Source organism: Stenotrophomonas sp. TWI819 (assembly GCF_039673075.1).
GTDB lineage: Bacteria > Pseudomonadota > Gammaproteobacteria > Xanthomonadales > Xanthomonadaceae > Stenotrophomonas > Stenotrophomonas rhizophila_B.
This window is the reverse complement of sequence record NZ_JBDJKY010000007.1, coordinates 170034-251878: the sequence shown is the minus strand read 5'-3', so window position 1 is coordinate 251878 and position 81845 is coordinate 170034. Positions and strand designations below refer to the sequence as shown.

The window sequence follows — 81845 nt, the reverse complement described above, 5'->3', positions numbered from 1 at the left end:
CCGACAATTTGAAGGCCAGCGAGTAATCCCGCTGGCTGCGCCTGGGTGTTGAATCCATTGAACATTCCTCTTCCTGTGGGAAAAGGTGTCAACTCAATTCAGGACGGGTCAAAAACCACAAAAAAGGCGGCCATCCGGCCGCCTTTTTCGATACCACGTGCAGGCAGGATCAGCGCGGTGAAGCGACCGCGCGGTTCGACGAAACGCCCTTGCGCTTGCCTTGCGGGGCGGCATCCTCGGCCATCAGGCTGTCGCTGCCGAAGTCGGTGTCCACGTCCAGCCAGCGCTGGGTCGGCAGGCCCATGGCCTGGTCCAGTACGGTGGGCAGCAGGCCGCTGGGCAGGCTGCTTTCACCATTCCACATGATGGCGATGCCGAGGTCGCGTTCGGGCACCAGCGCGACCAGACCGCGGTAACCCTGGACGGCACCGGCGTGGAAGATCACTTCATGGCCGGCGTAATCGAAGGTGCGCCAGCCGAGCGCGTAGCCGGCCGAGTTCAGGCGTTCGCGGCGCCAGCCCGAGCGCATCTCACCGGGGGTGCTGATCAGGCTGGCGTGCAGCGTGGCCAGCAACGGGGCGGGCAGGACGTCGGGGCGATGGCCGGTGTGTGCCAGCAGCCACTGTGCCATGTCACTGGCACTGGCATTGACGCCGGCGGCAGGGGCGAGGCGGTAATAGGTCGGCTTGGGCGTGAGCGCGACCCAGCCGTTGCGGCTGCGCACGTGCGGGCGCGCCCAGCGCGAGCTGGCCTGGATGCCGGCCAGACCGAGGCTGGCGTCATCCATGCCCAGCGGCTTGAACAGGCGGCGCTCGACGGACTGTTCGTAGAAGCTGCCGGAGGCGGCGTAGACCACATCACCGATCAGGCTGAAGGCCACGTTCTGGTAGGCATAGCAGTCGCCGGGCAGGCACTTGAGCGAGGTGGCCGCCAGCTTGTGGGTGAGCGTGTAGTACTCGGCGTTGGCTTCGACGTCGCGGTCGTAGGCGTTGTAGGGCAGGCCAACGCGGTGGCTGAGCAGATCGGCCACGGTCAGACGCTCGGTCGCTTCGGGCGTGCTCAACTGGAAGCCGGGCACGTAGTCGGTAACCTTGCTGTCCCAGCGCAGGGTGCCATCGTTGACCAGCAGGCCGGCCATGGTGCCGGCGAAGGCCTTGGACAGCGAGGCCAGCCGGAACACGGTGTGGGCATCGACCTGCTGCGGGTTGTTGACGTCGGTGACGCCGTAGCCGCGCGCGCTGAGTACGCGGCCACCCTGGACGATCGCAACGGCCATGCCGGGTACGCGCTCGCCGTAGGTGAGCTGCTGCGCCATCGATTCGATCGAGGCCACGTTGAAGCTCTGCGCGGGCGGCTGCACTTTCAGGCCGGCCGGCGTGGTGCGATACGCGGCAGGCTGGGTATGCGGGGCGGCGCTCGGCGCCGATTCCTCGATATTGACCGGGAACCCGGCGGGCGCAGCGGCAGGTGTCTGTGCAGTGGAAGACATGGCGATGGGCATCAACATGCCCAACAACCCGGTTGCCGCCGAACGGATCGGTCGGCGCCTGTTGTTCTGGTTCATCGTGTGGGTGCCCGTGCGCGACTGCTGTGACCGATTCTAGCGCCGCTTTTCGTGATTGCACAAACGAAACGAAGATGAATGCGTATCGCATTGAAAATACGCGGGTTTTGCCGATCTCCAAAGTATCCGTCAACCGCGCGGTAAGGACGGTCCAGCGCACCCCTGTTCAGGCAGTTGCAGCGGTCCGGATCCAATGGGCGGCACGCTCGGCGATCATCAGGGTCGGGGCGTTGGTGTTCCCGCTGACCAGGCGCGGCATCACCGATGCGTCCACCACCCGCAGCCGCTGCGTGCCATGCACGCGCAGGGTCGGATCGACCACGGCCTCGGCATGTTGCCCCATCGCGCAGGTGCCGACCGGGTGGTAGATGGTCTCGGCCTTGGCCCGGATGAAGGCTTCCAGTGCGGCGTCGTCCAGATCGGTGCGGGCGGGAAAGACCGGCGCACCGCGCCAGCTGTTAAATGCCGGCTGCTGCAGGATCTCGCGCGACAGCCGGGCGCATTCGAGCATCATTTTCAGGTCGTGACCGTCCGCATCGCCGAGGTAGTTGGCGTGGATGCGCGGCGGTGAGCGTGCATCGGCATCACGCAGACGCAGCTGCCCGCGGCTGCGCGGGTGCAGCGGGCAGGCATGCAGCGTGTAGCCATCGCCCGGCAGCCGGTGTCGGCCGTGGTTGTCCAGCATCGCCGGGACGAAATGGAACTGGATGTCGGCACCGGTATCGGTGGCCAGCGATGAGCGGGTGAAGCCGCCGGCCTCAGCCAGGTTGCTGGTGCCGGCACCGCGACGACCGCGCAGAAAGTAGTCCACCGCGATGCGCAGCTCGTTGCTGCGGTCGTAGCTGACGCCGGGTGTGGTGTGCACGACGGTGCAGATGTCCAGGTGGTCCTGCAGGTTGCGGCCGACACCGGGCAGATCCACGCGCGGGGTGATGCCGTGGCAACGCAACGTGTCCGCCTCGCCGATGCCGGAGAGCATCAGCAGGTGCGGGGAATGGATGGCGCCGGCGCTGAGGATCACCTCGACCGCCGCGCGTGCATGGAGGTGGTGGCGGCCACGTCGATAGTGCACGCCGGTCGCTGTCGTGCCCTCGAAGCTCAGCGCGGTCGCCTGCGCGCCGGTGAGCACCGTCAGGTTGCGTCGGTGGCGTGCCGGGCGCAGGTAGGCGTCCGCGCTCGAACACCGCGCACCGTCGCGCTGGGTGACCTGGTACAGCCCTACGCCGAGCTGCTGGTCACCGTTGAAGTCCGCATTGTGGGGATGGCCGGCTTGTTGAGCGGCGGCGATGAACGCAGCCGAGAGGGGATTGTGGTGGCGCAGGTCGGACACCGACAGCGGTCCTGCGGCGCCGTGCAGCGCGCTGGCACCGCGGCTGTTGCGCTCGCTGTGCAGGAACCAGGGCAGCACCTGGTCCCAGCCCCAGCCGGTGGCGCCACCCGCTTCCCAGCCGTCGTAGTCGGCCGGCACGCCGCGCACGTAGCACATCGCATTGATCGAACTCGATCCGCCCAGCACCTTGCCGCGCGGCCACCACAGGCGACGGCCGTCCAGCCCAGGCTCGGGCGCAGTCTCCAGATTCCAGTTGATGCGGCGGTTATTGACCAGCCGCGCCAGGCCGGCCGGCATGTGGATGAAGGGGTTGGTATCGCGCGGACCGGCTTCCAGCAGCAGCACGCGGCAGGCCGGGTCTTCGCTGAGCCGGTGGGCCAGCACGCAGCCGGCAGAGCCGGCTCCAATCACGATGTAGTCGTACATGCCGCTCCTTGCCGGGGTGCGCACCGAGCATAAGACAGGTTGGGGCAGGCAGGGGCTGCGGGGTGCGCCACGCAGCGTTGCGCCGATGGGCGTGCCGGAGGCTGGCGATGTTGCGGTGCATCGTTTACCTTGCGCGCTTCGACGCCCGGAGTTCCCCACATGCTGCCGTTGCAACGCCCCTTGTCCGCGCAGAGCGGGCAATGACCGCGGCGACCGGGACCGGCACGGCAGCCGGTGGGATGCTGAGTGCGTGGCGGCGTTCGCCGCCGCTGATCTGGGCCTCGCTGTATTTCTTCTGCCTGCTGAGTGGCTACTACGTGCTGCGCCCGGTGCGCGAAGCGATGGCGGCCTCCTCCGATCTGCAGACGGTGTTCCCGCTGCCGCTGATCGAGTGGTTCGCCGGCCATGGAATCGCCCTGCAGGACTTCGTGCTGCAGTTCCTGTTCACCTGCGTGTTCTTCATCATGCTGGTGCTGCAGCCGCTGTACGGCGCGCTGGTGAGCCGCTATCCGCGCCGGGTATTCCTGCCGGTGGTGTACGGGTTCTTCATCGTCACCCTGCTCGGGTTCTACGTGATGTTCGAAACCGGCGTGCCCGGGCGCGGCATGGCGTTCTTCTTCTGGATCACCGTCTTCAACCTGTTCGCGGTGGCCGTGTTCTGGAGCTTCATGGCCGACGTGTTCTCCAACGTGGAGGCGCGCGCGTATTACGGCTATCTCGGTGCCGCCGGGACCATCGGGGCGTTCCTGGGCCCGATCATTACCTCGGCGTTGGTGCAGCGGGTCGGCATCGCCAATCTGATGCTGGTCTCGGCCGGCTTCCTGTTGATCTGCCTGGGCTGCATCTGGCGGCTGCGGCTGTGGGCGGTGGCACGCGAACAGGAGCGGGAACTGGTCTCCGGCGAGACGCCGATGGGCGGCAGCGTGTTCGATGGCCTGAAGCTGATCGTGCGTGAGCCGATGCTGCGCTGGCTGGCGCTGATGGTGCTGTTCGGCGTGGGCGTAGGCACCATGCTCTACAACGAGCAGGCCTCGATCGTGCGACGCCTGTACACCGACCCGGCCGCCAGCACGGCGTTCTTCTCGCGCGTGGATCTGGCCGTGAACGCGCTGACCCTGGTCATCCAGCTCGGCGCGACGCGCTGGCTGCTGTCGCGGTACGGGATCGCACCCGCACTGCTGATTCCCGGGGTGGCGATCATCATCGGGTTCTCGATCCTCGCTGCCTCGCCGCTGCCGCTGATGGTGGCGATGGTGCAGGTCATGACCCGCGCCAGCGAATTCTCACTGGCCAAACCGGCGCGCGAGACGATCTACACCCGTGTGGACCGCCAGTGGCGCTACAAGGCCGGTGCGGCGATCGACACCGTGGTCTACCGCGGTGCGGACCTGACCTTCGCCTGGGTGCACAAGGGGCTGTCCCTGTTCGGCTCGCACATCGTGTTCCTCGGTGGCCTGGTCGTGGCCGGTGCCATGACCGTCGCCGCCCTCGGCCTGCTGCGCGAAGAAAAGAAGCTGCCGGGCGAGCGCCCGGAGTAAGCTTTCTGCATTACGTTCTGGAAGCCTGCCCATGTATTGGATCGCGCTGTCACTGACCTTGCTGGTCGCCCTGCTGCACGTGTACTTCCTGGTCCTGGAAATGTTCCTGTGGACCAAGCCGCTGGGATTGAAGACCTTCCGCAATACGCCTGAAAAGGCGCAGGCCACGCGCGTGCTGGCGGCCAATCAGGGGCTGTACAACGGCTTCCTCGCCGCCGGCCTGTTCTGGGGCCTGTTCGATCACCTGCCGATGCTGGTGAACTTCATGCTGGGCTGCGTGATCGTGGCCGGCTGCTATGGCGCGTACAGCGTCAACAAGCGGATCTTCTTCATCCAGGCTGTGCCGGCGATCCTGGCCGTGGCGGCATGGTGGATGGTGCCTGCCTGACAGGCGCCAGCCACGCATGGCGTGACGCCACCCTGCGACAGACGGATCGGATGTGGAGCCACCCCATGGGTGGCTGCGCCAACGATCATCGCTTGACCGGCGACACCCACATCGCGATTCGGGCCTCGAACACCGCCGTGCCGGCGTCATCGCGCACCTGCACCTTCACCGGCAGCGCGTAACCCGCCTCGGCCGCCACGATCGGCTGCTCCGGCGTGGCCACGGCATGCTGGGTGCCCGTCGCCTTGGCCAGGTAGTGCACCTCCATGCCCTTCGGGATCCAGCGCATGCCCTTGGGCAGCGAGGCATCCACCATCAGCCCGGCGGTGAGCTCGGCCAGGTTGCACAGTGCGATCGCGTGCACCGTGCCGATGTGGTTGGTGACCTTGCGCCGGTGCGCGATGCGGCCTTCGCAGCGGCCCGGTTCAAGCAGGGTGATGCGCGGGGCGATGCTGGCGAAGTAGGGTGCCTTGAAACACACCGCGCGCGAGAACAGCCAGTTGCCGGCAGGCCAGCGCTGCATGCGGCGATAAAGCGTGAGCAGTGGAGCGGACATCGGAGATCTCCCTAAAGAAACGGCGGACCGAAGTCCGCCGTTGTCGTTTACCTGGTGCCAGGACCGGGATCAGGCGGCTTCGGACTGCGCGTCCTGCTGGGCACGCTTGTAGTAGCCCGCCGAGCGCAGTTCTTCCGGATCGAAGTCGTCCACGGTGATCGTTTCCAAGGTGAGCGTGCGCAGCTCTTCGAGCAGGGTGCGCTCGTCCTGGGTGATCACGCCTTCGGCCACGGCTTCGTCCAGCTGGGTAACGAAGTCCAGCGCTTCGATGCCCTTGGTCTTGAGCGCCTTGATGAACTTGCGCTCCACCGGCTCGGCCATGATCGCCTTGGACAGGTAGCTGTTGATGCGGCCACCCGGGTTATTCTCGCACGGGGTCAGGAACACGCCACTGGCCAGACGGTCGCGGGCTTCGTTGGGCGCCATCAGCAGCGCGGCGACGCGGTGGCCCAGACGGTCGCCCGGGGCCTCGGCACGGCGGCCGAACGGGAAGATCAGCGCCCACATCAGCCAGCCGATCGGACGCACCGGGAAGTTGCGCAGGGCGGCCGACAGCGACTCTTCGATCTTGTGCACGCTGTCATGGAAGGCCCAGGCCAGCAGCGGCTGGTCGGCCACCGGTGCGCCTTCGTCGTGGTAACGCTTGAGCATGGCGCTGGTCATGTAGATGTGGCTCAGCACGTCGCCCAGGCGGCCGGACAGCGATTCCTTGAACTTCAGCTTGCCGCCCAGCGTCATCATCGAGATGTCGGCCATCAGCGCCAGGTTGGCCGAGTAGCGGTCCAGCTTGCGGAAGTAGCGGCGGGTGTAGGCATCGCCCGGGGCGGCACCGAAACGGGCACCGGTCAGACCGAACCAGAACGAACGCACGGCGTTGGAGATGCCGTAGCGGATGTGGCCGAACAGGCTGCGGTCGAATTCCTGCAGGCCGGCACGGGTGTCCGGATCCTGCGCGGCCTTCATTTCCTTCAGCACCCACGGGTGGCAGAGGATCGCACCCTGGCCGAAGATCAGCAGGCTGCGGGTCATGATGTTGGCACCCTCCACCGTGATCGCGATCGGCGCGGCCTGCCAGCTGCGGCCGGCGAAGTTGCGCGGCCCCAGGATGATGCCCTTGCCGCCGATCACATCCATCACGTCCGAGATCACTTCACGGCTCATGCTGGTGCAGTGGTACTTGGCGATGGCCGACGGCACCGACGGCACGTCGCCGCGGTCCACCGCAGCCGCCGTGGCCTGGCACAGCGCGCTGATCGCGTAGGCCTTGCCACCGATGCGGGCCAGCGCTTCTTCGACGCCCTCGAAGCGACCGACCGACAGGCCGAACTGCTTGCGGATACGTGCATAGGCACCGGTCACCACGGCACCGGCCTTGGCACCGCCACTGGCGGTGGAGGGCAGGGTGATGGAGCGGCCCACGGCCAGGCACTCGTTGAGCATGTTCCAGCCCTTGCCGGCCTTCTCGGCGCCGCCGATCAGCTGGGTCAGCGGGATGAAGACATCCTTGCCGCGGATCGGGCCATTCTGGAAGGTCGAGTTGAGCGGGAAGTGGCGGCGGCCGATTTCCACACCAGCGGTATCATGCGGCAGCAGCGCCAACGTGATGCCGATGTCGCGGGTGTTGCCGATCAGGCCGTCCGGATCGTACATGCGGAAGGCCAGGCCGATCAGCGTGGCCACTGGGGCCAGCGTGATGTAGCGCTTGTCGAAGGTGAGCTTGACGCCGAGCACCTGCTCGCCGTTCCACTCGCCCTTGCAGACGATGCCGTAATCGGGAATCGAGGTGGCATCCGAACCGGCGAACGGACCGGTCAGGCCGAAGCAGGGCACTTCACGGCCATCGGCCAGACGCGGCAGGTACTGGTCCTTCTGTTCCTGGGTGCCGTAATGGTTGAGCAGTTCACCCGGGCCCAGCGAGTTGGGCACGCCGACGGTGGAGCTGACCACGCTCGACACCGAGGCCAGCTTCTGGATCACCTTGTGGTGGGCCAAGGCGCTGAAGCCCAGGCCGCCGTATTCCTTCGGAATGATCATGCCGAAGAACTTGTTCTTCTTGATGAAGCTCCACAGCTCCGGCGGCAGGTCGGCGTAGACGTGGGTGATTTCCCAGTCGTTGACCATTTTGCACAGCTCTTCGACCGGGCCGTCCAGGAACGCCTGTTCCTCAGCAGTGAGCTGCGGCTTGGGGTAGTTCAGCAGGATGTTCCAGTCCGGATCACCGGTGAACAGCTCGCCTTCGAAACCGACCGAGCCGGTTTCCAGCGCGATGCGCTCGGTCTGCGACAGCGGCGGCAGCACTTTGCGGAACACCTTCATCATCGGTGCGGTCAGCAGCGGCTTGCGGATGAAAGGCAGCAGCAGCGGCACGGCGATCACCGCGACGATGGCCGCAGCCACGATCGTGGCGGTCTGGTTGACGTACGGGATGAACCAGCAGGCGGCCAGCAGCACCAAGCTGATGATCGTCCAGGTGATCAGGCGCATCCGGTGGTAGGCGACGAACGCACCTGCCAGGAGGATCGCGAGGAAGGGAACGACAATGCTCATGAGCGTGCTCCGGTGACGTGCTCGGTAATGGCGGACGATGCGACGGCGGAGGCCGAGGGCAACACGTCCAGATAGTCCAACACAGTAGCGGTAAAGGCGTTGTTGTCATCACCGGCGACCATGTGCGTGGCCTCCGGCAACTGCACGTGGCGTGCGTGTGGCACCAACGCAAGGAACTCGGCCACCGTCTGCGGGGTGACGAGGGTGCTGCGGCCACCGCTGACCAGCAGCAATGGGCATTTCACCTGGCGCGCCGCGTCGGCAAGCGCGTCCTGCTGTTGTTCGCTGTCACGCGCCAGTTCGGCGACCAGGCGCGGGTCCCAATGCCAGCGCCAGCGGCCGTGGCCGTCCTCGCGCAGCAATGCGCGCAGGGAATCTTCAGACTTGCGCGGGCGGTGTGGCAGGTAGGAGGAGATCACGTCGGCGGCTTGGGACAGCGACGCGAAGCCTTCCGGGTGCGCGGTCATGAACATCAGGACCTTTTCGACACCGGCGGTATCCCAGCGTGGGGTGATGTCCACCAGCACCATCGCCGAAAACAGGCCCGGCCAGCGCGACTCGGCGAGCAGGCCGAACAGACCGCCCATCGAGGCGGCGATCAGGATCGGCGGCTGCGGCTGTTCACCTGCCAGCACGATCAGATCATCGGCGAACTGTTCACCGTGATACGCAAGGTCGGCCGGGTTCCAGTCGGAATCGCCGTGGCCGCGCGCGTCGTAAGCCAGGGTCTGGTAGCCGGCGTCGACCAGCGCGTTCGCGGTGGCGTTCCAGGCATGCCGGGTCTGGCCGAAGCCGTGGGCGAACAGGACGGTGCCGCGGCGCCCCGGGCCCGAACGCGTGGCTGCGAGCACGGCGTCATGCGCGCCGGTCAGTCGCTCATCGTCAAAGCGGGGCAGGGTAGAAGAAGGAGTGACCATACTCGCTAGTATGGACCTGCCCTGTGCGATGTCAATACTTCGGAGTATGGTGGCCCCATCCCTTGTGCCAGCAGGCGCGAAGCGGTCCTGTATCGATACACATACTGCAACCAACCCCGGCGTATGGTTAAATCCACCTATGAATGAACCCGAAGCTTCCGCCGGCGAGCCACGTGCCGGCCGCAACAGCCGCCTCAGTGCCGAAGACTGGGCCCAGGCCGCACTGGATCTGATTGCCGAACAAGGCGTGGGCGCGGTCGCGGTGGAGCCGCTGGCGCGTCGCCTCGGTGTCACCAAGGGCAGCTTCTATTGGCACTTCCCCTCGCGCGATGCATTGCTGCAGGCCGCGCTGGAACGCTGGGAGCTGTTCGAGCAGGAGCAGGTGTTCGGCAGCCTGGCCGATGTGACCGACCCGCGCGTACGCCTGCGTCAGTTGTTCCAGGTGGTGGCGCATGAAGTGCAGCCGCACATCATCTACAGCGAGCTGCTCAAGGCGCTCGATCACCCGATGGTGCGCCCGGTCATCGACCGCGTTTCGCATCGCCGGCTGGAGTATCTGGTCGCTTCGTTCCGCCAGGCCGGCCTGAGCCGTACCGACGCGCAGCATCGTGCGCGTCTGGCGTATGCCGCCTATGTCGGCTTCCTGCAGTTGTCGCTGCAGCTGCAGCAGCCCAAGCAGGCGCGCGAGGATTTCGAGGCCTACGTGGAGCATGTGATCGAGACGCTGATTCCGATCGGGTGAGTGTCCAGCAGCTGATGCACGGACAACGGCCCGAGAGGGCCGTTTTTTTTGTGGGATCTGCTGACGGGGTCCACGTCCCGCCCAAACAACAACGGCCCCTTTCGGGGCCGTTGCAGTCCAACGCTACACGGTTACAGCCAGATCAGAACTTCTGGTTGTAGCGCATGTAGAAGAAGCGGCCCGGAATTTCATACTGCGGGTCGAACGAGTTGGCGAACGTGGTGTACGACAGCGGCGGATCGCGATCGAAGGCATTGTTGACGCCCACGGTGATCCGGGCATTCCACGGCGACTGCCAGTAGGCGCTCAGGTCGGTGTAGGTGATGCTCGAGATCTTGCGCTGCGGATCGTCCTGGCCACCGATACCGACATGGTCGGCATCCGAGCACAGCAGGGCGAAGTTGGCGCCGCCGAAGGCGGTGCCCGAGCAGTCTTCATTCTGACGCGAGTAGTAACGTGCCGATGCAGTCGCACCGAAGTCGCCCAGCTGCCAGGCAACCAGCAGGTTGGAACGCACACGCCAGTAGTTGTCGCGGCTCAGATAGTTGCCGACGCGGTTGTAGCCTTCGGTGACCGGATCTTCGATGGTGTACTTGGAGGTGTAGGCGGTATCCAGGACGAAGCTGAAGCTGCCGTACGCCGTATCCGGCATGCGGTAACCCAGGGTCACGTCCCAGCCTTCCACTTCCATCGTACCGACGTTGCTCGGCACCGCCAGCAGGTTGGAGATCTGGCCGGTGCTGTCACGCTCGATCAGGTCGCACTGCGAAGACACGCCCTGGTTGTAGCAAGCGTCCAGGGTCTGCTGGGCAGTCTGGGCGTAGATGGCACCTTCGATCTTGATGTTCCACCAGTCAATCGACACGTCCAGGCCCGGAGCGAAGCTGGGGCTGTAGACGAAGCCCAAGGTCTTGGAGGTCGAGGTTTCCGGACCCAGATCCGGGTTGCCACCGGTGGTGGTACGGATCTGCGAGTTGGACTGGTTGTACGGCGGCACGCCGGCGCAGCTGGCAGGCGGGGTGTTCGGATTGTTGGTACGGACGCCGGCACAGGGATCGGCGACGTCTTCGAAGGTATCGCTCACGCCCTGGTACAGCTCGGCGATGGTCGGGGCACGGAAGCCTTCGGACCAGTTACCGCGGATCATCAGGTCGTTGATCGGCTTCCAGCGGAAACCGAACTTGCTGTTCACGGTGTTGCCGAAGTTGCTGTAGTCAGAGAAGCGGGTCGCCACGCTGAAGTCCAGCAGCTGCGCGCCGGTCACGCCGGACAGCAGCGGGATCGCCAGTTCCAGGTACGCTTCGTCCAGCTTGTAGCTGCCGTCGGTCGCAGTACGGGCGTTGCCGGTGGTGTCGCCGGAGTTGATCAGTGCGTCCGGGCCGTCAAAGCCGGATTCTTCACGGTGTTCGGCACCCAGCGAGAAGGCGAACGCGCCGCCCGGCAGGTCGAACAGTTCACCACCGATGCTGCCGTAGTAGGTCTTCTGCTCGTAACCGTAGATGTCATGCGCGGTGAAACCGGCATAGTCGATCATCTCCTGGGTCAGCGAGCCGGCGCCGCTCAGCATGTTCATCGGCACGCAGCCGTCGATCACGCTGCCTGCGGTACCGCAACGTGCAGCGCCGGTAGCGTCGACGAACGACGGGCCCAGGGCGCTGCGCAGCGCGGAGATGTTGAAGAAGCCGGTGGTGACGTCGGTCTGGTCGTTCTTGCCGTAGAACATGCCGGCTTCCCAGTTCCAGAAGCGGCTGTTCACTTCGAAGTCGCCTTCGAAGGCACCGTTGAACGCGTAGGTCTTCACGTTCTGCTTGTAGATACGACCGCCAGTCTCGTTGGCACGGTACTGGATGTAGTCGATATCACGGCCGGTGTTGTTGTAGATGTTGTCGGCGTCGATGACGATGTTGGCACCGTTGGTGCCCGGCGCGGCGCGGCCCAGCACGATCGGCATGGCGGCCAGGATCTGCTCGGATTCACGCTCGTTGTAGGTCACCGTGGTCTTGAAGCGGACATTGTCGGTGATGTCCAGACCGGCGTCGGCGAAGATCGAGGTGCGTTCCTGCGGGGTGATCAGCAGGTTGCCCGGGGCGTGGTTGAAGCTGTCGGCCTGGCCGTAGTTGCGCCAGGTGGTGCCACCGTTGCCGGTGATGAAGTAGCCTTCGCTGCCGTTCGGACGGGCGGCGCCGAAGCGCGGGGTACCGTTGGGATTGGTGCCGACCTGCTGGAAGTAGCCGAAGCGGCCTTCCGGCGTGGTGGAGCTGTTGCCCGTGTACGGCACGGAGCCGAAGACCGGCACCGCCGAGATGGCACGGTCGCCCGCCCACACCGCTTCTTCCTTCACGTAGCCCACGCCCAGGGTGGCGTGCCACTTCTCACCGGCCGAACCGATGGTGAAGTCGTAGGACTCGCGCGAACCGTCGCCCTTGTCGTACTGGCCGTAGTAGGCGTTGGCTTCTGCACCGTCGAAGTTCTTGCGCAGGATGATGTTGACCACGCCGGCGATGGCGTCCGAACCGTAGATGGTCGAGGCGCCGTCCTTCAGGACTTCAATGCGCTCGACGGCTGCGGAGGGGATGGTGTTCAGATCGACCGCGCCACCCAGGCCGGTACCACCGACCCAACGACGACCGTTGACCAGCACCAGGGTACGGCTGGAACCCAGGTTGCGCAGGTTCACGCGGGTTTCGCCGTTGCCACCGTTGTTGTAGGTGCTGTTGAGGGTCGAACCGCTGGTGGCGATGTTCTGGATGATGTCGCCGATCGAGGTCTGGCCCTGGGCCTGGATCTGCTCGCGGCTCATCGTGAAGACCGGCTGCGACGATTCCACGTCGGCGCGCTTGATGCGCGAACCCGTGACTTCGATCTTGTCGAGGGTCTGGGTTTCCTGGGCATAGGCAGCACCGGTGCTGCCAGCGGTCACCACCAGTGCGAACGCGATAGCGTCACGCAGCTTATTTGTCCTGTACTTCATTGGCTCTCTCTCTCCAAATGGACTTGGGTACTACGGGTTCTGGGATGGGCCTCTGCGCGGAGACGAAAGGCGTCTCCAAGTCGCGAAGCTGACTCGATAGTAACCACGTATTAGAAGAAATTAAAGACCCGTTAATACTTCATGTGATTTAGGTGAAATTCGGCAAAGTCCTTCTCCCACAGGGCTTTGCGGGCTCGATCAGTGCTTCGGGCCGGTTGGCGGTGCCTAAGATGGGATGACTTTTGGCACATTTTTTATGTCGATTTGTATCGATTTTGCCTGAATGGGCGGCCGTGAGGGCTCGCACACGACCGGGCGCCGCGTTCCTGAAGCGTCGTGATTATCCCGTCAGCGGGCGTTTCGGCACGCCTTATGCTAGGAATCGTTTACATGACCGACGGTAATGAGGGCCACGGTGAACGCGCGCACGGCAATGCCGCCGTGGGGCATGCAGCGGTCAATCCATCCAGGTGTCGGGGGCAGGAATCACCCGTTTGCCATTGCAGGCCCGTTGCAGGCCAATCGGCGAGGGCTTACAGGTCCTGCTCGTAGCGGACGTAGGGCACGGTGCCTTCGTCGGTGCTCTCATTGCGCGGAGCGAACGGATTCTTGCCGCGGGTGACGACGTTCTCGGCACCTACGGTGAGCTGGCCGCTCCAGGGCGTGCGCCAGGTCAAGCCGACGCCCAATCCTTCCCACTTGCCGGGCTGACCCGGAACATCGACCACGCGGCCGATGATGTTGCCGCTGAAATTGCCATAGCCGGCACCGAGGGTGAGGCTCTTGCTGTCCCAGCGGTCGACGATGGCCGGCGAGGCATCCGCGATCGGGACCAGGCGTGCCTTCGCATACGTGCCGCCGATCGACACGAAGCCTTCGCGGCCGATGTTCTTCTGCCCGAAGACGGTCAGATCGTTCTGTTCGGCGCGCAGCGACGGCGATTTGTTCGGGCCGGCCAGCCAGGCTGGCAGGGTGTCACGGCCGCTGCCGGCGGTGATGCCTACGCGCCCACCGGGCCGGTTGAAGGCGGCGGTGCCGCTGACCCGACGGCTGAGGGTGGTGTCTTCTTCATCGCCCAGAGTGGCCAGCATGCAATGACTGGCCAACCCGCTGATGCTGGTGCCGCGGCTGCTGTTGCACAGCAGGCCGAGCGAATCACCGGAGGACAGCCCAAAGGCCGCATCCAGCGAGCTGCGCCCGAAGTGCCAGCGGGCGCCGACGGCCTGTTCGCCGGTCGGCTCCAGGTACAGCAGCGCCTCGACCTTGCCGCTGCCCTTGTTCCAGACCGGCAGCACCGTACCGTCCTGCCTGCCCTTGGCCTGCGCATGCGCGCCCGAGACCGCGCCAAGGGCGATCATCAGGGCCAGCGGTAGACGCAGAAGGGGATGCATGGGAACTCTCAGACAAGCGCGGTGATGACAAGTTCCCGCCGAAGCGGGACATTGATCCTAGGGCGTTTATGATTTCTTAACAAGTCTTGGTTCTCCCCAGAACAAAACTCGTACCAAAATTACTGAAGCCGTTCAGGTGCCGGCGAAGATACATCCATCTCGCGGAACAGTATGTCGAATTCCGTCAACGGAAAGTGATACTCCTGCCCGCAGAATTCGCAGCGCACTTCGACCGCGCCGGTCGGCTCGGCGGCCGCCCGTGCTTCCTCTTCGCCCAACGACTGCAGCATGCCCTGGACGCGCTCGCGCGAGCAGGAGCAGGCAAAGCGCAGCGCCTTGTCGCCCAGCAGTTCCGGGTGCTCTTCATGGAACAGGCGATGCAGCAGGTCGTGGCCGGGCACGTCCAGCAGTTCCTGCTTGCCCAGGGTCTCGAACAACGCGCTGGCACGCGACCAGCCATCCTGGTCGCCTTCATCGCCCGGCAGCTTCTGCAGCAGCAGGCCGGCAGCGCGGGTGCCATCGGCGGCCAGCAGCAGCCGGGTGGGCAGCTGCTCGGACTGGCGGAAGTAATCCTCGAATGCCTCGTCCAGGCCGGCCGCGGTCAGTCCGACCAGGCTCTGGTAACGCTGCGGTTCGCGCGGGTCCAGACCGGGGTTCTCGATGGTGATCGCCAGCAGCGCATCATCGCCCAGGGCGGTCAGATCGCGCGGGGCATCACCACCGTCGTCTGCCAACTGGACGATGCCGCGCAGGGTGCCAGCGGCCGTGCACTCGGCGAACAGGGTGCGCAGCGCGGTGTTGCTGCGCAGCTGGATGGACAGCCGGCCATCGACCTTGGTGTGGCCGGTGAACAGCGCCGAGGCGACGCTCGCTTCGCCGAGCAGTTCGGCCGCACCGGGCGGGTAGGCGGCGTGGGACAGGATCTCCTGCCAGGTCGCATCGAGGTGCACGTGCACGCCGCGGACGCCGGCATCGGGGAGCAGGAAACGGGCAAGGGTGTCGGTCTGGGCGGTCATCGGTTCGGTGGCTGCGCGAAAGGAGTGCCGGTTGCCGGATAATGCGCCGACAACCGTGCAAGTAAAGGATGCACCAGTAATGGGGGCAGAGCGCAGCAACCTCAAGGTCGAGCCGGACCTGGAACCGTCACCGCCGCGCCGCTGGCGCTGGAAACGCCTGTTGTGGCTGCCGGTGCTGTTCGTCGGCATCAGCGTGCTGCAGGTACTGGCCCTGCGCTTCATCGATCCGCCCGTGTCCAGCGTGATGGTGTGGCGCTACGGCGAGGCGCTGGGGCAGGGCGATTGGCGCTACCGCCTGCATTACCAGTGGCGTGACCTGGACCAGATGGCGCCCAGCCTGCCCATTTCGCTGGTGGCTGCCGAGGACCAGCGCTTCCCGGACCACAATGGCTTCGATCTGCAGGCGATCGAGAAGGCGCGCGACCACAACGCGCGCGGTGGCCGGCTGCGCGGGGCCAGCACGATCAGCCAGCAGGTCGCCAAGAACCTGTTCCTGTGGCAGGGCCGCAGCTGGATCCGGAAGGGGCTGGAGGTCTGGTACACGGTGTTGATCGAAGCGCTGTGGCCCAAGTCGCGCATCCTGGAGATGTACGCCAACATCGCCGAGTTCGGCGACGGCATCTATGGCGCGCAGGCGGCGTCCCTGCAGTACTGGAACAAGGACGCCTCGCGCCTGAGCCCGGCCGAAAGCGCACGGCTCGCCGCGGTGCTGCCTTCGCCGCGCCGCTACAACGCCGCCAAGCCGGGCCCCTACGTGCAGCGCCGTGCGGCCTGGATCCAGCGGCAGGCCCGCCAGCTTGGCGGCAACGCTTACCTGGGCGACGACTGAGCATTCATGTACGTGATTGGCTGACGCTACAATCGCGGCATGAACGCCCAACGCCTGACCGTCGTGGTTGCCGCCCACAATGAAGCCTTGGCCCTGCCGATGCTGCACGTGCGTCTGTGCGCGGTGCTCGACGACCTGGGTGGCATCGATGGCCGGGTGCTGTATGTCGACGACGGCAGTACCGATACCTCGTGGGAGGTGATGCAGGGGTTGGCGGACGCGGACCCCCGCGTCGGCGTGCTGCGGCTGTCGCGCAACTTCGGCAAGGAGGCGGCGCTGACCGCCGGGCTGGATTTCGTCGACGACGGCGCGGTGATGATTCTCGACGCCGATGGACAGGACCCGCCGGAGCTGATTCCCGAGTTTGTCGCGCTCTGGCAGCAGGGCTATGACAACGTGTATGGCACGCGCCTGAAACGCGATGGCGAGAGCTGGTTCAAACGGTCCACCGCGAAGGCGTTCTATCGGGTGATCGGCCGCCTGTCCAACACGCCGATTCCCGCCGATACCGGGGATTTCCGCTTGCTTTCCCCGCGCGCGCTGCAGGCACTTGGCCAGCTGCGTGAACGCCACCGGTTCATGAAAGGGCTGTTCGGCTGGGTGGGTTTCCGCCGCAAGGCGCTGCCCTATCATCGCCACGCGCGGCTGGTGGGCGAGAGCAAGTTCAGCGTCTGGCGGCTGTGGAATTTCGCGCTGGAAGGGATCACCGGATTTTCGACCGCGCCGCTGCGTGCGACCACCTACCTGGGCTTGGCCGCAGCGAGCTTCGCGTTCCTGTTCGCACTGGTGGTCGTCCTCAAAGCGGCCCTGTACGGCGACCGCGTCGCGGGCTGGCCGACCATGATGGCGGTGATCCTGTTCCTGGGCGGCATCCAGCTGATCGCACTGGGGCTGATCGGTGAATACCTCGGCCGCCTCTATGAGGAATCCAAACAGCGCCCGCTGTATCTGGTTGACACCTGGCAGGCGCCGTTCGTGGCAGACTCGGCCGTGCATCCCATCGGTGGAGAGCAGCGAGATGACCACGGTACGACAGCTGTTGGAAGGCAAGTCCCCTGAGGTATTTGCCGTAGCGCCGACATCGGCGGTGATCGACGCCATCCGGCTGATGGCCGAAAAAGGCATCGGTGCGGTCCTGGTGATGGAGGGCCGGCAACTGGTCGGAATCCTCTCCGAGCGCGATTACGCGCGCAAGATCGTCCTGCATGAGCGCTCGTCACGCACGACCGAGGTGCGCGAGATCATGACCCCCAAGGTAGTGACGGTGGCGCCCGGCGAGCAGGTGGAACACTGCCTGCAACTGGTCACCGATTACCGCATCCGGCATCTGCCGGTGGTCGACGGCACGGGCGTGCTGGGCGTGATCTCGATCGGCGATCTGGTCAAATCGGTGATCGACGAACAGGCGCAGAAACTCGATCAACTGCAGCAGTACATCGTCGCCGGCTGAGCGGCCCTGGATGTTGCCCGGATGGCCGGTCAGCGGCCGGCATCCGGCCATGACCGCATCTGCTCACTTGGCGTAACGGCCACCGCAGTTGCTGTCTTCGCCCGGGCCGGTCTCGATCGTGGCCAGCAGGGCTGCGGGCGGCGCGATGCTGCCCAGCGCGAGCGCGATCGCCCCGCGGATGCCCAGCGCCTTGAAATCCGGGCGGAACGAGGGATCCTTGAAGGTGCCACCAATGCGCAGTGGCGAGCGCAGCGCCAGGATGCTCATGTCCTTCGGGCGTGGCCGCAGCAGCAGGTCCAGCTGTTCCTGTTTCAGATCCACCTTGCCCTCGCCGAGGATGAGGGTGTCGGTAGTATCGAAGGCGAGCGAGCGCGACTGCATCACGCCGTTGTCCACCGCGAAATCGCCCCACGCGCAGCGCAGCGGAATCTGCTTGTCGCCGGTGAACAGGAACTTCACTGACTCGGCCACATCCAGCCCGGCCAGTTCCATGATCAGATTGCCGACATGCCCGCGGCCGATGCCGAGGGCTACCGCGCCGTCTGAACTGCCCAGCATCGCTGCCACCGAATTGCCATGGCCGGTCAGGTTGATATCACCGCTGATACCGCCCGACGCCTGCTCGGCCAGCGTTGCATCCGGGAACAGTCTGCCCAGCTGCACCTTGCGGATGGTGGCCTGCAACTGGGTGGAGATGGCCTGCTTGCGCGCATCCATGCGGATGGTGCTGCGGATATCACCGCCGGCAACACCGAAGTTCAACGGTTCCAGTCGTAGCAGGCCATCGTTGAGCTTGAGATGGGCATCCATATCATCCAATGGCAGGACGGGGGAATTGATCCGTTGGGCTTTCCAGCGCACATCGGCATCCATCGCACGCAGCTTGGACAGGTTGTAAGGCGTATCGGGCAGCACCTTGGCACGTGCCGCCAGCGCAGCCGCCTGGGCCTTCTGCTCGGCATTGGCCGATTCCCCCGCACCGGTTTTCGGCGGCGCTCCGATGAACCCGGCCAGATCGTCGAAGTCCAACCGCTTGGACACCAGATCCGCCTTCAGGAACGGCCGGTCACCGCTCACATCGATCTGCGCGGTCCCGCCCAGATCACTGTCACCGGCCGTACCCGTGAAATTCTCATAGCGCCAGATCGCGTTGTCGCGCTTGAGCTGCCCCTTGAGCTTGTAAGGCGGTGTGGAGGGCATGGCGACCCCGATCAGTGGATACAGATCCTCCATATCCTGCCCGCTCAGCATCAACTCCAGATCGAACACGCGCAGCTGGAATGGATTGGTCAACGTCCCACTGGCGATCGCATGCGTATCTCCGGCGCGCCCATCCAGATGGATGCGGAACGGATGCCCGGTATTGGTCAGCTCCAACGGCGACTCGGTGTTGCCCTCCAGCGAGAACGGATTGCCCTGCCAGCGTCCTTTGCCCTTCACCAGCAGCGGCGGACCACTGTCCTTGTCGCGTGGCTTGCCACTGTCGAGCGACACCAGCACATCGGTCCGGCCCGCCGCATCCCGGAACTGCAGTCGCCCATCATCGACCAACAACCGCTGCAGCACCGGCGGATCACCGTCGCTCGGCCCCAGGAAATCCCAATTGCCCGGCTGACTCTTCTCCGGGGCTGTTTCCAGCAACAGATCCGGTCGCGTCAACCGGATCTCCGGAATCCGCACCTGGCCACGCAGCAACGGCCATACCCGCAGATCGATCTCCACCCGATCCGCCGTCGCCATCTGCGGCTGCTTGGCCCACGTCGCATTCGCAAAGGTCAGCCCATCGCCCCGCACCGTCGTCACCCGGCCCAGATCGACATCCAGATCCCCATGGATATGGAACTCCCGCCCGGTCTTGGCCTGAACCGCCCGTTCCACTGGCCCCTTGAACCAGTTCCAATCCCACAACGCAATCAGGATCAGCAGCGCAGCAAACAGAAACACCAGAATCGCCAACCACCGCTGCCCCCGCTTGCCAGGACGGCGCCAGCGCCAGCGCGAACGGGAAGACACATCGGACGGAGCAGGGGACGGGACAGTATTCACATCCTCATGGTTGCCCTTGCATCGTGCAGGCAACGCGAAGCATTGGTAAGCGTAGTGTCAGGGTGGCGCGTGCCGACCGTCGCCATGCACCGCGGCACCAGGCACTTGATCCAGCTCAGACCTTGATCTTCCCAGGCCACCAGCCAGCCGTGAGCGGGGTGGTGCGGGTGGGTTGGCGGGACCATGAGCGCCATGGATGGCGCGACATGAGCCTCCAGGGACGGATTCACGGCGTGTCCCGCCGACCCACCCGTGCCGACCCCGCCTGGCGCATTCCTGACGCCCGAGTCGCTCTTGGTCTCGCTCTTGCTGTTGCTGTTGCTCGTGCTCTCGCTGGTCCGGGTGCCGTCGCACTTGCCTGGCAGAAAAACAGCAGTCAGAGAATCTGCGCCGTCACCGCAACGAAGTGACACACACTCCCGCCGATCACGAACAAATGCCAGATCGCATGCGAATACGGCACCGACTCCCGGTGATAGAACACCGTCCCCAGCGTATAGAACACACCGCCGGCCAACAGCCAGCCCAGCGTCCACGCATCCAGCGAATGCCACATCGGCTTGATCGCCACCATCACCATCCAGCCCATCGCGATATAGATGATCGTCGACAACAGCTTGAACCGGCCGGTATAGAACAGCTTGAACACCACCCCGAACAGTGCCAGCGCCCAGATCGCCGTGAACATGCCCCAGCCCCACGGACCCCCGCGCAGACCGATCAGCGTGAACGGCGTGTACGTACCGGCGATCAACAGATAGATCGCACAGTGATCGAACACCTTCAGCCGGCCCTTCGCGACCGGATGCTGGATCGCGTGATAGAGCGTGGACGCCGTATACAACAGCAACAGCGCCACGCCGAACACGATCGCGCTGGCCAGCTGCCAGCCGTCGCCATAGATGGCGGCCAGGGTGATGAGTACCGCACTGCCAGCCAGTGCAGCAACGGCGCCAAGCCCGTGGGTCAAGGCGCTGGCGATTTCTTCTCGAACGGAAACGACAGAGGTCATGGCGATGATCGGATGTGCGGGGAGGGGGAGCCCGCTCCCCCCTATCATCGCCAAGATGGGCCGCGCATGCACGCGCGGCCGTTCAGCCGATAGATCGGCTGAGCAATCAGCTGACCGAGACGCTGTGCGCGGCTTCGCGCGTGGCCGCGAAGCGCACGTCCGGCGCGCGTTCCTGCGCCAGCTGCAGATTGACGCGCGTCGGTGCCAGGTACACCAGCTGGCCGGCGGCATCGATGCTGAGGTTGCCTGCGTTCTTCTCGCGGAACTCCTCCAGCTTCTTCTCGTTGCTGCAGGTGACCCAGCGCGCCGTGGTCACGCTGACCGGCTCGAAGGTGGCTTCCACGCCGTACTCGTCCTTCAAGCGGTAAGCGGCCACATCGAACTGCAGCACACCCACCGCGCCCAGGATCAGGTCGTTGCTCATCAGGGGGCGGAAGAACTGCGTCGCGCCCTCTTCGGACAACTGCGCCAAGCCCTTCTGCAGCTGCTTGAGCTTGAGCGGATCGCGCAGGCGGGCGCGGCGGAACAGCTCCGGCGCGAAGTTCGGGATGCCGGTGAAGCTGACGGCTTCGCCTTCGGTGAAGGTGTCACCGATGGAGATCGTGCCGTGGTTGTGGATGCCGATCACATCGCCCGGCCACGCCTCGGCGGCGATCTCGCGGTCGCTGGCCATGAAGGTCAGCGCATTGGCCAGCTTCATTTCCTTGCCGGTGCGCACATGGAAGGTCTTCATGCCGGCCACGAAACGGCCGGAGCACACCCGCATGAATGCCACGCGGTCGCGATGCTGCGGGTCCATGTTCGCCTGGATCTTGAACACGAAGCCAGTGAGCTTGTTTTCCTGCGGTGCGATGACGCGGCCGGTGGTGGCGCGCGGCTGCGGCGACGGCGCATGCTCGACGAAGAAGTCCAGCAGCGGCTGCACGCCGAAGTTGTTCACGCCCGAGCCGAAGAACACCGGCGTCTGCTTGCCGGCCAGATAGGCCTCCACGTCGAACGGATGGCTGGCGCCCTGCACCAGCTCCAGCTCGTCACGCAGGTCGGCCAGCATGCGCTCACCGATCTTCTCGGCCAGTTCCGGCGAGTCGATCGAGGGGAAGATGGTCGAATCCTGGCGGGTGAAGTTGCGGCCCTGCTCATACAGATGCACCTCACCGCTGATCAGATGCACCACGCCCTTCAGGCGCTGGCCCATGCCGATCGGCCAGGTGACGGGCGCGCACTGGATGCCGAGCACGCTTTCCACTTCATCCAGCAGATCGATGGGCTCCTTGCCCTCGCGATCGAGCTTGTTGATGAAGGTCATGATCGGCGTGTCGCGCAGCCGGCAGACCTCCATCAGCTTGATGGTGCGCTCTTCCACGCCCTTGGCCACGTCGATCACCATCAGTGCCGAGTCCACCGCGGTGAGCACGCGGTAGGTGTCCTCGCCGAAGTCGGCGTGGCCGGGGGTGTCGAGCAGGTTGACGATCTTGCCTTCGTACGGGAACTGCATCACCGAGGAGGTGACCGAGATCCCGCGCTCCTTTTCCAGCGCCATCCAGTCGGAGGTCGCATGGCGCGCGGCCTTGCGGCCCTTGACCGAACCGGCCATCTGGATCGCACCGCCGAACAGCAGCAGCTTTTCGGTCAGCGTGGTCTTGCCGGCGTCAGGATGGGAAATGATGGCGAAGGTGCGGCGGCGCGCAGCTTCGGTAGCGACTTCGGACATGGCGTGACGCGCCCGCCCGGGGCGCTTTTCATGGAGATAAGCCGCCCAGTATAACGGGGGCGGGCGTAGCCGGGGTCAGGGCAGGGCGGATGCGCCGGCCTCGTCCGTGGTCCGGGCGAAGTGCAGCTCGCCGTGTGGGCTGACGATCCGTGCCGGGATCGAGCGCAGCCGCATGCCCGCATTGACCTGGACCGCGAAGTGCAGATGCGGCGCGGCGCTGTAGCCGGTGTTGCCCGAGAGCCCGATGCGCTGCCCCGCCAGGACCTGCTCGCCCGGGCGGACCAGCACGCCGTGGTGCTGCAGGTGGGCATACACGGCCATGCTGCCGTCCTCATGCAGCACCCGCACCAGGTTGGCCCGGCCCAGATCCTGGTCCCGGTCCTGCCCATTGCCCTGATACCCGTCCTGCACCTGCATGACGGTTCCTGCCCGCGCCGCGAGTACGGGCGTGCCCTCGGGCAGGGCGAAGTCGATGGCCTCGCGGTTCTCCGCATCGTGGTGACTGAACCGCCCCCGCGGCGCCTGGCTGACCTGGATGCGGGCGGCATCGAACGGCAACTGGTAGGTGACGTCCTGCGCGCGCGCGCCGGGGTCGCCCGGAACGGCCGTCAGATCCAGCCGGATCGCGGTACTGCCGGCCGGCGGCTGCAGGTGGGTCACCACGACGCTGGCGCCTGCGGCGACCACCGTCTGAAGGGGGAGCCCCGGTAGCGCCGCGGCGCCGGCGGCGGGTCGCAGTTCGACCTGGACCGGCCCGGCCACGCGGTTGTCGACCCGGGCCTGCCAGCGGTCGCCAGCCCCTTCCAGGGTCAGCGCCGCCAAGGCCGGCGCCTCCACACCCGCGGCGCGCTGGGCTGGGGTAGCGACAGCAGGACGGTCGAGTCGCCAGCCGTTCCGCCAGTTCGCCCCCCGGGCGGCCCAGGCGTTCAGCACCGGGATCATCATCAGCGTCAGGGCAGTGAAACGTAGGCAGCGCAAGGCGTCGGCCGGGCAGGGAGGATCCCGGAGTATGCGCGACTGATGATCATCTGGAATATATATCGCTTCATGCCGATGAAGGGATTGACATGGGCCGGGAGCACTGGCATCGTGGCTCCACCATCGAGACCGGCAGAGGGACAGGCCCTTTGAAGCCGGGGCAGCCCGCAGACGCGAAAGCGACCTGCGTAGGTGCCAAATCCTGCGGAGACCGTTGGTGTCTTCCGAAAGATGGTTCGAACCGTGCACCGTGCGTGCGCTTCGAACGCGAGCTCCGCGAAAGCTCGATGGCCGTTTTCCTCCTTTGGATACCGCCATGCGCTTCGCTACCGCCGCCCCTGTCGCCACCGACTCCTTCGCCCCGCTCAGCGTCCCCGTCGACGCCGGGCTGAACGCCGTGCGCGGCGATATCGCGGCGGTGCTGTCGATGCGTCACGGCGGGCCGCGGCCGGTACGCCTGCGCTACGAATGCGTCGGTCGCGCCGATGCGCCGGTGGTGGTGCTGGCCGGCGGTATCTCCGCTCACCGCCATGTGGCGGCCAATGCCGAGTTCCCGGAAAAGGGCTGGGCCGAGGGCCTGGTGGCCGCAGGTCGCGCTCTGGATCCGGCCTCGCTGCGCATCCTGGCGTTCGATTTCATCGGCGCCGACGGCGCGCTGGACCTGCCGATCGATACCGCCGACCAGGCCGATGCGCTGGCCTTGCTGCTCGACCATCTTGGCATCGCCCGCCTGCAGTGCTTCGTGGGCTACTCCTACGGCGCGCTGGTCGGCCAGCAGTTCGCGATCCGTCACCGCCAGCGCGTGCAGAAGCTGATCGCGGTGAGTGGTGCGCATCGCCCGCACCCGTATGCCGCGGCCTGGCGCGCGCTGCAGCGCCGTGCGGTCGCGCTGGGTCAGCTGCAATGCGCCGACAGCCACGGGCTGTCGCTGGCACGCCAGTTCGCCATGCTCAGCTACCGCACGCCGGAAGAATTCGGCGAGCGCTTCGATGCCGCGCCGGAAGTGGTCAATGGCCGCGTGCGCGTTGCCGCCGAGGACTATCTGGATGCCGCCGGTGCGCAGTACGTCGCCCGTACCCCGGTCGATGCTTACCTGCGCCTGTCCGAATCGATCGACCTTCACCGCATCGACCCGGCCGCCATCCAGGTGCCGACCGTCGTTGTTGCCGTGGAGGGTGACCGCCTGGTCCCGCTGGCCGACTGTGTCGGTTTGGTGGAAGGGCTCGGCCCGCGCGGCAGCCTGCGCGTGCTGCGCTCGCCCTATGGCCACGACGCCTTCCTGAAAGAAACCGATCGCATCGACGCGATCCTCGCCACCGCTTTTCGATCCCCCGGAGAATCCGCATGAGCCGTTCCGCTGGTACCGAACCGTCCTGTAGCCGCGTCACCGCCGCCGTGCGTGCCGGCATCGACCGTGACACCGCCCACGGCGCGGTGACCCCGCCGATCGTGTTGTCCTCCAACTTCAGCTTCGATGGCTTCGGCAACAAGCGCCAGTACGACTACACGCGCAGCGGCAACCCCACCCGCGATCTGCTGGGTGAAGCGCTGGCCGAACTGGAAGGCGGCGCCGGTGGCGTGATCACCTCCACCGGCATGGGCGCGATCAATCTGGTGCTCAACGCACTGCTGCAGCCCGGCGATACCCTGGTGGTGCCGCACGATGCGTACGGCGGCAGCTGGCGCCTGTTCAATGCACTGGCGAAGAAGGGCCACTTCGGCCTGATCACCGCCGACCTGACCGATCCGCGTTCGCTGGCCGATGCGCTGGCGCAGTCGCCGACCCTGGTGCTGATCGAAACCCCGTCCAACCCGCTGCTGCGCATCACCGACCTGCGCTTCGTCATCGATGCCGCGCACAAGGCCGGTGCCAAGGTAGTCGTCGACAACACGTTCCTGTCACCGGCGCTGCAGCAGCCGATCAGCTTCGGTGCCGACCTGGTGCTGCACTCCACCACCAAGTACATCAACGGCCACAGCGATGTGGTCGGTGGTGCGGTGATCGCACGTGATCCGGCGGTACACGAGCAGCTGGTGTGGTGGGCCAACGCGCTGGGCCTGACCGGTTCGCCGTTCGATGCCTTCCTGACCCTGCGCGGCCTGCGCACGCTGGGTGCACGCCTGCGCGCACATCAGGAAAACACGGCGGCTGTGGTCGAGCTGCTGGCCGCCAGCGATGCGGTCGCCAGCGTGTACTACCCGGGCCTGGTTGATCACCCCGGCCACGCGATTGCCGCGCGCCAGCAGAGCGGCTTCGGCGCGATGCTGTCCTTCGAACTGGCCTCGTGCCCGGGCGAGGATCCGCATGCGGCGGTGCGCGCCTTCGTGGATGGCCTGCGCTGCTTCACCCTGGCCGAATCGCTGGGCGGCGTGGAAAGCCTGATCGCGCACCCGGCGACCATGACCCACGCGGCCATGACCCCGGAAGCGCGTGCGCATGCCGGGATCAGCGAAGGGCTGCTGCGCCTGTCGGTCGGCATTGAATCGCCGGAAGACCTGGTGGCCGATCTGCAGGCCGGGCTGGAGCGCGCGCAGGTCGTGATCGATCAGCACCGCGACGTGCAGCGCCGTAAACAGGTGGATGCATGAGCGCGGTGCTGAACCTGCCGCTGGCGGCCCACCGCAAGCTGGCCCTGCTCGGTACCGGCACGGTCGGCACCGCGTTCGTGCAACGGTACGCCGCGCTGCAGGATCGCGGCGTCACGCTGCCCGCGTTCTCGTGGCTGGCCAACTCACGCACGGCGCGCGCCTGCGAACAGACCCCCGCGCAGGAACTCGCCCAGGCCAACCTGGCCGCACGCGGCGCGGTGGCGTTGCAGCCCTGGGCGGAAGCCGAAGGCCTCCAGCGCGGCGATGTGGTGGTCGATGCGACCGCCAGTGACGAGGTCGCCAATTGGCATGAACAGTGGCTGGCGCGGGGCGTGCACGTGGTGACCGCCAACAAGCTCGGCCAGGGCGGACAGTTGGCCCGTGCCCAAGCCATCGCCGACAGCGGCCAGCAGGGCGCTGCGCATTACGGCGACAGTGCAACGGTGGGGGCAGGCCTGCCGCTGCTGAGCAGCCTGCGCGCGCTGGTTGCCGGTGGCGACCGCATCCATCGCGTGGAGGGCGTGCTGTCCGGTTCGCTGGCCTGGCTGTTCCATCACTACGATGGCCAGCGTCCGTTTTCGGCGTGGGTGCGTGAGGCGGCCGAGGCCGGTTACACCGAGCCGGACCCGCGTGTGGATCTCTCCGGCGAAGATGTCCGTCGCAAACTGCTGATCCTGGCGCGCGCCAGCGGCATCGCGTTGCGTGCTGAGCAGGTGCAGGTCGCTTCATTGGTACCTGACGCGCTCGCCGCGCTGTCACCGGCGGATGCGTTGAGTCAGCTTTCGCTGCTGGATGCGCCGCTGCTGGCGTACTGGCAGCAGGCGCAGGAACAAGCAGGGTGTCTACGTTTCGTCGGTGGCTTCGATCACGACGGAGCCGCGGTTGGGCTGCGTGTGCTTCCGCGCGACCATCCGCTGGCCGGCGGGGCACAGACCGACAACCGGGTCGCGATCCACAGCGACCGGTATCACGCCCAGCCGCTGCTGATCCAGGGGCCGGGCGCCGGGGCGGACGTCACCGCCGCCGCGTTGCTGGACGACGTGCTGGCGATCGTGCGGCGCTGAATGCCGTGCGATCCCACCAAGGCACACGGTAGCGCCAGGGGTGGGCTGGCTGCGTCGGCGGAGAACGCTGATGGCGGCCGCTGCCACGCATGGCGTGGCACTACCGGAGTGTCGGCTCAGTCGTGGTGTGAGAGTGCCTTCAGCAGTGCCGCATTGAACCGGGTCGGGTCCTGCACCTGCGGCGAGTGGCCCAGATCCTCGAAGCTCACCAAGGTGGCGCCCGGAATCGCCGCGGCGGCTGCCTTGCCCAGGGCGGGGTAGTCGCCCAGCGTTGCTTTCAGGGCCGGCGGTGCCAGGTCACGGCCGATCGCGGTGCGGTCGGTCTGGCCGATGAACAAGGTGGTCGGCACCGTCAGCTTGGGCAGCTCATAGACCACCGGCTGGTTGAACACCATGTCCGAGGTCAGCGCCTGGCTCCACGCCACGGCCTGTTTGCCGGGGCCGTCGTACATGCGTGATTGCATGCGTACCCACTGCTCGTACTCGGGCTTCCACTGGCCGTTGTAATAGACGTCGAGCTGGTACTTCTTGATGCTGTCGAAGCTGGTTTTCAGCTCACCCGCATACCAGGCATCGATGCTGCGCCATGGCACGCCCTTGGCTTTCCAGTCTTCCAGGCCGATCGGGTTGACCAGCGACAGGCTGATCGTGCGCTGCGGATACATCAGCGCGAAGCGCGCGGCGAGCATGCCCCCCATCGAATGGCCGACGATATGCAGCTTGCCCTCGCCATAGCCCAGATGCTCCAGCAGCGCTTCGGTATTGGCAGCCAACTGACCGAACGAGTACTGATAGTGCTCGGGCTTGCTCGATTTGCAGAACCCGATCTGATCCGGCGCGATCACCCGGTAGCTGGCCGCGCTCAGTGCCGCGATGGTGTCCTTCCAGGTGGCCGCGCAGAAATTCTTGCCGTGCAGCAGCACCACCGTACCGGCAAAGCCTTTGCCACCGGCCGGGACGTCGATGTAGGCCATCTCCAGCGGCTGGCGCTGGGACTCGAAGCGGAAGATCTTCACGGGGTACGGATAGTCGAAGCCTTCCAGTCGCGGGCCATAGGTGTCGGCGGCGAGGGTGGTCAGCGGCAGGCAGGCGAGCAGGGCGGCAGCCAGGATGCGCATGGCGGTCTCCGGAACGGGGGAGCCCTGACTGTACCGGAGCGGCCGTGGAGGCGTGCCGATGATGCGACCGGGGACAGCCGACCAACGGTCGGCTCTACCGCCGGGAACGGTCGATCAGCACTCGATGACGTTGACCGCCAGCCCGCCGCGGCTGGTTTCCTTGTACTTGTCCTGCATGTCGCGGCCAGTGTCGCGCATGGTCTTGATGACCTTGTCCAGCGAGACCTTGTGCTTGCCATCGCCACGCATCGCCATGCGCGAGGCGTTGATCGCCTTGACCGCGCCCATCGCATTGCGCTCGATGCAGGGAATCTGCACCAACCCGCCGATCGGGTCGCAGGTCAGGCCGAGGTTGTGTTCCATGCCGATTTCAGCGGCATTCTCGATCTGGCTCGGGTTGCCGCCCAGCGCGGCGACCAGGCCGCCGGCCGCCATCGAGCAGGCCACGCCCACTTCGCCCTGGCAGCCGACTTCGGCACCGGAGATCGAGGCGTTTTCCTTGTACAGAATGCCGATCGCCGCCGAGGTCAGCAGGAAATCGAACACGCGCTGTTCGTTGGCGCCGGGGCAGAAGCGGTCGAAATAGTGCAGCACCGCCGGCAGTACCCCGGCAGCGCCGTTGGTCGGGGCGGTGACTACGCGGCCACCGGCGGCGTTTTCTTCGTTCACCGCCAGCGCGTACAGATTGACCCAGTCCAGCGTGGTCAACGGGTCGCGCATCGCCGCCTCCGGCTTGGAGGACAGTTCGCGGTACAGCGCCGGGGCGCGACGCGAGACATGCAGGCCGCCGGGCAGGGTGCCTTCCTGGCGGATGCCGCGCTCCACGCAGGCCTGCATGGCGCTCCAGATTTCGCGGAGGCTGTCGCGGATCTCGTCCTCGGTCCGCCAGCACTTCTCGTTCTCGAACATCATCTGGGCGATGCTCAGGCCACTGCGTGCGGTCTGCGCGAGCAGCTCGTCGCCGCTCTTGAACGGGTAGGGCAGCGGGGTTTCATCGGGCACGATGCGGTCATCAGCCGCATCGTCCTGGTTGACCACGAAGCCACCGCCGACGGAGTAGTAATCGCGCGTGGCGATCACCTGCTCGTCCGCACCGTAGGCAGTAAAGCGCATGCCGTTGGTGTGGTACGGCAGTTTCTGGCGTTTGTTCAGGCCCAGGTCGCGCTTCTCGTCGAAGGCGATCTCATGCTGCCCCATCAGGCGGATGCGCTTGCTGCTGCGGATGCGCTCCAGCGTCTCGGGGATGATGTCCGGATCGATCAGGTTCGGGCGCTGGCCTTCCAACCCGAGCAGCACGGCCTTGTCGGTGCCATGGCCACGGCCGGTCAGGGCCAGCGAGCCGTAGACGTCGGCGCGGATGCGCACCACGTCCTGCAGGTGGCCCGGATCGAGGAGCCAGCGGTGCACGAAACGTTCGGCAGCCTTCATCGGTCCCACGGTGTGCGAAGAACTCGGGCCAATGCCGATCTTGAAAACGTCGAACGTGCTGACAGCCATGATTGCCAAACTGCGGGTATCGGATGGAGCGCTATTCTATGCGCTTCGTGCCGCCGGCTCTGGCTGCGGCGCAACATTTTCCAAGGTGGGTGGGCCGGTGTTTACCTTGTACCAGCGTGATGACTGCCATTTGTGCGACCAGGCCCTGGCGGTGCTGGCGCAGGCCCGGGTGGCCAATCTGGACAGTGTGTTCATCGATGACGACACCGCGCTGGAGGCCCGCTACGGGCTGCGGGTGCCGGTGTTGCGCGATGCGCGGGGCCGCGAGCTGGACTGGCCGTTCGATGTCGCGGCGGTAGCAGCCTGGATCGGCTGACACGCAGCGTCGCTTGGCGGTGCTGGATGCTGTAGTGCCGGCCGCTGGCCGGCTCCCGGGAGTCGATCATCGTGCGAGGAGCCGGCCAGCGGCCGGCCCTACCGCCATCTGACGTTACTTCGCCTTCAGGACCACCTTCGTGCTGATCGCGGTCTCGTTCGGGATGGTCTTGGTATCGGCCCAATCACCCCCGCCCACGCCGAAGTCCAGGCGTTTGACCGTCGCCTTGCCGGCCAGCACCGGCTGCGCGCCCGGGGTCCAGGTGAAGGTCAGGGTGACCGGCTTGCTCACACCACGCAGCTCCAGCGTGCCGTCGGCCGCGTACTGGTTGTTGCCCAGCGAGCGGAACTTGGTGGCGCTGTACTTGGCCTGGGCGAACTTGCCCACGTTGAAGAAGTCCGCGCCCTGCAGGGTCGAATCGCGGTCGCTGTTGCCACTCTTCGCACCGGCCAGCGGAATGGTCACTTCCAGCTTGGCATCGTCCAGCTTGGCCGGATCAAAGCTGAGCTTGGTATCGAAGCCCGGGAAGGTGCCGGTGAACACTTCACCGTCGTACTTGGTGGCAAAGGCCAGCACCGAACCGGGTGCCTGCACGTAGTCGGCGGCCAGCACCGGGGCGGTGGCCAGCAGGCCGGCCAGGGCGGCGGCGACCGCGGCGGGGGAGGTGAGCTTGATGTTCATGGTCAATCCTTCTGGGGGGAGGCAAGCCAGCGCTGCGGAAGCATGCGCGCAAGCGTGGCATCGCGTTGGTAAAAATGGTGGTAAAGCGCGGCGCCGGCATGGGCCACGACCACGGCGATCAGCAGCCAGAAGCCCCACTCATGGATGGCGTGCGAGATCTGGGTGACGCGTTCGTCCGGCGGGCTCAGCTTGGGCACATCGACCAGGCCGAACCAGCGGAACGGGCGCAGGCCGCTGGCCGAGTCGTACAGCCAGCCCGACAGTGGAATGGCGAACATCAGCACGTACAGCAGCCAATGGGTTGCCGAGGCGATGCGCTCCTGCCACGTTGGCGTGCCCGGCACCGGGTGTGGTGCGCCGGCATACAGGCGCCACAGCAGGCGGGTCACGACCAACGCCAGGACGGTGATGCCGATGGATTTGTGCATGGTGTAGACCCAGAAGTACTTCGGGGTCCTGGGCAGTTCGCCCATGGTCAGCCCGACGATGCCCAGGGCGAGGATCAGTACGGCGATCAGCCAGTGCAGGGTCTGGCTGACGCCACCCCATCGGGTCGGGGTGTTCTTGGCGGTCATGGCGTGGTCTCCTGAACCGGCTGTGGGGTATCTGAGTCGGCCGGGGCGGCGGGAGTTCCCGGCGCATCGGCGGGGGCGGTATCGGCAGGATCGCCGGCGTTGCGATCACGCACGGCTTCGGCCTCGATCCGCAGCTGCACCTCATCGCCGATCATCGAGGCCCAGCCATCCACACCGAAGGCGCTGCGGCTGAGTGTGGCGGTGGCCGAGAAGCCGGCGGTACGGCGGAACGGCGGCAGTGGATGGCGCTTGAGCGCATTGAGGGTGACGGCCAGAGTGACCTCGCGGGTCACCCCGCGTACGGTGAGCTGGCCGGTAACGTTGGCGTGGGTCGGATCAATGGGCTCGACATGCGTGGAGACGAACCGCGCCTCGGGGAAGCGCTCGCCATCCAGCAGGTTGCGCGCCAGCGTGGCGGTATTCCATTTGGCATCGCCCAGGTCCAGCCGCTGGATCGGCACGCTGACCTCCAGCCGCGCGCTTGGCCAGTCCTCCGGATCGAACACCAGCACGCCTTCGCTGCCCGACACCGTACCCAACGCCTGCGAGAAGCCGGCATGCTCCACCGCAAACAACACGCGTGTGTGCACCGGATCCAGCCGATAGCGGTCGGGCGCGGCAGTGGCGAGCAGCGGGGTGGCGGCCAGCAGCAGGGAAAGTGTCAGGCGCTTGAGCACGGCGCAGCCTCCATCAGGGTCTGGGGCGATCATACGCACAGCCATGTCATCGGATGCAGCGTCATGGCTGCAACAGATCGTGGTGCGGCCGACAACAGCGCCGCCCGCCTGTGCTGCCTCGCCCGCCCAGGGCGGAAACAGCCCGTTCCATCCACGACAGCCGGCTCAGAATGCGGACACCGTCCTGATCGCTGTGTGACAATCCGCACCAACAGGGAGACCGGATCGATGAGCACGCGCCGCTGGGGTGCAGGCATCGTGCTGTTGGGGCTGTGGTTGTGTGCAGTGCCGCCAGTGTTGGAAGCCGCAGGGACATCGGCAGAAACGCCACGCTTGCGCCGTCTGGGCGCGGCCGAGGGCATGCCGTCGCGCATGGTGCTGGCGCTGGCCCAGGATCGCCAGGGCTATATCTGGGCCGGTACCGATGATGGCCTGGCTCGCGTGGACGGCGTCGGCCTGCGGGTGTGGCGGCATGATCCAGACGTGCCCGGCTCGCTGCCCGGCAACGAAGTGGAAACCCTGCTCGTCGATCCACAGGACCGGGTCTGGGTGGGCAGCAATGGGGTTGGCCTGAGCATGCTCGGCCCCGACCGCAGCGCGTTCGCTCGGTTCCCCGAGCTCAATGCCGCGTGCGAGGGCCAGTTCTGGTCGCTGGCCTATGCCGCGCAATCGCTGTGGATCGGCACCAACCAGCACGGCATCTGCCGCCGCAGCGAGGACGGGACGCTGGTCAGGTACCAGGCCGAGCCGGACGATCCGCGCAGCCTGCCCGACAACACGATCTACAGTCTGTTGGCCGATCCGCAAGGGCGTGTATGGGTAGGCACCTCCAATGGCGTTGCCCGTTGGGATGGTGATCGCTTTACCCGTATCGCGCCGGCCCTGCTCGGTGGGAAAAGCGTGTTCCGCCTCACCCGTGAGCCTGATGGCACGGTCTGGGCGGGCACCGAAGGTGGGCTGTTCCAGATCGGTGCCGATGATCAGGTCCGGCCCGCACCCTGGACGCTCAGTGCCGATGTGCGTGCGGCCACGGTCATCCATGACCGCAATGGCGGCTATTGGCTGGGCACGGCTGATGGCCTGTACCGCGGCGATGCGCGCGCGGTGCGGCTGCTCGCCGGCGACGCCGGCAGTGGCTTCCTGACCGCGCGCAGCGGCGTGCTGGACATGCTGCAGGACCACGAAGGCGGGCTGTGGGTAGCGATGCTGACCCAGGGTCTGGCGTATCTGCCGCCAGACTGGAAGCGCTTCTCCAGCTGGTATCAGCTCGACGGCAAGCCATTGGACAGCGTCTATCTGCTCGGCGCGGCAGCGCTGGGCGATACGTATTACATCTCCGGTGCGCACGGCCTCTATACGCTGGATGCGCAGGGCCAGCTGCGCCAGATCGCCGACGACAAACAGATCGGAGTGGGCGCGGCGTGGTCGCTGCTGCCGCGCGAAGATGGTGCGGTGTGGATCGGGCGCGCCGGTCGATTGAGCCTTTACCAGCCCGCCACGCGCTCGCTGCGCGAGTGGAAGATCGGTGGCGGCGCGGATGTGCGCCAACGCATCGATCTGATCCGCCAGGCGCCCAATGGCGACCTGTGGCTGTCGATCATGAACTTCGGCATCCAGCGTCGGGATGCCCAGGGCAACGTGCTCGATACCATCCGCAATGACCAGCGCCGCGGGCTGACCGAGAACCCGGTCGAACAGATGGTGTTCGATCCGCGTGGGCAGCTCTGGGTGATGGGCGACAGCATGGGCCTGATGCGGTGGCGCAATGGTCGCTTCGAGCAGGTGCCGGGCATTTCCCGCGGCAGCATCTACGATGCGGCCTGGACCGGCCCGGATGAACTGTGGCTGGCACGTCAGGGCGCGCTGGAGCGCTACCGCTGGGATGGGCTGAGCATGAGCCTGCGCGAACGTGTCGGCGCTGCCCAGGGCATGCCCGCTGTATCGATGGGCGGGCTCGCGCTGGGCAGTCACGGGCAGGTCTGGGCAACCACACCGCGTGGGTTGATCTGCTGGCAGGGTGCCGAGCGTCGGCTGCGCTTGTATGGCGAACGCGACGGGCTGCCGGATGTGGAGTTCAGCAACCGCCCGCCGGTGCAGGCACGCGACGGTCGCGTCCTGGCAGTGACCGCGACCGGGTTGGTCGGCTTCGATCCGGATGCGGCGGACATGCTGTTGCCGCCATCGCAGCTGGTGATCGACAGCGTGCAGGTCCGCCGCGACGATGCCGAAGGGCAGCAGATGCTGCCGACGCAGGCACCGATCGTGCTGGGGCCGCAGGACCGCGATCTGATCGTGTCCGCGCGTCTGCTTTCATTCGCCAACCCGCACGGCAACCGCTACCGCTACCGGGTCTCCGGCTATGACCAGAACTGGGTGATGCAGGCGGCCGACGGCGAGCGCCTGCTATCGCGCTTGCCGTCCGGAAATTACCGTATCGAGGTGCAGGCGGCGACCCCGCAGGGCGCCTGGACGCCGCCCCGTACCCTGGAGCTGGAGGTGCGCCCGCCGTGGTGGCGCAGTGGTTGGGCGATCGTGGGCTACGTGCTGCTCGGTCTGATCGGGGTCGCCGCGCTGGCGTATGTCGCGCGCGCGCGGCTGCGCCGCCGCCAGCAGTGGCAGTTGACGGTGCACAAGCAGCAGTTGGCCGAGCAGGCCTCCCAGGCCAAGAGCCGGTTCCTGGCCACGTTGGGGCATGAAGTGCGCACGCCGATGACCGGTGTGCTGGGCATGAGCGAACTGCTGCTCTCCACCTCGCTGGACGATGTGCAGCGCGGCTACGCCGGCTCGATCCAGCATGCCGGCAAACATCTGCTGCGGCTGGTCAACGATGCGCTGGATCTTGCCCGCATCGAGGCTGGGCGACTGGAACTGGATCTGCGGCCGTTCGATCTGATGTCGTTGCTGGACCAGGTCGAGGCTCTGATGGAACCCATGGCCCATCACCGTGGCCTGGCCTTCGAGCGCAGCTTCAACCTGCCCGGTCCGGTGCAGGTCAGTGGCGACGAGATGCGCGTGCGCCAGATCCTGATGAACCTGCTCGGCAACGCGATCAAGTTCACCGATCACGGCCACGTCGGGCTCGGTGTCGAGCTGCTCGACGGCGGTCGCGCGATCATCTTCGAGGTCTCCGATACGGGGCCAGGCATCAACCAGGACCAGCAGGAGCGGTTGTTCCACCGCTTCGAACAGGCCGATGGCCCCCGCACTGCATCGCGTTATGGCGGCAGCGGCCTGGGCCTGGCGATCTGCCAGGAACTGGCGGTGGCGATGGGCGGCCACATCCGGATCGACAGCCGGCTGGGCGATGGCGCCCGCTTCTCCGTCGAACTGCCGCTGCCGTGGACGGTGCAGCCGGTTGCGGCGTCGGGTGAAACCGGCCTGGAGACGCGCACGCAGCTGCCGCCCCTACGCATCCTGCTGGTGGAGGACGATGCCACCGTGGCCGATGTGATCGCCGGGCTGCTGCGCACCCGTGGGCATGACGTGGTGCATGTGCTGCACGGATTGGCGGCATTGTCCGAAGTCGCTGCGGGGAGCTTCGATGTCGGATTGCTCGATCTGGACCTGCCGGCGCTGGATGGTATTGCCATTGCCGGACAGCTGCGCGCAATGGGCTATGAGCTGCCGTTGATCGCGGTAACCGCACGCTCGGATGCCTATGCCGAGCAGCAGGTGCTGGCCGCCGGGTTCAATGGGTTCCTGCGCAAGCCGGTGACCGGTGACATGCTGGTCGACGCCATCGCGCAGGCGCGTGCGGGCAAGTCATCCCGGTACTGATCGCCCACACGCGCGGCAGCGATTGTCGTCGTGCTTTGAAGATTCGTTTTTGATCAGAAAATTCATTGATCAAGGTGTGACGCAGTCCCGGCCTGATCGGCCCTTTTCGCACGGTGTCGACATACGGTGCTGTTCAAGCAGCGGAGAACGGTCGGGGTACGTGTGGCAGGAGGCCGATCTGCACCATGGGGCAGGCGCTGGGCAGCAGTGATACTGGGAGTCGTGCTGTGGCTGCCGATGCTTGCCGTGGCGGGCACCCTGGTCACCTTGCCATGGCCGCGGCTGCTGGGCGCCGCGGACGCACTGCCGACCTCGGCCATCCGTGCCGTCGGCGAAGACCGCGATGGTTACCTGTGGTTCGCCAGCGATGATGGCCTGCTGCGCTTCGACGGCCATCGCTTCCGTGCGTGGCGCCGCGAGCAGGGGCTGCCGGATGTGGACGTGCGCGCGCTGCACGTCGATGCACGGGATCGGCTCTGGTTGGCGACCGCCTCGCAGGGACTGGTGAAGGTCTCCGCCGACCGCCGCGTGATCCAGAGTGTGACCGGTGACGGGGCGGTGGTGCTGCCGCGTACCGGGATCCGGCACATCACCAGCACCCCCGATGGCGTGCTGTGGGTCGGCACCCGCGCCGATGGGCTGTTCGCACGGCAACCGGAGGGTCGTTGGCAGGTCATACCGCTTCAGGCGAACGGCATTGCCGTGCGCCAGGTCAATGGCGTGATCACCGATCGCGACGGCGCTATCTGGGTCGGTACGCCACACGGCGCCCTGCGCCAGGATGGCGACCGTTTTCTCGTCCTGCCGCTTCCAAGCGGCGACCTTGGCGACGTTCAATCACTCTGGCCCGACCCCGATGGTGGCGTATGGGCACGTACACCACAGGGCGTGCATCGCTGGAATGGCGAGGGCACGTTGCTGCCGTTGCCGGCACGTCAGGCGATGCCGCTGCTGCGCAGCACGGAGGGAGAGCTGTGGACGGGCGGGCCGGCGGGCTTGCGGCGTCATGTGCGCGGGCAGGCGCCACAGCCGGTGCGGTTGCGCGGTCCTGACGGCGGCACGCTCCAGGCCGCCGACATCGGTCAAGCCCTGGAAGATAGAGTCGGTGGGTTGTGGTGGCTCGGCCGCGATCAGGGGCTGTGGCACCTGTCCGCGCGCTGGCGGCAGTTCACCCTGCTGCCTGCCGCCCGTGACGGTTGGCCGGGGCTGGATGGCGACCACGTACTGGCGTTGGCGCCCGCCCATGGCGAGCGGGTATGGGTAGCTGGCGACAGCGGGCGCGTGCAGCGCGTGGACGTGCGCACCGGGCACAGTGACAGCCGTTTCGACTACCGCCCGGTGCGTCTGCGCACCGGTGCCGTGGGCATCACAGAAGATCACCGTGGCAACGTATGGGTCACCAGCGGCAACACGTTGTCCCGCTATGTGCCTGATACGGGCCAATTGCGACACTGGCTGCTGGGGTGGGAGGGCGGCGCGGGTGCGGTGGATCTGCAGGCCTGCCCCGATGGCTCGCTTTGGCTGGCCCGTGCTGATCGGATCCAGCGACGCGACGCCGATGGCGCGCTGCAGTTCTCCGCCGTGCCGCAGACACTCGGTCTGGCGCCCACGATGCATGGCCCGCGACTGCTGTGTGCCGGGGACGGTGTGTTGTGGGCATCCGATCGCAGTGGCGTGAAACGTTGGTTGCCGGCACAGGAACGCTTCGCTTCCGTCGATGGTGCGCCCCGAGACGAGGTGGGCGCGATCGCACGCGGCGATGATGGTCACTATTGGATCAGCGGCCCGGGGGTGCTGCGCCGCTATCGGTGGGATGGACAGCAGCTGCGCAAGACGCACAGTTTTGGCCCCGTGCATGGGTACCCGCAACTGCTTGCACGCGCCCTGGTGGTGGATGCGCGCGGCATCGCATGGGCCGGCGATGCGCGTGGCCTGATCCGGGTTGATCCGCATGAAGGGGGCGTACGCCGCTTCGGGAGCGACGATGGCCTGCCGGTGCATGACGTGCTGCCACGCCTTCTGGTGCGCACTGCCGGGGATCGGATGGTCGCTGCAGCGCACGAGGGTGGCCTGCTGCTGTTCGATCCGGTGGCCGTGCTGCGTCCGGCGCGGCCACCGGGGTTGGTGGTCCATGCGATTACCGCGCGGCGCGGCAAGGTACAGGTCACGCTGCCGGTGGGTGCCGGGCCGGTGCCGCTTTCCGGTGCGGATCGGCATGTCCGTGTGGCCGCGCGCCTGCTCACTGGCGGTGAGCCATCGCATGTGCGTTACCGGTTCCGGTTGAAGGGGCACGATGCGGATTGGCAGGAAGGCGGCACTGCGGGGCTGCGCGTGTTCGAACGGCTTCCGGTCGGTCTGCAGACGCTGGAGGTACAGGCCCGTCAAGGCGATGGAGGATGGTCGCCGACTCGCCGCGTGGCGTTGCAGGTCGCGCCGGCGTGGTGGCAGACGCCGCCGGCGAGGTGGACCACTGCTGCCTCGGCGATCGGCGTGCTGTGGCTGGGGGGATGGAGCTATCAAGCGCGGCGCCGGCGGCAGCGGCGTTGGCGTTGGCTGCGCGCCCGGCAGCAGCATGCCGAGCGCGCATCCGTGCAGCGCACCCGCTTTCTGACGGCGCTGGGCGCACGTATCCGCGTGCCGATGACTGCGGTCCTGGGCTGGAGCGAGCTGCTGCTGCACGCCCCGCTCGCTGCCCAGGAGCGCAACCGCATCACCAGCCTGCACTACGCAGGCGAACACCTGCTGCGGCTGATGGATGATGCGCTGGACATGGCCAGCATCGAAGCGGGGCAGTTGCAGTTGCAGCCGGCCCCCTTCGCGCTGCAGCCGTTGATCGAAGAACTTCATGCGCTGTTGTTGCCGCTCGCGCAGGGGAAGGCGCTGGTGCTGGAGTGGTGCAGCACCGTGCCGGCGTCGGCCTGGTTCATCGGCGACGCACGCCGCCTGCGCCAGATCCTGCTCAACCTGTTGAGCAACGCGTTGAAGTTCACCGCGCAGGGCACCGTCCGGCTCGAGGCGCAGTGGGGAGAAGAGGGCGAGGGCGTGGTGCTGCGGGTGGTCGATACCGGCCCTGGCATGACCCTTGGGCAATGCCGACGCCTGTTCCAACGCTTCGAACAGGCCGACGGTGCACAGACGGCCGCTCGCTATGGCGGCAGTGGTCTGGGCCTGTCCATCTCCCGCGATCTGGCGGTGGCGATGGGCGGTGACATCACGGTGACCAGTGCTCCCGGTGAGGGCGCCTGCTTCCAGGTCTGCCTGCCGCTGCCGCGCAGTGATGCCACGCCTGGAAGCGCCCTGGTGTCCGCGCGCGCTGAAACCGACGGTGCCGGGCCGCTGTGCGTGCTGGTGGTTCATCCGTTGCCGGTCGTCGCCGATGTGTTGCCGGCATTGCTGGCATCGCTTGGCCATTCCGCGCTGCATGTACGTGGCCTCGATGAGATGCCGCTCACCCCGGGCGATGCCGCATGCTGGGATGTGATCGTGGTTGATCCAGCGCTTTGGGTGGACGGTGAGCGGGTGGGCGCGCGGTTGTCGCGGCGCTGGCCGGGTGTGCCTCGGATCGCACTGACCCCGCGCGCGGATACGGGGGCCCAGCGCGAGTCCATCGCGGCCGGCTTCGATGTATTCCTGCGCCTGCCGGTCAGCCGGCGGGCGCTGGCCGATGGCCTGGCCCGATGCCGGCGCATTTCATGAGGCACAGGCTGCGGGACAGGTGCCTGTGCGTGCTGCTGTGCTGGTTGCTGCCGGTGCTGCCGGCGCTGGCGTTGTCGAGCCACGGCGCACGAATGACAACCGTGGATGGACTGCCCTCCAATGTGGTCCATCAGATCGTGGAGGACCGCCAGGGCTATCTCTGGTTCGCGACCGGTGATGGGCTGGCCCGCTATGACGGCAGTGGCTTCCGTGTGTGGCGGATGGAACACGGGCTTGCCGACAATGACGTGCGCAGCATGGCGCTGGATGCCAGTGACCAGCTGTGGCTTGGCACTGCGAATGGCACGCTGCAGCGTCTGTCGGCGGATCGCCAGCAGCTCGCCAGGTGGGCCGGGGCGGCGGCGTCCAGCCCGGTACTGGCGATCCAGCCCATGGGCGACGGCAGCGTCTGGTTTGGCACCCGCGACGCCGGACTGTTCCGGCTCGGCCTCGATCAGCGGCTGCGCCAGTTCCTGCCCAGTGCCGGAGGCCTGCCGTCGGTACGCGTGGAGCACCTCGCAGCCGATCCGCAGGGGGGGGTGTGGATCGGCAGTGCCGCCGGCCTGGCGCGGTGGCACGGCGATCGCGTCCAGACGCCGGCAATGCTGGGGGCGTCCGTCCTGGCCGTCACTGCGCTGGGGCTGGATGCGCAGGGCCGGCTGCGCTCGAGCACCGCCGATGGCACGGAGGTGCGGCAGTTGCCGTCTTTGCAGCCGCAATCATCACTGCGCGAACGGGCCCGTTGGCTCGGCTCCAGCCGGGCCGGTGGAGACTGGTTCGCCGAAGACGGGCAGTTGTGGTGGCAGGATCAGGACGGACATGACCGGCACGCAATCAAGCTGCCCCACCTCCACGGGCGCAGCCTGCCGCGCATCATGCGCGCGATTGAAGATCGGCAGGGGCGGGTGTGGTTGCTTGGTCAACATCAGGGCGTGTGGCGGCTGGGGGCGCAGTGGCGGCACCTGGAGCGCTTCACGGCGCCGGGCGATCCGGCCGCCGCTGCACCGGGCGGGCTGGCCCGCGCGGCAGATGGGCAGGCGTGGTGGGTGCGCGGCGGGAGACTGGGCAAGCTCTCGCCGGTGCACGGATTTTCGCAGGCCGTGTGGTCCTACGCGCAGGATCCAGCGCGTGCTGATCACCACAAGGTGGTCGAGGATGCGCAGGGCGTGGTCTGGGTGTTCGCAGCGCCCTGGCTGACCCGTATCGAACCAGCGCTGGGGAATCGGCAGCAGTGGCGCGTGGGCGCAGAGGGGGGCGGGTCGGCAGCGCCGGCAGGGAGCGCCTTGTTGGCCTGTGGCGACCGCCTGTGGCTGGCGGGCAATGGGCGGTTGGAGCAGCGCGCGGGCGACGGTCGCCTCCTGGACAGCACCACGTACGAAGCGGCAGGCCTGCGCCCGGGAGCCACTGCGTTTGTTCTGGAATGCGACTCCGTCGGCCAGGCGTGGCTCGGTGACCGCGAGGGGCTCAAACAGTGGCACCCCGGGTATCGTCGCTTCGCGTCTGTCCCGGGCAGCCGCCGCCGCGCGATCGGAGCGCTGCATCTGGCGGCCGACGGCGAGCTCTGGGCGGCGGATGCGGATGGGTGGTCCGTCTACCGCCCCGACGCAGCCCGCCTGCACCCGTCCAACCGGGTCGACGCGGCGCAGGGGCTGCCGACGGGACAGGCGCGTGGAATGGCCGATGCCGATGATGGCGCGATGTGGGCCACTACCGCGCGTGGCGTGGTACGGCTGGCGCCCGACCGCCGCAGTGCCCGGCTGTACACGGCCGACGATGGCCTGCCAGCGATGGTCTTCGCTACCGGCATGCTCGCGGTACGCGGCCATCTGTTGGCGATGGATCTGGCCGGCGATGTGCTCGCACTGGATCCGGTCGGCATGGTGGCGGCGACGGCGCCTTCGTTGCTGGTGATCGACCGGGTGCAGGTGCGTCGCCAGCGGCGCTGGATCGAACTGCCCGCCGCCAATCCGTTGCGGCTCAATGCTGATGATCGCGATATCCAGTTGTCGGCGCGCCTGCTTTCCGGTGGCCAGCACGGGATGGCCGACTACCGGTTCCGGCTGCGCGGGCAGGACCCGGAGTGGGTCCGCGCCGGGCAGCGCGGTACGCGCGGCTTTCCACGCCTGCCTGCCGGCGGGCATGTGCTGGAGTTCCAGGCGCGCGGTGCGGATGGACAGTGGACGCCGCTGCAGCAGATGCACCTGCAGGTGGCCTACAGCGGTTGGGCCCACCCGGGCGCATGGGCGTTGCTCTGGCTGCTCGCCGGCGGCAGTGCAGCACTGCTGGTGTGGTGGCTCCGGCGCCGACGGCGGCGGACAAATGCCTGGCGCGCGGCGGCGCGTCGGCAGGCGCGCGCCGAACATGCCGCGCAGGCCAAGGCGCAGTATCTCGCCACGCTCGGCCACGAAGTACGGACGCCGCTGACCGGTGTTCTCGGCATGAGTGAGCTGCTGTTGGCAGTGCCGCTGCCCGCAGATGCGCACGAACAGGTGATGCGCATCCAGCAGGGGGGGCGTGCGTTGCTGCAGGTGGTTGACGAGGCGCTGGAGACTGCCAGGCTGCAGGCCGGGAAAGTGCGGCTGGAGCAGCGCCGTTTTGCCGTCGGCCCGTGGCTGGTCGAACTGGAGGCGACACTCGCCGCCCGTCTGGCGGCGCAGGGGTGTCGGTTGTCGCTGGGACCCCCGGTGCCGTCCGGCGCCTCTGCCGAGGGCGATCCGCAGCGGTTGCGCGAGGCGATGGACCTGCTGACGCGGGGCCTTGCCATGCAGACCGGCGCCACCCTGATGAGCTTGCGCGTCGCCTGGCTGCCCGGCCGCTCGGGCCTGCTGCTGGACGTGATTGCAACGCCGGGTGCGTGTCCCTCACCCGCGCTGGCCGTGGTGCGTGACGTGCTGGCCGATGTCGAGGTGCTGGCCAGCGCCATGCAGGGAAGGCTGCACGTGCTGCAGTTGCCTGATCATCGTTGGCAGGCCGTGCTGAGCGTGCCGCTGGCCGACTGCGCAGCGCCCCCCTCGGGCATGGATGCGGCAGCGACGGTTGATCATGACGCCCTGCAGGTGCTGCTGGTCGAGGACGATCCGCTGGTCGCCGAGGTCGTGACCGGGCTGCTGCGCCTGCGCGGCCACCGCGTAGCCCATGCGCAACACGCACTGGCGGCACTGACCGCGCTGGCCCGCCCCGGCACGCAGTTGATGGTGTTGGACCTGGACCTGCCCGGCATGGACGGATTGTCCCTGCTGCGGCTGCTGCGTCAGCAGGGCCAGCGTCTGCCGGTGCTGGTGCTCACGGCCCGTCGGGATCCGGACCTGGAGGCACAGGTGACTGCCGCGGGAGGGGATGGCCTGGTGCACAAGCCGCTTCAGGGCGAGGCGCTGGATGCGGCCATGCAGCGGGTCATGCCGCCGCGCGTGGATCGTGCCGGCGCGGGGAACGGTTTACTATGCGGGGCGCTGCCCGACGACCGGGGGGGTCAGGGGCGACAGGCCCGTTCCGGGCGCTAGCAGTGAATCCACGGACAGACCCGGGAGAGCCATTGGTGTTGCGTGTGCTGTGGCCGCTGCTGATCGGCCTGTGTGTGCTTTGGCCGTCGCTTGCGTCGGCGCAGCCAGTACCGCCGACGCCGCGGCAGCTCACCGTGTTCGACGGGCTGCCATCCAATACGGTCAACCGCATGGCCGAGGATCGTTACGGCTATCTGTGGATCGCCACCAACGACGGCCTGGCCCGCTACGACGGTCGCAATTACCGCATCTGGCGCGCCGAGGACGGCCTGCGCGACAACCATGTCTGGAGCGTGCACGTGGATGCACGCAATCAGTTGTGGATCGGCACCGAGAGCGCCGGCCTGGCGATGATGTCGGCCGATCGTCGCGAGATCCGCTTCTACGACCGCGACAGCCATCCGGAGATCGGCAGCAACACGATCTGGAGTGTGGCGTCCACGCCGGACGGTGCGATCTGGTTCGGTACCTATCAAGGGGGCCTGCATCGGCTGGAGCGCGACGGTACGCTCACCCGCTTCATGCCCGAGCCCGGCAATCCGCGCAGTCTGCCGGCCGCATCGGTCGGCTCACTGACCACCACGCTCGATGGGACGTTGTGGATCGGCTCGCAGGCCGGGCTGGCCCGCTGGACCGGCCAGGATTTCGAGCTCGTGCCCAGCGAGCAGCTGCCGGCGCGTGTCATCAACGGGCTCACCGCCGAGGCGGACGGCAGCCTGTGGATCAACAGCAATGCCGGGGTGACGGTACGCCGGCCGGACGGTCGCTTCGAGCCGGCGCCCTGGGCGGTGGCCGAAGGCGATCAGATCCTGGGCATGATGCTGCGCGACGAGCAGGGGGGGTATTGGCTCGACACCCGCTCCGGCCTTGGCCGCGCCATGGACGGTCAGTTCCAGCAGGTGCCGCTGTACAGCGCGATCGCGCGTGGGCAGGTGCGGCCGAACTGGACCGGTGCCTACGAAGATCGCGAAGGCGGCATCTGGCTGGCCAGCACCAACGGCGGCCTGTGGCACCTGCTGCCGCGCTGGTGGCAGTTCTCGGTGCTGTCGCGGTTGGAAGATGACCCGGCATCGCTGCGCAACGCGTATGTACTGGGCATGGGCGCGGCCGCCGACGGGGGCGTGTGGACGGTGGGCACGCATGGCGCGCTGGACAAGTTCGATCCGGTGAGCGGGAGGATCGAGCAGCACCGGACCTGGGTGGACGGCACGCAGTGGCTGCAGTCGGTGCTGGAAGATCCACGCGGTCAGGTCTGGATCGGCTCCTGGGATGCGCTGTTGCGTTACGACCCCAGGCAGAAGCGCATACGGCGCTGGGGGCGCGATGCCGCGGTCGATGCGGCGATGGACGGCGCGATCGAATCCTTGGCGATCTGCGACGGCAAGCGCTTGTGGACCGCATCGGCCAACGGCCTGCAGCAGCGCGATCTGGAGGGGCGCGTGCTGCACCGGGTGGCACTGGGCCATGCCGGGCTGAGCACGGGGCAGAACGTGTTGGATATCCGGTGTGGCCCGGAGGATCGGCTGTGGGTGGCCACCGGCCAGGGCCTGCTGCAGTGGGTGGCGGCGCGTTCGCGGTTCGAGCCCTTGCCGGGGGGACCCGCGGCGGGTGTCCATGCCATGGCGCTGGCCGGCGATGACACGGTGTGGCTGTCCGAGGAAGGCAAGCTGTCGCATTACGCCTGGCAGGGCGATCGGCTGACCCTGCAGGAAGTGATCGGCAGCAGTGCGGGCTACCCGGCGATCAACGCGACCGGGTTGGTCGTGGATCGCCAGGGCGTGGTCTGGGCAGCCAATGCGCGCGGGCTGGTGCGGGTCGATCCGGAGGCCGGCAGCGTGCGCCAGTACGGCGTGCACGATGGCCTGCCCAGCCAGGAGTTCCGCCGCCGCACACTGACGCTGACGCAGAGCGGACGCATCGTCGGCGGCACGCCAGCCGGCGTGGTGGTGTTCGATCCTGCGCTGGTCAAGCCGGCGACCCGCCGTGCACCGCTGGTGATCGAGCGGGTCGAGGTGCGCCGCGGCGAGCGCGTGCTGGACCTGACCCATGCGGTGCCGCTGGACATCGCCGACGGTGATCGCGACCTGCGGATCGTGGCGCGGCTGCTGTCCTTCGCCGATTCCACCTCCAACAACTATCGCTACCGCCTGGCTGGCTACGATCCGGACTGGGTTGAAGTGGGGCCGGGCGGTGAGCGCCTGTTCTCGCGTCTGCCACCGGGCCGTTACCGGTTGGAGGTGCAGGCGCGCTCGGCCGACCACATCTGGTCGCGGGTGCAGGTACTGGAGTTCCGCGTGCTGCCACCGTGGTGGCGCAGCCTGTCCGGGCTGTTGCTGCTGACCTCGGCGGTGCTGTTGCTGCTCAGCCTGTTCGCCTGGTTGTACCGGCGCCGGCTGCAGCGCCGGCATGCCTATCAGCTGGCGCTGCAGAAGCAGGAACTCGCCGAGCAGGCCTCGATGGCCAAGACGCGCTTTCTGGCCAATCTGGGGCATGAAGTGCGCACGCCGATGACCGGGGTGCTGGGCATGAGCGAGCTCCTGCTGTCCTCGCCGTTGAACGCGCAGCAGCGCGGCTACACCGAGTCGATCCGACATGCCGGTGAGCATCTGCTGCACCTGGTCAATGATGCGCTCGACCTGGCCCGGATCGAATCGGGACGGCTGGAACTGCAGGCGCAGTCCTTCCAGTTGCAGCGGCCGATCGGCGATGTGTGTGCGCTGATGGCGGCACTGGCCGAACAGAAAGGGCTGCGGTTCGTGGTCGACAACACGGTATCGCCCGGCACGCGCACCATCGGCGACGAACTGCGTGTGCGTCAGATCCTGCTCAATCTGCTGGGCAACGCGGTCAAATTCACCAGCCACGGCGAAGTGCGCCTGACGCTGCGGGCGATCACGCCTGGCCGCGGGCTGCACATCGAAGTCTCCGATACTGGACCGGGCATCAGCGCCGATCAGCAGGAGCGCTTGTTCCGTCGCTTCGAGCAGGCCGATGGCGCGCGTACTGCCGCTCAGTACGGCGGCAGCGGGCTGGGCCTGGCGATCTGTCGCGAACTGGCACTGGCCATGCAGGGGCAGATCGGCGTGCAGAGCCAGCTCGGCGTGGGCACGCGGTTCACGGTGACGCTGCCGTTGCCGCTGGAGGCCGGGACGACCAACGCGAGCGGGGCGGACGAAGGCGAGCAATGGGTATTGCCTCCGTTGCGGATCCTGCTGGTGGAAGACGATCTGACGGTGGCCGAGGTGGTCAGCGGGTTGTTGTCGGCGCGCGGGCATGAGGTGGTACACGCCGAGCATGCGTTGTCGGCGTTGCGCGAGGTCAGCGAGGCGCCGTTCGAGGTGGTGCTGATGGATCTGGATCTGCCCGGGCTGGGCGGCATCGCGCTGGCCGAGCATCTGCGCAGCCAGGGCTTCGAGATGCCGTTGATCGCGGTGACGGCGCGAACGGATCCCTCGATCGAGCAGCAGGCACGCCAGGCCGGCTTCGATGCGTTCCTGCGCAAGCCGGTGACCGGCGATCTGCTGGTGGAGGCGATCGCGCGCGTGTTGCACGCCGCCCGGTAGCAGCGGACCGTTGGTCCGCTGACGGTGCGTGCCTGCCGTTACTCGGCGACCTCTTCGACATCCCGCGGCGACGGCCTGGTGTCAGGCAGCTGCCAGAAGATCAGTGTGGAAGTCAGCGTGATCGCGCCGACGCAGACGAAGGTGGCGTGCAGCGCGGCGGTTGCGCCGTGCGAGGCATCGAGGTGGTTGAAGGCCGCGAGCAGACTGCCTGCCGCCGCGGCACCGAAGCCGGTGGCGAGCATCATCACCATCGAGAGCAGGCTGTTGCCGGCACTGGCGAAGTCGCGATCCAGATCGCGCAGGGTGACGGTGTTCATGACGGTGAACTGCAGCGAGTTGACCGCGCCGAACAGTGCCAGCTGGACGATGCGGATCCACAGATGCTGGCCAGGGGTCATGAAGATGAAGCTGGCCATCGCCAAGCCGACCAGCACGGTGTTGACCATCAGCACGCGGCGGTAGCCGAAGCGTTCGACGAGTTTGACGGCGTAGCGCTTGGAGACCATGCCGGCGGCGGCGACGGGGATCATCAACAGGCCGGCGTTCATCGGGCTCATCCCCATGCCGACCTGCAGCAGCAACGGGATCAGCAGCGGCATGGCACTGCTGCCGATGCGCGAGAACAGGTTGCCGAGGATGCCGATGCGGTAGCTCGGCACATGGAACAGCGCGAGCGAGAACAGCGGCGCGGTGGAGTTGGCCGCATGCAGCCAGTAGCCGACGAGCGCGGCGAGGCCGGCGACGGTCATGAGCATGACCAGCGCATGCGGTGTCGCCATGCCCGAGATGCCGTCCAGCGCGAGAGAGAGAACAACCATGCCGAAGGCCAGCATCAGGTAGCCGGCCATATCGAAGCGGGTGCGGTGCTCGGCGTAGTGGTCGGGCATGATTTTCATGGCCGCGACATAGCCGATGATGCCGATCGGGAGGTTGATCAGGAACACCCAGTGCCACGAGGCGACTTCTACCAGCCAGCCGCCCAGGGTGGGGCCGATCAGCGGGCCGATCAGGGCGGGAATGGCGATGAAGCTCATGGCGCGCAGGAACTCTTCGCGCGAGACCGAGCGCATGACGGCCAGGCGGCCGACCGGCAGCAGCATGGCGCCGCCGATGCCCTGCAGGACGCGCGCACCGACGAGCTGGTGCAGGGTCTGGGCGAGGGCGCAGGCGAGCGAGCCCAGGGTGAACAGGATGATGGCGACGAGGAAGGTGCGCCGTGTACCGAAGCGGTCGGCGATCCAGCCGGAGGCCGGGATGAACGTAGCCACGGCGAGGGCGTAGCTGAAAACGACGGACTGCATCTGCAGCGGGCTTTCGCCAAGGCTGCGGGCCATGGCAGGCAGGGCGGTGTTGACGATGGTGGAGTCCAGCATCTGCATGAAGATGGCCAGCGATACGAGCCACAACAGGGGCCGGATCGAGGCGTAGCTGCTGGTCGTCATGGTGCGGGCCTTCGTCAACGAGGGCGATATGATCGCCGATGTGGGATCAGGGTGTGGTCAAGAGCTGAAGCCGAAGCCGAAGCCGAAGCCGAAGCCGAAGCCGAAGCCGAAGCCGAAGCCGAAGCCGAAGCCGAAGCATTGGTGCGGTCGGTGTCCCGGAGAGGGTGCGGCACGGGTGGGTCGGCGGGACACGCCGTAAATCCGTCCATGGAGGCTCATGTCGCGCCATCCATGGCGCTCATGGTCCCGCCAACCCACCCGTGCCACACCCATGACCGTTGGTTGGCTGCCACGGAAAATGCAGGCGATCACACGCTTGTCTTGATTGCCGGGAATGGACGTGATGCCGGGAATGACATGGGTAGATCCACGCCATGCGTGGATGGCCGCGCGCAGCGCGGCAATGATCGGGGCCGATCAAGCACTCGATGGGATGCTTACGTCGTCTTGAGGTGCAAAACCGAAAGCACGCGTCCTGGATGCAGAACGCGTGCGTCGTCGGCCGTGCCCGGGTAGTGCCGGCCGTTGGCCGGCTACCTGCCGATCGCGATCAGCGTCGGCTCAAGCGGTGTACAGCTTCCACCAGGACCTGGACATGGTCGGGGTTCATGTCGGGCGACATGCCGTGGCCGAGGTTGAAGACGTGGCCTTCGCGCGAGCCGCCGTTGCCTTGGGCGTAACTGTCGAGCACCTGGCCGGCGGCGCGTTCGATGGCGGCAGGGTTGCCGTAGAGGGTGGTGGGGTCGAGGTTGCCCTGCAGGGCGACGCGGCCGCCGGTGCGGGCGACGGCGTCGGCGAGGTCCAGGGTCCAGTCGACGCCGAGGGCGTCGGCGCCGGTGTCGGCGAGGGCGCCGAGGTGCAGGCCGGTGCCTTTGCCGAACAGGATCAGCGGGGTGCGTTCGGCACCATCACCGCGTTCAAGTTCCTGGGCGATGCGGGTCAGGTAGCGCAGGGAGAATTCGCGGTACATGGTCGGGCTGAGTACGCCGCCCCAGGTGTCGAAGACCTGCAGGACCTGGGCGCCGGCCGCGCGCTGGGCGGCGAGGTAGGCGATCACCGCGTCGGTGACGACCGAGAGCAGCTGGTGAAGGGCGGCCGGTTCGTTCAGGGCCATCGCCTTGATGCGGGCGAAGTCCTTGCTGCCGCCGCCTTCCACCATGTAGCAGGCCAGCGTCCACGGGCTGCCGGAGAAGCCGATCAGGGGCACGCTGCCATCGAGTTCGCGGCGGATCACGCGCACGGCGTCCATCACGTAGCGCAGGTCGGTTTCCATGTCCGGCACCGCCAGCTTGGCGATGGCGGCCGCGTCGCGGACCGGGTGGCGGAACTTCGGGCCTTCGCCTTCGACGAAGTACAGCTCCAGGCCCATCGCGTCGGGGATGGTGAGGATGTCCGAGAACAGGATGGCGGCATCGAGGTCGAAGCGGCGCAGCGGCTGCAGGGTGACTTCGCAGGCGATGTCCGGGTTCTTGGCCATCGCCAGGAAGCTGCCGGCCTTGGCGCGGGTGGCGCGGTACTCGGGCAGGTAGCGGCCGGCCTGGCGCATCAGCCAGACGGGGGTGCAGTCCACCGGTTCGCGGCGCAGGGCGCGCAGCAGGCGATCATGGCGGGAGGGGCTGGTCACGGAACGCTTCCTTGGGATCTGGTGGCGCGGGGCCGAATGGGGTTGTGGCGGTAGGGCGATGGCGGTGCGATGGCCGCTCAGGGCGGCGGATCACCGCTCGTATAGGTCACTTCGTAGCCGCGGTGCAGGTGCGCATCGCGCGCCTTCTCGAACGCGGCCAGCGCCAGGTCTTCCTGCAGGTACTGCTCGCGGCGCAGTTGCCCGCGCCCGCCGATGGGGCCGGACTCGAGCAGCAGCTCCCAGCCACCGAACAGGTCCGGTTGCAGGGTGAGCTGGAGATAGCGGGCCGGATCGGCACCGCGGGCGTGTTGGTGCAGGAAGACGCGCATGCCCCGATTGTAGCCGTGAACGCCGCAGGCGGCCGTCAGCGACGGGCAGGTGCGGCGGAACGTCGCAGGCTCAGCCGGCGGCAAGCACGCGCAGCACGTCGGCCTCGTCGACGTTGGCGACCACTTCGGCGCGGCCGATCCCGCGCCACAGCACCAGGCGCAGCCGGCCGGCGACGTTCTTCTTGTCCAGCCGCATCCGGGCCAGCAGGGCTTCGGGCTGCAGGCCCGCCGGAATGGCGACCGGCAGTTCGTAGCGCAGCAGCAGCTCGCGCAGCTGATCGGTGTCGGCGTCCCCGCTCATGCCCAGCTGGGCCGACAGGCGCGCGGCCAGGACCATACCGACCGCGACGGCTTCGCCGTGGTTGAGGTTGTCGTTGCCAGGTGCGCCGTAGCCCTGTTCGGTTTCGATCGCGTGGCCGAAGGTGTGGCCGAGGTTGAGCAGGGCGCGCTCGCCTTTTTCCAGCGGATCGCGCGCCACGATCTCGGCCTTGTGCTCGCAGCTGCGCGCGATGGCCTGGGCCAGCGCGGTGTCATCGCCGGCCAGCAGCGCGGTGTGTTCGGCCTGCAGCCACTGGAAGAACAACGGGTCGCGGATCGCACCGTACTTGATCACCTCGGCCAGGCCGGCCCGCAGCTCGCGCGGGGGCAGGGTACGCAGGGCGGCGGTATCGGCGATGACGGCGCGCGGCGGGTGGAAGGCGCCGACCAGGTTCTTGCCTTCGGGGATGTCTACCGCGGTCTTGCCGCCGACCGACGAATCGACCATCGCCAGCAGCGAGGTCGGCAACTGCACGCAATCGACACCGCGCATCCAGCAGGCGGCCGCGAAGCCGGCCAGATCGCCGGCGACGCCGCCACCGAGCGCCATCACGCAGGCATCGCGGGTGGCGCCGAGGGCGGCCAGTGCGGTGATCGCATCGCTGAAGTGGGCCAAGGTCTTGGAGGCTTCGCCGGCCGGCAGCACCAGCTCACCGATCAGCAGGTCCGGGCGCGCGGCCAGCAGCGCCGATGTCACCCCGGCCAGATACAGCGGCGCCACCGAGGAATCGCTGAGCAGCAGCACATGGCGACCGCGCACATGGCGGGCCAGCAGCTCGCCCTGGCCGAGCAGGCCCGGGCCGATGTGGATGGTGTAGGGGGTGCCGCCGCTGACGGCAACGGTGCGCGGGGAGGGGGTCATTCGGGTGTTTCCTGTCGCTGCCACTGCGCGGCCAGGCGCAGCACCAGCTGCGCGGTGGCCTCGGCGGGCGTGTAGAGATCGGTATCCAGGGTGAGGTCGGCCAGGCCCTGGTACAGCGGGTCACGGGCGGCGGCCATCTCGTGCAGTACCTGTTCGCGGTCCGGGCGCTGCAGCAGCGGGCGCCCGCGGTCACGGGCCAGCCGCTCCAGCTGGGCCGGCACGCTGACCCGCAGGTAGACCACGAAACCGCGGCGGGCGATCGCCGCGCGGTTGTCCGGATCCAGCACCGCGCCACCGCCGGTGGAAATCAGTTGACCGTGGCCGTCCAGCAGGGCGTGCAGGACCTGACGCTCATGCTGGCGGAAGCCGGCCTCCCCGGAGTGTTCGAAGATCGCCGGAATGCTGGCCCCGGTGCTGTCCACGATGGCCTGGTCGGCATCCACGAAATCCAGCGTGAAGCGCTCAGCCAGCCGGCGCCCGATGCAGGTTTTGCCGGCGCCCATCGGGCCAATCAGGATGAGGTTCGGAGCGGGGTTCATTACCCTCGATCCTAACATCTCCGTGCCATCGCCTTTACGCGCCGGCCCCCATGGTGGGCCGGCGCGGACTGTCCCGCGCGCCACCGGAGCGCCCCATGTCCGTCGCCAAAATCATCGAGATCAATGCGTCCTCCAAGACCAGCGTGGAAGACGCCGTGCGCAGTGGCCTGAAGAAGGTGGCCGAGACGGTCAAAGGCATCCAGGGCGCCTGGATCAATGAAACCAAGGTGGTGACCGATGGCGAGGGCAATATCACCGAATGGCGGGTGAATCTGCGGGTGACCTTCCTGGTCGGTTGATTCCCGCGCGCCCTATGGTGACCGTGGTCAGCGCGTCGGAATGATCCGGCGCTGCTCGTCCAGCGCAATCACGGTGTCTGCCAACGCGGGCAAGGCACGCAGTGCCTGGCGGCTGACCCGTTCGTAGTACTGCACGAAGCGCTCCAGCTGGGCGCGGCTCATGCTGCTGCGGTCGGGCTGGGCCGCCTGCAGATTCTGCTCCTGCTGCCAGCGCCAGCGCGGGATCACCGAAAAATCCGGCGGCTGCAGGAACCACAGCCGGTCGCAGCGCTGCCACAGCGCGGGGTAGTCGGTGGCGAGGGCGTGATTGCACCAGCGGCGCCAGCGGCCATCCGCATCTGCCTCGCGCTCAAGGGCGTTGAGCGGTGGGTCCAGATCGGTTTCGTCCTGTGCGGGGGTTTCGAGGAACCACCCTTCGAACACCAGCAGGTCGAGTGGCCCGTCGATGCGCGGCCAGTCCTGTTCGGGCAGGCGCTCGTCGGCGAGTTTGTCGAAGCGGGGCAGGGCGACCGGGCCGCCGGCCGCGACCGCCTCCAAGGTGGCATGGGCAAGGGCCAGATCGTGGGTGCCAGGCGGGCCGCGGGTCAGCAGCAGCGGGTGCACCTGCCGCGCCAGACGTTGGCGCTGGACACGGGTGAGGTACACATCGTCGATGGAGAGCATGGCCGCACGCAGGCCGCGCGATGCGGCCAATGCGACCACCTGGGCCGCCAGCGTCGATTTGCCGCTCCCCTGCAGGCCGCTGATCGCCAATACTGGAACGGCCGCACCGCAGTTCAGGGCGTCGTCCAGCGCCTGCGCGACCAGTGCATCCGGAAAACCTTTCGTCGGGGGCATGTACGCAGGTGCAGGCATGCAGCGACAATAAACCCAAACCGCGTGACAAGAAAACCGCCATGACCGATCTGTATGCCGAAGCGTTGTCCACCTTTGCCGGGCTGTTCGAAGAAGCCAAGGGAAGCCGCGAAGTCGAACCGAATGCGATGACCGTCGCCACGGCCGACCAGAGCGGCCAGCCCTCCGCGCGAACGGTGTTGTTGAAGGCGTTCGACGAGCGCGGCTTCGTGTTCTACACCCACCTGGACAGTCACAAGGGCCGTGAGCTGCAGGCCAATCCGCAGGCGGCGCTGCTGTTCCTGTGGCGCAGCCTGCGCGACGCCGGCATCCAGGTGCGTATCCAAGGCCGCGTGGAGCAGGTCAGCGATGCCGAGGCCGATGCGTATTTCGCCTCGCGGCCGCGCATGAGCCAGATCGGTGCGTGGGCGTCGCTGCAGTCGAAGACACTGGCCTCGCGCGAGGAATTCGACGCGCGCGTGGCCACCACGGAAGCCAGCTTCGAGGGCCGCGATGTGCCGCGCCCGGAAGGTTGGAGTGGGCTGCGCGTGGTGCCGCAGCGGATCGAGTTCTGGTACGGCGCGCAGTTCCGCCTGCATGAGCGCTGGTGCTACGAGATCGGCGCGGACGGGCAGTGGAGCAAGCGGATGCTGTTTCCCTGATCTAGGCAGGTGTTGCCTCGCGCAGCCAACGCCACAACGTCGTTCGTGAGACCCCCAGCTGCGCGCAGGCCTGCTCGCGGTTGCCGCCGCAGTCGGTCAGCAACTGCTGCAGCGCGGCCGCATCCGGTCGCGCCGGCGAGGCAGCGCTGAGCGCTCTCGGGGCGCCGGCACCTGCCAGCACCCGTGGGCGCTGCACCGCATGCAGCTCCGGCAACCACTGCAGCATCTGCGGCAGCGACAGCGCACCCGGCTGCTGCTGCCAGTGGATGCGCAGTCGGTCGACCATGTTGCGCAGTTCGCGCACATTGCCCGGCCAGGCGTAGTCGCGCAGCCGTGCGAGCGCCTCGGGCGAGAGGGGCGAATCCGTACCCGCGAGCTGCCGGAAGAAGTGGTTCACCAGCAAGGGGACATCCTCGCGCCGTTCGTGCAGCGTCGGCAGCGCGATGCGCAATGCGGCCAGGCGGTAGTACAGATCGCGACGAAAGCGCTGCGCGTCCACCAGCGATTCCAGTGTCTGCAGCGTGGCCGCAACCACGCGCACGTCCACCGGCGTCGGCTCGGTGGCGCCCACGCGCAGCACTTCGCGCTCTTCCAGTACCCGCAGCAGCCGGGTCTGCAACGGCAGCGGCAGTTCGCCGATTTCATCGAGGAACAGCGTGCCGCCCTCGGCGGCTTCCACCAGACCGACACGGCCGCCACGACGTGCGCCGGTGAACGCGCCTTCGGTGTAACCGAACAGCTCGGCTTCCAGCAGTGACTCGCTGATTGCCCCGCAGTTCAGCGCGACGAAACGACCCCGGCGGCCACTGGCGCTATGCAGTTGCCGCGCCACCAGCTCCTTGCCGGTGCCGGTCGCGCCGGTCACCAGCACGGTGCTGTCGTACGGGGCATACAGCGCGATGTGTTCGCGCACCTGCTGCATCGGCGCGCTGTCGCCGAGCAGGGCGTGATCCGCATCCCGGCGCTTGGCCGGTGCCCGCCGCCGCAGTGACGATGCCCCGGAACGAGCCAGGGTCTGGGTCAGCTCCAAGGCATGTTCGAACGCTTGCCGCACCGAGTCCGCCGAGTACAGCAGCACCCCGGGCAGGCCGACCTGCTCGGCATGGTCGATCGCCATGCCGGTGCCGACGATCACCTCGATACCGTTGGCACGCAGATCGGCGATGCAGTCGCGCGCATCCTCACGGGTCACGAAGCGGCGGTGCTCGATGTCCAGCCCGAAGCTGTGCTGGAAGCTGCCGAAGGTCGGCACATCGGTGGCATGCGTGACCAGGCCGATCCGCGGGGCGATCCGGCGTGCGCGCGCCAGCGCTTCCATCAGGTCGAAGCCGTTGGCCTGGATCGGCACCAGCGGTACCTCCAGCCGGCTGCGCAGGTAGGCCGCATTGGAGCCCCCGGCGATGACCACGTCGCAGTGTTCGCGCCGCAGGCGTTGGCCGATCACATCCACCGCCTCCTCGAAGCCGAGATTGATCGGCACGATGCGGGCGCGGCGGTCGAACTCCGGAATCACATCGCCGAGCAGGCCGGTCAGGCGTGACACGCTGACCGTCCAGATCACGGGCAATGGGCCAGCATCCGGGTCGGACAGGCGGGAGCGGTGCCGGGGCAGGCTGATCGACATGGGCATGTTTCGATGGTTCAGTTTCATCCATGTTACAGATGTTTCAATGTTTCAAGGTGAAACGCTTCGGTCATCGTGCCGCCTCAATGAAATCAGATACTTGCCAGCTGGCACGGCCCTTGCGCTTATCAACCCGTCAACCACGATGGAATGCCGCATGAGCACCCCTGTTTCCTCCGCTGGCGCCCGTTTCCGCGCCGCACTGGCCGCCGAATCGCCGTTGCAGGTGATCGGCGCGATCAACGCCAACCACGCGCTGCTGGCCAAGCGCGCCGGCTACCGGGCAATCTACCTCTCCGGTGGCGGCGTCGCGGCCGGCTCGCTGGGCCTGCCGGACCTGGGCATCAACACCCTGGAAGACGTGCTGATCGACGTGCGCCGCATCACCGATGTGTGCGACCTGCCGCTGATGGTGGACATCGACACCGGGTTCGGCCCGAGCGCGTTCAATATCGCGCGCACCGTCAAATCACTGATCAAGGCCGGCGCGGCCGCCTGCCATATCGAGGACCAGGTCGGCGCCAAGCGCTGCGGTCATCGTCCGGGCAAGGAGATCGTGTCGCAGGGTGAGATGGTGGACCGGGTCAAGGCCGCTGCCGATGCGAAGACCGATCCGGACTTCTTCCTGATCGCGCGCACCGATGCCATCCAGGTCGATGGCGTGGATGCCGCGATCGAACGTGCCATCGCCTGCGTCGAGGCCGGTGCCGATGGCATCTTCGCCGAGGCCGCCTACGATCTGGAGACCTACCGCCGCTTTGTCGATGCGGTGAAGGTGCCGGTGCTCGCCAACATCACCGAGTTCGGCGCCACGCCGCTGTTCAGCCGCGATGAGCTGGCCTCGGCCGGCGTCGCCATCCAACTGTTCCCGCTGTCCGCGTTCCGCGCTGCCAACAAAGCGGCAGAGAACGTGTATGAGACCATCCGCCGCGAGGGCCACCAGCGTAATGTGGTGGAGGCGATGCAGACCCGCGAGGAACTCTACGACCGTATCGGTTACCACGCCTTCGAGCAGCAGCTCGATGCGTTGTTCGCCGCCAAGAAGTAAGACCGCACACTGTTTTCTGGAGGGATCATGAGCGACACCACTACCGCCCCCGGCTTCAAGCCGAAGAAATCCGTCGCCCTGTCGGGCACCGCTGCCGGCAACACCGCGCTGTGCACCGTCGGCCGCAGCGGCAACGACCTGCACTACCGCGGGTATGACATCGCCGATCTGGCCAACACCAGCGAGTTCGAGGAAATCGCGCATCTGCTGGTCCACGGCAAGCTGCCGACCCGCGCTGAGCTGGTGGCCTACAAGACCAAGCTGAAGTCGCTGCGTGGCATCCCGGCCGCGGTCAAGGCCGCGCTGGAAGAGCTGCCGCCGTCAGCGCACCCGATGGACGTGATGCGCACCGGCGTGTCCGTGCTCGGCTGCGTGTCGCCGGAGAAGGACGACCACAACCATCCGGGCGCGCGCGACATCGCCGACAAGCTGATGGCCTGCCTGGGCTCGATGCTGCTGTACTGGTACCACTGGAGCCACAACGGCCGCGCGATCGACGTGGAGACCGACGACGACTCCATCGGTGGCCATTTGCTGCACCTGCTGCACGGCGAGAAGCCGCAGGATTCGTGGGTGAAGGCGATGCATACCTCGCTGATCCTGTACGCCGAGCACGAGTTCAATGCCTCGACCTTCGCCTGCCGCGTCATCGCCGGTACCGGCAGCGACATGTACAGCGCGATCACCGGCGGCATCGGTGCCCTGCGCGGTCCCAAGCACGGCGGCGCCAATGAAGTGGCCTTCGAAGTGCAGAAGCGCTACGACAACCCGGACGATGCCGAGGCCGACATCAAGGCCCGCGTGGAGCGCAAGGAAGTCGTCATCGGTTTCGGCCACCCGGTCTACACCGTCAGCGATCCGCGCAACAACATCATCAAAGAGGTCGCGCGCGACCTGTCCGCCGAGCAGCAGAACGTCAAGATGTACGACATCGCCGAGCGTCTGGAGTCGGTGATGTGGGACATCAAGAAGATGTTCCCGAACCTGGATTGGTTCAGCGCGGTCAGCTACCACATGATGGGCGTGCCGACGGCCATGTTCACCCCGTTGTTCGTGATCGCCCGCACCTCCGGCTGGAGCGCGCACATCATCGAGCAGCGCATCGACGGCAAGATCATCCGCCCGAGCGCGAACTACACCGGCCCGGAAGACCAGGCCTTCGTGCCGATCGACCAGCGCAAGTAAGACAGACGTACCGCACCCGTTCGCGGGTGCTTTGCGGACCAGGCCGGCGCGATGCCGGTCTGCTCCGTTGCGGCGTCGCTACTCCTTCTTCGCCGGTGTCACGACGCCCCGGCCCGCCAACAAGCAGCTATCGCCAGCCATGAATACTCAGTACCGCAAGAACCTCCCCGGCACCGCGCTGGACTATTTCGATACCCGTGCCGCGATCGACGCGTTGCAGCCCGGTGCCTATGCCACGCTGCCGTATACCTCGCGCGTGCTGGCCGAAAACCTCGTGCGCCGCTGCGATCCGGCCACGCTGGAGGCCTCGCTGCGCCAGTTGATCGAGCGCCGCCAGGACCTGGATTTCCCGTGGTTCCCGGCCCGCGTGGTGTGCCATGACATTCTCGGCCAGACCGCCCTGGTCGATCTGGCCGGCCTGCGCGATGCCATCGCCGACGCCGGCGGTGACCCGGCGCAGATCAATCCGGTGGTGCCGACCCAGCTGATCGTGGATCACTCGCTGGCGGTGGAATTCCCCGGCTTCGACAAGGCTGCGTTCGAGAAGAACCGCGCCGTCGAGGACCGCCGCAATGAAGACCGGTTCCACTTCATCAATTGGACCAAGAAGGCCTTCAAGAACGTTGACGTGATTCCGCCGGGCAACGGGATCATGCACCAGATCAACCTGGAGAAGATGTCGCCGGTCGTGCAGGTGCGCGATGGCGTGGCCTTCCCGGATACCTGCGTGGGCACCGACAGCCACACCCCGCACGTGGACGCGCTGGGCGTGATCGCGATCGGCGTGGGTGGCCTGGAGGCGGAGAGCGTGATGCTCGGTCGCGCCTCCTGGATGCGCCTGCCCGACATCATCGGCGTGGAGCTGACCGGCCGCCCGCAGCCGGGCATCACCTGCACGGACGTGGTGCTGGCGTTGACCGAGTTCCTGCGCAAGGAGCGCGTGGTCGGTGCGTGGATCGAGTTCTACGGGGAGGGCGCCAATGCGCTGACCATCGGTGACCGCGCCACCATTTCCAACATGACGCCGGAGTTCGGGGCCACCGCGGCGATGTTCTACATCGACCAGCAGACCCTGGACTACCTGCGCCTGACCGGCCGCGAGGATGCGCAGGTCGAGCTGGTGGAAACCTACGCCAAGGCCACCGGCCTGTGGGCTGACGATCTGGTCACCGCGCACTACGAGCGCGTGCTGCAGTTCGACCTGTCCACCGTGGTGCGCAACATGGCCGGCCCGTCCAACCCGCACAAGCGTGTGGCGACGACCGATCTGGCTGCGCGCGGCATCGCCGATGAAGGCAAGCTGGCCTCGGGCAAGCAGGAACAGGCCGATGGCCTGATGCCCGATGGCGCGGTGATCATCGCCGCGATCACCAGTTGCACCAACACCAGTAACCCGCGCAACGTGATTTCCGCGGCCTTGCTGGCGCGCAACGCCAACCGCGCCGGCCTGACCCGCAAGCCGTGGGTGAAAAGCTCGCTGGCGCCCGGTTCCAAGGCCGTGCAGCTGTATCTGGAAGAAGCCGGCCTGCTGACCGAACTGGAGCAGATGGGCTTTGGCATCGTCGCCTTTGCCTGCACCACCTGCAACGGCATGAGCGGCGCGCTGGACCCGAAGATCCAGCAGGAAGTGATCGATCGCGATCTGTATGCCACCGCCGTGCTCTCGGGCAACCGCAACTTCGACGGCCGCATCCACCCGTACGCCAAGCAGGCCTTCCTCGCCTCGCCGCCGCTGGTGGTGGCCTATGCGATCGCCGGTACGGTGCGTTTCGATATCGAGAAGGACGCGCTCGGCCATGATGCCGACGGCAACCCGATCACGCTGAAGGACCTGTGGCCAAGCGATGCCGAGATCGACGCGGTGGTCAAGGCCAGCGTCAAGCCGGAACAGTTCCGCAAGGTCTACGACCCGATGTTCACCTTCAAGGTGGAGCACGGCGCCCCGATCAGCCCGCTGTACGATTGGCGCCCGCAGAGCACCTACATCCGCCGCCCGCCTTACTGGGAAGGCGCGCTGGCCGGTGCCCGCAGCCTGGCCGGCATGCGCCCGCTGGCCGTGCTCGGCGACAACATCACCACCGACCATCTGTCGCCGTCCAACGCGATCATGGCCAGCAGCGCGGCCGGTGAATACCTGGCGAAGATGGGCCTGCCCGAGGAAGACTTCAATTCCTACGCGACCCACCGCGGCGATCACCTCACCGCGCAGCGTGCGACGTTTGCCAACCCGAAGCTGATCAATGAAATGGCCGTGGTCGATGGCCAGGTCACGCAGGGCTCGCTGGCGCGCGTGGAGCCGGAAGGCCAGGTCACCCGCATGTGGGAAGCGATCGAAACCTACATGGGCCGCAAGCAGCCGCTGATCATCATCGCCGGCGCCGACTACGGCCAGGGCAGCTCGCGTGACTGGGCCGCCAAGGGCGTGCGTCTGGCCGGCGTGGAAGCCATCGCCGCCGAAGGCTTCGAGCGCATCCATCGCACCAATCTGATCGGCATGGGCGTGCTGCCGCTGGAATTCAAGGAAGGCGTCAACCGCAAGACCCTGGGCATCGACGGCACCGAAACCTTCGACGTGCTGGGCGAGCGTGTGCCGCGTGCCGAGCTGACCTTGGTCATCCATCGCGGCGACGGTGAACAGCTGCGGGTGCCGGTCACCTGCCGGCTGGATACCGCCGAAGAGGTCTCGATCTACGAGGCCGGTGGCGTGCTGCAGCGGTTCGCGCAGGACTTCCTGGAATCGGCGCAGGCGATGTGACGGTATGCCAGGCCCGCCCGCGAGGTGCGGGCCTGGCGCGTCGCTGGCATGGGGCCATCGGCGCGTAGGTTCCACAACAACAAGGACAGGCGGCGACATGTTTTACACGGTGGCGGGCGCGATCAATACCGCCTTCATCCTGCTCAGCCTGGTGGGTGTGTGGGCCCAGCTGCGCAAGGTATGGCAGCGCCGCGCGAGCGGGACGCCGGGCGCAATCGCCACCGACATCCTGTCGCTCAACCAGTTCACGGTGAGTTTCCTCGCGTACCTGTCGTTCTTCGTCTACGGCTACTCCATCCAGCCGTTCAACCATTTCATTGTCTGGCCGCGCCTGCTTGCCTCGGTACTTGTGCTGCTGATCCTGCGCGAGATCTGGATGGACCGGCGCAGCCGCGCGGCCACCATTGGGCTGGCGCTGGCTTGCCTCGCGCTGCTATGTGCGCTGGCTGGGCTGGTCTGGGGGCAGCGTCACGTAGATGAGGGGCGCGTGCTCGCCTCGGCGATGATCGTGGCCATTACCGTGCTGCTGGCACAGGGCTATGCGCACCAGATCCTGCTGATCTGGCGCTCCGGCCGCACCGGCGCGGTGTCGCTGCGGATGAGCCAGCTGATCCTGCTGATGGACATCTCCACCATCGTGTTCGCCTTCGCCATGGGGCTGCGCCTGGGCTGGCCGCTGCTGCTGCTGGCTGTGGTCAGCGGCAGCACCAAGCTGGCCATTCTGTGGCTGTTTCGCTGGGAGCGTCGTAGCACGGGGGCGGAAAGAGTAGATCGGCGGGATGAACGAGGCGGAGTTGCGATCAATGAAAGGTAGGTGCACACTTTTATGGCAAAAATTGCCAAAGAGGTCTGATCATGGCCACGATGAACATCTCGCTCACCGATCCGCTCAAGCAGTTTGTCGATGAGGAAGTCACCCAGGGCGGGTACTCCAGTACGTCCGATTATGTGCGCGACCTGATCCGCCAGCGCCAGCGGCAAAAAGCCGAAGAGCTGCTGCGCCGGTTGATTGCGGAGGGCCTGACGTCTGGCCCAAGTGTTCCGGTCACCCCGGCGACCTTCGAACGGATGCGCCAGGATCTGGCAGAGCGGTTGGACCGTGAAGCCGATTGAGTGGCGGCCACGCGCGGAACGGGACGTGGCCGAGGCTGCGCTCTGGTTCGCGCGTCAGGGCGGGCTGGCACTGGGCGAACGGTTCATTGCAACGGTGGATGCCGCGTTGGCGCGGATTGCAGCGTTTCCTGAGGCAGGATCGGATCGGCATGCCTGGGTCACCGAGGAACTGCCGGTCCCGCTGCGATTCACGGTGCTGCCCGTCTTTGATCGCTATCTGATCTATTACCTCGACCTACCGGGCTGCGTTGACATCCTTCGCGTTTGGGATGCCTCGCGCGGTTTGGATGCATTGATGGATCAGATGCCATGACCGTTCCCCAGTGCACGCAGCGCCATTCAAACGGATGAAGCATCCGCTCGTCCCCATCCATCCTGCACGGACATGATTTCATGACCCATCTCCCCCAGCTCCGCATTCCCGCCACCTACCTGCGCGGTGGCACCAGCAAGGGCGTGTTCTTCAAGCTGACCGACCTGCCCGCCGCTGCGCAGGTGCCCGGCCCGGCGCGCGATGCGCTGCTGATGCGCGTGATCGGCTCGCCTGATCCGTATGCCAAGCACACCGATGGCATGGGCGGCGCGACCTCCAGCACCAGCAAGTGCGTGATCATCTCCGCGCCGTCGGTGCCGGACCACGACGTGGATTATCTGTACGGCCAGGTGGCGATCGAGACGGCGTTTGTCGACTGGAGCGGTAACTGCGGCAACCTCAGCACGGCGGTGGGTCCGTTCGCGATCAGTAACGGATTGATTGATCCGGCGCGGATTCCGCACAACGGTCTGTGCACCGTGCGGATCTGGCAGGCCAACATCGGCAAGACCATCCTGGCGCACGTGCCGATCGTGGAGGGCCAGGTGCAGGAGGACGGCGATTTCGAACTCGATGGCGTGACCTTCCCGGCCGCGGAGATCCAGCTGGAGTTCCTGGATCCCTCCGATGATGGCGAGGGTGGGGCGATGTTCCCGACCGGCAACCTGGTCGACACGCTCGACGTGCCTGGCGTGGGCAGCTTCCAGGTCACGATGATCACCGCCGGCATTCCGACCATCTTCCTCAACGCGGCCGATCTGGGCTACACCGGTACCGAACTGCAGCCGGCGATCAATGAGGACAAGGCGGCCCTGGCGCGTTTCGAAGCGATCCGCGCGCACGGCGCGGTGCGCATGGGGTTGATCGAGACCATCGAGCAGGCCGCGACCCGCCAGCACACGCCCAAGGTCGCCTTCGTCGCCCCCGCGCAGGACTACGTGTCCTCCAGCGGCAAGCAGATCGCCGCCGGGGATATCGATCTGCACGCGCGCGCGCTGTCCATGGGCAAGCTGCACCACGCGATGATGGGCACCGCCGCGGTCGCCATCGGCACCGCCGCCGCCATCCCGGGCACGCTGGTGAACCTGGCCGCCGGTGGCGGTGAGCGTGAATCGGTGAACTTCGGTCATCCCTCCGGCACGCTGCGCGTGGGCGCGCAGGCGGCACGCGTTGACGGTCAGTGGACGGTCACCAAGGCCATCATGAGCCGCAGTGCCCGCGTATTGATGGACGGTGCGGTACGGGTGCCTGCCACCACGTTGTAACGCCTAACAGGAGAATCGCGATGTCCGGTCATGACAGCCACAGCAACCAGCGCCCCGCCTGGGACACGGTCCTGACCGACATCGTCGATTACGTCCGCGATTACCAGGTCAGCTCGCCGCTGGCGTACACCACCGCGCGGCACTGCTTGATCGATACGCTGGGCTGCGGGTTGGCGGCGCTTTCGTTCCCGGCCTGCAGCAAGCTGCTCGGGCCGCTGGTACCCGGCATGCAGGTGATCAACGGCGCGCGGGTGCCAGGGACGCGCTTCGAGCTTGATCCGGTGCAGGGCGCGTTCAACATCGGCGCGATGATCCGCTGGCTGGATTTCAACGACACCTGGCTGGCGGCGGAGTGGGGACATCCGTCCGATAACCTCGGTGGCATCCTCGCCACCGCCGATTGGCTCAGCCGCAATGCCGAGGCGCTGCGGCGGGCACCGCTGACCATGCGCGATGTGCTGGAGGCGATGGTCAAGGCGCATGAAATCCAGGGCTGCCTGGCGCTCGAGAATGCGTTCAACCGGGTCGGGTTGGACCACGTGGTGCTGGTCAAGGTCGCCTCCACCGCGGTGGTGTCGCACATGCTTGGCCTGGATCGCGAGCGCATGCTCAATGCCTTGTCGCTGGCCTGGGTGGATGGACAGTCGCTGCGCACCTACCGGCACGCGCCCAACACCGGCTCGCGCAAGAGCTGGGCGGCGGGCGATGCCACCAGCCGTGCGGTGCGCCTGTCGCTGATGGCCGCGGCCGGTGAGATGGGCTATCCCAGTGCGCTGACCGCGCCGACCTGGGGCTTCTACGATGTCTCCTTCGGCGGGCAGCCGTTCCGCTTCCAGCGACCGTACGGCAGCTACGTGATGGAGAACGTGCTGTTCAAGATCAGCTATCCGGCCGAGTTCCATGGCCAGACCGCGGTCGAAGCGGCGATGCAGGTGCACGCTCAGATGCGCGCCAGCGGCAAACGCAGCGAAGACATCGCGCAGATCACCCTGCGCACCCAGCAGGCCTGCCTGCGCATCATCGACAAACCCGGTCCGCTGCATAACCCGGCCGACCGCGATCACTGCGTGCAGTACATGGTGGCGATCGGCCTGATCTTCGGCCGGCTGGTTGCCGAGGACTACGAGGATGACGTGGCGGCCGATCCGCGCATCGATCCGCTGCGGGCGAAGATCACCTGCGTGGAAGCGCCGCAGTTCACGGCCGACTACCTGGACCCGGACAAGCGCAGCATCGCCAACGCGCTGCATGTGACCTTCTCCGATGGCAGCACGATGGAGGCCGTGGTCGAGTACCCGCTGGGCCACGCCCGGCGCCGGGCCGAGGGCATCCCGCTGCTGGAGGACAAATTCCGCCGTCACCTGGCCGGGGTGTTCCCGACCGTGCAGCAGCGCAGGATCCTGGAGTCGTCGCTGGACCCGGTCGCGCTGGAGGCGATGCCGGTGCATGAGTACGTCGACCTCTACGTCGCCGGGTAGAGCCGACCGTTGGTCGGCTGCCGTCCGCCGCCGCCCGCGGCGCACCTGCCCGCCCACCATGACGCCTTGGATCGCCAAAGATCCCCGCCCCCGGACGGGCCGGGACGGCCCGTATACTGGCCGCCTTGTTCAAGGAGTGACGTCATGGCTAGCCGCAGTCGGTTCGGGCAGTGGAGCTGGAAGGGAATCGCGGGCCTGGCGCTGGTCGCCGGCCTGGCCATCGGCGTCGGGGGTTGCAAGCGCAACGACAGCGGCCAGCTGCCCGCACCGTCCGGCGCGCCGATCACGGCCAAGGCCGAGGCGGTCACCGAGTTCACCCTGGTCCGGGCCTACCCGGATCAGAAGAGCGACGGCCTGTCGCTGGCGCTGGAGTTCTCACGCCCGCTGGTCGGCACCCAGGATTTCGACGCGCTGGTCCGCTTTGCCGAGAAGGTCGGCACCGAGGACAGCAGCTGGTCGCTGTCCGATGACGGCAAGACCCTGCGCTATCCGTTCGTGGAGGCGGCCAAGGAATACTCGCTGATCGTCTCGCCCGACCTGCTCGCCGCCGATGGCAGCCGGATCGGCAAGGAGCTGCGCCAGAAGGTCTTCACCGGCGAGCTCAAGCCGGTGGCCGGGTTCGCCTCCCAGGGCAGCGTGCTGCCGGCCAAGGACAGCCGTGGCCTGCCGGTGGTGTCGGTCAACGTGCCGGAAGTGGACGTGGAGTTCCTGCGCGTGCGCGAGAAGGAACTGCCGAACTTCTTCAGCCAGTACCAGCGCGGCGGCCGCCGCGGCAGCTGGGAGCTGGAGAGCGAGTACGGCGACAAGACGCCGATGTCGCAGTTGGCCGAGCCGGTGTACGTCAACCGCTTCGTGATCGGCGGCAAGCAGAACGAGCGCGTGCTCACCTACCTGCCCACGCAGGACATCAAGGAGCTGCAGCAGCCCGGCCTGTATTTCGCGGTGATGAAGCGCAGCGGCTCGTTCGAAGGCGAGTACGACACCGCCTTCTTCACCGTCAGCGACATCGGCCTGCATACGCGTGCCTACAAGGACACGCTGTTCGTGCACACCGCCTCGCTGCAGAGCGGGGCGTCGTTGAAGAAGATCGAGCTGCGTATCCTCGATGGCAAGGGTGAGGTGGTGCTCAAGGGCGCGACCGATGGCAACGGCAATGCGCTGCTCAATTACACCCTCGATGCCAGCCATGTGCTGATCGCCAGCAGTGGCGGCGATACCTCCATGCTGCCGTTCAACCAGCCCGCGCTGGACCTGAGCGAGTTCGCCGTGGCCGGGCGCGACAACGCCTGGTTCGACGTGTTCACCTGGTCGGGCCGCGACCTGTACCGTCCCGGCGAGACTGTGCGCATTTCCGCCCTGCTGCGTGACAACGATGGCAAGCCGGTGAAGCCACAGCCCGTCTTCCTGCGCCTGAAGCAGCCCGACGGCAAGACCTTCCGCGAGACCCGCCTGACCCCGGGCGAGCAGGGCTACTTCAGCTTCGAGCAGCTGATCCCGGCCGAGGCGCCGACCGGGCGCTGGCAGGTGGAGTTCCGCACCAACCCGGCCAGCAAGGAAGCGATCCAGGGCATGACCCTGCGCATCGAGGAGTTCCTGCCCGAGCGCATGAAGCTGGATCTGGACAGCGCGCAGAAGACGCTCAAGCCGGGCGAGCCGCTCAAGCTGCAGGCCGATGCGGCGTATCTGTACGGTGCGCCGGCTGACGGCAACCGCTTCACCGCGCGATTGGCCGTAGCGGCCGAGCAGTCGCCGGTCGAGTCGCTGCCGGGCTACTTCTTTGGCGACCCGACCACCGCGCTGCCGCGCGAGGCGCGCGACGTCATCGATACCGAATTCCCGGCCGACGGCAAACTGCGCCAGGACGTGGAGCTGCCGGCGGAAGTGAAGCCGACCGCGCCGATCGCCGTGGTGCTGTCCGGCAGCGTGTATGAAACCGGTGGGCGCACCGTGACCCGCACCCTGAAGCGGGTGATGTGGCCGGCCCCGGCGCTGGTGGGTGTACGCCCGCTGTTCGATCCCAAGGACGGCGCCGATGCCAACAGCAATGCGCGCTTCGAACTGATGCGCGTGGACGCGGCAGGCAAGCCGCAGCCGGCCAAGGGCCTGAAGGTCACGCTGGTGCGCGAGCTGCGCGATTACCACTGGACCTTCAACGACAACCGCTGGGATTACGACTTCACCCGCCGCTTCGAGAACAAGGACACCCGCACCGTCGATGCCGGCAGTGCGGCGGTCGGCGTTGATTTCCCGGTGGAGTGGGGCGAGTACCGGTTGGACGTGTTCGATCCGGCCACCGGGCTGACCAGCCGCTACCCCTTCAATGCCGGCTGGAGCTGGAACGACGACAACCGCGGCCTGGATGCACGCCCGGACAAGGTCAAGCTGGCGCTGGACAAGACCGGCTACAAAGCCGGCGATACCGTGCGCGTCACCGTCACCCCGCCGCATGCCGGCAAGGGCGTGCTGATGGTCGAGAGCGACAAGATGCTCTACGTCCAGGATATCGACGCCAAGCCGGGCAGCACCTACGACATTCCGGTCACGGCCGAATGGGAACGTCACGACGTCTACATCACGGCACTGGTGTTCCGTGGCGGCAGTGCCCCGAGCAAGATCACCCCGGCCCGTGCGGTCGGCGTGGTGCATGTGCCGATGGACCGCAAGGCGCGGCAGATCGCGGTCGGCTTGGTGGCCCCCAAGCAGATGCGCCCGGAGCAGACGCTGCCGGTCACCGTGAGTGCCCCGCAGCTGGCCGGCAAGGTCGCGCATGTGACCGTCTCGGCCGTCGATGTGGGCATCCTCAACATCACCCGCTTCCCGGTTCCCGATGCCGCCGCGCACTTCTTCGCGCAGCGTCGCCTGGGTGTGGATGCGTATGACATCTACAGCCGCGTGATCGAGAGCTTCGACGGCAGCAGCGGCAAGCTGAAGTTCGGTGGCGACATGGCGCTGGCGGCGATGCCGCAGGCCAAGCGCCCGACCGCGCGCGTGCAGACGGTGGACCTGTTCTCCGGCCCGGTGAAGCTCGATGCCAAGGGCATTGCGCGGATCGCGTTGAAGGTGCCGGATTTCAACGGCACGCTGCGCGTCTCGGCGCTGGTCTACGCCGATGACCAGTACGGCAAGCGTGATGTGGAGACCGTGGTGCGCGCGCCGATCCTGGCCGAAGCCAGCATGCCGCGCGTGATGGCGCCCGGCGATACCAGCACCGTGACCTTGGACGTGCAGAACTTCACCGGCACGCCGGGCGAGTTCAAGGTGCAGGTCGATGGTATCGGGCCGCTGACCCTGGGCGAATCCAGCCGCACACTCAAGCTCAACGCGGATGCCAAGAGCACGCTGAGCTTCCCGCTGACCGCGCGCGAGGGCTACACAGTGGCCAAGGTGCGCGTGCGCGTGGACGGCAACGGCTTCAAGGTCGATCGCCGCTATGACCTGCCGGTGCGCGCGGCGTGGCCGCAGGTGCTGCGCGCGCAGACCCGCACGCTGGATCCGCTGGCCGCCGTCACGATGGAGGCCGGGCTGGCCGATGGCCTGATGAACGACTCGGTGACCGCACGCATGCTGGTTAGCGCGCTGCCGCCGATTCCGTTCGCCAGTGCCTTGAACGGCGCGCTCAACTATCCGTATGGCTGCGCCGAGCAGACCACCAGCAAGGGTTACGCCGCGCTGATGCTGGATGAGGCGACCTCGGCCATGCTCGGCGCGGACGGGCTGGATGCCAAGACCCGCCGCGAGCGCATGGAAGGTGCCTTCGGTCGCCTGGCCTCGATGCAGGTGGCCAACGGCAACTTCTCGATGTGGGGTGACGACGGCTACATCAATCCGTGGCTGACGCCGTACATCGCCGAGTTCCTGCTCGACGCCAAGGACGCCGGCTTCGCGGTACCGGACAACGTGCTGCAGAAGGCGCTGAACCGCCTGAGCGAGGATCTGCTGTCCGGCGGCAACCAGTTCTATGGCGAGGATCGCCGCGAGAACCTGAAATTCGCCAACCAGGCCTATTCGGGCTACGTGCTGGCCCGGGTCAACCGTGCACCGCTGGGTACCCTGCGCGCGCTGTACGACAACGAACGCAGCAAGTCGCTGACCGGCCTGTCGCTGGTGCACCTGGGCATCGCGCTGTCCCTGCAGGGCGACCACAAGCGCGGCGATGCGGCCATTGCCGCCGGCTTTGCCAAGAGCGCGGCTGACCGCCCGGCCTACTTCGGCGATTACGGCAGCGCGGTGCGCGATGACGCGCTGATGATCGCGCTGCTGCACGAGCGCAAGTTGTCCAAGCCCGCCTACGATGCACGCGCGGTCGATCTCGGCCGCGCGCTGGATGCCCGCCGCAACAGTGGCTGGATGTGGCTGAGCACCCAGGAGCAGGTGGCGCTGGCCCGCATGGGCAAGGCGTTGTCGGCCAACCAGAAGAAACTGGTCTCCGGCGAACTGGTGGTGGGTGGCGAGAGCGAGAGCATCTCGGCACGGCGCATGTTCGGCCGCAGCTTCGACTACGCCGCGCTGGCCAAAGGCGTGCGCTTCACCCCGCAGGGGGAGCCGCCGATGTTCGCCAGTCTGGAAGTGGCCGGCATTCCGCGCAACCCGCCGGAACCGGACAGCCGCACGCTCGGCGTGGAGCGCAGCTGGTACACCACCGACGGCAAGCCGTGGACGCCGCGTCCGCTGAAGGAAGGCGAGGCCCTGATCGTGCGGGTCAGTGTCACCCCGAACGTGGACATGCGCGACGCCCTGCTGACCGATCTGTTGCCGGCCGGGCTGGAGATCGAGAACTTCAACCTGGGCGATGCCAAGCAGTGGGCCGATGTGGTGGTCGACGGATTGAGCGTCAACGATCGTGGCGATGCGGCCAACATCAAGCACGAGGAGTTCCGCGACGACCGCTACGTGGCCGCGCTGAAACTCTCGCGGGGCAGCACCGCGAAGGTGTTCTACCTGGTGCGTGCGGTCACGCCGGGCACCTACCGCGTGCCACCGCCGCTGGTGGAGGACATGTACCGTCCCGACCTGCGCGGGGTGGGGCGCAGCCTCCCGGCCTCGCTGACCGTGGTGCAGCCCTGATCGCAGAGCGGGCCGTCGCGATGACGGCCCGCCTGCCTCGCTGCTGAATCGACATGACGTCTCTTTTCTCCAAGCCGTGGTGGGCGTCGGTGCTGCGCGGCGTGCTGCCGTACCTGCGATGGGGTACGGCTGCGCTGCTCACACTGCTGCTGGCGCTGGACCTCGCGTTCCCGCCACCGCTGCCCAGGCAGCGCGACACCAGCACCCTGGTGGTTGCGCGCGATGGCACGCCACTGCGCGCCTTCGCCGATGCCGACGGGGTGTGGCGTTATCCGGCCTCGGCCGACAGCGTCTCGCCGCGGTATCTGCAGGCACTGCTGAACTACGAAGACCGCTGGTTCTGGCGGCATCCCGGCATCAACCCGTGGGGCCTGCTACGCGCCGGCAAGCAATGGCTGTTCGAACAACGGATTGTCTCCGGCGGTTCGACGCTGACCATGCAGGTTGCGCGGATTCTCGATCCGCATACGCGCACGCCGTGGGGAAAAGCCAAGCAGCTGCTGCGCGCGGTGCAGCTGGAACTGCACCTGAGCAAGGCGCAGATCCTCGGCCTGTACCTGGAACGCGCACCGTATGGCGGCACCATTGAAGGCGTGGAGGCGGCGAGCTGGGCCTATCTGGGCAAGCCGGCCTCGCAGTTGTCGCATGCCGAGGCGGCGTTGCTGGCGGTGCTGCCGCAGTCGCCCAGCCGGTTGCGCCCGGATCGCCACCCGGAGGCGGCACAGCGGGCGCGCGACAAGGTGCTAGAGCGGATGGTGTCACTCGGTGTGTGGTCACGCGAGGAGGTCGACGATGCGCGCATCGAGCCGGTGGTCACGCGCGCGCTGCAGCCCCCGCTGCATGCGGCGCTGCTCGCCCAGCGGCTGCGCTCGGCACAGCCGCGGGCGGCGCGGATCGAGAGCACGCTGGATATCGGCCTGCAGCGCACGCTGGAAGAGCGTGTGTCGTCCTACTTTTCGCAGCTGCCCGAGCGCACCTCGGCGGCATTGCTGGTGGTGGACAACCGCACACTGGAGGCACGTGCCTACGTCGGTTCGGTGGCGTTCGGCGACAAGCAGCGGCTCGGCCATGTGGACATGGTGCAGGCGTGGCGCTCACCGGGTTCCACGCTCAAGCCGTTCCTGTATGGCATGGCGCTGGATGATGGCCTGATCCATTCGGAAAGCCTGATGGTGGATGCGCCGCAGAGCTTCGGTGGCTACCGGCCGGGCAACTTCGATGCGGCATTCAATGGGCCGGTCAGTGCCGCCACGGCCCTGCGGTTGTCGCTCAACGTGCCGGCGGTGGACCTGCTGGATCGGGTCGGCTCGGCGCGTTTTGCCGCACGCCTGTCGCATGCGGGCATCAACCTGCGCTTTCCGCATGGCAGTGCGCCCAATCTCTCGCTGATTCTCGGCGGCACCGGTGCGCGGCTGGAGGATCTGGTCGGCACCTTCGCCGCGTTCAACCGCAACGGCATCGCCGGGCGGGTGCGCTACACCGCCGAGGATGCGGTGATAGAGCGGCGTCTGATGTCCCCCGGCGCGGCGTGGATCACCCGCGAGGTGCTCGAGTCCAATCCACGCCCGGGCTACGGCACCGGCACCTTCGATGTCACCGGCCGCCCACGTGTGGCCTGGAAGACCGGCACCAGTTACGGCTACCGCGATGCCTGGGCGATCGGCACGACGCGCCATTACACGGTAGGCGTCTGGGTGGGGCGCCCGGATGGCACGCCGCTGCCCGGCCAATACGGTGCGGTGACCGCCCTGCCGCTGATGTTCGAAGTGATCGACAGTCTGCCGCGCCAGGCCGGCGATGCCAGTGCGGCGCCGATGCCGGCGAGCGTGGCGCAGGCCGAGATCTGCTGGCCGACCGGCGGCTTGGTAGAGCAGACCGCAGCGCCCCTGTGCCAACGCCGGATGCCGGCCTTCGTGCTGGACGGGGTCGTGCCGCCGACCTTCGCCGAACGCGAGGCGCGGCTGTGGCAGCCGGGGCTGCAGCGTTTCCAGGTGGATGCGCGCTCGGGGCTGCGGCTGTCGCCGGAGTGCAGCCGGCCGCATGCGGCGGAGCCGCGTGAGATCGCGCGCTGGCCAGCGCTGTTGTCGCCGTGGTTGCCACAGGCCCAGCGCCAGGCCTCGCAGTTGCCTGCATTGTCCCCGGACTGCAGCGCCGACGGCCGCGAGAGTGGCGGCACCCTGCATATCGAGGGGCTCAACGACCGCGCCACCCTCGCACGCGCACCGAATGCCGAGCACGGCGTGCGCCTGCAGCTGCGTGCACTGGGCAACGAATCAACGGTGGATTGGTTGCTGGATGACCGCTGGATTGCCCGCACCGAAGGGGCGCGACTGTTCCAGCGCGATTTTGATGAGGTGGGTGAGCACACGTTGACCGCGCTCGCTGCTGACGGTGCCTGGACGCAGGTGCGGTTCCGGATCCTGCGCTGATCATGCGGTGCGCAGGGTCTGGCAGTGCCGGCCGTGGGCCGGCACTACCGTCCAACATTACTCCCCGATCCAGCCGTCCAGCAGGTCGGCGAACTCGTCGGCGTGTTCTTCTTCCTGCGCCAGGATCTCTTCGAGGATGCGCTTGGTCGTGGTGTCCTTGTCGCCCACGAAGTTGATCATCTCGCGGTAGCTGTCGATCGCGATGCGCTCGGCAATCAGGTTCTCGCGGACCATGTCGCGCAGGTCGCTGCCTTCCTTGTACTCGGCATGCGAGCGCGCGGTGAGTGTGTCCGGATTGAGGTCCGGCTCGCCGCCCAGCTGCACGATGCGTTCGGCCAGCTTGCCGGCGTGCGCCTGTTCCTGCTGTGCGTGTTCCAGGAACTCGGCCTTGATCGAATCGGCGAGCATGCCCTTGGCCATGAAGTAATGGCGGTAGTAGCGCAGCACGCACACGTACTCGGTGGCGAGCGCATCGTTGAGCAGCTTGATCACCGCTTCGCGGTCGGCGCTGTAGCTGTCGGTGATGGCGCCATCTTCGATGTCCTTGCGGGCCTTGGCACGCAGGGTGGCGGTGTCGCTGATGCCCGGCGGACGGGTGTTGTCCGGGGCGGCGTTCGGGGTGTTCTTGGCTGGCTTTGACATGGCTGGCCGGGTTCCTCTGTTGCGTGGGTCTAGCGGGGGAGATGCTCCAGCACGTACTGCGCCGAAGACACCTCGAATTTTCCGGGTTCCTCGATGAAGGTCTCGCGCACGACACCGTCTTCGACGTACAGCGCGAAGCGGCGCGAGCGGATGCCCATGCCCGAGCTGCTGGCATCCATTTCCAGGCCCAGCGCACGGGTGAACTCCCCATTGCCGTCAGACAGCAGCTGCAGGCCGTCGGGCACCTGCTGGCTCTCGCCCCAGGCCTTCATCACGAACGGGTCGTTGACCGCCATGCAGAACACTTCGATCCCGCGGTGGCGGAATTCGGGGAACTGCTCGATGAAGCCGGGCAGGTGCCGGGCCGAACAGGTCGGGGTGAATGCGCCGGGCACGCCGAACAGCACCGCTTTGCGCGAATCGAACAGGGCATGGGTATCGATGGTCTCCATGCCCTCGCGGATGCGCTTGAGGGTGACTTCGGGAATGCGGTCGCCAACGTGGATGGTCATGCGGACTCCTTGGACACAGGCAGGGTAGTGAGGGGCATGGGATGGCCATGTCAACACGTTGAAAAGCCGCCGTGCAGACCCATCTGTAGCGGGAAAGGCGGGCCACGGGGGCAGCGTAGCCGTCCGGGATGTCCGCCGCATTGCGCAGGATCATTCGCGCCCGGCGTCACGGTGGGCCGGTCCGCAGCGGCTAGAATTGCGCGGACGGCGCCCGCCCACGCGGGTGGCCGAACTTAGTCGAGGTGTTTGGATGGAATTCAAGGATTACTACGCCACGCTCGGGGTGGAACCCACCGCGGGCGATGCTGAGATCAAGACCGCGTACCGCCGCCTGGCGCGCAAGTACCACCCGGATGTGAGCAAGGAAGCCGGGGCCGAGGACAAGTTCAAGGCGGTCAACGAGGCTTACGAGGCGCTGCGCGATCCGCAGAAGCGCGCGGCCTATGACCAGCTCAAGGCGCAGGGCTACCGGCCCGGCGAGGAGTTCCATACCCCGCCGAACTACGGCGGTGGCCAGGGCTATGACTTCGAAGAGGTGTTTGGTGGCGGCGCCGGTGGCGGCGGCTTCAGCGATTTCTTCGAGAGCCTGTTCGCGCGCCAGCGCGGCGGTGGCGGTGGCCGCGCCAGTGGCTTCGGCGGCGCCAGCCAGGGCCCGCAGCCGACCCGCGATACCCGTGCCAAGCTGTCGGTGCCGTTGGAGGCCGCCTACCAGGGCGACAGCCTGCGCATCAACGTGGGCGGCAAGCAGCTGGATGTGCGCGTGCCCAAGGGCATCCGCCCGGGCCAGGTGATCCGGCTGGGCGGGCAGGGCACCGGTGGCGGCAACCTGCTGCTGGAAGTGGAATACGCCGAGCACCCGCAGTTCGAGGTGGATGGCCGCAACATTCTGTACACCCTGCAGGTGACCCCGTGGCAGGCCGCGCTGGGCACCAGCATCAGCGTGCCGACCCTGGGCGGTGCGGTGGAGCTGAAGGTGCCGGCCGAGTCCGATGCCGGCCGCAAGCTGCGCCTGCGTGGCCGCGGCCTGCCGGGCAACCCGGATGGCGATCAGATCGTGGAGCTGGAGATCATTGCGCCGGCGCCCACCGATGAGGCGCAGAAGAAAGCGTACAAGACGCTGGCCAAGGCATTCGGCGAGAAGGTCTGAGGCAGGTGGTGCGCGGCGTCCGGGTCATCGTTGCGCACTGACCAACGGTCGGTGTCTACCGGGGTGGCCGCGATTGCCTTCGCGGTAGAAGCCGACCGTTGGTCGGCTCACCGTGCCATCAGCTCACGCCGTCGGCGGTTCCTGGTGGCTGAAAACGCGCTCCAGCACCTCGGACAGCTCGTCTTCCGAGAACGGCTTGGTGATATAGGCCTTGGCGCCCTGGCGCATGCCCCACATGCGGTCGGTGTCCTGGTCCTTGGTGGTCACCAGGATCACCGGGATGTGCTTGGTCGAGGCGTCGCGTGCCAGCGTGCGGGTCGCTTGGAAGCCATTGAGGTTGGGCATGACCACGTCCATCAGCACCAGATCGGGCAGCTCGGCCTTGGCCGTTTCCACCCCGGCGGCGCCATCGGTGGCGGTCAGGATCTCGTGCCCGAGTTTTTCGACGATCCGCTGTATCCCCAACAGCTGCGACGGTGAATCGTCGACGATCAGAATGCGTGCCATGGTGTTCCCCGTGTGATGCCCGCAGTGTAGTGCGGGCCTCGCACCGTCGTGAAGCGCCGGGCGTGCCGTCCGTCGCCCGGCTGCCACGCTCAGTCGATTCGTACCACCGTGCGGCCGTGGTTGCCGCCCGCGAGCAGGGTGTCGAACGCCGCGGGCAGGCCATCCAGCCCGACCTCGCCGGTGCAGATCGTCTCCAGATGCGCCGGCTTCCACGCGCCGCCCAGCTTGTCCCAGACCGCTTCGCGCCGATCACGCGGTGCGCTGGAGGACGAAACGCCCAGCAGCGACACGCCGCGGATGATGAAGGGCATTACTGTCATGTCCAGTGCCGGGCTGGCGGCGAGACCGGCACTGACCACCGAACCGTAGGGCACGGTCTGCGCCAGCAGGCTGGTCAGCATCGCGCCGCCGGCATTGTCCAGCCCGCCGCCGAAGCGCGCTGATTCCAGCGGTCGGGAGGTCGCCAGCACCTCACGCGGCAGAACCTCGCGGGCCCCCAGGCCCCGCAGATAGCCAGCCTGGTCGGCCTTGCCGCTGATCGCATGCACCTCGAAACCGGCCCGGGTGAAGATATCCACCGCCAGCGAGCCGACCCCGCCGGTGGCCCCGGTCACTGCCAGCGGCCCGTGGGCGGGGGTCTGCCGGTTGTCCAGCATCCGCACCAGGGCCAGCGCCGCGGTGAAGCCGGCCGTGCCCAGGATCATCGCCTCGCGCGGGCTCAGCCCAGCCGGCTGGGGGATCACCGCACTGGCGGCCAGGCGCACATACGGACTGTAGCCGCCATCGCGGGTCTCGCTCAGCCCGCACCCGGTGGCGAGCACCGCATCGCCTTCGCGGTAGGCCGGGTCGGTCGAAGCGACCACGGTGCCGGCCACGTCGATACCACCGACCAGCGGGAAGCGCCGCAGGATCTTGCCCTTGCCGGTGCCGGCCAACGCATCTTTATAGTTGACCGAGGACCAGTGCGCGCGGAGGACCACCTCGCCGGGGTTGAGCTGGTCCAGGCCGATCGGTTCCAGCCCGGCATGGTAGCCGGTATCGTCCTGGTGGATGCGGAAAGCGTTGAACCGGTCGGGAATTGCCATGAAGATGCCTGACGGGGGAAAACGCCACCTTACCTGCTGCTCCGGGGTGCGGGGACCCTCATGGGCCCTCGCGAATGCAGTTATGAATCGTTCCCGGAGATGCGTGACCCCTTCCAATCCTGTCGATCTGCCCCATCTAGTAGAATCGACAACGTTTTAACGGTTGACGGTGCGGGAGTGGCCCGCAGGCAACCTTACCTTGATGGAGCGTGCATGGCCTGGAATACACCCGGCGGCAACAAGGGCGGACAAGGCCCCGACGAGAATCGACGTGGACCGTTCGGTCCTCGCGGTGGCGGCAATGGCGGCGGTTGGGGCGGTTTGCCCGGTCCGCTGAAAGACCTGTTCGATGGCGGCATCCTGCGCTGGGTTGCAGTGGCTGCGGTGTTGCTGCTGCTGTTCTCCAGCTTCCAGCTGATCGGCGAACAGCAACGCGGCGTCGTGCTGCGCTTCGGTCAATTCCATCGCATCCTGCAGCCTGGCCCGAACTTCAAGCTGCCCTGGCCGCTGGAATCGGTGACCAAGGTCAATGCCACCGAGATCAAGACGTTCAGCAGCCAGGTGCCGGTCCTGACCCGCGACGAGAACATCGTCAACGTCTCGCTTAACGTCCAGTACCGCATCGACGATCCGCGCCTGTACCTGTTCGGCTCGGTCGATGCCGACCAGGTGCTGGAACAGACCGCGCAGAGCGCGGTGCGTGAGCAGGTCGGCCGTGCCGACCTCAACAACGTGCTGAACAACCGCGGCCCGCTGGCCGTGGCCGCCGAAGAGCGCCTGCAGGCCTCGCTCGGCAGCTACCGCACCGGTCTGTCGGTGACCGGCCTGACCCTGCCCGATGCCCGTCCGCCCGAGGAGGTCAAGCCGGCCTTCGATGAGGTCAACGGTGCCCAGCAGGTCAAGGAGCGGCTGATCAACGAAGCCCAGGCCTACGCCGCCAAGGTGGTTCCCGAAGCGCGCGGCCAGGCCTCACGGGCCCGTACCACCGCCGAAGGCTACAAGCAGGCCGTGGTCGCCAAGGCCGAGGGTGATGCCGAGCGCTTCAGCCTGCTGCAGGTCCAGTACAAGGACGCCCCGGAAGTCACGCGCAAGCGCCTGTGGCTGGAAACGGTGCAGAAGGTGCTCTCGGAGAACCGCAAGATCATCGGTGGCGATGGCCGCCAGCTGATCTACGTGCCGATGCCGGGCGACAACCGCACCAGCACCAATGCCGCTCCGGCGGTGACCCCGGAAGTCATGCTGCCGTCGCTGCCTGCCAGCACGGCCGTGGATGGCGTTCGCAATGCGGAGCGTCCGACGACGCGCCCGACCGGTCGTGAGGAGGGCAGCCGATGAGAAGTTCACTGTGGATTGGTCTGGCCGTAGCGGTCCTGCTCGGCCTGCTGGGTTCGGTTTACGTGGTCCGTGAGGACCAGACCGCGATGGTGCTGAACCTGGGCAAGGTGGTCCGTGCGGACATCAAGCCGGGCTTGCACTTCAAGGTGCCGCTGGTGGAAACGGTGCGCGTGTTCGATCGCCGCTTCCAGGTGCTCGATACCGCCCCGGCGCGTTACTTCACCGCCGAGCAGAAGGACGTCAGCGTCGACTTCTTCGCGATCGGTTACATCTCCGACGTGCGCGCGTACTTCCGTGCGACCGGCGGCGATGCCCGCGTGGCCAATGCCCGTCTGGCCCCGATCATCACCGACTCGCTGCGCAACCAGATCAACTCGCGTTCGTTGCAGCAGCTGGTGTCCGGGGATCGCAGCGAACTGATCGCCAACCAGCTGACCGGCATCAACGAGTCGGTCAAGGCGCTCGGCATGCAGATCATCGACCTGCGCATCAAGCAGATCGACCTGCCGACCGACAGCCAGGTGATCAACGATGTGTACGAGCGCATGCGCGCCCAGCGTAAGCAGGAAGCGGCCAAGCTGCGCGCCGAGGGTGAAGAGCAGTCGCTGACCATCCGTGCCCAGGCCGACCGCGAGAGCACCGTGATCGTGGCCGAAGCCGAGCGCGATGCCCAGCAGCTGCGCGGTGCCGGCGATGCCGATGCCGCCCGCATCTACGGCAAGGCCGGCTCGGCTGACCCCTCGTTCTACGCCTTCTACCGCAGCCTGGAGGCCTACCGTGGCTCCATGACCGACGGCAACGGCGTGATCGTGCTCGACAAGAACGACCCGTTCCTGCAGTACCTCAAGAGCGATCGCTGAGGCCGCAGGCGGTAGTCATCCACGGGGACCCGGTGCAGACCGGGTCCCCGTTTTGTTTGTGGAGATGTCATGAAAGATCTGTTCTCGGCCCTGTGCCTGGTCGCCGTGCTCGAAGGCCTGTTCCTGTTCGCCGCCCCGCTGGCCTGGAAGCGGATGGCCGAGCAGCTGCTGATGCTGCGCAGCAGCGCCCTGCGCACCTGGGGCGGGGTGATCCTGTTGGCGGGCCTGACCACCCTGTGGTGGCTCAAGCACTGAGCGGGTTACCGCCATGCGCTGGTGGGTCGTGCCGGCCGCTGGCCGACACGACCCAGGCGGCGGTTCTGACCGGCCGGTGAAGTCCACCGGCCCCCGGGGTGGCAGCGGCCATCGGAAACCCGGATAATGCACAAAAGCCGGACGGGCACTCTGTTTCAGAGTCACTCGTCCGGCTTTTTCCGTGTCTGGGTACCCCAGCGTCGGCGCGCTCCCCGCTGGAGCCCGCCACCCCGCGCTGAGCGGCCACCCCGGCAGGGTCCCAAACCCGCGGCCCCGATGGCCGCACAAAAACCAGGAGTTACCCGTCATGGGTCAGTCAGTTGTCGTGTTGGGTGCCCAGTGGGGCGATGAAGGCAAGGGCAAGATCGTCGATCTGCTCACCGAGGAAATCGGCGCTGTCGTGCGCTTCCAGGGCGGCCACAATGCCGGCCACACGCTGGTCATCAATGGCAAGAAGACCGTGCTGCACCTGATTCCGTCGGGCATCCTGCGTGAAGACGCGCTGTGCCTGATCGGCAACGGCGTGGTGATCTCGCCGGCCGCGCTGCAGAAGGAAATCGCCGAGCTGGAAACCTCCGGTGTGGAAGTCCGTTCGCGCCTGAAGATCTCCCCGGCCGCGCCGCTGATCATGCCGTACCACATCGCCCTGGACCAGGCGCGCGAACGCGCTGCCGGCGGCAAGGCGATCGGCACCACCGGCCGTGGCATCGGCCCGGCGTATGAAGACAAGGTGGCGCGTCGCGGCATCCGCATCGCCGACCTGCATTACCCGGCCCAGCTGGAAGAACTCCTGCGCACCGCGCTGGATTACCACAACTTCGTGCTGACCAATTATCTCAAGACCGACGCGGTCGACTTCCAGAAGACCTACGACGAAGCGCTGGCCTTCGGCGAATACGTCGAGCCGATGAAGTCCGACGTTGCCGGCATCCTGCACGACCTGCGCAAGCAGGGTAAGCGCGTGCTGTTCGAAGGCGCCCAGGGCGCGCTGCTGGATATCGATCACGGCACCTACCCGTACGTCACCAGCTCCAACACCACCGTCGGTGGCGCATTGGCCGGTGCCGGCGTCGGCGCCGATGCGATCGACTACGTGCTGGGTATCGCCAAGGCCTACGCGACCCGCGTCGGCGGTGGCCCGTTCCCGACCGAGCTGGACGATGAAGTCGGCCAGGGCATCCGCGACCGCGGTGCCGAGTACGGCGCCTCGACCGGTCGCCCGCGTCGCTGCGGCTGGATGGACATCGTCGCGCTCAAGCGCGCCGTGGCCATCAATGGCATCAGCGGCCTGTGCATCACCAAGCTGGACGTGCTCGACGGCATGGAAAAGCTGAAGGTCTGCATCGCGTACGAATACCGCGGCAAGCGTACCGAGTACGCGCCGCTGGACGCGCAGGGCTGGGAAGAATGCACGCCGGTGTACCTGGAGTTCCCGGGCTGGACCGAGAACACCCACGGCATCACCAACTGGGACGACCTGCCGCCGGCCGCCCGCGCTTACCTGCGCGCGCTGGAAGAGCTGGCCGGTTGCCCGGTGAGCATCGTCTCGACCGGCCCGGACCGCGACCACACCATGGTGCTGCAGGATCCGTTCGCCTGATCAGGTGCGCCGTGCCGGGCATGCCCGGCATTGTGTGGAGCAGTAAGGAAAAGCCCCGCGTGAGCGGGGCTTTTTCGTTGCCGCGCCCGTGCCCGCGTCAGCGCCGGCCGATGCCCATCTGCAGTTCCGACAGTTCCAGAGTCTCATCGTGGTTGGCATCCAGGCTCTGGAAACGCATCTCTGACGAGCGGCGCATTTCCTCGGCACTCAGTTCGCCGTCGCCGTTCTGATCGGCAATGCGCACCCATTCGGCTGCCGAGAACTCGCCATCACGCTGCGGACCGAGCACCCCCTGCACTTCATCGACGCTCACACGGTAGTTGTGATCCGCATCGACCAGGCGGAAGAACGCGTCACCGTCGTACTCATCACGGCTGACCTTGCCATCGCCATTGCGATCCAGCATCGCGAAGCGGTCCGGTGCGGTGGCGGGCAGGTCCTGCGCTGCGGCGGTGCTTGCTGCGGCACCGGCGCAGAGCAGGAGCAGGGCAACACGGTGCGCGATCATCATCACAATCATCTCCAGAGCGGGTGTGGCGGTCGAGGCGTGCCGTCAGCGGCCAGTGTCCGCTGCGCTGCAGATCGGGACAACGGCAAAATCCCGCATTCGCGCCAGTAGTTTTACTGGTTGCCCGCGGCCGTCGGACGGCTGTGACCACGCCCGCCATCGTGGTGCCGTGGCATGCGGCCCGCCTTGATCAAATCGCCTGCTGACCCTTCAACACCGGGTACGGATTGATCGATTCGCCCTTCCACCACTGCTTTTCCGGGCCCAGTACATGGATCTCGAAATGCAGGTGGGGCGCTTCCGGGCTGGCATTGCCCGTGCTGCCGACATAGCCGATCACCTCACCGCGCTTGACCGTCTTTTTCTCCGCCAGACCGTCGGCGTAGCGGTCCAGATGGGCGTAGTAATAGCAGTACCGACCGCTCGGTTCGAACTGGTACACGGTGAGCCCGCCCCGCACGCTGTCGAACAGTTTCTCGACGGTGCCGTCGGCGACGGCCAGCACCGGCGTGCCGTTCGGCGCCAGGATGTCGATGGCATCGTGGACGCGGCCCTCGCTGCGCGCATCGGTGAAGGTGTCCTGCAACTGGTCCGCACGGATGCCCTGCACCGGCAGCAACAGGGCGCCGGTGGCATCCGCAGGGGGCGGTGCGACACCGCCCGCATCAGGCGCGGGCGGCAGGGGCGTGGTCGGGATCGGTGCGGGTGCGCGGGCCGGGGGGGATGGCGGCGGCGGTGCGTCGAGTGCGGCACGGGTGGAACTCGTGGCCGAGCCCACCTTCGCCGGTTCGGCGGCGCCGAGGCGGGCCGAGGGCCCTGGCCCCAGCAACCAATAGCCGACCACACCGATCACCAGGCCCACCGCCAGCAGTCGCAGGGTCTTCATGCGCTTACTCCTGCATCACGACGGGCACGGAGGCATCCACCGCATCGGCCACCTGCAGCGCATCCCAATTGGTCAGGCGCACACAGCCATGCGACTCGGTCTTGCCCACGTGGCCAGGCTCGGGTGTGCCGTGCAGGCCGTAATGTGGCTTGGAAATGTCGATCCAGACCACCCCGACCGGATTGTTTGGGCCCGGTGGCAGCACCGCCTTGCTGTCGCCGGCCTTGGCGTCCCAGAACAGCTTGGGGTTGTAGTGGAAGGTCGGATCGCGCGAGATGCCGAGGATCTTCCACTTGCCGATCGGCAACGGGTCATGTTTGCTGCCCGAGGACACCGGGAACTGCGCATACACCTTGCCGTCGGCATCGAACAGCCGCAGCGTCGAGTCGGATTTGTCGATCACCAGCTTGCTGGCCTTGGCCAGCGGCGTGACCGCGATGTTCGGCACCTGGATCACGCTGCCGGCCTTGCCCAGGTCCACACCGGGATTGAGCGTCTTCAGCAGGTCGGGTGAGGCGTGGAAGCGTTCGCCCAGTGCTTCTTCCACCGAGCCGAAGCCCAGCGATGTCAGCTTGGCCTGTTCGGCCGGCCCCTTCGGCACGGGCTGGAACGGGCCGGCAACATCCTCGGCGGTCAGCGTGTAGCGCACCAGCGGCGGGGCGCTGTCCGGCTGCAGGGCCTTCCAGGTCGCATCGTCCAGCTCACCGGTCACCTTGATCCCGCGTGCGGCCTGGAAACCGGACACGGCGCGCTTCTGGTTGGAACCCACTTCGCCATCGATCTGCCCCGGAGAGAAGTGCGCGCGGTCCAGCAGCACCTGGGCATGCAGGTCCGAGCGCGGCCCGGTGGCGAGCGGCGTG

General features: G+C 67.1%; 62 protein-coding genes, 1 pseudogene and 1 riboswitch (1 of these 64 only partly in view). Of the genes and pseudogenes, 31 read left to right on the top strand and 32 right to left on the bottom strand.

Translation table 11 applies throughout. The features are described from left to right. Positions 1-169: 169 nt before the first annotated feature. On the bottom strand, positions 170-1507 hold the full coding sequence (locus tag ABE463_RS12075) for a serine hydrolase domain-containing protein (protein WP_346468325.1): 1338 nt from the start codon (positions 1505-1507) through the stop codon (positions 170-172). Positions 1508-1730: 223 nt separating this feature from the next. Then, positions 1731-3351: pseudogene (locus tag ABE463_RS12070) on the bottom strand (choline dehydrogenase). 169 nt (positions 3352-3520) lie between these two features. On the opposite strand from ABE463_RS12070, the gene ABE463_RS12065 reads away from it, so the two are divergent. Together ABE463_RS12065 and ABE463_RS12060 are read left to right on the top strand one after the other, a co-directional pair. Continuing rightward, positions 3521-4858, top strand: coding sequence for an MFS transporter (locus ABE463_RS12065; protein WP_346468324.1), 1338 nt, complete (start codon positions 3521-3523; stop codon positions 4856-4858). Between the two features lie 31 nt (positions 4859-4889). After that, complete coding sequence (locus tag ABE463_RS12060) at positions 4890-5246, top strand: DUF1304 domain-containing protein (RefSeq protein WP_121038995.1); 357 nt, start codon at positions 4890-4892, stop codon at positions 5244-5246. 85 nt (positions 5247-5331) lie between these two features. On the opposite strand, the gene ABE463_RS12055 is transcribed toward ABE463_RS12060, so the two are convergent. From ABE463_RS12055 to ABE463_RS12045, 3 genes are all read right to left on the bottom strand, one after another. After that, entirely contained in the window at positions 5332-5802 is a 471-nt protein-coding gene (locus tag ABE463_RS12055) for a hotdog fold domain-containing protein (RefSeq protein WP_346468323.1), read from the bottom strand. Positions 5803-5871: 69 nt separating this feature from the next. After that, positions 5872-8349: an acyl-CoA dehydrogenase gene (locus ABE463_RS12050; protein WP_346468322.1), complete on the bottom strand. Its 2478-nt coding sequence runs from the start codon at positions 8347-8349 to the stop codon at positions 5872-5874. After that, positions 8346-9266: an alpha/beta fold hydrolase gene (locus tag ABE463_RS12045; RefSeq protein ID WP_346468321.1), complete on the bottom strand. Its 921-nt coding sequence runs from the start codon at positions 9264-9266 to the stop codon at positions 8346-8348. Before ABE463_RS12045 ends, ABE463_RS12050 begins: the two co-directional genes overlap by 4 nt. A gap of 139 nt (positions 9267-9405) precedes the next feature. On the opposite strand from ABE463_RS12045, the gene ABE463_RS12040 reads away from it, so the two are divergent. After that, entirely contained in the window at positions 9406-10008 is a 603-nt protein-coding gene (locus ABE463_RS12040; protein WP_123730448.1) for a TetR/AcrR family transcriptional regulator, read from the top strand. A 142-nt stretch (positions 10009-10150) separates the two neighbouring features. Here ABE463_RS12040 and ABE463_RS12035 read toward each other — a convergent pair whose 3' ends face one another. The 3 genes from ABE463_RS12035 to ABE463_RS12025 form a co-directional block, all read right to left on the bottom strand. Further along, on the bottom strand, positions 10151-12979 hold the full coding sequence (locus tag ABE463_RS12035; protein ID WP_346468320.1) for a TonB-dependent receptor: 2829 nt from the start codon (positions 12977-12979) through the stop codon (positions 10151-10153). A gap of 533 nt (positions 12980-13512) precedes the next feature. After that, the gene (locus ABE463_RS12030; protein WP_346468335.1) at positions 13513-14337 is read right to left on the bottom strand and encodes a hypothetical protein; all 825 of its coding nucleotides are present in this window, start codon (positions 14335-14337) and stop codon (positions 13513-13515) included. Between the two features lie 152 nt (positions 14338-14489). Beyond that, complete coding sequence (locus ABE463_RS12025; RefSeq protein ID WP_259259465.1) at positions 14490-15386, bottom strand: Hsp33 family molecular chaperone HslO; 897 nt, start codon at positions 15384-15386, stop codon at positions 14490-14492. Positions 15387-15465: 79 nt separating this feature from the next. On the opposite strand from ABE463_RS12025, the gene mtgA reads away from it, so the two are divergent. Genes mtgA through ABE463_RS12010 form a run of 3 tightly spaced genes read left to right on the top strand, consistent with a single transcriptional unit; the run spans position 15466 to position 17665 of the window. After that, complete coding sequence (mtgA, locus tag ABE463_RS12020; RefSeq protein ID WP_346468319.1) at positions 15466-16215, top strand: monofunctional biosynthetic peptidoglycan transglycosylase; 750 nt, start codon at positions 15466-15468, stop codon at positions 16213-16215. 39 nt (positions 16216-16254) lie between these two features. Beyond that, on the top strand, positions 16255-17274 hold the full coding sequence (locus ABE463_RS12015) for a glycosyltransferase family 2 protein (protein WP_346468318.1): 1020 nt from the start codon (positions 16255-16257) through the stop codon (positions 17272-17274). Next, a complete protein-coding gene (locus tag ABE463_RS12010; RefSeq protein WP_123730455.1) occupies positions 17234-17665 on the top strand; it encodes a CBS domain-containing protein in 432 nt (143 codons plus the stop codon). Before ABE463_RS12015 ends, ABE463_RS12010 begins: the two co-directional genes overlap by 41 nt. 63 nt (positions 17666-17728) lie before the next feature. Here ABE463_RS12010 and ABE463_RS12005 read toward each other — a convergent pair whose 3' ends face one another. The 4 genes from ABE463_RS12005 to ABE463_RS11990 all read right to left on the bottom strand — a co-directional run bounded on the left by ABE463_RS12005 (position 17729) and on the right by ABE463_RS11990 (position 23379). Next, a complete protein-coding gene (locus ABE463_RS12005; RefSeq protein WP_259259468.1) occupies positions 17729-19711 on the bottom strand; it encodes an AsmA family protein in 1983 nt (660 codons plus the stop codon). Between the two features lie 376 nt (positions 19712-20087). Beyond that, the gene (locus tag ABE463_RS12000; RefSeq protein ID WP_172407499.1) at positions 20088-20729 is read right to left on the bottom strand and encodes a hemolysin III family protein; all 642 of its coding nucleotides are present in this window, start codon (positions 20727-20729) and stop codon (positions 20088-20090) included. A 100-nt stretch (positions 20730-20829) separates the two neighbouring features. Beyond that, on the bottom strand, positions 20830-22434 hold the full coding sequence (locus ABE463_RS11995) for a peptide chain release factor 3 (protein WP_346468317.1): 1605 nt from the start codon (positions 22432-22434) through the stop codon (positions 20830-20832). 75 nt (positions 22435-22509) lie between these two features. Continuing rightward, positions 22510-23379, bottom strand: a complete 870-nt coding sequence (locus ABE463_RS11990) for a M23 family metallopeptidase (protein WP_346468334.1) — start codon at positions 23377-23379, stop codon at positions 22510-22512. A 150-nt stretch (positions 23380-23529) separates the two neighbouring features. Then, a riboswitch (SAM riboswitch) is annotated at positions 23530-23650 on the top strand. 78 nt (positions 23651-23728) lie between these two features. Here ABE463_RS11990 and ABE463_RS11985 point away from each other — a divergent pair. From ABE463_RS11985 to ABE463_RS11975, 3 genes are read left to right on the top strand one after another with little or no spacing between them, the layout of a single operon-like run. Then, on the top strand, positions 23729-24760 hold the full coding sequence (locus tag ABE463_RS11985) for a homoserine O-succinyltransferase (RefSeq protein ID WP_346468316.1): 1032 nt from the start codon (positions 23729-23731) through the stop codon (positions 24758-24760). Then, on the top strand, positions 24757-26001 hold the full coding sequence (locus ABE463_RS11980; RefSeq protein ID WP_346468315.1) for an O-succinylhomoserine (thiol)-lyase: 1245 nt from the start codon (positions 24757-24759) through the stop codon (positions 25999-26001). The genes ABE463_RS11985 and ABE463_RS11980 overlap by 4 nt, the downstream gene beginning before the upstream one ends. Then, entirely contained in the window at positions 25998-27065 is a 1068-nt protein-coding gene (locus ABE463_RS11975) for a homoserine dehydrogenase (RefSeq protein ID WP_346468314.1), read from the top strand. Before ABE463_RS11980 ends, ABE463_RS11975 begins: the two co-directional genes overlap by 4 nt. 116 nt (positions 27066-27181) lie before the next feature. On the opposite strand, the gene ABE463_RS11970 is transcribed toward ABE463_RS11975, so the two are convergent. Then, entirely contained in the window at positions 27182-28183 is a 1002-nt protein-coding gene (locus ABE463_RS11970) for an alpha/beta hydrolase (RefSeq protein ID WP_346468313.1), read from the bottom strand. A gap of 114 nt (positions 28184-28297) precedes the next feature. Then, positions 28298-29680, bottom strand: a complete 1383-nt coding sequence (locus ABE463_RS11965) for an L-serine ammonia-lyase (RefSeq protein ID WP_123730460.1) — start codon at positions 29678-29680, stop codon at positions 28298-28300. A gap of 97 nt (positions 29681-29777) precedes the next feature. On the opposite strand from ABE463_RS11965, the gene ABE463_RS11960 reads away from it, so the two are divergent. Then, a complete protein-coding gene (locus ABE463_RS11960) occupies positions 29778-29996 on the top strand; it encodes a glutaredoxin family protein (protein ID WP_346468333.1) in 219 nt (72 codons plus the stop codon). Between the two features lie 114 nt (positions 29997-30110). On the opposite strand, the gene ABE463_RS11955 is transcribed toward ABE463_RS11960, so the two are convergent. Genes ABE463_RS11955 through ABE463_RS11945 form a run of 3 tightly spaced genes read right to left on the bottom strand, consistent with a single transcriptional unit; the run spans position 30111 to position 31962 of the window. Continuing rightward, positions 30111-30677: a YceI family protein gene (locus ABE463_RS11955; protein ID WP_121038945.1), complete on the bottom strand. Its 567-nt coding sequence runs from the start codon at positions 30675-30677 to the stop codon at positions 30111-30113. A gap of 2 nt (positions 30678-30679) precedes the next feature. Next, complete coding sequence (locus ABE463_RS11950; RefSeq protein WP_346468312.1) at positions 30680-31252, bottom strand: cytochrome b; 573 nt, start codon at positions 31250-31252, stop codon at positions 30680-30682. Continuing rightward, positions 31249-31962 (bottom strand): YceI family protein, encoded by a 714-nt coding sequence (locus ABE463_RS11945; RefSeq protein ID WP_346468332.1) that lies wholly within the window; start codon positions 31960-31962, stop codon positions 31249-31251. The genes ABE463_RS11950 and ABE463_RS11945 overlap by 4 nt, the downstream gene beginning before the upstream one ends. A gap of 195 nt (positions 31963-32157) precedes the next feature. On the opposite strand from ABE463_RS11945, the gene ABE463_RS11940 reads away from it, so the two are divergent. The 4 genes from ABE463_RS11940 (at position 32158) to ABE463_RS11925 (ending at position 46465) form a co-directional block, all read left to right on the top strand. Then, positions 32158-35706 (top strand): ATP-binding protein, encoded by a 3549-nt coding sequence (locus ABE463_RS11940; RefSeq protein ID WP_346468311.1) that lies wholly within the window; start codon positions 32158-32160, stop codon positions 35704-35706. Positions 35707-35913: 207 nt separating this feature from the next. Then, a complete protein-coding gene (locus ABE463_RS11935) occupies positions 35914-39402 on the top strand; it encodes an ATP-binding protein (protein ID WP_346468310.1) in 3489 nt (1162 codons plus the stop codon). A gap of 29 nt (positions 39403-39431) precedes the next feature. Next, positions 39432-42902: a response regulator gene (locus tag ABE463_RS11930; protein ID WP_346468309.1), complete on the top strand. Its 3471-nt coding sequence runs from the start codon at positions 39432-39434 to the stop codon at positions 42900-42902. Between the two features lie 32 nt (positions 42903-42934). Continuing rightward, complete coding sequence (locus ABE463_RS11925) at positions 42935-46465, top strand: ATP-binding protein (RefSeq protein WP_346468308.1); 3531 nt, start codon at positions 42935-42937, stop codon at positions 46463-46465. A 38-nt stretch (positions 46466-46503) separates the two neighbouring features. On the opposite strand, the gene mdtD is transcribed toward ABE463_RS11925, so the two are convergent. The 6 genes from mdtD to ABE463_RS11895 form a co-directional block, all read right to left on the bottom strand. Further along, on the bottom strand, positions 46504-47907 hold the full coding sequence (gene mdtD / locus ABE463_RS11920) for a multidrug transporter subunit MdtD (RefSeq protein WP_152151972.1): 1404 nt from the start codon (positions 47905-47907) through the stop codon (positions 46504-46506). Between the two features lie 57 nt (positions 47908-47964). Then, a complete protein-coding gene (locus tag ABE463_RS11915) occupies positions 47965-48099 on the bottom strand; it encodes a hypothetical protein (protein ID WP_346468307.1) in 135 nt (44 codons plus the stop codon). Between the two features lie 358 nt (positions 48100-48457). After that, on the bottom strand, positions 48458-49531 hold the full coding sequence (gene hemE, locus ABE463_RS11910; protein WP_346468306.1) for a uroporphyrinogen decarboxylase: 1074 nt from the start codon (positions 49529-49531) through the stop codon (positions 48458-48460). 77 nt (positions 49532-49608) lie between these two features. After that, complete coding sequence (locus ABE463_RS11905; RefSeq protein ID WP_346468305.1) at positions 49609-49860, bottom strand: WGR domain-containing protein; 252 nt, start codon at positions 49858-49860, stop codon at positions 49609-49611. 70 nt (positions 49861-49930) lie between these two features. Beyond that, positions 49931-51040: a 3-dehydroquinate synthase gene (gene aroB, locus ABE463_RS11900; protein ID WP_346468304.1), complete on the bottom strand. Its 1110-nt coding sequence runs from the start codon at positions 51038-51040 to the stop codon at positions 49931-49933. Then, entirely contained in the window at positions 51037-51579 is a 543-nt protein-coding gene (locus ABE463_RS11895; RefSeq protein WP_123730472.1) for a shikimate kinase, read from the bottom strand. The genes aroB and ABE463_RS11895 overlap by 4 nt, the downstream gene beginning before the upstream one ends. A 95-nt stretch (positions 51580-51674) precedes the next feature. Between ABE463_RS11895 and ABE463_RS11890 the strand changes: the two genes are divergently transcribed. After that, entirely contained in the window at positions 51675-51878 is a 204-nt protein-coding gene (locus ABE463_RS11890; RefSeq protein ID WP_123730473.1) for a dodecin family protein, read from the top strand. 27 nt (positions 51879-51905) lie between these two features. Here ABE463_RS11890 and ABE463_RS11885 read toward each other — a convergent pair whose 3' ends face one another. Beyond that, positions 51906-52733: a kinase gene (locus ABE463_RS11885; RefSeq protein ID WP_346468303.1), complete on the bottom strand. Its 828-nt coding sequence runs from the start codon at positions 52731-52733 to the stop codon at positions 51906-51908. A gap of 41 nt (positions 52734-52774) precedes the next feature. Between ABE463_RS11885 and pdxH the strand changes: the two genes are divergently transcribed. After that, the gene (gene pdxH / locus ABE463_RS11880; RefSeq protein WP_346468302.1) at positions 52775-53374 is read left to right on the top strand and encodes a pyridoxamine 5'-phosphate oxidase; all 600 of its coding nucleotides are present in this window, start codon (positions 52775-52777) and stop codon (positions 53372-53374) included. A gap of 1 nt (position 53375) precedes the next feature. Here the strand turns inward: pdxH and prpR are convergent, their stop codons facing one another. Further along, positions 53376-54998: a propionate catabolism operon regulatory protein PrpR gene (gene prpR, locus ABE463_RS11875; protein ID WP_346468301.1), complete on the bottom strand. Its 1623-nt coding sequence runs from the start codon at positions 54996-54998 to the stop codon at positions 53376-53378. 157 nt (positions 54999-55155) lie between these two features. Here prpR and prpB point away from each other — a divergent pair, with 157 nt between their 5' ends. The 10 genes from prpB (at position 55156) to pbpC (ending at position 71648) form a co-directional block, all read left to right on the top strand. After that, the gene (prpB, locus tag ABE463_RS11870) at positions 55156-56046 is read left to right on the top strand and encodes a methylisocitrate lyase (protein WP_123730476.1); all 891 of its coding nucleotides are present in this window, start codon (positions 55156-55158) and stop codon (positions 56044-56046) included. Positions 56047-56073: 27 nt separating this feature from the next. Continuing rightward, positions 56074-57231: a 2-methylcitrate synthase gene (prpC, locus tag ABE463_RS11865; protein ID WP_346468300.1), complete on the top strand. Its 1158-nt coding sequence runs from the start codon at positions 56074-56076 to the stop codon at positions 57229-57231. Positions 57232-57370: 139 nt separating this feature from the next. Further along, a complete protein-coding gene (gene acnD / locus ABE463_RS11860; protein WP_346468299.1) occupies positions 57371-59986 on the top strand; it encodes a Fe/S-dependent 2-methylisocitrate dehydratase AcnD in 2616 nt (871 codons plus the stop codon). A 97-nt stretch (positions 59987-60083) separates the two neighbouring features. Beyond that, positions 60084-60800: a hypothetical protein gene (locus tag ABE463_RS11855; protein ID WP_346468298.1), complete on the top strand. Its 717-nt coding sequence runs from the start codon at positions 60084-60086 to the stop codon at positions 60798-60800. Positions 60801-60841: 41 nt separating this feature from the next. Beyond that, positions 60842-61099, top strand: a complete 258-nt coding sequence (locus tag ABE463_RS11850) for a type II toxin-antitoxin system ParD family antitoxin (protein ID WP_346468297.1) — start codon at positions 60842-60844, stop codon at positions 61097-61099. 25 nt (positions 61100-61124) lie between these two features. Continuing rightward, complete coding sequence (locus ABE463_RS11845; protein ID WP_346468296.1) at positions 61125-61412, top strand: type II toxin-antitoxin system RelE/ParE family toxin; 288 nt, start codon at positions 61125-61127, stop codon at positions 61410-61412. A gap of 80 nt (positions 61413-61492) precedes the next feature. Next, entirely contained in the window at positions 61493-62677 is a 1185-nt protein-coding gene (gene prpF / locus ABE463_RS11840) for a 2-methylaconitate cis-trans isomerase PrpF (protein ID WP_346468295.1), read from the top strand. A 20-nt stretch (positions 62678-62697) separates the two neighbouring features. Beyond that, positions 62698-64155 (top strand): bifunctional 2-methylcitrate dehydratase/aconitate hydratase, encoded by a 1458-nt coding sequence (locus tag ABE463_RS11835; RefSeq protein WP_346468294.1) that lies wholly within the window; start codon positions 62698-62700, stop codon positions 64153-64155. A 144-nt stretch (positions 64156-64299) separates the two neighbouring features. After that, positions 64300-69219: an alpha-2-macroglobulin gene (locus ABE463_RS11830; protein ID WP_346468293.1), complete on the top strand. Its 4920-nt coding sequence runs from the start codon at positions 64300-64302 to the stop codon at positions 69217-69219. 53 nt (positions 69220-69272) lie between these two features. Further along, positions 69273-71648 carry a penicillin-binding protein 1C gene (gene pbpC / locus ABE463_RS11825; protein WP_346468292.1) on the top strand — a complete coding sequence of 792 codons (2376 nt, stop codon included), beginning with the start codon at positions 69273-69275 and terminating at the stop codon, positions 71646-71648. Between the two features lie 57 nt (positions 71649-71705). Here the strand turns inward: pbpC and ABE463_RS11820 are convergent, their stop codons facing one another. Both ABE463_RS11820 and ABE463_RS11815 read right to left on the bottom strand, forming a co-directional pair. Beyond that, entirely contained in the window at positions 71706-72290 is a 585-nt protein-coding gene (locus ABE463_RS11820) for a ferritin-like domain-containing protein (protein ID WP_259259498.1), read from the bottom strand. Between the two features lie 29 nt (positions 72291-72319). Then, positions 72320-72802 carry a peroxiredoxin gene (locus tag ABE463_RS11815; RefSeq protein WP_102788119.1) on the bottom strand — a complete coding sequence of 161 codons (483 nt, stop codon included), beginning with the start codon at positions 72800-72802 and terminating at the stop codon, positions 72320-72322. A 250-nt stretch (positions 72803-73052) separates the two neighbouring features. Between ABE463_RS11815 and ABE463_RS11810 the strand changes: the two genes are divergently transcribed. After that, on the top strand, positions 73053-73949 hold the full coding sequence (locus ABE463_RS11810; protein WP_123730487.1) for a DnaJ C-terminal domain-containing protein: 897 nt from the start codon (positions 73053-73055) through the stop codon (positions 73947-73949). Between the two features lie 123 nt (positions 73950-74072). Here the strand turns inward: ABE463_RS11810 and pilH are convergent, their stop codons facing one another. Further along, positions 74073-74456 carry a twitching motility response regulator PilH gene (gene pilH / locus ABE463_RS11805; protein ID WP_123730488.1) on the bottom strand — a complete coding sequence of 128 codons (384 nt, stop codon included), beginning with the start codon at positions 74454-74456 and terminating at the stop codon, positions 74073-74075. A gap of 89 nt (positions 74457-74545) precedes the next feature. After that, complete coding sequence (locus ABE463_RS11800) at positions 74546-75541, bottom strand: YhdH/YhfP family quinone oxidoreductase (protein ID WP_346468291.1); 996 nt, start codon at positions 75539-75541, stop codon at positions 74546-74548. A gap of 213 nt (positions 75542-75754) precedes the next feature. Between ABE463_RS11800 and hflK the strand changes: the two genes are divergently transcribed. The 4 genes from hflK to ABE463_RS11780 all read left to right on the top strand — a co-directional run bounded on the left by hflK (position 75755) and on the right by ABE463_RS11780 (position 79591). Further along, entirely contained in the window at positions 75755-76876 is a 1122-nt protein-coding gene (gene hflK, locus ABE463_RS11795; RefSeq protein WP_259259501.1) for an FtsH protease activity modulator HflK, read from the top strand. Further along, positions 76873-77736, top strand: a complete 864-nt coding sequence (locus ABE463_RS11790) for a protease modulator HflC (protein WP_019186091.1) — start codon at positions 76873-76875, stop codon at positions 77734-77736. The genes hflK and ABE463_RS11790 overlap by 4 nt, the downstream gene beginning before the upstream one ends. 69 nt (positions 77737-77805) lie before the next feature. After that, complete coding sequence (locus ABE463_RS11785) at positions 77806-77991, top strand: DUF2065 family protein (RefSeq protein WP_121038863.1); 186 nt, start codon at positions 77806-77808, stop codon at positions 77989-77991. A gap of 307 nt (positions 77992-78298) precedes the next feature. Then, on the top strand, positions 78299-79591 hold the full coding sequence (locus tag ABE463_RS11780; RefSeq protein WP_088432983.1) for an adenylosuccinate synthase: 1293 nt from the start codon (positions 78299-78301) through the stop codon (positions 79589-79591). Between the two features lie 97 nt (positions 79592-79688). Here ABE463_RS11780 and ABE463_RS11775 read toward each other — a convergent pair whose 3' ends face one another. The 3 genes from ABE463_RS11775 to ABE463_RS11765 all read right to left on the bottom strand — a co-directional run. Continuing rightward, positions 79689-80099 carry a hypothetical protein gene (locus ABE463_RS11775; RefSeq protein ID WP_346468290.1) on the bottom strand — a complete coding sequence of 137 codons (411 nt, stop codon included), beginning with the start codon at positions 80097-80099 and terminating at the stop codon, positions 79689-79691. Positions 80100-80289: 190 nt separating this feature from the next. Next, positions 80290-80985, bottom strand: a complete 696-nt coding sequence (locus ABE463_RS11770) for a M23 family metallopeptidase (RefSeq protein ID WP_346468289.1) — start codon at positions 80983-80985, stop codon at positions 80290-80292. Positions 80986-80989: 4 nt separating this feature from the next. Continuing rightward, positions 80990-81845 carry the 3' portion of a L,D-transpeptidase gene (locus ABE463_RS11765; RefSeq protein WP_346468288.1) on the bottom strand. Its footprint extends 119 nt past the window's final position, so the window shows 856 of its 975 coding nt (coding positions 120-975); the start codon falls outside the window, past its right edge; its stop codon occupies positions 80990-80992.

Coding starts and splice junctions, on each gene's coding strand:
- ABE463_RS12075 (WP_346468325.1), bottom strand. CDS start 1,507: ATGTTGATGCCCATCGCCATGTCTTCCACTGCACAGACACCTGCCGCT.
- ABE463_RS12065 (WP_346468324.1), top strand. CDS start 3,521: ATGACCGCGGCGACCGGGACCGGCACGGCAGCCGGTGGGATGCTGAGT.
- ABE463_RS12060 (WP_121038995.1), top strand. CDS start 4,890: ATGTATTGGATCGCGCTGTCACTGACCTTGCTGGTCGCCCTGCTGCAC.
- ABE463_RS12055 (WP_346468323.1), bottom strand. CDS start 5,802: ATGTCCGCTCCACTGCTCACGCTTTATCGCCGCATGCAGCGCTGGCCT.
- ABE463_RS12050 (WP_346468322.1), bottom strand. CDS start 8,349: ATGAGCATTGTCGTTCCCTTCCTCGCGATCCTCCTGGCAGGTGCGTTC.
- ABE463_RS12045 (WP_346468321.1), bottom strand. CDS start 9,266: ATGGTCACTCCTTCTTCTACCCTGCCCCGCTTTGACGATGAGCGACTG.
- ABE463_RS12040 (WP_123730448.1), top strand. CDS start 9,406: ATGAATGAACCCGAAGCTTCCGCCGGCGAGCCACGTGCCGGCCGCAAC.
- ABE463_RS12035 (WP_346468320.1), bottom strand. CDS start 12,979: ATGAAGTACAGGACAAATAAGCTGCGTGACGCTATCGCGTTCGCACTG.
- ABE463_RS12030 (WP_346468335.1), bottom strand. CDS start 14,337: ATGATCGCCCTTGGCGCGGTCTCGGGCGCGCATGCGCAGGCCAAGGGC.
- ABE463_RS12025 (WP_259259465.1), bottom strand. CDS start 15,386: ATGACCGCCCAGACCGACACCCTTGCCCGTTTCCTGCTCCCCGATGCC.
- mtgA (WP_346468319.1), top strand. CDS start 15,466: ATGGGGGCAGAGCGCAGCAACCTCAAGGTCGAGCCGGACCTGGAACCG.
- ABE463_RS12015 (WP_346468318.1), top strand. CDS start 16,255: ATGAACGCCCAACGCCTGACCGTCGTGGTTGCCGCCCACAATGAAGCC.
- ABE463_RS12010 (WP_123730455.1), top strand. CDS start 17,234: ATGACCACGGTACGACAGCTGTTGGAAGGCAAGTCCCCTGAGGTATTT.
- ABE463_RS11995 (WP_346468317.1), bottom strand. CDS start 22,434: ATGTCCGAAGTCGCTACCGAAGCTGCGCGCCGCCGCACCTTCGCCATC.
- ABE463_RS11990 (WP_346468334.1), bottom strand. CDS start 23,379: ATGATGATCCCGGTGCTGAACGCCTGGGCCGCCCGGGGGGCGAACTGG.
- ABE463_RS11985 (WP_346468316.1), top strand. CDS start 23,729: ATGCGCTTCGCTACCGCCGCCCCTGTCGCCACCGACTCCTTCGCCCCG.
- ABE463_RS11980 (WP_346468315.1), top strand. CDS start 24,757: ATGAGCCGTTCCGCTGGTACCGAACCGTCCTGTAGCCGCGTCACCGCC.
- ABE463_RS11975 (WP_346468314.1), top strand. CDS start 25,998: ATGAGCGCGGTGCTGAACCTGCCGCTGGCGGCCCACCGCAAGCTGGCC.
- ABE463_RS11970 (WP_346468313.1), bottom strand. CDS start 28,183: ATGCGCATCCTGGCTGCCGCCCTGCTCGCCTGCCTGCCGCTGACCACC.
- ABE463_RS11965 (WP_123730460.1), bottom strand. CDS start 29,680: ATGGCTGTCAGCACGTTCGACGTTTTCAAGATCGGCATTGGCCCGAGT.
- ABE463_RS11955 (WP_121038945.1), bottom strand. CDS start 30,677: ATGAACATCAAGCTCACCTCCCCCGCCGCGGTCGCCGCCGCCCTGGCC.
- ABE463_RS11950 (WP_346468312.1), bottom strand. CDS start 31,252: ATGACCGCCAAGAACACCCCGACCCGATGGGGTGGCGTCAGCCAGACC.
- ABE463_RS11945 (WP_346468332.1), bottom strand. CDS start 31,962: ATGATCGCCCCAGACCCTGATGGAGGCTGCGCCGTGCTCAAGCGCCTG.
- ABE463_RS11940 (WP_346468311.1), top strand. CDS start 32,158: ATGAGCACGCGCCGCTGGGGTGCAGGCATCGTGCTGTTGGGGCTGTGG.
- mdtD (WP_152151972.1), bottom strand. CDS start 47,907: ATGACGACCAGCAGCTACGCCTCGATCCGGCCCCTGTTGTGGCTCGTA.
- ABE463_RS11905 (WP_346468305.1), bottom strand. CDS start 49,860: ATGCGCGTCTTCCTGCACCAACACGCCCGCGGTGCCGATCCGGCCCGC.
- aroB (WP_346468304.1), bottom strand. CDS start 51,040: ATGACCCCCTCCCCGCGCACCGTTGCCGTCAGCGGCGGCACCCCCTAC.
- ABE463_RS11895 (WP_123730472.1), bottom strand. CDS start 51,579: ATGAACCCCGCTCCGAACCTCATCCTGATTGGCCCGATGGGCGCCGGC.
- ABE463_RS11890 (WP_123730473.1), top strand. CDS start 51,675: ATGTCCGTCGCCAAAATCATCGAGATCAATGCGTCCTCCAAGACCAGC.
- ABE463_RS11885 (WP_346468303.1), bottom strand. CDS start 52,733: ATGCCTGCACCTGCGTACATGCCCCCGACGAAAGGTTTTCCGGATGCA.
- pdxH (WP_346468302.1), top strand. CDS start 52,775: ATGACCGATCTGTATGCCGAAGCGTTGTCCACCTTTGCCGGGCTGTTC.
- prpR (WP_346468301.1), bottom strand. CDS start 54,998: ATGTCGATCAGCCTGCCCCGGCACCGCTCCCGCCTGTCCGACCCGGAT.
- prpB (WP_123730476.1), top strand. CDS start 55,156: ATGAGCACCCCTGTTTCCTCCGCTGGCGCCCGTTTCCGCGCCGCACTG.
- prpC (WP_346468300.1), top strand. CDS start 56,074: ATGAGCGACACCACTACCGCCCCCGGCTTCAAGCCGAAGAAATCCGTC.
- acnD (WP_346468299.1), top strand. CDS start 57,371: ATGAATACTCAGTACCGCAAGAACCTCCCCGGCACCGCGCTGGACTAT.
- ABE463_RS11855 (WP_346468298.1), top strand. CDS start 60,084: ATGTTTTACACGGTGGCGGGCGCGATCAATACCGCCTTCATCCTGCTC.
- ABE463_RS11850 (WP_346468297.1), top strand. CDS start 60,842: ATGGCCACGATGAACATCTCGCTCACCGATCCGCTCAAGCAGTTTGTC.
- prpF (WP_346468295.1), top strand. CDS start 61,493: ATGACCCATCTCCCCCAGCTCCGCATTCCCGCCACCTACCTGCGCGGT.
- ABE463_RS11835 (WP_346468294.1), top strand. CDS start 62,698: ATGTCCGGTCATGACAGCCACAGCAACCAGCGCCCCGCCTGGGACACG.
- ABE463_RS11830 (WP_346468293.1), top strand. CDS start 64,300: ATGGCTAGCCGCAGTCGGTTCGGGCAGTGGAGCTGGAAGGGAATCGCG.
- pbpC (WP_346468292.1), top strand. CDS start 69,273: ATGACGTCTCTTTTCTCCAAGCCGTGGTGGGCGTCGGTGCTGCGCGGC.
- ABE463_RS11820 (WP_259259498.1), bottom strand. CDS start 72,290: ATGTCAAAGCCAGCCAAGAACACCCCGAACGCCGCCCCGGACAACACC.
- ABE463_RS11815 (WP_102788119.1), bottom strand. CDS start 72,802: ATGACCATCCACGTTGGCGACCGCATTCCCGAAGTCACCCTCAAGCGC.
- ABE463_RS11810 (WP_123730487.1), top strand. CDS start 73,053: ATGGAATTCAAGGATTACTACGCCACGCTCGGGGTGGAACCCACCGCG.
- pilH (WP_123730488.1), bottom strand. CDS start 74,456: ATGGCACGCATTCTGATCGTCGACGATTCACCGTCGCAGCTGTTGGGG.
- ABE463_RS11800 (WP_346468291.1), bottom strand. CDS start 75,541: ATGGCAATTCCCGACCGGTTCAACGCTTTCCGCATCCACCAGGACGAT.
- hflK (WP_259259501.1), top strand. CDS start 75,755: ATGGCCTGGAATACACCCGGCGGCAACAAGGGCGGACAAGGCCCCGAC.
- ABE463_RS11790 (WP_019186091.1), top strand. CDS start 76,873: ATGAGAAGTTCACTGTGGATTGGTCTGGCCGTAGCGGTCCTGCTCGGC.
- ABE463_RS11785 (WP_121038863.1), top strand. CDS start 77,806: ATGAAAGATCTGTTCTCGGCCCTGTGCCTGGTCGCCGTGCTCGAAGGC.
- ABE463_RS11780 (WP_088432983.1), top strand. CDS start 78,299: ATGGGTCAGTCAGTTGTCGTGTTGGGTGCCCAGTGGGGCGATGAAGGC.
- ABE463_RS11775 (WP_346468290.1), bottom strand. CDS start 80,099: ATGATCGCGCACCGTGTTGCCCTGCTCCTGCTCTGCGCCGGTGCCGCA.
- ABE463_RS11770 (WP_346468289.1), bottom strand. CDS start 80,985: ATGAAGACCCTGCGACTGCTGGCGGTGGGCCTGGTGATCGGTGTGGTC.